This is a genomic window from Kitasatospora sp. NPDC101801, assembly GCF_044766665.1.
Lineage (GTDB): Bacteria > Actinomycetota > Actinomycetes > Streptomycetales > Streptomycetaceae > Kitasatospora.
On sequence record NZ_JBIWML010000011.1, the window covers coordinates 1 to 115,343 of the forward strand.

Sequence of the window (115,343 nt, forward strand, 5' to 3'; positions counted from 1 at the left end):
CACGCCTCCTACGAGCCCTTCAGCCGCCCGCTCGACCTCCTCGGCATCGCCTGACCAGCACACCTACAAGATCCCCGGACTTTGCAACATCCCTGCGGCCATGAGTGTTGCAACTGGCCATCCGGGGTCCACTGATACTCGGCTGCCATCTGGCCTTGGTCCGTATACAGGCGGCGAATGGCAAGCCGGCCGTCTTCGTACCATTGCTGGTACTCCCCGACGAAATGCCCCTCCTGAAACGTGGCCTCCGTCTTCAGTGCCCCTTCCAAGTACCACTCCCGCCACGGGCCGTGCCGGAGGCCGTCTCGATAGGTCTCCAGCACAGTCGGCTCCTCGGGTGCGTCAGTAGCCTCACCCGTGAAGAGCTCGCCCCTGTACGTCAACCGAAGTGCCAGGTCCGTCCCGACATCAGGATCGTTGATATCGATACGCAGCATTCTCACTCCGATCCTTCGGGCTGCCGTCCGAGCGCCAGAGCCGCCACGGCCCGTTGAACTACCCGTCCATGCCCGAGTCTGCCGACCGTCCTCGTCCCAGGCATAGGACGCCAGCTTCTTTCCCGATACCGAGTAGAGCTTGCGGGCCTCAAGGCGCCCGTTCTCGTGCCACGCCAGCGTCTCACCGACGAACCTGCCATTCACGAGCTCGCCCTGCGCACGCGGGCTGCCGTCCAGGTACCACAGTCGCCAGGGCCCGTGCAGCCAGCCGTCCCGGTAGGTCTCAAGCGACACGGGATCCTCCGAGGAACCCTCGAATACCTCACCGGTGAACGGCGTTCCGTCGTAGAGCAGGCGTTGCTCATGGTCCATGTCGATCGCCCCGTCGTTGACGTCGACCCGCAGCAACACGATCCCTCTCCTTCCGTCCCGAGGCACCCGCGATCGCCGACAGCTTTGGGCCTCCAGCAGCGTCAACCTCAAGCCGCTGCTCGTACTCTTGCTACTCCCCGGTGGCCGGCCAGGGCCGGAGGCAAGACGCTCTCGCTCTCGGCTCGCAGCGCTCTAGAAACGGTCACAAATCTCCCGCACCCCACGGTCGTACTCGGCCTCCTGCTCCAGTGTGGCGTCCTCCGAGCCGTCGACCTTGTACTTCCCGCCGACTTCATAGAACCGCTCCGAGACCGCCAACCGGCTCAGACTCCGGCGAACGAATTCCTGTCATCACCAGGGCTACCGCGCCCTGGCCTGAAGCACTGTCACCTGGCCGCCGCGCTCGGCGATCCACCTCTCGAGCGCCTCACCGCCGAGCTCGGACGACTCTGTTCCGTCCCACAGGGTCACCGGGCCGAAGACCGTTCCCGAGAGTCCACGAACCGAAGTGGCCTCGTCCACCTGGACCTTGAACGAGTTCTCCTGAAGAACCGCTCCCGAGAGATCGGCACCTCGCAGGTCCGTCCCGAGCAGTGAGGCACCGAGAATCTGCGCGTCGCGAAAACTCGCGCCCACCGCATCCGCGCCGTACAGCGAAGCGCCGACCAGATCCGCCCGGTCGAGTCGCGCCGACCTCAGCCGGGCATCGTCCAGATTGACCTTCACCAGACTGGCGTCCGTCAAGTCCGCGCCTTCCAGATCCGCACCTGCCAGATCCGATCGATAGAACTCGGTACCCGCCAAGCCGACATGAGACATCGTCGCACCGACAAGATACGACTCGGAGAGGTCCGTCCCCCGAAAATCCCCGCCCCGCAGGTCGATTCCCGGCGCACTCATGGCAGCGACGTCCGCTGCCGCCCACTCCGCGACCACCTGGACTGCTGCCGGGTCGATGGGCCACGCAGCAGGCCCCCGTCCATCAGAGACACCGGATGACATGGCCCCCCACTTGTTCTCGTCGATACGACCGCCGGGTCGCGAACCGTCCCCGATCCACGCCGCCCCGGCCGTCACCGGCGACGGCGGCGCGAGCGCAAAGTCCTGGTTCCGAACCCCACCCGAGACTCAGCCGCCTGGCGCGCGAGCAGCGCTGGTCTCCACCAACTCCCGCGCAACCAGCAGCGGGGTGTCCGTCCATCCGAGCAGCGCCTTGGTGATAGCAACCGCCTGAACGGTGCTCACCTCTCGCTCAACCAGCAGAGCCTGCACCGCCTCCATGCCCTCTCCTGCGAGGACCGGTCGGCACTGTTCGACCAATGCGGTCCACCGGGCAGCGAGCTCGGGCTCCAGCCCTGCGACATTCTCGAACACGACAGCTCCTCACCCTCGCGAACGCACGACCTCAACGACCGTCAGCCGACCGAGCCTGGCCGTCACGCCCCTGCAGGGATCTTCGCAAGCCCAGCGTTGAGATGCCGATCATTGTCCGGTCGTGAGCGGCGAGCTCCTGCAGCCCGCACCGTCGATCCGCAGGATCGTGTGAGCACGACCAACGCCATCGAGCAGGCCGCCGCCCGCGTCCGCGCCGCCCGCCATTCAGGCGCCGGCGGTCCAGGATCGGGTCTGCCGACCGTCCTCGTCCCAGGCGTAACCGGCCAGCTCCTTGCTCGTGTCCGAGAACAGCCTCCGGGATTCCAGTCGCCCATTGGGGTGCCACGCCAGGGCCTCGCCGACGAGGCCGCCTTGGACGAACTCACCCTGGGCCTTCGGGCTACCGTCCAGGTACCAGAGCCGCCACGGCCCGGTGAGCCACCCGTCCTGATACGTCTCCAGTGAGGTCGGGGCGTCGAGGTCGCCCTCGACCACCTCACCGGTGAACGGCACTCCGTCATAGGTCAGACGCTGCCCAGCGTCCATACTGACTGCTGGATCGTCGATGTCAACGCGTCGCAATGTACTCACCTCGGCTTGAACCCAGTCGGCTTGTTGCTGTCGTAGTCGAATCCGGTGAACCGACCGGCCGTGCTCGGCACCCCATCCAGAATATGGTTGCAGTTCCCGCAGAACGGAGCCGGGTGGCCCATCTCGACATCGGCTGGCTTCCCACCAGTGCTCTCGCCACCGGACTTGTCATCCGATGTGCCGCCGGCCCCGTCGTTCGAGTTCCCGTCGACCGTGTCATCCGACTTGTCTTCGGTCTTCAGCTCCTTGGGCAGGAAGGGGGACTCGACCGCCATCTCCAGCTCACCGAACACACTGTCGTCATCCGGCAACCCCATCCGCTTGCGCGCCCAGAGCAACTGGTTCACGATCTTGATCTCAGCATGGGCCATCGGGAACCGGTTGGGGTGCGGAGTGCCCGGCGCCGCTGCACCGGTATCCCGCGGCAGAGCATCAAGGCGCCTCTGCAACGTCGGGTGCACGTTCTCCGGCAGGATCGAATCGTCCTTGCGACCGTTCAGTGCTTCGACGACCATGCCTGTCCGGCGGTCGATGCCGACGCCGGTGCAGGCGCCGATTTCAGCCTTGGCCATACCCGGGAGGCCGTCAAGCTTCTTTCGGTTGTTGCGCTGGTTGGGCTTCAGCGAGTCGTACGCTTCCTTGTACTCCGCAGCGGCGTTCCGGTACGCCTCGCCACGCTGCTCCCTCATCCCGTCGAGGTACTCACCAACCGATTTGCCGTCCACCGCCACTACGAGGTCGTAGTCCCCATCCGCAGCATGCTCTGTCTCGACCCGGCTTTCGTCCTCCAGGTCGATCTGCTCAAGGAGCTTCTCGCCCTTGGCCGGTGGCGTGTCCTCCCCCTTGAGTTCCAGGGGACCGGGGTCCTTCTTCTCTCCTGGCTTGTCGTCCTTCTCGTTTCCGTCCGGGGATTCCTGATCCGTTCCGGCGGGTTCTTCGGGGGCGTGGCGGTCGTGTTCGGGGTTGTGGTCGGGGTCGGTGTGGTGGGTGGGGGTGGTGGGGTTGCGGTCGGGGTCGAGGGGGATGGCGAAGACGCCGTTGTCGCCGTTGTGGAGGGGCTTGTCGCTGTGTTGGCCGGTCTGGGCGTCGATGTAGGTGATGGTGCCGTTGTGGTTGACGGCGTTCCAGGCGTGGGAGCGGCCGTCGTTGTCGGTGGTGATGATGACGGCTTGGGAGCCGTGGCCGCTGTCGCGGAGGGTGTCCTCGATGCGGTGGAAGGCTTGGGGGCCGTCGCCCATGTCGTTGAATTTGGTGCCGAGGGCGTTCTCGATGCGGTCGCGGCCGTTGCGTTCGCCGCGGTCGGTGGGGTTGCCGTGGGTGTCGTGGTCGGGGGTGCGGGCGCCGGCGGGGGTGGGGTTGCCGTCGAAGGTGTCGACGGTGGCCAGGGCGGTGTCGACGCAGTTGTTGTTGCGGCCGGGGGCGTGGGGGTCGTCGCCGTTGATGGCGGCGGGCCAGTTGCCGTCGTTGGGGTCGGGGTGGCGGACGGGTGTGCCGTCGGGGTTGTGCGGGGTGGCGTCGTTGACCCGCTGGTGGTCGTGTTCGGTGGGGTCGAGGATGCCGCCGGGGGTGCCGGTGGGGCGGTCTGCGGTGGCGGGGCGGTGCGGTGTGTTGCCCGGGGTGTCGTCGGGGCGGGTGTGGTCGGGGCCGTCGGGGTCCAGGCGGGACCCGATGTCGGGGCGCGTGTCGTCCGGGCGGGGCGTGTCGGGGCGGGTGGTGTTCGCGTCGCTGGGATCCAGCCGCGTACCGATGTCCGGGCGCGTGGCGTCGGGCCGGGCCGTGTCCGGGCGGGTGCCCTCGGGGCGGTTCGGGTCCAGGCGGGAGCCGATGTCCGGACGGGTCGCGTCAGGGCGGGTGGTGTCCGGGCGGGTGCCCTCGGGGCGGTTCGGGTCCAGGCGTGACGGAATGTCAGGGCGCGTGCCGTCAGGGCGGGCCGTGTCGGGGCGGGTCGCGTTCGACCCGGTGGGGCCCAGGCGTGACGGAATGTCAGGTCGGGGGCCGTCGGGGCGGGTGGGGTTGGGGCGGGTGGGGTTCGCTCCGGTGGGGTTGAGGCGGGTGGGGATGTCCGACCGGGGGGTGTTGGCGTAGGCGGTGCGGGGGTCGGGTCGGTTGGTGGTGGGGCCGCGGTCGGCTGCGGGGCGCGGGCCCAGGGTGGGCCTGTCGTGGTCGGGGCGGCGTTGTGGCTGGACCGGTCCGGTGGTGGGGGTGGGCGGTGCGGTGGGCCGGCTGGTGGTGGGGGTGGCCGGGTTGGAGGCGGTGGGGGTTCCCGTGTGCGGGACTCCGCCGGGCACGCCACCGGGCGCCGCGCCGGGGGTGGTGGTGTCGGGGGTGGGTTGTGGGGTGGGGCGGTGGTCGGGGCCGGCCTGGGACGGTGTGGCGGTGGCGGTGGCCCCGCCGGCGGTGTTCAGACGCGGAGCCGCGCCGGTGGTGCCATCCGTGCCGGTGCCGGTGGGGTCGGCGTAGGCGGTACGCGGGTCGACCCGGGTCGGGGCGGGCTCCGGTGACCCGTGCTCAGGGGCCGGGGTGTGGGCGGGAGTCCGCGCCTCCGGCGTCGCGGCGGCTGCGGGTTGCGGTGCGGCGTCCGGACGGGTCTGGGGCGGGGTGTTCTCGTGCCGGGGCGCGGGAATGTCCGCCGTCGCCGGGGTGTGACTGGGCGTCGGTTCACTGGGACGCACCGGGCCGTAGCTTGGGCGGCTGTCGTCACCACGCGGCGGCGGCGTGTGCTCAGCCGCAACCGGACGAGAACCAGGATCATGATCCGGGGTCCGCGACGGGCCCTCGGAAGCGTTCGGCCGGGTGCCCGGGTCGTGGTCCGGTGTCCGCGACGGGCCCTCCGGGGACGACGAGTTGGGACGGGAACCCGTATCGCCATCAGGCGTACGCGACGGCGCACTGTCCGGACGAGCACCGCCGTCATGGTCAGGCGTACGGGAGGGAGTGCCGTCCGGCCGGGTACCGCCATCGCCGTCCGGCGTACGGGACGGAGTGCTGTCCGGCCGGGTACCGCCGTCATGGTCAGGCGTGCGGGAGGGGGTGCTGTCCGGCCGAGCACTGGTGTCGTGATCGGGCGTACGCGACGGGGTGCTGTCCGGCCGGGTACCGCCGTCGCCGTCCGGCGTCCGCGACGGGGTGCTGTCGGGGCGGGTGCTGGTGTCGTGGTCGGGGGTGCGGGAGGACTGCTGCGAGTCCGGTCCCGAACGCCCTTCCGGGGACGGGGTGCTCGCCTCACCACCCACCCGCGTCCCGAACGGGTCCAACGGCGCCGAACCCCGCTCGCCGGACGTCGGCGACGGACCCTGCTGCCCCGAACGCGGCACCTCGCTCGAACCCGACCCGTCACGGCCCGCCGAACCGTCCGGCGACGTACCGGGCGTCCGACCCGCCGAACCGTCCGGCGACGTACCAGGCGCCCGACCCGGCGAACTGTCCCCACCGCTGCTCGAAGGGGTATGCGAGGACGGGCTGTTACCCGAAGGACTGCTGCCGGACGGGCTGCTGCCGTTGGACGACGAGGGTGTGCTGCCCGACGACGGGCTGCTACCCGGGGAGGGCGTACTGCCCGGGGAGGGGTTGCTGCTGCCCGACGGTGACCTGTCGCCGCTGTTCGACGCATCACCACCACTACTGCCGCTGCTGTCGCTGTTGCCGGAGGAGTCCGCGTCGCCACCGCCGTGCCCCGCCGCACTGTCCAACCCACCACGCGCATGACCACCAGCGCGCGAACCCACCCCGTCCCGCAACGCCTCCGTGAACGTCTGACCCGAGTTCGCGACCGCCGTCTTGAACTCCTCCGCCCCCGCCTTACCGGTCCGCCCCAGATCAAAACCGTCCTGCGCACCGAAACCCTGGTTCACCGTCTGCGCGATCAGATCACTGATCATCGCCTGCACAGCCGAAACCACCGGCTCCTTCAACGTCTCCAGGATCGCCTCAACCAACGCGTCCCGAAGCTCCTTCAACAACCGACGAACAATCATCTTCGTCGCCTGCACCGCCCCCGCGGCACCCAACTCCGACAACCCCAACGTGAACGGCGCAGCCGCCTGAGCAGCGATGATCTCCACCGCCAACACCACCAACTGCGCGATCACCGCGATCTTGCACGCAATCACGATCATCGCCGCCGCATCGAACGCCGCAGCGATCAACCGCGACGCCGCCGCCGCATCCGCCAAATACCCGCCACTGCCACCCGCCGAAAACTTCTCCCACGCCTTACCGAACGCCTCGATCGAATCACCCGAATTCGCCGAACGCACATTGTTCGCCGCACCCGCCGCCCGATAATGCAACTCATCGACCGTGTCCGCGAAATCCCGCCACACCTGCGCGGACTCCATGAGCTTGTCCTCGTCCGCCTTCGGCCAATCAAAGCCGAGCATCTCCAGAACCCACTCAACACTGTCCGGCAACATCAGCGACACTTCGCCAAACCCCCCGTAACAAAAACCACATCACGACAACACGAAACCCACAACAAACCCAAAAACAAAAGAAACCAACACACAGACCGACAGGCCGAACCTCAGACCACCTGCGGCCGGTACAACGCGTTTACCCGAGCCCCGACCATCCCCTGCGAACCCTCCAACGTCCGGAACGACCCATCCGTCGCCGACTCGTTCGCCTCGTGCCCCGCCGCCATCCCCTGCAACTTCTGCCCGATCTCCCCGATCCGCGTCCCCAAAGAAGCCATCGACTCCTTCATCCCATCCCGCAGACCCTCATACACCACACCGAACTTCTCACCCAGATCATCATCACCCCACGGCGGAGTATCACCCTTCTCCAGGGCCTCCAACTTCGCCGACAAATCCTTCACCGCAGCCGAGAAATCCTCACCGACCGCCACCAAGCTCAACCCCTCAGCCCGAAGACCGACCGGATCCACCACAATCTGCTGCGACATCAACGCCCCCGTTCTCGCCTTTCCGAACCAACCCGGACAGACCGTCAGAAACGGTTCCGGTTCAGTTCCCACTCCTCGGGCTCGTCCGGCCCATACTCCGCCTCGGTCTCCTCGCGCAGCTTCTCGGCGCGCCCCTCGGAAGCCTTCTGCTCGGCCGGCGACAGGTTCTCGGCGGCCGTACGGATCTGGCCGAGCCGGTCGCCGATCGCGCCGAGGTAGGTGTCGGACTGGACGACGTCGCGCATCCCGACCCGCCCGGCCAGGACGTCCCTGGCCATCCGCTGGAGGGTGTCGCCGACGGCGTCCGAGTTGGCCAGGGTCCGCAGCGCGCGGCGCAGTTCCCGTGCCTGGGCCGGGTTGTCGGCCACGTCGAGCAGTTCGTCGTCCGAGATCTCCGGATTTTCCCGATCTGCAGCCATCTCTCCCCCTGGATCCCGGCTCACCACGCCACGAGGCCAACTGGGCCTCCGGCGAACAGCATTGCTCATGAGATCATAATGTTTAAGGTTGGGGCTGTCCTTGTTCGGTCTCGACCTTGCAACAGGTAGCCTCACCAGGTCCGGCCACTGCGCGCCAAAAGGCAGCATGACAGCGGCCCACCGCCCCAACACCAGAACAGTGTGGGCGACCCAACACCCACAGCACAGCGAGGAGTCTTCGTGATTACCCAGGAGCTTGCGCTCAGCACGGCTGACGCCTGGCTGAACGGCAGCGGCGGCGCGCAGCGTGAGGTGCGTTTCCGGGAGTTCGATCTGGGGTGGGTGGTGTGGGCGGCTCCGGCGCCGTTGGAACGTGACCCGGTCACCGGGCAGCGGCGTCCTCCGGCCGATCTGGGTGACGCGTGCGGGGTGATCGACCGTCAGAGCGGTGCGCTGAGCGTGTGGTCCTCGATCCCGGTGGACGAGGTGATCGAGGCGTACCGCGAGCGCAGCCGCCCGGCCACCGGTCCGGGCAACACCCTGACCGCGACCTACCCGCACCCCAGCACCGGCGAGGACACCGTCCTCGACCTCACCTCCGCTCCCGGGCGCCCCCCGGTCGAGCACCAACTGGTGGCCGAACTGTCGCGCCGCGGTGTGGCCGCCGACGCCGTGCGCACCATCCACACCGCGCTGCGCCCGGCCACCCTGCCCGGCGGCTACGGCGCCGCCCTGCTGGAGCAACACTTCCCCACCGCCGCCGTCACGTTCGACCACCCGTACGGGATCACCGCCGCCGAGCGCGCCGAGGGCATCGCCGCGCTCGTCGAGCGGACCCGGCCCGCCACCAGGCCCAACCCGGTCCCCGTGCCCGCACCCGGGTCGGTCACCGCGGCCGAGCCGGTCCGCGACGTCGCGCTCGGGCGTCAACTCCCCGCCGCCTTCGGCGAGGTGATCCGCTACGACGCCGACGACCTCGCCGCCAGTGCCCTGCCCGAGAGCACCCGCTCCACCCTCACCTGGGCCGGCCTGCCCGCCGACCTGCCGCTGTTCCTCACCGCCGACCGGCACGACACCCCGCCCGCCGGCGGCCTCTTCGCCGACCTGCGCACCCACCTCACGGCGGCCGGCTCCCCCGTCGAGGCGGCAACCCTGGACGTCCTCGCGGGCTGGACCCGGATCGGCACCGACGGCCTCTGCGCCATCGCCGTCCAGACCACCGGCGACGAAGCCGGCTCCGTCTGGGCCGTCCACCCCCGCACCGGCAGCGGACGCTTCGTCAACAGCTCCGTCTCCGCCTACATCCGCAGCCTCGCGCTGCTCGCCACCACCCGCCCCACCCTCAGCGGCCTCGACCCCAAGGACGCCGGCACCGCCCTGGCCGCCCTGCAGACCGGCCTCGCCGAGATCGACCCCGACGCCTTCCGCAAGGACACCACCTGGTGGACCGTCGTCACCGAACAGATGTGGCACGGCCTGCTCTGAGCCCGGTCCTGAGCCGGACGCCGTCCACCGGCGTCCGGCTCAGCCGTCGGAGCCACCAGAGCGGTCCCAGCCGATCCGGTAGTACTTCAGCCGCTCGTCCTCCCGGACCAGCCGCATCCCCACCGCCGTCATGACCCGCTGCGACCCGACGTTGCCCAGGTCGGTGTCACCCTCCACCGCGGCGACGCCCCGCGAGCGCGCCAAGGCCAGCAGCGCACGCACCGCCTCGGTCGCGTACCCCTGCCCCCGCACCGACGGGACCAGGCCGTAGCCGATCGTCACCGTGCCGGTCCGGTCCGGGGCCCCGTGGAACCCCAGGCCGCCGACGACCACACCGTCCTCGCGCCGCCGGATCTCGTACGCGCCGAACGGCTGCGGATCACCGCTCTCCGCACAGGTGTTGAGGAACCGCCGAGCCCCGGACAGGTCCCCCGCATCGGGGTATCCGGGTGCCCAGGCGGCTCCCCCGTTCTCGCCCGCCACCACCTGCTCGGCCTCCGCGACGGTCATCGGATGGAGCAGCAGCCGGGCGGTCAGCAGGTCAGTCACCAGGTCGTCCATGACGGACGACCCCATCATGCCGACACCCCGGAACGCACCCGGATTTCCGCCCCGCCGCCGGGGCTCCGCGCCGAAGACCGCCGATCGACATACCGTCACATCAGGGCGCAAACCGCCCCTGCCCTGGTGGAGGTGTGCCCGTGCTCTGGCCGCTCGTCACGCTGCTCGTCGTCGTCCTGGTCACCCTCGCGGTCGGCTGGGTGGCGGACCAGGTGCTGCAACGGGTGGCCGGACGGCACCCCGAGGCCCCCGTCTGGGCCCTGCTCCGGCGCTGTCGCGTCCCGCTCCAACTCGTGGTCTGCTGCAGCCTGCTGATCGGCACCCGGCCGATCGAGCGGCTCTTCGACCTCAAGGGCGACGACGCCCACCACGTGATCCTGCTGGCCCTGCTCGCCGGCGTCGGCTGGCTGGCCATCCGGATCGTGGCCGCCCTGCTGGAGGCGTTCTTCGCCCGGTACGCGGCGGTCGCCGACGACCCCGCCCGGGTCCAGCGGGTGCGGACCCAGCTCGGGATGACCCGACGGGTGGTCAGCGCCCTGGTCGCCGTCGTCACGGTCGCCGTGATGCTGCTGACCTTCCAGGCCATGCGCACCATCGGCGCCAGCCTGCTGGCCTCGGCGGGCATCATCGGCATCGTGGCCGGCATCGCCGCCCAGAGCGCCCTCGGCAACTTCTTCGCGGGGCTCCAGATCGCCTTCGGCGACACCGTCCGGCTCGGCGACACGGTGATGGTCGAGGGTCAGCAGGGCACCGTCGAGGAGATCACCCTCTCCTACCTGGTGATCCGCCTCTGGGACTACCGCCGCCTGATCGTCCCGACCTCCTACTTCGTCAGCAAGCCCTTCGAGAACTGGACCCGCAAGGACCCCGGCCTGCTCGGCGCCGTCCTGCTCCACCTCGACCACACCACGCCCGTGCCCGAACTCCGCGCCGCCCTGCACGAGTTCCTCAGCACGAACCCGCTCTGGGACGCCACCGAATGGGCCCTCCAGGTCACCGACACCACCCCGAGCACCATCGTCGTCCGAGCCACCATGACCGCCCGCACCCCGGACGACGCCGCCGCCCTCCGCTTCGAGGTCCGCGAGCACCTGCTCGGGTACCTCCGCGACCACCACCCAGGTGCCCTCCCCCGCATCCGCACGGGGGAGGGCACCTGAGAGCACACCGTCGTCACGGGCCCTACGGACGCCGCGGTATCTGGTGGAGGTTCAGCGGCTCGACCACGGTGTCCCCGTTGCCTTCGCGAACGAATGCAACGCCTGGCACACCGAGCGCCTCGGCAACCCCCGGGACGGCCGACTTCCGGATCCCCAGCTTTCCGCGCATCCCCTCGGACAACTGCCCCTTGTGCTCACCGACGTGAGCGGAGCCCAGCACCACCACGTACTTGGCGCCGACGCCGGACTTCTTCTGGTGCCTGTCGATCACATCCACCGTGTAGGAGTTCATCCGCTTGGTGCGCCGGTAGATCTCCGGCTTCACCTCGCCCTGCGGAATGGGAGCGCGGTCCGGGGGCTGCGGCGGCATCCGGGCAGGGAAGCCGTCGACCAGCTGAACGCCGATCCTGTTGGTACGGGCGGCGACGATCGTGTTCAGGACAGAGTCCGCCTTGAATTTGTAGGTCCGCTCGTGCCTGGAAATGGCGAGGGCGAGCGGGTCCCGCGGGCGGGGGTCGGTACTGCTCATGAACTGGTTCAACTCGTCCTGAAGCGCGTCGTCCCGGAAATGCTCCAGGTACACCGTCTTCACTCCGCTCCTGCTGAGCGCTGGCATCTGCTCCGCAAGGAACGTCCAGGTCGCCTGATCGTTGTGGTTCTCACCGAGGACGAACCCGTCGTACTTCCCCAGCAATGCTCCGGCCTGCTCACCCGCTCCTGTCACTTGCCCCATCAGCAGCCCGTCCACATCCCCCGCGTTCAGCAGCTTCGGGCGCTCGCGCACGGACCTCTTGGCGGAGGCGTCCAACTCGCTGACGCGGGCGTCCTGTGCCTGCCAGTAGGCCTGTGACTCCGGCCTGGTGAGCCCGTACTCCCTGAGGAAGTCCTTGGGGGGAAGCGCGGCGTGCTGCTGCATGCTGGTGTCACCGGTGCGGCGCAGACCGTACTGGACCAGGTCCCGTGCCTTGCCGGCGAACTGGTAGTAACGGTCGTTCAGCGTGGTCGGGTCGAGCCTGGTGGTGAACTCGCCTGTGGCCGGGTTGAAGGTGACATCCGGGTTGTCCCGATCGCGGCCCAGCTTCAGGACGCCGTTCTCCTCCCAACCCAGCCTCTCCGCCTCGGGCAGATCCGCCCCCTGGGGCACGTCCTGGAGGAACGGCAGGGGGTGGCCGTCGAGCATGGTCATGCTGCCGGGAACCGGCAGACCAGCGGCCTGCCTCATGAAGGACTCCAGGTGAAGCATGACTTTGGTCACTTCCGTGTTGGCCCGGACGCGTTCCCTCCGCTCGGGCCCGTCGGGCAGGGGTGGCCCCGGCGGCGTGTCGAGCCGGGGGAAGGTGAGGGCGGCGGATCGACCGGGCGGATTCACGTGCGAGGTCGCGCCAGGACGTTCGGGGGCCGTGCGGTTGTGGGTCGAGTCGGGGGTGTGGTGGTCGGGGGTGATCGGGGCACGGTCGGGGTCGAGGGGGATGGCGAAGACGCCCTCGTCGCCGCTGTGCAGGGGCTGGTCGCTGCGCTGACCGGTCTGGCCATCGATGTACGTGACCTGGCCGTTGTGGTTGACCGCGTTCCAGGCGTGGGCGCGTCCGTCGGCGTCGGTGGTGATGATGACGGCCTGGGAGCCGTGGCCGCTCTGCCGGAGCGTCGACTCCAGTCGGTCGAACGCCTCCCGGCCGCTCCCGAGGTCGGCGAACTTCGCGCCGAGGGAGCTCTCGATCCGGTCGCGGCCGCCCGCCTCGCCACCCGGTGACGGCGGGGTACGGGGGGCGGCCGCCGTGGGGCGCCCGAGGTAGGTGTCGACGATGGAGAGCGCGACGTCGACGCAGTTGTTCCCGCGCCCCGGGGCCGTGGGACCGTCGCCGTTGACAGCACCGATCCAGCCACCCTCGTACGGGCTCGGGTGCACCACCGGTGCCCCGTCCACGCGCGGCACCGCACCGTCGATCCGGGCCTGATCGGCCTCCGTCGGCTGCATCAGCCCGTCCGAACCGCTCGGCCGGTAGGCCGTGGCCGGGCGGTACTCCGCAGGGGCGTCGTGCGCTGCGGGGTGGGCGGTCACCTCGGCCGTCAGCTGGTCCAGCCACCGGTCCTCGGGGGTGAACCACTTGAGCTGATCGTCCACCGTCTGCTGGCGCTCGCCGGCCTGCTTCCAGTCGTTGCCCAGACCGGCCACGACCTGGGCCGACAGCATCGCCTTGGTGTCCTCCACGACCGCGGTCCGGCGCTGCTTCGCCTGGGCGGCGAGACTCTCGAGGTCGGCGAAGGTGGTGGGCACCCGCTGGTTCCCCGGCGTCTGCTGCGGGGACCCGACCGGCTGCTGCGGCGGCATCGCCACCGGGTTGCTCCCGGTGAAGGGCGCCGTCGAGTCCATGCCCGCCATCGTCCGGAGTGCGTCGCGCTGGGCCTCCATCTGCTGCCGGAACATGCCGAGTTGGTCCGCCACCTCCTGCTTCCCCGCCGGGGTCCAGTACGGCTTCGCGAGCAGCTTCGTCGCGGCCCGGTCGAACTCGCCCAGTTCCTTCTGCGCCAAGCCCGCATAGATCCGGGCCACCTGCGCGGCCTGGTCGCCCTCGGTCCCCGGGGTGAGCTTCAGCGGACGGGTCCGGACCGTGCTCACCTGCTCGTTGTCCTTGTCCTCCCGGTTCTCCTGGCTGACGATGTGCCAGCCACCGTCGCTGTCCTGCCAGAGGGTGTTGGTCACCTCGAAGGTCTTGGTCTTGTCGCTGTCCCCGGTGTCCGCGCTCTCGTACTCCTCCCAGCCGAACCAGTCGGTGGGGCGCTGGTCGCGCCGGAACAGGGCGGCCTTCGTGTTGGCCACGTTGCCGTTCGGCGACTGGTAGTGCCAGGCGGTGATGTGCCCCGGCCGGGCACTCGGCGTCACGGCGAGGGCACACCCGTTCATCGTGGGTGTGACGACGAGCTTCGACGGCCCCGAAGTACCGTCGCCGGACAGCGGGATGTCGGCGTGCCCGATCTTGCCCAGGTCGATCCGTTGGACCCCGTCCGAACCGGTCACCGTGGCCGGCGCCCCGACCTTGAACGGGATGTACCCGGACTGCAGGTAGTCGGCGTCAGGGCCCGCCGGAGGCAGCGGCCTGTTCCCGATCAGCGTGCGGATCTCGCTGTTGACCTCGGCGTACTTCTCCAACGCCGGGGTGAGGACATAAGCCGGCTTGTCGGCGGTGCTCCGCACCGGGTCGGGGACCATGGTGAACCAGTGGTTCGTCTGTCCGTCGACCAGCTTCTGGAGGTTCGCCCGCTCGGACGAGCTGAACTGGTCTCCATGGCGCAGGACCAGGCCGGCGTCGACATTGGTGAAGACCAGGTTGTCGGTGAAGAAGGTCTTCGGGTCGGCCGCGAGCGAGTGCTCGGTCGTCAGCGGCCCTTCCGGTGCGTCCGGTCCGTCCTGGTCCTGGTCCTGGTCCTGCTCGTGTTCCTGGTCCTGGTCCTGCTCGTGTTCCTGGTCCTGGCCCTGGTCCTGACCGTCCGTCGGGCCGTCCTGATCGTTCGGCGCACTGTTTGAGCTGGACGATTCCCCCAGATCGGTACCGGCCGGCTCCGCGATCCTCTTCCGGTGCTCGTCCATCTCCTTGAGCTGCTGCTCGCTGAGCTGGAAGCCGTAACCGTCCGTCACAGGCTGCACGGGGTCGGGGGCCAGGACCATCCGGTCCATCAGGCTGTACGGGGTGACCATCTCGAACCGGGGAGCCTGGCCCGACTCCTGAGCGCTGGGGCCGACCACGGCGACGCCTTCGTTTCCGAGCCTCTCCAGCAGCGGAATCGACGGGTCGTGGGGAGGCCAATCCGTCCTTCCGAGGCGCTTGCCCGTCTCCTCCCAGATGACCTGCTCCCGCTCCGGGGACTTCTTGTTCCACGTCGCCTTGTCGAAGGTGACGAGGTCGAAACCGTCCTTGTCCGGGCGGAGCTGCACGTCAAGGAGCTCGTAGTCAGTCGCCTTCTTCTTGCCCATGGGGTTGTAGCGCCCCTCGGTCCGAAGCTCCTCCCTGAATTCGATCTGCGCGTCCAGCTTCACGATCTGCTTCTGGGCAGCCCGGATCTGCTCCAGCGGGGCGCCCTGGTCCGTGAGCCGGTTGAGCTCGTTCTTGGGCTCCATCCTGGCCTTCTTGAGGCCCGCGACGTCCTCGGCGATCTGCCAGTCCATGTAGCCGGTGGCATCGTTCGGTGACGAAGCGCTGTAGAACCCGAACCAGTGACGATCTTCTGCCTTCCGGATGGAACTGTCGGGGAACTTCCCATCCTTGAGCTTGTCGGTCTTCGCCGTGGCACCGGCGTGATAGAAGATCGTCTTGTGGTCCAGCTTCTGAATCCCGTCCTTCGCCGGCTGGAACTCGGACAGGGAGGGATCGCCCTCCTCCACGTGGTTCGGAGAGTCGCTCTCGTCATCGCCGTGCTCAGCCTCTTGAACGCTGTGCTCTACCTCTTGGTCGCTGTCGCTGTACTCGACCTCGTCGTCACTCTGGCTGTCGCCGTCGCTGTCGTCGTACTCGACCTCTTCGTCGTACCGGTCGTAGTCGTAGTTGTCGTAGTCGAAGTCGTCATCGGCGGCGTCCTCCAGCAGACCGGGCTCGCTGGACGGTCGGTCCGTGGCGTCGGGCGCCACGTCGCTGGGCTTGCGGTCGGGATCGAGCGGGATGGCGAAGACGCCGTTCTCGCCGTTGTGCAGTGGCTTGTCGGAGCGGTGGCCGGTCTGGGCGTCGATGTACGTGATCTTGCCGTTGTGGTTGACGACGTTCCAGACGTGGGACCGGCCGTCCGTGTCGGAGGTGATGATCACCGCCTGGGAACCGTGGCCGCTCTGACGGAGCTTGTTCTCCAGCCGGTTGAAGGCAGCGGAGCCGTCGCCGTAGTCCGAGAACTTGGCGCCCAGGGAATTCTCGATCCGGTCGCGTCCGTTCCGCTCGCCCAGGTTGGACGGGCGCCCGGCGTCGTCGAGGTCGGAGGTACGCGAGGCTGCGGCCGTCGGGTGGCCGGAGTAGGTGTCGACGGCGGCGAGGGCCACGTCGACGCAGTTGTTGTTACGGCCGGGAGTACGCGGGCCGTCGCCGTTGATGCTCGCGTGCCAGTTCCCGCTGTTCGGGTCCGGGTGCACCTGCGGCCGGCCGTCCGGGCCGTGCGGGACCGCGTTGTTGATCCGCTGGTGGTCGAGATCCGACGGATCGACCAGACCGCCCGGGCTTCCCTGCGGCCGTCCGTCGGTCGCGGGCCGGTACGACGGATCGGACTCGGTGGACGGCGCGGGGGACCCCGTATCCGAGACGCCACTGTGCGGCTGGTCGGTGGCATGGTCGATCGAACGGGTACCCGACGGAGCGTCACCGAACGGTGCAGGCGGCGTGCCGGTGCTGCCAGGGGCCGACGGTGCGGACCGCGAGACCGCGGAGCTGCCATCGGTCCGTGAGCCCACTGGCCCGAAGGACCTCGCCGAGGCACCGGTACCTGGCGGCGGGGGCGGCGGCGGCGGACCACCGAGCCGGTTGCCCGGCGGCGGAGGCGGCGGCAGCGGAGGACCCGACGGGCCACCACCTCCCGGCGGCGGGGGCGGCGGCGGCGGACCACCGAGCCGGTTGCCCGGCGGCGGAGGCGGCGGCAGCGGGGGACCCGACGGGCCGCCACCACCCGGCGGCGGAGGCGGCGGCAGCGGGGGACCACCATGACCATGGCCCGGCCCGTTACCCGGCGGGGGCGGCATCGAGGGCTCCGGAGCAGGCGGCCGCTCCCTTGGATGCTTCGTTGCGTACGTCTGAAGGTACGCCTTGGCGAAGTTCTTCCGAGCCTTCGCCCCAACCTTGTCGGCTGCCGGCGTACCCGCGTACGGCGGGGCCCCGAGAGCGGCCGTGATGCCGTCGAACATCCGTTGCTCGTTGGGATTCTTAGGCAGCTGCACCGCTGCATCCCAGTAACCCGCCGGGGCGAGCCGTGCGGGCGGATTGATGCCGAGAGCAAGCTCGATGCTCGTCTTCTGGTCGAGCTGGAGGTTGCCCTGCCCATCGGCTCCGACATAGAAGACCCGAGGGTTCGGCCGATCGAACCTGGCCTCGTTGGTGAGGATGTTGTGGTATTCGATCAACGTGACGTTGTTCGTCCTCGGATCGATGTCGAAACCGTCCAGGACCTGCTGATGGTGTCCCAGCTCGTGCTGGATCACCTCCTCCTGCGTCCAGCCGTCGCGGTTATCGGGGTGATCGGGGTCCACCGTCTGGTTGATCGCCAGTGCCTCGGGACGGCCATCCATGCTCGCGACGTAGGCACCTCCGCCCAGACCGGTGAGGGTCTGGGTCGCGTCAGCGGTGTTCCCGATCTCGGGACCACCGCTGAGGAGCGAGAGGTTGAGCCGGTGACCGGCCTCGGTCAGCGGAAGGTTGACCACTCCGGACGAGTACTGGGAGAAGGGGGTGGACGCCGTGGCGCCGGTCGGTGCGAAGACCATGACCTGGGGAAGCTGATTCGGCTCCATCCCCAGGATCCGCCCGTACTCCGCCATGGCGTCCTTGTCCGGAACCGTGCCGGTGGGAGGCAGCGACTGCGACCATTCGGTCAGCGGTGCGTCCGGCGAGGCGTCCGGATCCGTGTCCGTGTCCGTGCTGGGAGGGACGGCGCCCGGCCTGTTTCCCAGGGTGTTGGCCGGATTCACCGGAGGCTCAGCGGAGTTCGTGCCGACCGGGCGGGACGGCTGGGCCGTGGGCTGCGGGCCGGTCGGACGGGCCGTCGACGGCCCGGCGCCGGGCGCGGTGTGCTGCGGGGCCGGTGCTCCCGGCTGGGCCGGAGCGTCGGGGGTGACCTGCGGGGGCGTGAAGTCTGCGGTGGGGCTGGGTGCGTAGCCCGGGGTCGACGGTGCGGTCCGCGTTCCGATGGTTCCGACACCGGCGACACGGGTGCCCGCCGGCTGGTCGTTCTGGTCGGTGTCCGGAGCCTGACGCTGATGCGGCACACCGGCGGGCGGACCGTCGGACGTGGGTGCCGTCCGGGGCGTGGGCGTCGGGTCCGGGGTGCTGTCCGGGGTGCGCTGGGTCGGTGGCTCGTACGGGGTGAGCTGTGGGGACGTCTCGCCACGGGTGGGGGTCGGGCCCTGGTACGGGGTGGTGTCGTGGGTCGGAGTGACGGCGTCCCGGTTGGCGGAGAAGGTCCGGGGGGTGTCCTCGGAGTAGTTCTGACGGATGTTGTGCCCGTCGCTGCCGACATCCGACAGGTTGGAATGGTTGCCGGAGTTGCCGTTCGTGTCGGGGGTGGTGCCCTCGGAGTAGTTCTGACGGATGTTGTGCCCGTCGCTGCCGACATCCGACAGGTTGGGCTGGTTGCCCGAAGCGGTGTCCCCATGGGAGTCGGGCTTGCTCGGGCCGCCGGATCCGTCGGAGTTCGAACTGCTGGGCGTATCAGAGGAATTGGAGCCGGGGGAGTTGGAGCCCTCCCAACCGTCGGACCTGCTGGGACCGCCGGAGCCGTTCGAACCGGACGAACCGGAGTCGTCCCAGCCATCGGACTTGCTGGAACTGCCGGAGCCATGGGAGCCGCTGGAGCCCGAGGAGTTGGAGTTACCCGAACCACCGGAGCTGCTGGAGCCCGAGGAGTTGGAGTTACCCGAACCACCGGAGGCGGTCGATCCGGAAGAGCCGGAACCCCCCGAAGCCCCCGAACTGCTGGAGCCGGTGGAGCTCGACGAAGGGGAATCGCTCGAACCGCTGGAGCCCGAGGAGTCGGAGCTGCCCGACGAGCCCGAGCCGGTGGAACTGCCGGAACTGCCGGAACCCGAGCCACTGGAACCCGGGGCGTCGGAGCCGCCCGCGAAGTCGGACGCATCCGGGATGTCCGAGGAGTTGAACTTCCCCTTCACGGCGGACGCGCCGCGCATGATGGCCGGGCTGCCCGCGCCGCTCAGGGCGGAGCCGCCCAGGCCCGAGCCGTCCACCTCACCCGTCAGGGCGAGCTGGGTCACCACGTCCGCACCGACATCGGTCAGCGCACCCTCGACCATCTGGGCCGGGAGGGTGTCCATCTTCTTGCCGATCAGCTTGCCGCCGGCCGCACCGAGGCCCTTGCCGATCATGCCGCCCGCCGCGCCGCCGATGGCGCCGCCGGCGGCGCTCATACCGAGCTCCTTGCCGTCCAGTTCCTTACGGTTGCCCGACGCCAACTGGATGGACTGGGCCAGCAGGTTGATGGCGACCTCCTGGAAGGCCTCCTTCAACGCGTACTCGATGATCTCCTTCGCCAGCTTCTTCAGGATCTGCTGGACCGTCATCTTGCTGACCTGGATGGCGGGCGCGATCGCCGCCATCGACGCACCCGCGGTGACCGGGGCGGCGGCCTCCGCCGTGGCGATCTCGAACGCCAGAATGCCCAGCTGCGCCACGATCGAGATCTTCGCGGTCTCAGTCGAGTTGGCCATCGCCTCCAGGCTGTCGGCCATCGCGTTGCAGGACTTCACCATCCCGGGGAAGAAACCGGGCTTGGACCCGTCCGCCGGCAGCACCAGCTTGTTCCAGTCCTTCTCCAACGCCTCGGCGGCGGAGCCCTGCTGGCCGTCGAGCGCCCGTCGCACCGCCGCGTCCGAAGCCCGGCCGGCCTCGTCCAGAGCCTCGGCAGTAGCCCGCCAACGACGGCCCATGTCCCGCATCAGGTCCTCGTCACCCTCCGGCCACCGCGTACCGGCGAGCAGGAGCAGGACCCACTGGAGGGGCTCGGGGAGTTCGACAGCCATGGTGGTTCAGTGCCTTCCGTTGAGCTTGCCGTTGGCGATGTCCCGCAGCACCGTGTCCGGCTGACCTGTTCCGGGGGTCGGGAGTTCGGGCTTGCCGATCGCGCCGAGGCTGAAGTCCTCGGAGCTGTCGTAGCTGTCGCCCAGGCCCTTGAGGATCTTGCCGATCCGCTCGACGATCTCCGGGAGCAGCTTCAGACCGTCGAGGATGTCCCTCTCGTTGCCGAGGTAACCCGGCTCCCCGTCCTCGCCGTTGGCGAAGGTCTTGCCGTCGTCGTCGTTGCCCCAGGGCGCGTTGGCGCCCATGCCGTGCAGGTAGCCGCTCAGGCTGGTGTACGTCTCCTTGAGCTGGTCGGCCACACCCAGCACCGGTCCGGCGGCGGCCCGGTACTGGTCGGGGATGGCGACGAACCCGGCGCCCGCGCCGCCGCTCGGCGAACTGGCCGACCCGGCCTGCTTGGGGACCACCTTGTCGGCGCCGACCTTCAGCGCCGAGGTCACCCCGTCGCCCGAAGGGGCATCCATCTGCGTCGCGGGGATCGTCCCGTCGGAGCCGGACTTGGGCACCGCCGTCTCCAGGTCACGCGCAGGCACACCCGCCTGCATCGCGGGAAACGTCCGGTCGGAGCCGGACTTGGGCACCGCCGTCACCCCCTCCCCCGCAGGCACACCCACCTGCATGGCGGGGGTGGTCCCGTCCGGTGCGAAGCCCCCGACCCGCGTGGCGGGGAACGTCCCGTCGGGTGCCCCGGCCGCGCTCGACCGCGCCTCCGTCACCGTCCCGAACGGGTCCTGCGCCGCCATCGTGTGCATCTGCCGGGGCATCATCCGCTCGGCCGACTGCTCCACCGGGCTGAACAACGGCTCCGCCGCCTCCTGCACCGGCATCAACCGCTCCGAGGACCGCTCCACCGGCGTGAACAACGGCTCCGCCGCCTCCTGAACGGGCGTCAGCCGCTCGTACGACCGCTCGGCCGGGATCACGTCCTCCCCACCACCCCACAGCGGCGCGGCCTGAGGCTCCATCACAGCCCGGCGCAGCGGTGTCCCAACCTGTTCAACCGGCCGGAACTTCGGCTCTTCTTCCATGACGGTCCCTCATCAGGTCGGTGTGGTACGGGTGCTGGGCGAAAAAGGAAGGGCGGCGGAGGGCTGGAGGTCCTCCGCCGCCCGGTCTCAGGGAAACCGGATCCAGGTCACGGCCGGGGCGGGCCACCACCCTCGGCACCGCCACCGGCGGCGATCCGGGTCAACGCCGCACGCAGGAACGGGCTCGGCACGTCGTACCCGCCCTCCTGCCGGATCGGCGCCGGCTCCACGACGGGCGCCGGGGCCTCGGTGACCTGGCCCTCCTCGTCGGGACGCCCCCGCCGCTCGGCCACCGAACGCGCCCGGTCGAGGTACTCCTCCTCCGGCGCGGGAGCCGGCGGGGCGGTGGCCGTCCCTTCCGGGGCAGGCGTCCCACCGGTCGATGCGGCCGGGGCGTCGGCGGAGGTCACAGCTCCGCCCGCCGCCACCCCGGCCTCGGCCTCAGCCGGTTCGGCGCCCAGCAGCGCGCCGGCCAACTGGGCCATCAGATCGCCACTACCGCCCACCGCCGGCTGGGCCGCGGCAGCCGCCGCAGCCGCCGCGGCGGCCTCACTGGACGAGCCCCCACGAGCTTCATCCAGCCACTGACGCCGCATCCGTTCGAAATGCGGGTCACCGGCCTCATGGTCGACCTGTTCCCCGCCGACGACCCCACGGTCGCGGCGGCGCTTCTCCTTCTCCTCCTCCGAGCCCAGCCGGGTCGGCCGCAGGAAACGGTTGCCACCGGCACCGCCGGCGCCCTTGCCGCCACCCGCGCCACCGCCCATCGCACCCGCACCGGGCGCACCGGCCGTGCCACGACCCGCCCCGGCCCCCGCCGCCGCGCCGCCCGCCGTGCCACCGCGGGCACCACCGGCAGCGCCGCCACGAGCACCCGCACCGGCCCCGCCGGCCCCGGCCAGCCCGCCGCCGCGCCCGTAACTCCCGGCACCCGGCATGCCGCCGCCGAACGCACTGCCGCCGCCCACGCCACCACCGGCGCCGCCGCCCGCACCGCCGCCACCGGAACCCGCGTACGGCGTCAGCGTCGAGCCCTCGCCCAGCCCCTTGTACCCGGGGTGACCGGCCAGGTTCAGACCCGGCGGCTGCACCGCCGGCTTGAACAGCGGCTTCCCGTCCGGACCCAGACCGTTGCCACCGACGTACGGGTTCTTGATCGCCGGCGGCTTGTACGGCGCCACCTTCGGCGGCGTGTACGGCTTCGGCTTCGGACCACCGCCACCCCCGCCGGCACCGCCACCACCCGCACCGCCGCCACCGGCACCCGAACCGGCGCCGCCACCACCGGCACCGGCCCCGCCACCACCCGCACCGGGCGGCGGCGCCGAGTCGATACCCGTCGGCGGCGGCGTCGGCCCACCCGGCGGCGGCGTCTTCCCACCCGCCAGGTTGGCGATCTGCGTCGCCGCATCCGTCGCCGCACCGTGATCGGCACCGGCCTTCAGCATCGTGTCGACACTGCCGGTGACGTCCTTCACGTACGCGTGATACGCCTCCACCGCCGACTTCACACCCGCCGACTTGGCGATGTCCTCCTTCTTGCCCGCCGGGTTCTGCTCGATGTACTTCTTCGCGTACTCCAGCTGGTTGATCATCGTCGTCTTGGTGTCGGTGATCGCCGCCGCCGCACCCCGCAGATGCGCCTCGACCATCTTCCCGGCCGTCAGGATCGTCCCCGCGTGCGAACCCTCACCGACCCCGAACTTCTGCAGGTAACGCTCGTAACTCTCCGCCGCCTCACCGGACATGTGCTCACACGCCCGCTGGGCGTGCGCCCAGATCGTCCGGATCCGGATGTCGGCGACGTCGTTGAACGTCTTCCACGCCGCCGCCAGGTCGTTGATCCGCTCCTCGTTGCCGTCGGGGAACTGCACATCCCCGCCGTCCGCGTTGCTGTGCAAGGTCTTGAGCACGTCCGCGAGCTCAGGAGGCAGCTCTTTCTTCACCGTTGGTCACTCGTTTCCTGGTCGACGCTGTAGCACGGGGCGGTTGCACGGGACAGTTGCACAAAACGATCACGGAAGGCCCGGACGGCCTCAGGTCAGCAGCGGCCCGCGAGGACCCCGCGGCGGCGGCGCGGCCGACGGATCAGGCGTCCTGTGGTGGTTGTAGTCCAGGTTCGGACCCTTGGTCGGCGAGACGTACCCCGGCCCGGTGCCCGTCGACGGCGCGGGCGGCAGCGGGATGTCGATCTCGAGGTTCTTCAACGTGTCCGCGTGATCGGAGTCGGTGTCCCGGTGACCACCACTCATCATCTTCAGGTTCGCCGCCACCTTCGCGGTGTTGTCCAGGAACGCCTTGAAGCCCTTGAGGGTGTTCTCCTGCTGCTCCGCCAGCCCGATCACCGACGCGGTCTTCCCGCCCAGGGACTGGCCGACCAGGTCGGTCCCGTAGATCTCCTTGTTGATCGTCTTCACCAACGTGTCCAGCTTGATGAACGCCTCCTCGAGGTCGTCGTGCATCCGCTGGATCATCGTGGCGGAGGTCTCGACCTCCGCCAGGTCGATGCTGAACGAATCCGCTGCCATGTATCCCAACCCCCAAGCGACTTCCGAGAGAACCAACCGAAACGAACCGAAAACGAACCACGACGCTCAGAGCGTCAACGCACCACCGGGGCCCACCACGTACAGACCCGCCGCACCGAACGCGATCGCCAACGGGGTCCGGTCCAACGGCGCCTCGTTCACCAGCGCGCCGCTGGCCAGGTGCCAGAGCCGGAGCGTCGAACCGGCGTCGCCGGCCGCCACCAGCACCTCGCCGTCGAGGTCCTGGCAGATCAGCGAGCGGACCGCGGCGGTGCCGCCGGGCAGGTCGGCGACGGCCTGACCGCCGACCACGTCCCAGCCCAGCACCGAACCGTCCGCGCAGCCGGCCAGCACCACGGCCCGGCCGTCCAGGGCGCCGACGGCCAGCTTCTCGGCCGACTCCCGAAGGCCCGTCAGCACCGGTCCGGCCTGGCCGCCGTCGAGGTCCCAGAGCCGGACGGTACGGTCCCGGCCCGCGCTGGCCAGCACCCGACGCCCGCTCACCTCGCCGATCGCCAGCGCGGTCACGCCGTCCTGATGGGCCGCCAACTGCCGCAGCGGGACGCCGTCCCGGGCGTTCCTGATCCGGACCGTGCCGTCCGCGCCGCCGGAGACCAGGACGGCCGCCGTACCGGGCACCGGCTCGCCGAACAGCAGCTCGGTGACCGGGCCGGTGTGCGGTGTCGGCACCGAGAGTGCCACGCCGTCGCTGAGCCGGTGGCAGCGCACCGCGCCGGCCACCGTGCCGCAGACCAGCACCGGTTCGCCCACGACCGGCAGCACCGCCACCGAGCCGACCGGGCCGCCGTCGGAGTCCAGGACGTACAGCTCGGTCCTGGCCGCCGCGTCCCAGAGCCGGACTCGTCCGTCGCCGTAGCCGGCCACCAGCACCGGGCGTCCGTACAGGTCGCCGACCGCCAGCGCGTTGACCGGCACCGGGCCGGTGCCGTCCGCCCGCTCGGGCTCGTAGCTGCCCACCGGCCGGCCGCCCTTGGTCTCCCAGAGCCGGATCCGGCCGTGCTCGTCGCCGCTGGCCAGCAGCTCCTGGCCGCCGACCTTGACGGTGACCAGCGCGGTCAGCCAGCTGCCGCCGGCCGGACGCCCGCCGAGCGCCGTCTCCGCGTAGACGTCCCAGGTGCGCAGCGTGTTGTCGAGTGCGGCCGAGGCCAGCACCGGGCGGCCGTCCAGTTCGGTGAAGGTCAGGCCGGTGACGGTGGCCGAGTGGCCGGTGAAGAGCGCGACCTCGCGGCCGGTGGCCAGGTCCCAGAGCCGGATGTCCCGGTCCTGTCCGCCGGTGGCGAGCAGGGCCTGCTCGCCGAGCGGGAGCACCGCGAGCGCGGTGACCGGCTCGGAGTGGCCGACCAGCAGGTGGAGTCGGACCCCCGCGCCGGCGTCCCAGACCCGGACGGTGCCGTCCGGAGCGGCCGCCACCACCAGGTCGACCCCGGCGCACCGGGCGTGCAGGATCGCCCGGGCACCCTCGCCACCGAGATCCAGCAGGCCCAGGCCCTTGCCGTCCTCGGCCCGCCAGGCCCGGACCTCGCCGCGCCGGCCGCCGGAGAACACCAGCGGGACGCCCTGGACCAGCCCGGCGGCCACCACCTGTGCGCCCTCGCCGCCCGAAGTCCCGTGCACCAGCGTGCCGTCGGCGGCGTCCCAGACCTGCACCGCACCGTCGGCGGCGCCGACCGCGAACAGCTCCCGGCCGTCCACCACCCCGAGCGCGACCGCGCTCGGCAGCAGGCCGGCCTCGCCGTCGGAGCCGCCCAGCGAACCGCCGTCGGGCAGCCGGCCGAGGTCGAAGCCCTGGCCGCCCTCGGCCAGCGCATAGGCGGGCAGGCCGTCCACGGTGCCGATCGCGGCGGCCGGGAGCACCGCGTCGGCGGCTTCCTCTACGATCGCCGACTCGACCACGGCGAGCGGGAGTTGGCCGTACTCCAGCGGCTGGAGCAGTTGGACGGCGAGCGCCTCCAGCAGCCGGGCCACCGGCGGAACGGGGGTCTCGGTGCCGTCGGTCCAGCTCAGCTCACCGACCGTCAGCCGCCGGGCCTCCCGGTCCGCGACCGGCTGCTCGGCGGGGGCGCCGGGGGTGGCGCGCAGGGCGATCAGCAGTCGCTGCGGGACCGCCGGGTCCAGTCGGCCGTGCCGCACCGTGTCGCCCGCGGGCAGCTGCCGCGCGACCTGCAGCGAACCGTCCTCCTCGATCGTCAACTCCATCCGGCCGACGGCCAGTTGACGCGATCCTGCGGTGAAGCGAATGGTGCCCGACACAATGCCCCCAAAGAACGTCCGGGTCGGAGATCAGCAATCAGCGGAAGGGGCCCCCGCCAGTGGGGCCGGGTGAGTGGTCAGCAGAGCTCGCCGGGCACCACGGTGGCGTACACGGCGTCGTGCAGCGTCTGGGTGGAGGAGCTGCGGAAGAGCTGCGGGCGGAAGCCGGCCCGGCGGAAGCCGATGAAGGCTCCGACCACCTGGACGGGCATGTTGTCCGCCGCCGCGTAGGCGTCGATCCGCTCCAGCTCCAGCTGCTCGAAGCCGAACCGGCAGACCAGCCGGAGCGCACAGGAGGCCACCCGGAGACTGCGGGCGGCGGGCAGCAGCCAGACGGCGACCTCGGCTGCACCCTCCTCCGGCCGCAGGTCGGTGAGCTCGGCCCAGCCGACGGCGGGCCCGGGGCCGTCCAGCACCGCGAAGTACGCGGCCCGGTCGGCGGCCCACAGCGCGGGGGCGACCTCGGTGATCCAGCGCACCGCCGACTCCCGGTCCGGGTGCGCCAGGACGCCCTGCATGAACTCCCGCACCAGCGGGTCGCGCGAGCCGGCCAGCAGGGTGTCCGCGTCCTCGACGGTCGGACGGCGCAGCTCCACCCGACCGTCCAGCAGAGCCGGAACGGTGCCCGACGAACTCAACCGGCGCACCTGACCCCCAGCCCTCGTCGCGCGTGTGAGCCGTCATCGAAACATTTCAAACCTCCGCCGCTCAAGCCACGAGGGCCGCCTGCGGGGGTTCTGCGGAAACACTGCCCCTGCGTACACCGGAGAGGGAGCAGGAAGGGCAGAAAAAGGGACCGGGCGGCCCGAAGGCCGCCCGGTCCCGGTGTTCCGTCCGAGGTGTCGGTGCGTCAGAGCTTCCGCGTCATGGTCCGGTGCGGGATGCCGGCGTCGTCGTAGACCGGGCCCTCGGCGACGTAGCCGAGGCGCTCGTAGAAGCCCAGCGCCTGCACCTGCGCGTGCAGCTCCAGCTCGGTGCCGCCGTGCTCGCGCCCGGCCTGCTCCAGCGCCCGGACCAGCTCGGCGCCGAGGCCGGTGCCCCGGGCTGCCTTGCGGACCGCGAGCCGGCCGAGCAGCACCCGTCCGGCGACGCCGGTCTTCCCGAGCGCCTGGGCACCGTGGATCAGCCGGCCGGTGCCGACCGCCATGCCGTCCGCGAGGGCCAGCACGTGCACCGAGGTGGTGTCGTACTCGTCGTACTCCAGCTCCGCCGGGACGTTCTGCTCGATCACGAAGACCTCGTGCCGGATCAGCCGGACCAGCGCCAGGTCGACGTCCCCGGCGGCGATCCGCAGGTCGGCCGCCATCAGCTCTCCGAGGAGATGATGTCGAGCGCCCGGCGCAGGTCCTCGGGGTACTCGCTGTCGAACTGCACCCACTCGCCGTCGCCGGGGTGCTCGAAGCCGAGCGAGACCGCGTGCAGCCACTGCCGGGTCAGGCCGAGCCGCTTGGCCAGGGTCGGGTCGGCGCCGTAGGTGATGTCGCCGACGCAGGGGTGCCGCAGGGCCGACATGTGCACCCGGATCTGGTGGGTGCGGCCGGTCTCCAGCTTGATGTCGAGCAGCGAGGCGGCCCGGTAGGCCTCGATCAGGTCGTAGTGCGTGATCGAGTGCTTGCCGTCCTTGGTGACGGCCCACTTCCAGTCCGAGCTGGGGTGGCGGCCGATCGGCGCGTCCACGGTGCCGCTCATCGGGTCCGGGTGGCCCTGGACCAGGGTGTTGTACTTCTTCTCCACGATCCGGTCGTGGAACTGGCGCTTGAGGTCGGTGTACGCGCGCTCGGACTTGGCCACCACCATCAGACCGGAGGTGCCGACGTCCAGCCGGTGCACGACCCCCTGGCGCTCGGCCGCGCCGGAGGTGGAGATCCGGTAGCCCGCTGCGGCGAGGCCGCCGATCACGGTCGGGCCGGTCCAGCCGGGGCTGGGGTGGGCGGCGACGCCGACCGGCTTGTCGACCAGCACGATGTGCTCGTCGTCGTGGACGATCCGCATGCCCTCGACGTGCTCGGCGACCACCCGGAGGGGAGCGGCGGGGGCCGGGATCTCGACCTCCAGCCATGCGCCGGCCATGACGCGGTCCGACTTGCCGGCCGTCACGCCGTCGATGGTGACCTTCCCGTCGGCGGCCAGCTCGGCGGCCTTGGTCCGGGAGAAGCCGAACATCCGGGCCAGGGCGGCGTCGAGGCGCTCACCCTCCAGGCCGTCGGGAACGGGGAGGCTGCGGGTCTGCGCTGCGGTACTCACCCGTACGAGTATGCCGGACCCGGCGCCACCGCCGGACCGCACGGCCTGCGCGCCGGGCGCGGACCCGCCGCTACGCGCTCTTGTCCTCCTTGGTCACCTGGTGCACGGTGCCGTCCGGGTTGCTGCCCCGGAAGGACAGCAGGACGACCAGGATGCCGCCGCAGACGATGGCCGAGTCGGCCAGGTTGAAGACCGCGAAGTGCTGGACCGAGATGAAGTCCACCACGTGCCCGCGGAACACCTCGGGCGAGCGGAACAGCCGGTCGGTCAGGTTGCCCAGCGCGCCGCCGAGCAGCAGCCCGAGCGCGATCGCCCAGGGCAGGCTGTAGAGCTTGCGGGCGATCCGCCAGATCACCACGATCACCGAGGCGGCGATCGCGGTGAAGACCACCGTCATCGCCTGGCCCATCCCGAAGGCGGCCCCCGCGTTCCTGATCACCTGGAAGGTCATCACGTCGCCGACCACCTCGATCGGCTGGTGCCCCTCCAGCCGGGCCACCACCAGCAGCTTGCTGCCCAGGTCGATCAGGTAGGCGAGCAGCGCGACCCCGAGCAGCAGGGCGATCCGGCGCCGCCGCAGCGCCTCCCGGGCGGCCGACTCCGCCGCCGTGCGGGCCGGCTCGGCCGACCCGCCCGAAGGCACCTCGCCCGGAGACTCCTCGGACGTGCTCACCGCGTCCTCCGCGAGCTCGACGGATGCGGGCTGGACGGAGTCGTCCTGGGTCTGGGGAGAGCCTGGAGTGCTGATGATCCGCTCCGCTGCCGAGAGTGAACGAGTACTGGGGTCGAGCGTACGGTACCGCCCGACCCCCGTGGCCGACTCGTTACCTGCGCTCCTGCTTGGCCTTGCAGGTGACGCACAGGGTGGCCCGCGGGAAGGCCTGCAGCCTGGCCTTGCCGACCGCCTGCCCGCAGGACTCGCAGACCCCGAAGCCGACGCCCTCCAGCCGGGCCAGCGCCCGCTCGGTCTGGGCCAGGCTGTCCCGGGCGTTGTTGGCGAGCGCGAGCTCGCTCTCCCGGCTGATGTTCTTGGTGCCGGCGTCGACCTGGTCGTCGCCCGCGCCGTCGTTGGAGTCCCGCATCAGGCCGTTCAGCGCCAGCTCGGCGGCGGTGATCTCGCTGCGCAGCCGGTCGGCGTCGTCGTTCAGCTCCTGGTGCAGCTCGGCCACCTCGGCCGACGTCCAGGGCTCCTCGCCGGCGCGGACCGGCAGCTCCGCCGGGTCCACCGACTCGGCGCCGCGCGCCCCGCTCCCCGCCGGGGCATGCTTGCGGCTGGTCGCGGCCACCCGTCCGGTGCTGCTGCTGGTCTTCCGCCGTGTAGTACTCACGGTCCCCTCCCCTGAGTCGCCTGCCACGGCCTTCCGCGTCCGCTTGGTGGCGGTAGTGGCGGTAGCACCACTTGCCTTCTCAGCCATGGCTTCGACCTCATCTACGAACGAAACGAACCGCCGGTTCCCGGCGGCCTCCGGTGCCGGAACGATAATCCCCATCGAATCCACCCACAATGGGACATACCGATAAGGCCCTGGGTTCCCACCCGAGCAGCCGCCCGCCCGAGTGCTGACCGTGTTGTGCCCAGATCGTCATCCGCTAACCACGCGCGTGGGCGCGCACACGGAGTTGCCGGGGCCCGATACACTGAGCCCGCAAGGCGCTGATGGGACGAGTACCGACGTACGCAGCCAGGAGCGACCCGGGGATGGTGCGAGCCCGGGGGTGTGCGCGGCGGGAAGATCACCCGGAGCCACCGGAAGAACGGCCTGACGGCCCATTAGACCCGGTAGCAAGCCCAAACAAGAGGGCCGCAGTCCCCATCGCGGCCAAGGAGGGTGGTACCGCGGGACGGCCTGCCGTCTCGTCCCTCCGTCGGAACGCTGTCCACGCATCCGTCGGAGGTAGACCCCGCGATGACCACGTACAACTCCGTACCCGCCCAGGTGGACCTGCCGGTCCTGGAGCACCAGATCCTGTCCTTCTGGCAGGACAACAAGATCTTCCAGCGCAGCCTGGAGCAGTCCGAGGGCCGCCCCGAGTGGGTGTTCTACGAGGGCCCGCCGACCGCGAACGGCATGCCCGGCGCGCACCACATCGAGGCCCGGGTCTTCAAGGACGTCTTCCCGCGCTACCGGACCATGAAGGGCTACCACGTCGCCCGCAAGGCCGGCTGGGACTGCCACGGCCTGCCGGTCGAGCTGGCCGTCGAGAAGGAGCTCGGCTTCTCCGGCAAGCAGGACATCGAGAAGTACGGCATCGCCGAGTTCAACGCCAAGTGCCGCGACTCGGTGACCCGGCACACCGACGCGTTCACCGAGCTCACCACGCGGATGGGCTACTGGGTCGACCTCGACCAGGCCTACCGCACCATGGACCCGTCCTACATCGAGTCGGTCTGGTGGTCGCTCCAGCAGATCTTCGACAAGGGCCTGCTGGTCCAGGACCACCGGGTCGCCCCCTGGTGCCCGCGCTGCGGCACCGGCCTCTCGGACCACGAGCTGGCCCAGGGCTACGAGACCGTGGTCGACCCCTCGGTCTTCGTCCGCTTCCCGCTCACCTCGGGCCCGCTGGCCGGCCGGGCCGCGCTGCTGGTGTGGACCACCACCCCGTGGACGCTGGTCTCCAACACCGCCGCCGCCGTGCACCCGGACGTCACCTACGTGGTCGCCACCGACGGCACCGAGCAGCTGGTGGTGGCCGAGCCGCTGCTGGCCAAGGCGCTCGGCGAGGGCTGGGAGGCCACCGGCGAGTCGTTCACCGGTGCCGAGATGGAGCGCTGGGCCTACCGGCGCCCGTTCGACCTGGTGGAGATCCCGGACGCGCACTACGTCCTGAACGCCGAGTACGTCACCACCGAGGACGGCACCGGCATCGTCCACCAGTCCCCCGCCTTCGGCGCGGACGACCTCGCCACCTGCCGCAGGTACGGCCTGCCGGTGGTCAACCCGGTCGAGGCGGACGGCACCTTCGCGGCCGACGTCCCGCTGGTCGGCGGGCAGTTCTTCAAGAAGGCCGACGAGGCGCTGGTGGCCGACCTGGCGGCCCGTGACCTGCTGTTCCGTCACCTCCCGTACGAGCACAGCTACCCGCACTGCTGGCGCTGCCACACCGCGCTGCTCTACTACGCGCAGCCGTCCTGGTACATCCGCACCACCGCCGTCAAGGACGCGCTGATCCGGGAGAACGAGGCCACCAACTGGTTCCCCGAGAACGTCAAGCACGGCCGCTTCGGCGACTGGCTGAACAACAACATCGACTGGGCGCTGTCCCGGAACCGCTACTGGGGCACCCCGCTGCCGATCTGGCGCTGCGAGGACGACCACCTCACCTGCGTCGGCTCGCTGGCCCAGCTCTCCGAGCTGACCGGCACCGACCAGAGCGCGCTGGACCCGCACCGCCCGTTCATCGACGACGTCACCTTCGCCTGCCCGACCTGCTCGGCCACCGCGACCCGGGTGCCCGAGGTGATCGACGCCTGGTACGACTCGGGCTCGATGCCGTTCGCGCAGTACGGATACCCGTACCAGAACAAGGAGCTGTTCGAGAGCCGGTACCCGGCCCAGTTCATCTCCGAGGCGATCGACCAGACCCGCGGCTGGTTCTACACGCTGATGGCGGTCGGCACCCTGGTGTTCGACAGGAACTCCTACGAGAACGTGGTCTGCCTGGGCCACATCCTGGCCGAGGACGGCCGGAAGATGTCCAAGCACCTGGGCAACACCCTCGACCCGATCCCGCTGATGGACCAGCACGGCGCAGACGCGGTGCGCTGGTTCATGGCCGCGAGCGGCTCGCCCTGGTCGGCCCGCCGGGTCGGGCACGGGGCGATCCAGGAGGTGGTCCGCAAGACGCTGCTGACCTACTGGAACACGGTGGCCTTCCAGGCCCTGTACGCCCGCACCGCCGACTGGTCCCCGTCCGCCTCGGACCCGGCCCCGGCCGACCGCCCGCAGCTGGACAAGTGGGTGCTCTCCGAGCTGAACACCCTGGTCCGGGACGTGGACGCGGCGCTGGAGGCGTACGACACCCACCGGGCCGGCAAGCTGCTCTCCGGCTTCGTCGACGACCTCTCCAACTGGTACGTCCGGCGCGGGCGCCGCCGCTTCTGGCAGGGCGACGCGGCCGCACTGGCCACCCTGCACGAGGCCCTGGAGACGGTGACCCGGCTGATGGCCCCGCTCACCCCGTTCATCAGCGAGCGGGTCTGGCAGGACCTGGTGGTCCCGGTGGTCCCGGACGCGCCGGTCTCGGTGCACCTGGCCGGCTGGCCGGTCGCCGACGAGGCGCTGATCGACACCGAGCTGTCCCGGAACATGGCGCTGGTCAGGCGCCTGGTCGAGCTCGGCCGGGCGACCCGGGCCGAGTCGGGTGTGAAGACCCGTCAGCCGCTGTCCCGGGCCCTGATCGCGGCCCAGGGCTGGGACGAACTGCCCGCCGACCTGCGGGCGCAGATCGCCGAGGAGCTGAACGTCTCGGTGCTCGAGTCGCTGGCGGAGGTCGGCGGTTCGCTGGTCGACACCTCGGCCAAGGCGAACTTCCGGGCGCTCGGCAAGCGCTTCGGCAAGGGCGTGCAGGACGTCGCCAAGGTGGTCGCCGCCGCGGACGCCGCCGCGCTGGCCGCCTCGCTGCGGGCCTCCGGCACCGCAGCGGTCGAGCTGAACGGCGAGACCGTGGAGCTCACCCCGGACGAGGTGATCATCACCGAGACCCCGCGCGAGGGCTGGGCGGTCGCCAACGAGGCCGGCGCCACCGTGGCGCTGGACCTGCACATCACCCCGGAGCTTAAGCGGCTCGGCATCGCCCGGGACGCCATCCGGCAGATCCAGGAGGCCCGGAAGAACTCCGGCCTCGACGTCGCCGACCGGATCGTGCTGCGGTGGCGGGCCGCGAACGAGGAGACCGCCGAGGCGATCGCCGAGCACGGCCAGCTGGTCGCTGACGAGGTGCTCGCCACCGACTTCCTCGCGGGCGCGGCGGAGTGGACCTCGGAGACCTTCACCGACGAGGGCCTGGGCCTGAGCTTCCAGCTCCGCAAGGCATAACGAGAGCCCCGTCAGGGGCTCGGGGAACGGCGACGGTTCGTGGTCGGCGGGTATCACTGCAAAGGTGCCTGACCAGCCACGGACCGATCCACCCTCCATGAGGCTGGCGTCGCAGTTCCCCGAGCCCCTGGTGGTGCAGCCCTGCGCAGACAACGAGGGCGCCCCCGCGGTGACGGATCGTCACGGCGGGGGCGCCCTCGAAGGTGCTGCTTAGTTGTCGCCGTCCTCGTCGATCAGGAAGCCGCGCATCGGAGCGGGCGCCTGCTGCATCGGCTGCGGAGGCTGCGGCCGGACGGCCGCCATCGGCTGGGTCATCCCGGCGGGGGCCATCTGGGCGGCGCCGCTGGGGGCACCGTTCGGCTGGCCGCCGAAGGAGGGCTGACCGTTGCCGCCGCCGAAGGAGGACTGGCCGCCGAAGGACGGCTGACCGTTGCCGCCACCGAAGGAGGACTGGCCACCGAAGGACGGCTGACCGCTCATCGCCGAGGCACCGGCCGGCGGCAGCGAGGCGGTGGCCGGGATCCGCGGCGGGGCGAGCGAGTCGTCCGCCTGCGACTCCAGCTGGCGCAGCTGGGTCTCCAGGTAGGACTTCAGGCGGGTCCGGTACTCGCGCTCGAAGGCGCGCAGGTCCTCGACCTTGCGCTCCAGGGTGGCGCGGGCGGACTCCAGCGAGCCCATCGCGACCCGGTGCTTCTCCTGCGCGTCCCGCTCCAGGGCGTCCGCCTTGGCACGGGCGTCCCGCTCCAGGCCCTCGGCCCGGCTGCGCGCCTCGCCGACGATCTTGTTGGCCTCGGAACGGGCCTCGGAGATCGCCTGGTCGGCGGTCTGCTGGGCGAGCGCGAGCACCCGGGCGGCACTGTCGCCACCGGGGCTCTGCTGCTGCATCGGGGCACCCATCGGGCCGCCGAGCTGCTGGCCCATCGGGCCGCCCATCGGCTGCAGCTGCTGGCCGCCCATGGTCTGGCCCATCTGCTGCTGACCCATCGGCTGCAGCATCTGGCCGCCCATCGGCTGCACCAGCTGCTGCTGGCCGCCCATGGTCTGGCCCATCTGCTGCTGACCCATCGGCTGCTGCATCTGCTGCTGCTGGCCCATCGGCTGCATCTGCTGCTGGTTGGGCTGGCCCATCGGGCCGCCCTGACCGGACGGCAGCTGCGGCGCACCGGAGGGCAGGCCCAGCGGCTGGTTGCCCATCTGCTGCATCTGCTGCTGCTGGCCGGGGCCCTGCTGCATCTGACCCTGGCCGGGAACCGGCGGGCCGGATATGGCGGCGGGGACCGGAGCTCCCTGGCGGCCGTCCTGCGGCTGCTGCTCCTTGCGCATGTTGGCCTGGTTCTGCGCGGCGGCACGAGTGGCCGCGGCGAGCTTGGCCCGCAGGTCCTCGTTCTCGCGGAGCAGTCGGGTCAGCTCGGCCTCGACCTCGTCGAGGAAGGCATCGACCTCGTCCTCGTCATAGCCTTCACGCAGCCGGACGGTCGTGAACTGCTTGTTCCGAACGTCCTCGGGGGACAGTGACATCTCTTCACCTCAACGTGATCGTCGGCACACCGGCATCCTGTCGCAGCGCTCAAGACGGCAGAGTCAGCACGAGCGATCTCAGGACAAACACAATGATCATCAGTACGAAGAAGGACAGGTCGAGCGCCACGCCCCCGAAACGCAACGGCGGGATGAATCGCCGAAGAAGCTTGAGCGGCGGATCGGTGACAGTGTACGTGGCCTCCAGGACCACGACCATGGCCTTCCCAGGACGCCACGAGCGGGCGAACTGGAAGACCCAGTCCATGACAAGACGGAAGAGCAGGACCAACAGGAAAGCACTCAGCGCGTAGAAGAGCACTCCCCGCACGATCCCCATCGCGTCTCCCTGTTCAAATCCGGCATTCCGGACGATCCGTCAGTCACGTACCACTGCCACGAGATCCACCGAGAAGTCGTGGTCGGGTCAGCTCTGGTTGAAGAACCCACCCTCGGCGATCCGAGCCTTGTCCTCCGCCGTTACATCGACGTTAGCAGGAGACAGCAGGAACACCTTCTGTGTCACTCGCTCGATACTGCCGTGCAGACCGAAGACGAGTCCAGCGGCGAAGTCTACGAGCCGCTTCGCATCCGTGTCGTCCATCTCGGTCAAATTCATGATCACCGGGGTGCCGCCACGGAACTGTTCCCCGATGGTACGGGCCTCGTTGTAGGTCCTCGGGTGCAGCGTGGTGATGCGGTACGGCTCTCGTTCGTTGACGACCTTGGGCATGATCACCGGGGTGCTCTTCTCCAGGTTTTGGCGGCGGTCGGGTGTGATGGACGACACGGGGGCCATCCGCGGCTGCTCCTGCCGGATCGGCACGGCGGCCGGGACGGGCTGAGGCGCGATGTGCGCGACCGGCGCCGGAGCGGCGGGTGCCGCGGCGGGGCGCTCCAGGCCCTCGGTCCGTCCGGTTCGGATCGGCTCGGGGTCCGTGTCGTAGTCGTCGTCGGGGTCGTAACCCTGGCCGTCGTACGTCTCGTCCTCCACGAGGCCGAGGTAGACCGCCATCTTGCGCATTGCGCCGGCCATGCTCCTGTCTCCTCCGCTCTGTGGTGGATCGTCACCGGCGGCCTTCGCCTGCGGGATTCCGCACACCACCCGACGCTCCGTCATAGAGTGGGAGTGGCTGCGGGTTTGCGATCGATCCACGGTTCACTAGCGCTGTAGCCAGCTGCTAGGTTCTGTCCTGTTTTGTCCTGCAGTCTGATCTACTACCCGGTGACGTTACCGGAGCGTCGACCGCACTCCGAGCACCGCCGTACCGACGCGCAGATGTGTCGCTCCGGCGGCCACCGCCTGCTCCAGGTCACCGCTCATGCCCGCAGAGACCATCGTGGCAGCAGGATGGCTCGACCGTAGGGCAGTTGCGATTTCCGCCAGTCGCTCGAAGGCCCTCGCCGGGTCGCCCGCCAGCGGGCCGGCCAGCGGAGCGACGGTCATCACACCGGACAGTCGCAGCCCGGGCGTGTCGGCGATCGCGTCGGCCAGTTCGGCGACCTCGCCGGGGCTCGCCCCGGCCCGGCCCTCGCCCTGGCCGGCCTCCTTGTCCAGGGCCACCTGGACCAGGCAACCCAGCGGCGGGCGCTCCGCGTTGGCCACCGCGGCAGCCAGCGAGGTCACCAGCCGCAGCCGGTCCACCGAGTGCACGTGGTTGGCGTACCGGACCACCGAGCGGACCTTGTTGGTCTGCAGTTGGCCAACGAAGTGCCAGTCCAGCGGCAGTTCGCGGCAGAGTTCGGCCTTCGGCGCCGCGTCCTGGTCGCGGTTCTCCGCCACGTCGGTGACGCCCAGCGCGGCCAGCAGGGCGGTGTCCTCGGCCGGGTAGGTCTTGGTGACCACCACCAGCCTGACCTCGCTCCTGGCCCGTCCGGCCGCCGCGCAGGCGTCCGCGATCCGGCGCTCCACCACGTCGAGGTTGGCGCCCAGCTCCTCGTACCTGGCCCGCTGACCCTCGGTCAGCCCGGCCAGGAACTCCGGGCCACCCGGCTCCGGTCCGTACACGTCAGTCACAGTCGCCCCATACACGGCTCGCCCCCGAGAAACACAGCTGATGATCGCACCCCGGACCGCACGATGCCCACCGTGTGTTCCCCGTCCGGGACGGGGGCACGGTGGGCATCGGTGCCGTCGGGTTACTTCAGGAAGTCCGGCACGTCGAGCTCCTCGGCCGGGTTCTCCAGCAGCGGCTGCCGGGCGGGCTGCACCTGCGGGGGAACCGGCGGAGCCGTGGTGGTGGTGCCCTGCTCGTCCTTCGGACGGTCCGTCACCGAACCGATGCCGCTGTAGGACGGGCGGCCCGCCGGGCGCTCCGGGGTCGAGGCACCGGTGGCCGGGGTGGACTTGACCACCGGGTCGCGGACGATCGCGGGCGGCTGACCGCCGTCGAACCCGGCCGCGATCACGGTGACCCGGACCTCGTCGCCGAGCGCGTCGTCGATCACCGCGCCGAAGATGATGTTCGCCTCGGGGTGCGCCGCCTCGCTGACCAGCTGGGCCGACTCGTTGATCTCGAACAGACCGAGGTCGGAGCCGCCGGAGATGGAGAGCAGCACGCCGCGGGCGCCGTCGATGGACGCCTCCAGCAGCGGGGAGGAGATGGCCATGATGGCCGCCGCCTTGGCCCGGTCCTCGCCGCGCGCGGAGCCGATCCCCATCAGGGCCGAACCGGCGTCCGACATGACCGACTTGACGTCGGCGAAGTCGAGGTTGATCAGACCGGGGGTGGTGATCAGATCGGTGATGCCCTGCACGCCGGAGAGCAGCACCTGGTCGGCCGAGCGGAACGCGTCCAGCACGCTGACCTGACGGTCGGAGATGGAGAGCAGCCGGTCGTTCGGGATCACGATGAGGGTGTCGACCTCCTCGCGCAGGCCGGCGATGCCGTCCTCGGCCTGGTTCGCCCGGCGGCGGCCCTCGAAGGTGAACGGCCGGGTCACCACACCGATGGTGAGCGCGCCGAGCGAGCGGGCGATGTTCGCCACCACGGGGGCGCCACCGGTGCCGGTGCCGCCGCCCTCGCCGGCCGTCACGAAGACCATGTCGGCCCCCTTGAGGACCTCCTCGATCTCCTCGCGGTGGTCCTCGGCGGCCTTCCGGCCGACCTCGGGGTTGGCCCCGGCGCCGAGGCCCCGGGTGAGTTCACGGCCCACGTCGAGCTTGACGTCGGCGTCGCTCATCAGGAGGGCCTGCGCATCGGTGTTGATCGCGATGAACTCGACGCCCTTGAGACCGACCTCGATCATCCGGTTGATGGCGTTCACACCACCGCCGCCGATACCGACGACCTTGATGACTGCGAGGTAGTTCTGCGGTGCTGCCACGTCGAAGGCCTCTCGCCTCGAGATTCCGGGTCGGCTTCTCCTGTTTGTGAGGGCCGACGGATGTCGATGGGTGGGGAGCCCGGGTATTTCCTGACTGTATGTCCGAAATTCCGACCACCGACCCGAACCCTAAACTTGACCTTTAGGGTTGTGGCTGTGCCTGCGTCACATCACCGTGGGACACAGCCTGGTGACACAGGACACTAGGTGGCAACTCATCTGCGTTCAACGAACACGCCGAGCTTCCCGTTTTTCTTTTGAGCCTATGTGATCATCCATCACCTGGTGAAACCGGGGTGACCACCAAGAGTCGGGGCGGAGCCGCTGCTCCGTCAACACCGCCCTCGGGAAGAGAACTTACCGGATCTTCCCGACACGCCGGGCCATCATCCGCCGATACCGGGCGCATCGGGCGCGCTCACGTCGTAGATCTTCGACTTCCGCGGCAGCAGCGCGGCCAGCACCAGCGCCTTGCGCGGAGTCCGCTCCGCACTCCCCCAGCGCACCACCGCACCGTCGGCGAGCTGCAGTTGGATGTCGTCGTAACTGTGCACCACGACCGCGCCGGCCAGCTTGGCCACCTCCGGCGGCAGCCCCGCCGCCACCGTCACGGCGGCCCGCACCAGCTCCGGCTTGCCGAACACCGCCAGTGCGTCGTTCGCCTGCTGACTGAGTGCCAGCTCCACCACCGGGACCCCGGCCGGCGGGGTGTCCTCGGTGGCGAACCCGAAGCCGGTCGAATCCACCTGGGTGAACTTCCCGTCCTCGGTCTTGACGGCCGCCACCGCGCGCCGCTCCACCACCTTGATCCGCAGGGTGTGCGGCCAGCCCCGCCAGACCTCGACCTTGGCCACCCGGGGCAGCGCGGCCACCCGGCGCTCGGCCTCGGCCAGGTCGACCCGGGCCAGCGGGCCGTGCTGCCCGCCGCCCAGCACCTCGCGGACCTGGTGGGCCGTCAACTTGTCACCGGTCAGCCCCTGCACGGCGACCACCCGGACGTCCAGCACCGAGGAGAAGAACACCAGCCAGCCGAGCGCGCCCAGGAACAGTGCCCCGAGCGCGCTCAGCACCACGATCCCCCGCCGGGAGAGGCGGAGCCGGGGAGCGAACCGCTCCTCGGCCTCCTCCTCGTCCTCCAGGGGATCGTCGAGGACCGGCGTCTCAGCCACGGCGGCGACCACCTCTGGCCGCCTCGATCGCCTCGTACACCATCCCGACCAGCAGGTCGTCGGCGTCCCGGCGGCCGAACTCGGCGGCGGCCCGGCTCATGTCCCAGAGCTTCTGCGGGTTGGTGAGCACCGGCAGGACGTTCTGCAGCACCCAGTCCGTGGTCAGCTCGGCGTCGTCGACCAGCAGGCCACCGCCCGCCTTGACCATCGGCTGGGCGTTCAGCCGCTGCTCGCCGTTGCCGATCGGCAGCGGCACGAAGGCGGCCGGCAGGCCGACCGCGGCCAGCTCGGCCACCGTCATGGCGCCGGCCCGGCAGAGCATCAGGTCGGCGGCGGCGTACGCGAGGTCCATCCGGTCCACGTACGGCACCGCGCGGTACGGCGGCATGCCGGGGATGTCGTCGATCACCGGCAGCTCGTTCTTCGGCCCGACCGCGTGCAGGATCTGCACGCCGTACTGCTGGAGCCGGGGCGCGATGGCCTGCACGACCTCGTTCAGCCGGCGGGCGCCCTGCGAACCGCCGGAGACCAGCAGGGTGGGCAGCCGCTGGTCGAGCCCGAAGTAGTGCCGGGCCTCCGGGCGGACCGCGTTCCGGTCCAGGGTGGCGATGGTCCGGCGCAGCGGGATGCCGATGTACCGGGAGTCGCGCAGCTTGGAGTCGGGCGTGGAGACCGCGACGAAGTCGCTGTACCGGGCACCGATCTTGTTGGCCAGACCGGGCCGGGCGTTCGCCTCGTGCACCACGATCGGCACCCCGGCGCGCTTGGCCGCCAGGTAGGCGGGCATCGCGACGTAGCCGCCGAAGCCGACCACCGCGTCCGCCTTGACCCGCTCGATGATCTCCTGGGCGGCCCGGACGGTGCCGCGCAGCCGGCCCGGCACCGTGATCAGCTCCGGGGTGGGCTTGCGCGGCAGCGGTACGGCCGGGATCAGCTCCAGCTGGTAGCCGCGCTCGGGCACCAGCCGGGTCTCCAGACCCCGCTCGGTACCGAGGGCGGTGATCCCGATCGACGGGTCGTGCCTGCGGAGCGCGTCCGCGAGCGCCATGGCCGGCTCGATGTGCCCGGCGGTTCCGCCGCCTGCGAGTACGACATGCACCGAAATTCACCGCTCCCTGCGCTTCGGCTTCGCAGCCTGGCGCGCTGTGGTTCGTCGTGGCAGCACCCGGGTCAGGACAGATCCGAACCGGCTGTTGGCCCATCTTTTCAGTCGTAGGGGCCGGGCGGCCAGAGCCGCCTTCGCCCCCGGTGAGCTGCGTGCGAAGCACAGCAGCACCCCGACGGCGGACATGGCCGACAGCATCGCCGACCCCCCGTAGGAGAACAGCGGGAGCGGGACGCCCGCGATCGGCAGAAGTCCCAGCGCCGACCCCAGGTTGACCATGGCCTGCGCCATGATCCAGGTGGTGGCTGCCCCCGCGGCGTACCTGACGAAGGGGTCCTTCGTACTGCCGGCCACACGGATACCCGCGTAGCCTAGTGCCGCGAAGAGGCCGAGCACCGACAGCGTCCCCACCAGACCGAGTTCCTCGCCCAGTGCGGCGAAGATGAAGTCGGTGTGCGCCTCCGGAAGTTGGCCCCACTTCTCGACGCCCGCGCCGAGGCCGGAGCCGAACGGGCCGCCCGCCGCGAAGGCGTAGAGGCCGTGCAGGGCCTGGTAGCAGTTGACGTTCGGGTCCGATTTGGTGACGCCGATGCAGGCCAGCCGGTCCAGCCGGTGCGGCACCGTGATGATCAGCGCCGTGCAGGCCACCACCGCGATGCCCAGGGTGGCGGCGAACAGCCGGAGCGGGGCGCCGACCAGCCAGAGCAGGCCGAACAGCATCGCGACCAGGATCATCGTGGTGCCCATGTCGCCACCGATCATGATCAGCAGGACCAGCAGCAGGGTGCCGGGCACCAGCGGCACCAGCAGGTGCTTCCACTGGTCCAGGGTCCTGGTCCGCTGCTTCCTGGCCAGCAGGTCGGACGCCCAGAACACCAGCGCCAGCTTGGCGAACTCGGAGGGCTGGATCTGGAACGACCCCAGGTCCAGCCAGTTCTGGTTGCCGCCGACGTTGGTGCCGATGCCGGGGATGGCGACCAGCACCAGGGCGCCCAGCACCCCGAACAGCACCGGGTAGACCATCGCGCGCATCAGCTTCAGCGGCGTCCGGGCGAACACCACCATCAGCCCGAGCCCGAGCAGCACGGCGATCAGCTGCTTGCGGAAGAAGAAGGTCATCGGCAGGTCCCAGCGCTTGGCCAGGATCTGCGAGGAGGAGAACACCATGCCGAGGCCCAGCACCAGCAGCAGCAGCACCGAGCCCAGGATCAGGTAGTAGGGCGTCAGCGGACGGTCCAGCAGGTACCGGACCCTGGCCCGGAACGCCCGCAGCCGGGTGACCGGGTCGGCCGCCTTGAAGGTGGCGGTACTCGCCGAGATCACCTGGAACTTGGAGGAGCTGCGCTCCGGCCCAGCCGTTCCCTGACCGGCCATCACACAGCTCCCCCGTAGTCGTTCCCTGCCGCCGGCGCCCTCAGAGTGCCCGGACCGCCTCGGCGAAGAAGTCGCCGCGCTGGCCGTAGTTGGTGAACATGTCCATCGAGGCACAGGCCGGCGCCAGCAGGACCGTGTCCCCCGGTCGGGCGAGCCCGGCGGCCACCCGGACCACCTCGGCCATCGCCACCGCGCCAGTCTCACCCTGGGCGGCCTCGATCACCGGAACATCCGGGGCGTGTCGCGCCAGCGCCTCCCGGATCAGCTCCCGGTCGGCACCGATCAGCACGGCGGCCCGCAGCCGCCCCACCGCCCCCTGCACCAGCTCGTCGAAGGTCGCGCCCTTGGCCAGGCCGCCGGCCACCCAGACGATCGACTCGTACGCGGCCAACGAGGCTGCCGCGGCATGGGTGTTGGTGGCCTTGGAGTCGTCGATCCAGGTGACCTCGCCGACCACCGCGACCTCGGCGATCCGGTGCGCGTCCGGGCGGAACGCCCGCAGACCCTCCCGGACGGCCTTGGTGTCGACCCCGTACGCCCGGGCCAGCGCCGCCGCCGCCAGGGCGTTGGCGATGTTGTGCGGGGCGGGCGGGGTGACGTCCTCGACCGCGCCGATCTCGGCGGCGTTCTTCTGCCGGTCCGGGACGAACGCGCGGTCCACCAACAGGCCGTCCACCACGCCGAACTGGGACGGGCCGGGGGCGCCGAGGCCGAAGCCGATCGCCCGGCAGCCCTCCTCGACGTCGGCCTCGATCACCAGTCCCTCGGTGGCCGGGTCCGCCAGGTTGTACACGCAGGCCACCTGGTTGCCCTGGTAGATCCGTCCCTTGTCGGCGGCGTACGCCGCCATCGAGCCGTGCCAGTCCAGGTGGTCCGGCGCCAGGTTGAGCACGGCGGCCGAGTGCGGGCGCAGCGAGGGCGCCCAGTGCAGTTGGTAGCTGGAGAGCTCGACCGCGAGCACGTCGTACGGCTGCTCGGCCAGCACCGCGTCCAGCACCGAGACGCCGACGTTGCCGACGGCGGCGGTGCGCTTGCCGGCCGCGGTCAGGATCGAGGCCAGCATCTGGACGGTGGTGGTCTTGCCGTTGGTGCCGGTGACGGCCAGCCAGGGGGCCGGCTCGCCGGTGCCCGGCAGCGGCCTGCGGAGCTGCCAGGCGAGTTCGACGTCGCCCCAGACCGGCACGCCGGCCCGCTCGGCGGCCAGGAACAGCGGGCTGTCCGGCGGCCAGCCGGGCGAGGTGACGATCAGTCGGGTGCCCTCGGGCAGGGTGTCGCCGTCGCCGAGCCGGACGGCCACGCCGTCCAGTCCGGCGGCCCGGGCCCGCAGGCCCGCGCCGTCGCCGCCGTCCACCACGGTGACCAGCGCGCCGAGGCCGTGCAGCACCCGGGCGGCCGAGACACCGGAGATGCCCAGCCCCGCGACGACGACCGGCAGGCCGGCGAAGGCGACGGCGGCGGTCATCCGGTCACCCAGCCCGCGTAGAACAGGCCGAGGCCGACCGCGACGCAGAGGCCCTGGATGATCCAGAACCGGACCACGATCAGCACTTCGCTCCAGCCCTTGAGCTCGAAGTGGTGCTGGAGCGGTGCCATCTTGAAGACCCGCTTGCCGGTCAGTCGGAACGAGCCGACCTGGATGACCACCGAGAGCGTGATGATCACGAACAGGCCGCCGAGCAGCGCGAGCAGCAGCTCGGTCTGCGAGCAGATCGCCAGCCCGGCCAGTGCGCCGCCGAGGGCGAGCGAACCGGTGTCGCCCATGAAGATCTTGGCGGGCGAGGTGTTCCACCACAGGAAGCCGAAGCAGGAGCCCATCAGCGCCGAGGCGACCACCGCCAGGTCCAGCGGGTCCCGGACGTCGTAGCAACTGGCGGTGGCGGTGACCTGGACCGCACAGGTCTGGCCGTACTGCCAGACGCCGATGAAGACGTAGGCACCGAAGACCATCACCGAGGCGCCGGTGGCCAGGCCGTCCAGGCCGTCGGTGAGGTTCACGCCGTTCGACATCGCGGCGATCATGAAGTAGGCCCAGATCACGAACAGCACCGGGCCGATCGACCAGCTGAAGTCCTGGACGAAGGAGAGGCTGGTGGAGGCCGGGGTGCGCCCGGCCTCGTCCTTGAACTGGAGCGACAGGATCGCGAAGGTCAGACCGACCAGCGACTGGCCGAGCAGCTTGGCCTTTGCCCGCAGGCCGAGCGACCGCTGCTTGACCACCTTGATGTAGTCGTCCAGGAAGCCGACCAGGCCCAGGCCGGTGGTCAGGAAGAGCACCAACAGGCCGGAGGCGGTGGGCTTCTCACCCGTTATCACCTTGGTCGCCGCGTAGGCGATCAGGGTGGCCAGGATGAAGGCGATGCCGCCCATGGTGGGCGTACCGCGCTTGCTGGCGTGCGCCTTGGGGCCGTCGTCGCGGATCATCTGGCCGTAGCCGTGCTTCGCCAGCAGCCGGATCAGCGCCGGGGTGCCGAGCAGCGTGAGCACCAGCCCGATCATCCCGGAGAAGAGAATCTGCTTCACTTCGCGGCTCCATCAGCCAGCAGGGCCTCGGCCACCCGCTCCAGGCCCACCGAACGGGACGCCTTCACCAACACCACGTCCCCTGGCCGCAGCTGACCCCGCAGCAGCTCGACCGCCGCGTCCGCGTCGGACACCAGCACCGACTCCTCACCCCACGAACCTTCGTTCCTCGCGCCCAGTTCCATACAGGCCGCGTCGCGTCCGCCGACCGCCACCAGCCTGGTGACGTCCAGTCGGACCGCGAGCCGCCCGATGGCGTCGTGCTCGGTGAGGCTGTCCTCGCCGAGCTCCCGCATCTCGCCGAGCACCGCGAAGGTGCGGCGGCGCTCCGGACCACGGCCTCCCATCGACACCAGCGCCCGCAGCGCGGCCCGCATGGACTCCGGGTTCGCGTTGTAGGCGTCGTTGACCACGGTGACGCCGTCGGCCCGTTCGACGACCTCCATGCGCCAGCGGGACAGCGCTTCCGCCTCGCCGAGCGCGGCGGCGGTGTCATCGACGGACATACCGAGCGCCACCGCCACCGCAGCGGCGGCGAGGGCGTTCGAAACGTGGTGCTCACCGTACAGGCGCAGCCGGACCGGTGCGGAACCGGCCGGGGTGGTGAGCGTGAACTGTGGCCGCCCGGCGTCGTCCAGGCGAACTCCGGTGGCCCGGACGTCGGCGCTCGGGCTCTCGCCGAAGTACAGCACCCGGGCCTTGGTGCGCGAGGCCATCGCCTTCACCAGCGGGTCGTCGGCGTTCAGGATCGCGATCCCGTCGCTGGTCAGCGCCTCCACCAACTCGCCCTTGGCCTCGGCGATCGCGGCCTTGGAGCCGAACTCGCCGAGGTGCGCGGTGCCGATGTTGAGCACCACGCCGACGGTGGGCGGGGTGATCGCGGTGAGGTAGTCGATGTCGCCCTTGTGCCGGGCGCCCATCTCCATCACCAGGTGCTTCGTGGTCGGCTCGACCCGCAGCGCGGTCATCGGGTGGCCGATCTCGTTGTTCATCGAGCCGGGCGGGAAGACCGTCTCGCCCCGGTGGGCCAGCAGTTGGGCGATCAGGTCCTTGGTGCTGGTCTTGCCGGCCGAGCCGGTGAGCGCCACCACCTCGGCGTCGGACCGCCGGACCACGGCCCGGGCCAGCCGGCCGAGCGCCAGCTGCACGTCGTCCACCAGCACGGTGGGCACGTCGAGCTGACGGGTCGCCAGCACGGCGACCGAACCGGCCGCGACCGCCTGCCCGGCGAAGTCGTGCCCGTCCACCCGCTCACCGACGATCGCGACGAACAGGCAGCCCTCGGTGAGCTTGCGGGAGTCGTGCTCCACCGAGCCGGTGACCCGGGCGGCCGGGTCGGCGTTGTGCAGGGTGCCGCCGACGGCCTCGGCCACCTCGGCAAGGGTCAGTGCGATCACGGCTGCTCCACTACTCCTCGGCTGACACGGTGCTCGATGGCCTCGCGCAGTACCTGCCGGTCGTCGAAGGGACGGACCTCGCCCCGGACGTACTGGCCCAACTCATGGCCCTTGCCCGCGATGAGCACGGTGTCCCCGGCGTGCGCGTGCCGCACCGCGTCGGCGATCGCCTCGGCCCGGTCCGGCACCACCAGCACCTCGCCGCGCTCGGCCTCCGGCACCTCGGTGGCGCCGGTCAGCATGGTGGCCAGGATCGCCAGCGCGTCCTCGGAGCGCGGGTTGTCACTGGTCAGCACGGCGGTGTCGGCCAGCCGGGCGGCGATCGCGCCCATCGGTCCGCGCTTGTACGGGTCACGGTCGCCGCCGCAGCCGACCACCACGTGCAGCCGGCCCTTGGTGACCTCGCGCAGCGACTCCAGCACGGCCCGCAGCGCGTCCGGCTTGTGCGCGTAGTCCACCACGGCCACGTACGGCTGCCCGGCGTCCACCCGCTCCAGCCGGCCCGGCACCCCGGGGACGGCGGCCACCCCGGCCACCGCCTGCTCCAGCGGCACCCCGGCGGTGACCAGCGCGGTCAGCGCGCCGAGCGCGTTGGCCACGTTGAACGGGCCCGGCAGCGGCACGCTCGCCTCGGCCGACTGCCCGTCGGGGCCGACCACGGTGAAGGTCGAGCCGAGCGGGCCGAGCTGGACGTCCAGTGCCCGCCACTGCGCGGCCGGGTCGCCCTTGGCGGAGAAGCCGGTCACCGGGATCGGCGCCTCGGCGGCCAGCCGGCGGCCGTACGCGTCGTCCAGGTTGACCACGCCGAGCCTGGCCTTGTCGGGCTGGAACAGCTTGGCCTTGGCCCGGAAGTAGTCCTCCATGTCCGGGTGGAAGTCCAGGTGTTCCGGCGTCAGGTTGTTGAACAGCGCGACGTCGTAGACCACGCCGTCCACCCGGCCGTAGCTGAGCGCGTGACTGGAGACCTCCATCACCACGGCCTCGGCGCCGCGCTCGCGCATCACCGCGAGGATCGCGTGCAGGTCGGTGGACTCAGGGGTGGTCCGCTCGCTCTTGATCCGGTCGGTGCCGACCCGCATCTCCACGGTGCCGATCACGCCGGGGGTCAGTCCCGCGCCCTGCAGGCCGCCCTCGACCAGGTACGCGGTGGTGGTCTTCCCGTTGGTTCCGGTCAGGCCGATCATCCGCAGGCCCGCGCTGGGCCGGCCGTAGACCTCGGCGGCCAACTCGCCCATCCGGGCCCGCGGGCTCGCCACCACCAGCAGCGGGGCGCCGCAGTCGGCGGCCTGCTCGGCACCGTCCGGGTCGGTCAGCACCGCGACCGCGCCCTGCCGCACCGCCTGCGCGGCGAACTTGGCGCCGTGGTGGTTGGCACCGGGGAACGCGACGTACACGTCGCCGGGCCGGACCGCCCGGGAGTCGTGGGTGACGCCGCTGACCGGCGCCCCCTCGACCGGCGGCAGGCCGAGCAGACGGGCCACCTCGGCCAGCGGGGTGGCCCGCACGCCGGTGGGTCGGGGCGGGCTCGCGGAGATTTGATCGGGTTTCGGCACGGCCGGAAGGCTATCCGCCACACCCCCCGATGAGCCAAACGCGGGCCCCGACCCGGGATCTGCACCGGACCCGTCCCGGATCTCCCCAGGACCGCCACGCGAGGGGGTGCCGGGCACGGGCTGGGCGGGGCTCTGGCTGTTCATCAGGGCTTCCAGTCGACGGGGAGGTTGGGCGCCTCGCTGCCGCTGGGGGCGACGCGCAGGGTCTTCAGGGTGAACTCCATCACCTGCTTGAACACCGGCCCGCAGAGCTGGCCGCCGAAGTGACCGTTCTTCGGGTCCTGGATCACGCAGGAGACGGTGACCCGGGGCTGCTCGGCCGGGGCGAAGCCGATGAAGGAGGCGGTGTAGCCGTTGTACTTGCCGGTCTTCGGGTCCACCCGGTTGGCCGTGCCGGTCTTCCCGGCGACCCGGTAGCCCTCGATCTTGGCCTTGGCACCGGTGCCCTGCTCGTCCGAGACCACCGACTCCAGCATCTCGGTCAGGGTCTTCGCGGTCTCCGGCTTGACCACCCGGGTCTCCTGGCCGGGCGCGGCCGGTACGTACCTGCCGTCCGGCCCGGTGGTGCCCGCCAGCAGACTGGGCGTCACCCGGACTCCCCCGTTGGCGATGGTGGAGAACACCGAGGCCGCCTGCAGCGCGTTCACCGACAGGCCCTGGCCGAACGGGATGGTGTACTGCTGCGAGCCGTTCCAGTCCTCCGGCTTGGCCAGGATGCCCTTGGTCTCGCCGGGGAAGCCGAGCCCGGTCGGCTTCCCGATGCCGAACCGGCCCAGGTAGTCGGCCAACACCTTGTTGGCCTCCGGCTGGCTCCTGCCGAGCTGCTCGGCGGCCAGGATGGTCCCGATGTTGGAGGACTTCGCCAGCACGCCCGCCAAGGTCAGGTACCAGGTCGGGTGGTCGATGTCGTCGTGGAAGACCCGGTCCGAGCGCTGCAGCGTGTTGGGCACCGTGACATGGGTGTCCCAGGCGGCCGTCCCGGTGTCCAGCACCGCCGCCATGGTCATCAGCTTCGCGGTCGAGCCCGGCTCGAAGGCGTCGCCGACCGCCGCGTTGCCGAGCTGCTCGGGCTTCGCCTTGCTCAGTTCGTTCGGGTTGAAGCCCGGGGACGCGGCCATCGCCAGGATCTGACCGGTCTTCACGTCCTGGACGATCACGTAGCCCTTCTCCGCCCCGGCGTTGGCCACCTGGTCGGTGATCGCCCGCTGGGCCGCCCACTGGATGTCCCGGTCGATGGTCAGCCGCAGGTCGGTGCCCTCCACCGGGGACTGCTGACTGCCGCCTGCGGTCGGCACCATCCGGCCGTTCACCTGGGCGTACGTGCTCCTGCCCGGCTTGCCGGCCAGCTCCTCCTGGAACTGCTTCTCCAGGCCGCCGGTGCCGATCCCGTCCACGTTCACGTAGCCGAGCAGGTTGGCCGCCAGGCCGCCCGACGGGTAGACCCGGCGCTTGCTGTCCTGGTTGATCACCCCCACCAGCGGGTTGGCGCAGACGTTGTCCACGTACTGCCGCCCGCCCTGGTCCGCGGGCTTGCCGACCAGCTTGCGCTGGGCCCGGCAGGCGGGGGTGTCGGCCTGCTTGGCCAGGGTCACCTTCAGGTCGGTGATCTGCTTCTTGGTCTCCGGGCTCTGCCGGGGCGCCAGCATCACCCACTTGGTCTTCGGGGTGCGCAGCGCGGCGGTCAGCTGCTCCTTGGTCCGGTCCAGGATCGGGGCCAGCAGCGCGGCCGCCTGCTCCGGCGCGTCCGGCACCAGGGACTTCTCGGCCGGGTACAGCGAGGGGTCGCCGGTGATGTCGTACGCGTCCACCGTGGTGGCCAGCGCGACACCGTCCGAGGACGTTATCGAGCCCCGGTCCGCCGAGAGGACCGCGTCCACGTAGTTGTGGGCCCCGGCGGAGGCGGCCAGCGCGTCCGAGTCGAGCAGCTGAAGCTGGATCAGCCGGCCCGCGAAGACCGAGAACACCAGGGCCAGCGCGACCGTGACCAGCCGCAGCCGGCGGCGCTGGTCGGCCAGCTTGATGGTGCGCACCGGCGGCGGGGCGGGGTGCGGGCGGCGGGCGGCCGGTCGGCGGGGCGGCTCACCGGTGCGCGGCCGCGGGGCCCGCGGCCGCTCGGCCGGCCGGGCCGTCCGGCCCGGCTGCGGGCGGGCGGACTGCGGGCGGCCGGGCTGCGGGCGGGCCGGCCGGCGTGGTCCGGGGCCGCCACGCGGGGGCTGACGGGGCGTACTCATCGCGGCGTACCTCCGGCGGACGGGGCGGGAGCTGACGGGGCGGCGGGCGGGGCCGGGTCGATCTGCACCCCGGTGTCCGTGCCCGGGGCGGCGGGCGGCGACGCCTGCGGGCTCGGGCTGGGCTGGGCCCAGAGCTCCTCGACCGAGCGCTTCACCGGCGGGCTGTCCTGGGCCTGGGCCGGCTTGCCCTTGACCGAACCGTCGGCGGTCTCCAGGAACGCCAGGTCACCGCCGGGCACCATGCCCAGCTCGCGGAGCCTGCGCTCCAGCGCGTCCGGCCCCGACTGCTGGTCGATCTGGGCCTGCAGGGTCTGCTGAAGGTCGGTCAGCTCGGTGGACTGCCGCTCCAGCCGGCTGAGCTCGAAGGAGCCCTCGTTCAGCGCGGTGTTCAGCATCAGCAGCCCGAACAGCCCGCCCGAGAGCAGCGCCACCACCAGGACCGCGAACGGCGTCCGGCCCCGGGCCGACCCGCGTCCCGGCCGTACCGTGATCCTCGCCCCACCGCTCCGGCCGGGGAGCGCCCCGCGCTCCCGCTGTGTTCGACCCGTCGGGCCACCACCGGCCACCGGCACCGCGTCTCTCCCTCGCCCGTCCTCGTTCCCCCGCCGGTCCTACTGACCGCGGGGCTCCCTGATCCTCTCCGCCACGCGCAGCCGTACGGGCGCGGCGCGCCGGTTCTCCTCGATCTCCTGCTCGGTGGCCAGCTCCGCACCCCGGGTCAGCAGCTTCAGCCAGGGCTGGTGCTCCTCCGGGATGACCGGCAGGCCGGGCGGTGCGGTGTTGGTGGCCGCCGCGGCGAAGTACTGCTTCACCAGCCGGTCCTCCAGCGACTGATAGGACATCACCACGATCCGGCCGCCCAGCGCGAGCGAGTCCAGCGCGCCGGGGATCGCCCGGTCCAGCACCTCCAGCTCGCCGTTGACCTCGATCCGCAGCGCCTGGAAGGTCCGCTTCGCCGGGTTGCCGCCGGTGCGCCGGGTGGCGGCCGGAATGGCGTTGCGCACCAGATCGACCAGACGCGCGCTGTTGCTGAACGGTTCCTTCTCGCGCTCCCGCAGGATCACCGAGGCGATCTTCCCGGCGAACCGCTCCTCACCGTAGACCTTCAGGATCCGGGCCAGCTGGCCGTGCGGGTACGTGTTCAGCACCTCGGCGGCGCTGAGACCCCGGGTCTGGTCCATCCGCATGTCCAGCGGCGCGTCCTGCGCGTACGCGAAGCCCCGGTCGGCCTCGTCCAGCTGCATCGAGGAGACCCCGAGGTCGAACAGGATGCCCTGCGCCTTCGGGATCCCCAGGTCCTCCAGCACCTGGGGGATCTCGTCGTACACCGCGTGCACCAGGGTCGCCCGGTCGCCGAACCGGGCCAGCCGCTCGGCGGAGAGCTTCAGCGCCGCCGGGTCGCGGTCCACCGCGACCAGCCGCACCTCGGGGAACTGGGTGAGCAGCGCCTCACTGTGCCCCCCGAGGCCCAGGGTGGCGTCCACCACCACCGAACCGGGCGCGGTGATCGCCGGGGCCAGCGCATCAACGCAGCGCTGGAGCATCACCGGGACGTGCTTGGGGGCCGGACTGTCGGTGCTCATGCCGACCATTCTGGGCCATCCCCCGGCCCTCCCCGGTCAGGGGCTCCGCCGCGCGGGCGACGCCGACTTCTTGCAGGCGCTCAGCCGCCTACGGCGCCAGGGGCTCGGGGAACTGCGACGCCGGCCTCGGAAAAGGTCACCGTCGCGTGCATGGTCAGGGACTTTCGCAGTGACCCGCACGCCAGATCTCCTCGCCCACGCGGCGGAGCCGCACATCAGCAGAGCCCCGAGCCCCTGGGTAGTCGACCGCTGAGCGCCTGCCAAAAGTGCAGCCCCGAGCCCCTGACTCCGTAGGGGGCTGAGCGCCTGCCGAAAGTGCAGGACGGACACAGCCCGTGGTCCCCGCCCGCTCGCCTGGGGAAGGAGTGGCCGCCCGGCACCGGGGAAGGTGCGCCAGGTGGCACGGAGCGGGAGGAGGCCACGGGCTGTGTACGGCCGTGCCCGGCTGGGGAGTTGACGGACCGTACGGCCCGTGCTCCGCTGCGCCGAACTCTACCGCCCGGGCCTGCCCAGTCAATCGTCCGCGACGGCGCACCACCCGGCTGGAGTCATGAATCACCGCAGGTCGGGACGGTTCGGGCGGCCTCGTCGCCCGGTCGGCGGTACCGCGCACGGGTGCCACCGTGCGCCGGGACAGACCGGGGCGAAGCAGACGGGCGGGCCGGACGGCCGATATGCGCTGCGTCACACCCACCCCTACCAGTGCCCCCCGCCCCACCACGGCGACCGAAATCCCATTACCGTCTTCCGCATGACAGTGACCCCCGACCGGCCCACGCCGAACGCCGCTGCCGAACCCGCCATCATCGACCGCTTCGTCGAGGCCAACCGCGCCTACGCGGTGACCTTCCGGGACGGCGGGATGGACGCCCGCCCGGTCCAGAAGGTCACCGTGGTGGCCTGCATGGACGCCCGCCTCGACCTGTTCGCCGCGCTCGGCCTGGAGCTCGGCGACGCGCACCTGATCCGGAACGCCGGTGGGGTGGTCACCGACGACACCATCCGTTCGCTGACCATCAGCCAGCGCGCCCTGGGCACCCGCTCGATCGCGCTGATCCACCACACCGGCTGCGGCCTGCTCGGCCTGACCGAGGACTTCCGCCGGGAGCTGGAGCTGGAGGTCGGCCAGCGGCCGACCTGGTCGGTGGAGTCCTTCGTGGACCTGGACGGCGACGTCCGGCAGTCGATGCAGCGGGTCCGCACCTCGCCGTTCATCCCGCACCGCGACGACGTGCGCGGATTCGTCTTCGACGTGCACACCGGCCTGCTCCGCGAGATCCACTGACCCCCCGCTCCGCCCGCAGGGCCCGGCCAGCGCTGTCCGGGCCCGTCCTGCTGTCCGGTTCCCGGCCGGGAACCGGATCGCCGCCGGTCGCGTCCCCGGACGAACCGGGACAGTGTGGCGCGTGTCGCCCGGTCGGGTGACGACAGGCCGCCTGACAGGGAAGAATGCGCCTGCGGGCCGACCCGGCAGTGTGGCGGCCAGGTGATTTTTCGGGGCATGGGAGCAATCGGGTGACGACCTACAACGGACAGACCGGCGCGGGCAGTTCGGGCCTGCATGAGCTCGGCGCGGTGGCCGAGCGGGTCCGGGCCTCGGTGGAGAGCGTCATCGAGGGCAAGCCCGAGGCCGTCCGGATCGCGCTGACCGTCCTGCTGGCGGAGGGTCACCTGCTGCTGGAGGACGTTCCCGGCGTCGGCAAGACCATGCTGGCCAAGGCGCTCGCCAAGTCGGTGGACTGCACGGTGCGGCGGATCCAGTTCACCCCCGACCTGCTGCCGTCCGACGTGACCGGCACCAACGTGTTCGACCAGAACCGCCGGGACTTCGAGTTCCGGCCGGGCGCGATCTTCGCCCAGATCGTGGTCGGCGACGAGATCAACCGGGCCTCGCCGAAGACCCAGTCCGCGCTGCTGGAGTCGATGGAGGAGCGCCAGGTCACCATCGACGGCACCAGCTACGAGCTGCCCTCGCCGTTCATGGTGATCGCCACCCAGAACCCGGTCGAGATGGAGGGCACCTACCCGCTGCCCGAGGCCCAGCGCGACCGCTTCATGGCCCGGATCTCGATCGGCTACCCGAGCGCCGAGGCCGAGCTGGCGATGCTGGACATCCACGGCGGGGCCAACCCGCTGGACGACATCACCCCGGTCGCGCACGCCCACGACATCCTCAAGCTGGTCGACGTGGTCCGCACCGTGCACGTGGCCGACACCGTGCGCCGCTACGCGGTCGAGCTGGTCGGCGCCACCCGGCACCACCAGGAGCTGCGCCTCGGCGCCTCGCCGCGCGCCACCCTGCACCTGGTCCGGGCCGCCCGGGCCGCCGCCGCCCTGGACGGACGCGAGTACGTGCTCCCGGACGACATCCAGGCGCTCGCCGTCCCGGTGCTGGCGCACCGTCTGATCGCCACCGCCGAGACCCAGCTGAGTCGCCGCAGCACCGAGCAGATCGTCACCGACCTGGTGGCCCGGCTGCCGATCCCGCGTCCGCAGGGACGGGGCTGAGGTGCCCCAGGCCGACCGTCCGGCCGGGCTGCGCACCGGCCTGCGCGGGCTGACCACCCGGGGCCGCTCCTTCCTCGCCGCCGGCTGCACCGCCGCGCTCTGCGCCTACGTCTTCGGACAGGACGCGCTGCTCCAGATCGGCGTGCTGCTCGCCGCCCTGCCGCTGGCCGCCGCCTTCCTGCTGGTCCGCACCCGCTACCGGGTCGCGGGCGGCCGCCGGCTCAGCCCGTACCGGGTGGCGGCCGGGCAGGAGGCCCGGGTGCACCTGCGCCTGGACAACGTCTCCCGGGTGCCCACCGGCCTGCTGCTGCTGGAGGACAAGGTCCCGTACGTGCTCGGGCCGCGCCCGCGCTTCGTGCTGGACCGGGTCGAGCCGCGCGGCTTCCGCGAGGTCTCCTACCGGGTCCGCTCCGACCTGCGCGGGCGCTACCCGCTCGGGCCGCTCCAGCTCCGGGTCGCCGACCCGTTCGGGATGTGTGAGCTGACCAGGTCGTTCGCCGCCTCCGACGTGCTGACCGTGGTGCCGCAGGTGCAGAGCCTGCCCGCGGTCCGGCTGACCGGCGAGGCGTCCGGGCACGGCGACTCCAACACCCGCACCCTGGCGCTGGCCGGGGACGACGACGTGATCCCGCGCGAGTACCGGCACGGGGACGACCTGCGCCGGGTGCACTGGAAGTCCACCGCCAGGTACGGCGAACTGATGGTCCGTCGGGAGGAGCAGCCGCTCAAGGCCCGCGCCACCGTCCTGCTGGACACCCGGGAGATCGGGCACCGGGGCAGCGGCCCCGCCTCCTCCTTCGAATGGGCCGTCAGCTGCGCGGCCTCGGTCGGCGTGCACCTGATGGAGCGCGGCTACCGGACCAGACTGCTGACCGACACCGGCCTGGCCGTGCCCGGCCCGGAGAGCGGCGTGATCGCCTCGGTCGCCGAGGCCGCCGGGCTGCTGCTGGACAGCCTGGCCGTGGTCGAGCAGTCCGACGGCGGCGGGCTGGCCCGCGCCGAGGAGGTGCTCCGGCTCGGCGGTGAGGGCGTCATCGTGGCGATCCTCGGCTCGCTGGACGACGAGCAGGTGGCCCGGCTGGGCCGGCTCCGCCGCCGCGCGGGCGGCGCCGTCGCCATCCTGCTCGACACCGCCACCTGGGCCGGGCTCCGGCACCTCCTGCCGGACGCGCCCGACGAGGACGCCACCGACCAGGTCCGCCGGCTGCGCGAGGCCGGCTGGACCGTCCTGCCCGCCCGGGCCGGCGACTCCGTCCCCGCCCTCTGGCGCCTGGCCGAGCGCACCGCGGGCCCGGCCCCGTACCGGAACGGGGCCGGCTCATGACCAGCTTCCGCACCACCCGCCCCGAGGAGCCCCGCACGTGACCACCCGGGCGAAGTTGACGCTCTACTCGGCGCTGGCCACCACGCTGGTGACGCTCTGTCTGATCCCGCTGGTGCGGCCGAGCGGCTGGATCGGCGAGGCGTTCGTCATGATCGCTGCCGTCGGCGCGGCCGGGGCCGCCCTGCGCCGGCTCTCGGTGGCCCGCGTCCTGCAGGCCGTGCTCCAACTGCTGGCCGCCCTCTACGTGCTGCTCCTGCTGACCGTGCAGTCCGCGATGGACTTCGCGGTGCTGCCCGGGCCGCGCGCGCTGGACGCCGTCGGCAGCCTGATCGCCGCCGGCACCAAGGACGTCCAGCAGTACACCATCCCGGCCCCCGACTCCGACGGCATCACGCTGATCCTGGTCGGCTCGGTGACCCTGATCGCCGTCCTGGTGGACGCCCTCGCGGTCACCTTCCGCAAGGCCGCGCTGGCCGGGCTGCCGCTGCTCACCCTGTACTCGGTCGGTACCGGTATCGGTGCCCCGGACGCCGCCTGGCTCTGGTTCCTGCTGGCCGCGCTGGGCTATCTGCTGCTGCTCAACGCCGAGGGCCAGGACCGGCTGTCCCGCTGGGGCCGGGTCTTCCACGGCAGCTCGCAGGACGGCTCCGGCGGCCTCTCCCAGAGCGGCCACCGGATCGGCCTGCTGGCGCTGGCGGTCGCCGTGGCGCTGCCGCTGCTGGTGCCGTACACCGACCTCGGCCTGATCGACCGGGGCGACGGCGACGGGCTCGGCAACGGCACCGGCCGCCAGGTCACCTCGCTCAACCCGGTGGTGGCCCTGACGGCCAACCTGAACCGGCGGGACAACGTGGAGATGCTCCGCTACTCCACCGACTCCCCGCAGGGCAACCAGCTCTACCTGCGGATCGGCGCGCTGGACAGCTTCGACGGTGTGCAGTGGAAGTTCTCCGAGCAGCACCTGCAACCCATCCCGAACCCGATGCCGGCCCCCCAGGGGCTGGGCCAGGACGTCTCGGCCGAGCAGTTCCAGACCTCGGTCAAGATCTCCGACAAGCTCAGCACCGAGTGGCTGCCGATGCCCTACCCGGCCTCCTCGGTCAGCGTCCGGGGCGACTGGCGGTACGAGCCGAGCACCCGCTCGCTGGTCGGTGACCGGGGCCAGAAGAGCGACGGCCTCGCCTACGACGTGACCAGCCTGGGGGTCGAACCGGGCCCGGCCCAGCTGCGGAACGCCGGACCGGCCCCGACCGACTTCGCCAAGCGGTACACCGCACTGCCGGAGACCCTGCCGCCGGTGGTCGCCGAGACCGCCCGCCGGGTGGTCGCGGGCAAGAACAACCCGTACGACCAGGCGGTGGCCCTGCAGACCTGGTTCACCTCCAACGAGTTCACCTACAGCCTGACGCCGAACGCGGGCACCGGGAACGAGGCCATCACCACGTTCCTGCAGAACAAGACCGGCTTCTGCGTGCACTTCGCCGCCACCATGGCCGCGATGGCCCGCTCGCTGGGCATCCCGGCCCGGGTCGCGATCGGTTTCGCCCCCGGCTCCGACCAGGGCCGCGGCAACTTCATCGTGCGCAGCCAGGACTACCACGCCTGGCCGGAGCTGTACTTCCCCGGCTCCGGCTGGCTGCGGTTCGAGCCGACCCCGACCCGGGGCAGCAGCCCCGGCTACACCGCGGAGAAGGTCACCCAGCCGACCACCGCCCCGACCGCCCAGCCCAGTGCCTCGGCCGGCACCGGCGCCTCCGCCGCACCCAGTGCCAGCAGCACCTGCACCGGGGCGCAGCAGCGCCAGGACGCCTGCGCGGACGAGAACGCCGCCGTGTACCAGGCCGCCGAGCCGCTGCCCTGGTGGCTCGGCTGGCCCGCCCTGACCGGGCTGCTGGCGATCCTGGTGGTGCTGGCCCTGCTGGCCACCCCGATGCTCTGGCGGATCGGCCAACGCCGCCGCCGGCTGGGGGGCGGCCGCCATCTGGCCGGCTCCCCGGAGCTGACGGACCAGCAGGTGCTGGCCGCCTGGGAGGAACTGCTGGACACCGCCTGGGACCTGGGCATCCCGCCGGACGACTCGCGGACCCCGCGCGGCACCGCGCACCGGATCGCCGAGGCCGGCCGGCTGGACGCCCCGGCCAGCGCTGCGGCCGGCCGGGTGGCGCTGGCCACCGAACGGGTGCTGTACGCGCGGACCGCGGCCCCGGAGCTGCCGCTCGGCCCGGACGTCCGGACCGCCACCGAGGGCCTGCGGGCCGCCGCCGGACGGCGCGACCGGGCCAGGGCGGTCCTGCTGCCCGCCTCCGCCGCGCGGCTGCGGTGGCGGCTCGCCGACCGGCTGCAGTCCGTCCAGGACGCGGTCCGGGCCGGGGCCGGCCGGGTCTTCGCGCCGGTCCGGCGGCTGGCCGGGCTGCTGCGCCGGAAGCGCTCCTGACCGGGCCGCGGCCCTGGGACGGCTGAGGGCGGGCAGTCGACTCGACTGCCCGCCCTCACCAGCTCCGTACTTCCGGCCGGCTCACACTCCGTCGTGTTCGTCCCGACGGCGTTGCCAGCGTTGCTCCATCCGGTCCATCACACCGGCCTTGCGGCGCGGAGCAGGGGACGCCTTCGGTCCCGCTCCCTGCCCGGCCGGACCACGCTTCCAGCCGGTAACGGCGAGGACCGCGCAGCCCAGCATCACCAGGAACCCGACGACGCTCACCCAGATTTGCTGGGCGACCATGCCGCCCATCAGGAGAGCGATACCCACCACGAACCCTGCGGCGGCCTGGTAGACCCTCCGACGGGTGTAGGTGCGCAGCCCGGTTCCCTCAAGCGCTGACGCGAACTTGGGATCTTCGGCGTACAGCGCTCGCTCCATCTGCTCGAGCAGTCGCTGCTCGTGCTCCGAGAGCGGCACGGAGTCCTCCTACTCGTCGGTCGCGGGGCGACCGGTCCGCCACCCCTGGCTGGGCCTGTGTCGTCCATATGCCCCATGCGCCTGGCTGTCATGCTTTCCGGCTTTACCCAGATCATACGGTCCGAGCGGCCGGATCGGGATGGTCACGTGTCCGTGGCTCCGGCCACGTTCGTTCACCGACCCGCAGGGGACCAACGCGGGAGCGTCCCGACAAGTGCCCGGATCGTCGGAACGACTCGGACCGGGCCGGGTGAGCGGGCGGGGCCGGTCAGACCAGTTCGGCCAGAACGTGCAGCTGGGTGGCCACCGCGTGGAACGCGGGCTGCTCCGCGGCGGCCTGCTCCAGCTTGAGCAGCGCCTCCATCGCGCCCGGCTCGGTGTCCACCAAGACACCGGGGACCAGATCGGCGAAGACCCGGACGCCGTGTACCGAGGTGACCGCGAGACCGGCCGCCACGGCCAGCTCGCCCAGCTCCTCGACGCTGAACCGGCGGGGCATCGGGTCCTGCGGGCCCCAGCGGCCGTCGGCCGCGTCCAGCACGGCCCTGGCGTCGGTGAAGTGGCCCGCCAGCGCGCGGGCCAGCACGGCGCCGTTGCGGTTCGCGGCCAGCAGGCTGACCACGCCGCCCTTGGCCAGCGTGCCGGCCAGGCTGCGGAGCGACTCGGCGGGGTCGTCCACCATCTCCAGCACGCCGTGGCAGAGCACCGCGTCCACCGTGCCGGGCTCGACCAGCTCCGGCAGGGTCTGGGTGTCGCCCTGGACCGCCCGGACCAGCTCGGTCACGCCTGCCTCGGCGGCCCGGCGCTCCAGCGCGAACAGCGCGTCCGGGCTGGGGTCGACCACGGTCACCCGGTGGCCGAGCCTGGCCACGGGCACGGCGAAGTTGCCCGTGCCGCCGCCGGTGTCGAGCACCTCCAGCACGGGCCGGCCCAACTGCCCGGCCCGCTGCTCCAGAGCCGCTCGCACCACCTCCCACACCACGGCGGTACGCAGGGCACTGCGGGGACGGGTCGGGTACACGGTGGAGGCTCCTCACCACAGCGGTGTTGTCACTGAACGCCACCACCATAGGCCCTCCGGGGCCCCCGGCTCAGCTGGCGTCAAGCGGCAGCGGCTGCTCGGGGTGCAGGTCGAGCAGGCGCTGGACCAGGCGGAGGTAGAGGGCCGTGTTCCGGATCAGGTCGTCCGCGTCGCGGGCGGTGGCCGCGTGCCGGATGCCCGCCTCGGCGGCGGCCCGGCGGCGGGCCCCGGCGGCGAAGTAGGCGGCCCACTCGGCCAGCTCGGGCGCCACCTCGGGCAACACCTCCCAGGCGCTGCGGATCGCCTGCCGCCGCCGGGTGCGCTTCTCCGGGCGCCCCCGGACGGCCAGCACGGCGGCGGTGGTCCGCAGTGCGGCGAGGTGCGCGGTGGCGTAGCGCTGGAGCGGGTCCTCGTACTGGCGGGACTGGATCAGCGTCAGCTCGGCGTGCCGGAGCAGGTCCAGTGCGGCGGGCGGGGCGGTGGCCCGGCGCGGGACCGGGTGGATGTCGGCGCCCCGGATCGGGCGGGCGGGTGCGGGCAGCAGTGGGGCGGTCTCGGGCTGACTGATGGTCATGCGATCCCCCGGTCCACAGCGGGTGACCCGGGCCGGCTGACCCGAGCCCCTCCATCGTGAACGGCGGCACTGACAATCCGGCGGCCCACGTGCCGAGGCGCCCCCGCCGGGCCGGCTGCCGACCCCCGTCGGTGCCTGCCCGGCGGGAGCGCCTCCACCCGCGGTCCCCCCGCGTTCCCCCGTGGTCCCCGCCGCCGGACATTCCCCCCGTGGCCCCGGTCCGCCGCCCCGTGCCGGCGGTCCGTGGCCGGTGTCCGGCTTCGGTGTCGCGGCCCGAGGTGCCCCCCGGTCCCCCACAGTCCGTGGGCGGGTCGGGCCGCTGCCGGGAGCGGAGTTGACGGTCCGTCGTCCCGGGTGGCCACCACTCTGCCGTTCCCGCAGGTCGGGGGCCATCCGCTGGAGTACTCAAGTGATGATCTGAGTATCCGTACTCAGCTTTCCGCGCCCCGGAACCGCCCCGGCCTCCGCGGGCGTCCTGACCCGCCGGGGGAGAGTCGGCGGATACCGTGTTCCCCGGACATCGGCAGACCCTGGACTGGGTCCACGGAGGGGGAACGGATGAGCGTCGTCCCGCTGGTCTTCACCAGCGGCTGGGCGAGCGGCGTCAATGCGTACGCGGTGGTGCTGCTGCTCGGGCTGCTGGGGCGGTTCGGCGGCGCCGACTCGGTGCCGCCGACGCTGGAGCGCACCGACGTGCTGATCGCCGCCGCCGTGCTCTTCCTCTGCGAGGCGGTGGCCGACAAGATCCCGTACGTGGACTCGGTCTGGGACGTGATCCACACCGTGATCCGGCCGGTCGCCGGTGCCACCATCGGTGCACTGCTGGCCGGTCAGGACCCGGGCTCGCTCGGCGAGGTGGCGGCCGGGGCGGTGGGCGGCACCACCGCCCTGGTCAGCCACGGCATCAAGGCCTCGCTCCGGATGGCGATCAACACCTCGCCCGAGCCCGCCAGCAACATCGTGGCCAGCCTCACCGAGGACCTCTCGGTGGCCGGGCTGATCACCCTGGCGATCTTCCACCCGTGGCTGGCCGCCTCGGCCGCCGCCGTCCTGATGCTGGTCGGCGCCCTGCTGGTGTGGTTCGCGGTCTCCCGGATCCGCCGCTTCCTGGTCCGCCGCCGGGAGCGGAAGGGCCTCCGGCCGGCGGCGGGTGGGTGAAGGAGCGGTGGTGGAGTGGGTGGCTCGGCGGTGCGAAGGGCCCCTCCTGACCGATGCCGGGCAAGGAGGGCGCGTGCCCCGGAGCCGCAACGCCACTCACCCGCCGCTGGCCGGAGGCCCCTGTGGCGGACCGCGCCGCCGCCCGGCACCCGGTCCCCGGGGCGGGCGACGGCAGTGGGGCGACCCGGGTGCCGTACTGACGGGATCTCAGCCGGTCAGGAAGGACACGTCGATCCCGGCCAGCCGGTCGGGGTCGACCAGCAGGTTGATCTCGGTGATCCGGCCGTCCCGGACCGTCACGCCCATCACCGAGTGGGCCCGGTCCGCCGGTACGCCGACCAGGCCGACCGCGCCGTTGACCAGCGCCGGCCGGGAGTACGGGGCCATCGCGGAGAACATCAGCGCCTGGCCCGCCACCGCGTGCGCCCCGCGGATCAGCCTGGACGCACCCGCCAGGCCGACCGCGCCGGTGTCAGCGCGGAGCACCACGTCCGGGTCGAGCACCGCGAGCAGCGACTCGAAGTCCCCGGCCCGGGCGGCGGCCAGGAACGCCTCCACCACCACCCGCTGCCGCCCGAGGTCGGCCTCCGGGACGGCCGCGCCCCGCACCCGGCGGCGGGCCCGACTGGCCAGCTGCCGGGTCGCGGCGGGCTCCCGGTCGACGATCGGGGCGATCGCCTCGAACGGCACGGCGAACATGTCGTGCAGCACGAACGCCACCCGCTCGGCGGGCGGCAGGGTGTCCAGCACCACCAGCATCGCCAGCCCGACCGAGTCGGCCAGCAGCGCCTGCTGCTCCGGGTCCGGCACGCCCAGCTCGCCGACCACCGGGTCCGGTACGTGGCACTCCAGCGCGTCCTCCCGCCGGGACCTGCGGGTGCGCAGCTGGTCCAGGCAGACCCGGCCGACCACGGTGGTCAGCCAGGCCGGCAGGTTCCGCACCTCGGCGACGTCGGACCGCTCCAGGCGGAACCAGGCCTCCTGCACGGCGTCCTCGGCCTCGCTCGCCGAGCCCAGCATCCGGTAGGCCACCGCCCTGAGGCGGGCGCGCTCCGCCTCGAACCGCTCGGCCAGCCGGTCCAGGTCGCTCATCGGTCACATCCGCTCGTCGGGATCCGTCGGTACCGTGCGCACACTCCGGCCGACGATATGACAATGAAAGCCGCAGGAGGGCGGTTTTCGCCCGCCCCGGCCACCCGCCCGACCGGGCGCCGGCGACCGCATAGGATCTTGCCCCATGGCACGGATCGTCATCATCGGCGCAGGAATGAGCGGTTTGGCCGCCGCCGCACGACTGGCCACCCTGGGACACCGGGTGACGGTCTGTGAGGCCGGGCCGACGTACGGCGGGGAGGTCGGCCGGTACGAGCGCGACGGGTTCGCCTTCGACACCGGGCCCACCCTGCTGGCGCTGCCCGCCGTCTACCGCGACCTCGCGCTGAAGACCGGCAAGGAGCCGCTGGAGCAGCTGGTCGCGCTCGCTCCAGTCGAGCCGGAGAGTCGGCACCTGTTCCCGGACGGCACCGACCTGGTGCTGCCGAACGCCTCCCGGGGCGGCGTCGCGCAGAGCCTGGACACCGCCTTCGGCCCCGGCACCGGCGAGCGCTGGAGCGAGGTGATGAACCGGGCCAGGACGGTCTGGGAGGCCACCCGCCGCCCGCTGCTGGAGGAGCCGCTCCCCGCCGACCCGACCCCGCTGCACACCGACCCCTACCCCACCGCCCCCCGCCGCGGCCTGGCCCGGCTGCGCCGTCCGGCCCCGCACACGCTGGCCGCGGTGGCGGCCGGCGAGCTCGGCGGCGCCGGCCCGACGGCGCTGCTGTACGAGTACGCGCTGCGCTACGGACTCGACCCGCGCACCGCACCGGCCGGGGCCACCGTGCTGGCGTACATGGAGCAGTCCTTCGGCGTCTGGTCCGTCGGCGGCGGGATGCGCGCGCTGGCCGACGCGGTGTACCGCCGGTGCGAGCTGCGCGGGGTGGAGTTCCACTTCGGCACCGCCGTCACCGAACTGCTCACCGCCGACGACCGGGTCACCGGCGTGGCCGCCGGGGACCGCCGGTTCGAGGCCGACGCCGTGCTGACCGCCCGCCCCGAGGACACCGGGGGCGGCCGCCCGGGCCCGGCCAGGCTGACCGTGCTGCTGGCGCTGCGCGGCGAGCGTCCGCCGGGCACCGCCGTCCGCACCGTGGTGCACGCCCGGGACACCGCCGCCGAGCTCGGCGCGCTCTTCGACGCCGCCGAGTACCCCCGCCATCCGACCGTCCAGGTGCACCGGCCGGACGACCCGGCGCTCGCGCCCGAGGGCCACGAGGCGGTCACCCTGACCGTCACCGTCCCGCCCGGGCCCGCTCCCGCGGACTACCCCGGCCACCTGCTCGACCACCTCGCGGCGGCCGGCCTCGACCTGCGCGGCCGGGTCGTCCGGAGCGAATCGCTCGCCCCCGGACGCCCCCAGCCGCTGCCCTCGCTGGCCGGTATGGGCGGCAGCTTCCTCAGCCCGCCCAACGCGGCCGGGCCCGCCGGTCTGTACCGGATCGGCGCGGCCGCCCACCCCGGCGGCGGGCTGGCCCGGGCCGGGATGTCGGCCTCGATCGTGGCGGGCCTGATCGGCCCGGCCTGACCGGCCGCTACTCCACCAGGTTCGCCGCCCGCACGGCGTACACCGCTCCCTCGGCGCCCGGCTCGCCCATCGCCCGGGCCAGCTTGCGGTAGCGGGCGGCCTGGTCGGCTCGGCCCCGGCGCTCCAGCGTCCGGCCCAGCGCCTCGTACGCCCAGCCGTTGCCCGGGTCCAGCTCGACCAGTCGCAGGAACGCCTGCTCGGCCCGGCCGAGTTGGGCACTGTGGAAGTAGGACCGCCCGAGCAGCTCGACCGCGGCCCGGTTCGCCGGATCGGCCTCGACGATCGGGGTGAGGATCCTGGCCGCGCCGCTGTAGTCCTTCGAGTCGAAGAACAGGGTGGCCCGCTGGAACTCCTGGTAGCTCATGGGGTGGGTCTCCTTCCGATTCCGGCCAGGTCAACCGAGGCGGCCGTCCGGGTGTTCCCGGCATGCGCCGGACCGGGCGGGGACCGAGGATGAACCGTGTCCGCAGCCCACACTCAGGAGGCCCTCATGACCGGCCAGGAGAACGCCGACGTCCTCGGCTCGATCGGCAAGCTGGTGGACGCCGAGAAGCTGCTGCGCGCCCGGATCACGGACGGCACCGCCGACGAGGCCGCCGCCCGGGCCGAGCTGGCCGCGCTGGAGGTCAAGCTGGACCAGTGCTGGGACCTGCTGCGCCAGCGCCGGGCCAGGACCGAGTTCGGCGAGGACCCGGGTACGGCACGGGTCCGCCCGGCCGCCGAGGTCGAGGGCTACGAGTCCTGACCGGTGGTCAGATCTGCTGCTGGTAGTTCCAGTTCTGCTGCTCGGGCTGCTCCGGGTGGTACTGCTGCGGCACGGCCGGCTGCTGCCACTCCTGGTGCTGGTACCCCTGGTCGTAGTACTGCGCCTGCTGCTGCGGCTGGGCGTACTGGTCCTGGTACTGGTACTGCTCGTAGCCGTACTGCGGCTGCTGGTAGCCCTGGTCGTAGGAGGGCTGCTGGTAGTAAGCGGCGGCGTAGACGCTCTCCTCCGCGACCGGCTCGGCGGCCAGCTCCTGCATATGCTCGAACTCGTACGCCACCGGCGCCTGCTCAGGCTCGACCGGGCCGACCTCACCGACCTGCGGGACCACCTCGGCGGCCTCGGCCGGCTCACCGCCGGTGGCGGCGCTGAGCAGCGGCACCTTCGCCAGCGGTCCGGGCAGCGCACCGTCCGCGCGGCGCAGCGACCAGCCCGCGACGTAGCCACGCTTGACCGAGAGGGTGACCAGCACCTGGCCGGCCGCGAACAGGGCCGCTCCGGCGCCGATCACCAGCACCGAGGAGAGCGCCATTCCGGCGACCACGGCCAGGAAACCGCCGAGGGCCAGCGCGCGCCAGTGCAGCGGGGCGCGGTTCTGCAGCAGCAGTTCGGCGACCAGCCAGAGCGCCACCACCGCGAGCGCGGCGTACAGCAGCAGGAACCCGATGCCCATACCCGCGACCTCCAACGTCACCGACCCCTGCGCGTTGCGGCGACTGTACAGGCTCGGCGGGCCCCCGGCCCACCTCCCCGGGGCAACCGTGCTCAGCGCTGGTGCAGCCCGAGGTTCTGGTAGATCTCCAGGGTCGCCGTGGAGTGGTTGAGGGTGATGAAGTGCAGCCCCGGCGCGCCCTCGGCGAGCAGCCGCTCGGCCATCGCGGTGGCGTGCTCGATGCCGATCGCGCGGACCGCCTCCGGGTCCTCGGCAACCGCCTCGAACCGGCTCTGCAGCTCGGGCGGGAAGGCCGAGCCGGAGAGCTGCGGGAAGCGGGTGAGCTGCCGGATGTTGGTGACCGGCATGATCTCCGGGATGATCGGCGTCGAGCAGCCGGCCGCCTCGACCCGGTCGCGCAGCCGCAGGTAGTCCTCGACCTCGAAGAACATCTGGGTGATCGCGTAGTCGGCGCCGGCCCGGCACTTGGCCACGAAGTGCCGGATGTCATCGTCCCAGCTCTCCGAGCGCGGGTGCATCGACGGGAAGGCCGCCACCCCGACGCAGAAGTCGCCGATGCTCCTGATCAGCTCGACCAGCTGGTACGCGTACTCGACCCCCTGCGGGTGCCGGACCCACTCCCCCTCGGGGTCGCCGGGCGGGTCGCCCCGGACCGCCAGCACGTTCCGGACGCCCTCGTCCGCGTACTGGCCGATGATGTTGCGCAGCTCGGCGATCGAGTGGTCCACCGCGGTCAGGTGCGCGACCGGGGTCAGAGTGGTCTCGGTGGCGATCCGGCCGACCAGGTTGACCGTCCGTCCGCGCGAGGAGCCGCCCGCGCCGTACGTCATGCAGACGAAGTTCGGGTCCAGCGACTCGACCCGGCGGATGGCGTCCCAGAGCTTGGACTCACCGGCCTCGGTCCGCGGCGGCATGAACTCGAAGGAGAAGGACCGGTCGCCTGCCGCCAGCAGGTCGCGGACGGTCTCCGCCCGGTCTGTTCTGGTGGAGGGGATACCGAGTGCCATGCTGGCAGATTAGCCCGGCACGCGAAGCGCCTGACAATCGAAGTCCACGGGTTGAGACACCCACTCCCCGTTCGGTGGACGGGCACGCTCCGGGCGTTGACCCGGCCCGGTTAGGCTGATCGTCACCCCCTCCTCGACTCCGGAGTCCATCGTGCCCTCGCCCACCGCCCGGCCGGTCAGCCCCATCGACGTGGAGGCCGTCCGCGAGCGCGTCAACGCGGCGCTGGCGGTCTTCATGGCGGAGCAGACCGAGTTGCTCGCCACGGTCTCCGCCCAGCTGACGCCCGCCGCCGACGCGCTGCGCGAGTTCCTGCTGGACGGCGGCAAGCGGCTGCGGCCCGCCTTCTGCTACTGGGGCTGGCGCGGAGCGGGCGGCGCCGCCGACTCCACCGGCATCCCCCGGGCGGCCGCCGCCCTGGAGCTGCTCCAGGCCAGTGCCCTGGTGCACGACGACCTGATGGACCGCAGCGACACCCGGCGCGGCCTGCCCTCGATCCACCGCAGGTTCGAGGCGCTGCACCGCGAGCGCGGCTGGCGCGGCGACCGGGAGCAGTACGGGGCCTCGGCGGCGGTGCTGCTCGGCGACCTGCTGCTGATCTGGTGCGACGAGCTCTTCCTGCGCTCCGGCCTCCCCGCCGAGCGGGTGCTCGCCGCCAAGCCGGCCTTCGACCTGATGCGCACCGAGGTGATGGTCGGTCAGTACCTGGACGTGCTGGAGCCGGTCGCCGGGGACTCCGCCGACGAGGGAGCGCTGGAGCGGGCGCAGACCGTCCTGCACTACAAGTCGGCGAAGTACACCATCGAGCGCCCGCTCCAGGTCGGCGCCCTGCTGGCCGGGGCGAGCCCCGAACTGGTCGCCGCCTACTCGGCGTTCGGCCTTCCGCTGGGCGAGGCCTTCCAGCTCCGGGACGACCTGCTCGGCGTCTTCGGCGACCCCGCCGTCACCGGCAAGCCGGCCGGCGACGACCTCCGCGAGGGCAAGCGCACGCTGCTGATCGCCCACGCCATGCGGGGCCTCTCCAAGGCGGACGCCGTCCAGCTGGACGAGCGGCTCGGCGCGGCCGACCTGACGGCCGACGAGGTGCCGGTGCTCCGACGGCTGGTGGAGCGCAGCGGCGCCGCCGAAACCGTCGAACGCCGGATCGACGAACTCATGGCCCAGTCCCTCGCCGCCCTCGACGCAGCCCCACTGGCCGCCGGCCCGGCCCGGGCCACCCTGCTGGCGCTGGCCGAAGCGGCGACGGTCCGCAAGTACTAGGACAGACGCTCCGGCATCTACGGTCCAGGGGCTCGGGGCTGCGCCTTTGGCAGGGCGGTCGGTTGCACTGGTCCAGGGGCTCGGGGAACTGCGAGGAGATCTGGCGCTCGGGTCACTGCGAAAGTCCCTGACCACCTACGCACGGATCACCATTTACGAGGCCGGCGTCGCAGTTCCCCGAGCCCCTGGCGCCGTAGGCGGTTGGCCTCAGTGCGAGCGGATCCGGCGGGACAGTTCGGCGGCGGCTGCGCCCGGGTCGGCGGCGGCCGTGATGGCGCGGACCACGACCACCCGGGTGGCGCCGGCGTCGAGGACCTGGTCGAGGTTGCCCAGGTCGATGCCGCCGATCGCGAACCACGGACGGTCCGTCACGGCCTTGGCCGCGTACGAGACCAGGTCGAGGCCGGGGGCGTGGCGGCCGGGCTTGGTGGGGGTGGGCCAGACCGGGCCGGTGCAGAAGTAGTCGACGCCCGGCTCGGTGAGGGCCGCGTCGACCTCGGACTCGGCGTGACAGGACCGGCCGAAGATCACCTCGTCGCCGAGGATCGCCCGGGCAGCGGGCACCGGCAGGTCGTCCTGGCCGAGGTGCAGGACGTCGGGGCGGGCCGCGTGCGCGACGTCGGCCCGGTCGTTGACCGAGAAGAGCTTGCCGTGCCGGCCGGCGGCGTCGGCGAAGACCTCCAGGTACTCCAGCTCCTGCTTCGCCTCCAGGCCCTTGTCCCGGAGCTGGACGATGTCCACCCCGTTGGCCAGCACGGCGTCCAGGAACTCCGGCAGGTCGCCCTGCTCGCGGCGGGCGTCGGTGCACAGGTACAGCCGGGCATCGGCCAGCCGCGTGCGGGCGTCCGTCATCAGATCAGCTCCGCCTGGGCGCGGCGCTTGACCTCGGTGCCCCGGTTCTCCACCAGGGCCTCGATCGGGCTGCCGGGCAGCGAGGGCTGCTCGGTGAACAGCCAGTCGATGATCTCGGCGTCGGTGAACTTGGCGTCCCGCAGCAGCGTCAGCGTGCCGGAGAGGTGCTTGACCAGGCCCGGGCCGTCGATGAAGGCGGCGGGCACCTGGAGGGACTTGTTCGGACCGCGGCGGACCGCGATCAGCTTTCCGGACTTCACCATGTCCCGGACCTCGGTGACGGGGACACCCCACTGCTCACTGATGTCGGGCAGGTACATCCACGCGGGGACCAGGGCTTCGATCTTCTCTGACGTCATCTCGCTCACGACACCAGAATCTCACAGCGGGTTCGGCCCGACCGCCGCCTTGAGCTGTACCGACGGGTCCGCAGCCGCCACCGGGTCCAGCAGGACCCCGCGTTCGATCAGCTTCCGCGCCTGGTTGACGTCGCGCGGCCGGTCCACCGAGAGCAGCCCGGTCAGCCGCCCGTCCCGGAGCCAGAGCACCGTCCAGGCCGGGTCCCCGGCCGAGCCGCGCCAGAGCATCCGGTCACCGGGCGCGTGCCGCCCGGCGTACTGCACCATCCGTCCGAACTGCTCCGACCAGAAGTACGGCACCGGGTCGTACGGCGTGCCCGCCCCGAGCACCCCGGCGGCCACCGCCCGGCCGGACTGCAGCGCGTGGTCCCAGTGCTGGACGTTCACCCGGGTACCCAGCCGGGCGGACGGGTACGCGATGCAGTCGCCGGCCGCCCAGACCCCGGGCAGCGAGGTGCGCAGCCGATCGTCCGTCAGGATCGCCCCGGCCCGGTCCAGCTCCACCGGCGAACCGGCCAGCCAGCCGGTGGCGGGGCGGGCACCGATGCCGACCACCACCTCGTCGGCGGCCAGCTCGGTGCCGTCGGCCAGCAGCACCGCGCCCGGCTCGACCGCCGCCACCCCGACCCCGCAGCGCAGTTCGACCCCGGCGTCGGCGTACCACTGCGTCATCAGCCCGCCGAGCTCGGCGGGCAGCGCCCCGGCCAGCGGCGTCGCGGCGGCCTCGACCACCGTCACCTCGCAGCCGAGCCGCCGGGCCGCCGTGGCGGTCTCGGCGCCGATCCAGCCCGCGCCGACCAGCACCAGGTGCCGCCCCGGCCGCAGGCTCGCCCGCAGCGTCAGCGCGTCGTCCAGGGTGCGCAGGGTCCGGGCGCCGGGGAGGGTGACCGGCTTGGCACCGGTCGCGATCACCAGGGCGTCGTACCGCAGCGAGCCCCGGTCGGTGTGCAGCAGGCCGGGCTCCAGGCCGGTCGCGCGGTGGCCCGGCAGCAGGTCGACACCGGTCCAGTCGACGTCCAGCACGGTGCTGTCACGCTGCCCGAGCAGCACGTCCTTGGAGAGCGGTGGCCGGTCGTACGGCAGCTCCCGCTCCGCGCCGAGCAGGGTGACGGGCCCGGTCCAGCCCCCCTGCCGCAGGGCCAGCGCGCTCTGCGCGCCCGCCATGCCGCTGCCGACCACGACCGCCTGTCCACCCGTCAGCTCTGCCACGTCGGTCACCCTACCCACCACAGTCGTCCGCCCGTCGAACACTGGCCGCCGGGCTGCCCGGGGCCGGGGATATGGTGGGTGGCGTTACACGGGAGCCCGGTGCACCGGGCTGAGAGGCGGGCTGCGGCGGCCTGCGACCGTCCGAACCTGATCCGGGTCATTCCGGCGAAGGGAGAGCGAAGTACTGTGACACGCACCGAGAGCGACGTGCTGGTCATCGGCGGCGGCATCATCGGCCTGGCGGTCGCCTGGCGGGCCGCGCAGCGCGGACTCCGGGTCACCGTGGTCGACCCGGAGCACGGGCGGGGCGCGGCCCAGGTCGCGGCCGGCATGCTGGCCCCGGTCACCGAGCTGCAGTACGGCGAGGAACCGCTGCTCCGGCTGGGGATGGCCTCCAACGACCGCTACCGCGACTTCGTCGCCGAGCTGGCCGACCTGACCGAGCTGGACACCGGCTACCGCGAGACCGGCACGCTGGCCGTCGCGCTGGACTCCGACGACCGGGCCGAGCTGCGCGAGCTGCACGCGTTCCAGCAGCGGCTGGGCCTGGAGTCGCACTGGCTGACCGGCCGGGAGTGCCGACGGCTCGAACCGATGCTGGCCCCGGGCGTCCGGGGCGGCCTGCACGTGACCGGCGACCACCAGGTGGACGGCCGACGGCTGGCCGCCGCCCTGGTGCTGGCCTGCGAACGCTCCGGCGTCACGCTGCAGCGGGCCTCGGTCACCGAGCTACTGGTCAAGGAGGACCGGGCCACCGGCGTCCGGCTGAGCACCGGCGGCGAACTGACGGCCGCTCAGCTGGTGCTGGCGGCGGGCCCGCAGAGCCACCTGCTACCCGGGCTGCCCGCCGGGGTGCTGCCGCCGGTCCGTCCGGTGAAGGGGCAGGTGCTGCGGCTGCGGATCCCGGAGCGGTACGCGCCGTTCCTGTCCCGCAACGTCCGGGCCGTGGTGCGCGGGCAGCACATCTACCTGGTGCCGCGGGCCGACGGCGAGCTGGTGATCGGCGCGACCAGCGAGGAGCAGGGGTACGACACCACCGTCACGGCGGGCGGTGTCTACGAGCTGCTCCGGGACGCGCACGAGCTGGTCCCCGGGCTGACCGAGCTGCCGCTGGTGGAGACCGGCGCGGGCCTGCGGCCCGGGTCGCCGGACAACGCACCGCTGCTCGGCCCGACCGCGCTGCCCGGCCTGGTCGCCGCCACCGGCCACTACCGCAACGGCGTACTGCTCACCCCCGTGACCGCCGACCTGATCGCCGAACACCTGGCCACCGGTGCCGTACCGGCGCTGGCCGCCCCCTTCTCCCCCAGCCGCTTCACCCCGAAGGCCGCCGCATGAACGACTTGACCGAGCTGACCCTGACCGTCAACGGCACCCCCCGCCAGGTGCCGCCGAGCACCACCCTGGCCGAGCTGGTCGCCACCCTTAGCACCGCCCCGACCGGTGTGGCCGCCGCGCTGAACGAGGCCGTGGTGCCGCGCTCCGTCTGGGCGACCACCGCACTCGACGCCGGCGACCGGGTCGAGATCCTCACCGCAGTCCAGGGAGGCTGACCGCCATGGCCGACGACACCCTCACCATCGCCGGGGTCACCTTCAACTCCCGCCTGATCATGGGCACCGGCGGTGCCCCCAGCCTGGAGGTGCTGGAGCAGGCGCTCCGGGTCTCCGGCACCGAGCTGACCACCGTCGCGATGCGCCGGGTCGACCCGGGCACCCAGGGCTCGGTGCTGGACGTGCTCACCCGCAACAACATCCGGGTGCTGCCCAACACGGCCGGCTGCTACACCGCAGGGGAGGCCGTGCTGACCGCCCGGCTGGCCCGCGAGGCGCTCGGCACCGACTGGGTGAAGCTGGAGGTGATCGCCGACGAGCGGACCCTGCTGCCCGACCCGATCGAGCTGCTGGACGCCGCCGAGACGCTGGTCGACGACGGCTTCACGGTGCTCCCGTACACCAACGACGACCCGGTCCTGGCCCGCAAGCTGGAGGACGTCGGCTGCGCCGCGATCATGCCGCTCGGCTCGCCGATCGGCTCCGGCCTGGGCATCCGCAACCCGCACAACTTCCAGCTGATCGTGGCGGCCGCGGGCGTCCCGGTGATCCTGGACGCGGGCGCGGGCACCGCGTCGGACGTGGCGCTGGCGATGGAGCTGGGCTGCGCGGCGGTGATGCTGGCGTCCGCCGTCACCCGGGCCCAGGAGCCGGTGCTGATGGCCGACGCGATGCGCCGCGCCACCGAGGCGGGCCGGCTGGCCTTCCGGGCCGGCCGCATCCCGCGCCGGTTCCACGCCGAGGCGTCCTCCGCGATGGCGGGACGCGCCGACCTGGACACCCGGGAACGGCCCGCTTTCTGACGGCGGGGCACCTGGTGCCGTGCCTGGCAAGGTTCACCCCGTCGCGTCGTTCGGTGCGTGCTCTCGGCGTGACGGAGGGAACCTAGCCGGGCACGGCACTAGCATCGGCCGGGTGATCCTCCCCGAGTCCGGAACCGAGCCCGACGGGGCGCAGGTGGTCCGGCTGCTCAGTTACAACGTCCGTTCGCTGCGGGACGACCGCGAGGCGCTGGTCCGGGTGATCCGGGCCTGCCGACCCGACCTGGTCTGCATCCAGGAGTCGCCCCGGTACTGGCGGCCCGAGGGCCAGGCCGCCTGGCTGGCCCGGCGGACCGGCACGGTGGTGCTCTCCGGCGGCGGCCGGGCCGCCGCCGGGCCGCTGCTGCTCGGGCGGCTGGCGGTGGAGGTGCTGGCGGTCCGGGACCGGCTGCTGCCGAAGACCCGGGGCCTGCACGCCCGTGGCTTCGCCACCGCGAAGGTCCGGATCGGCCGCTCGGTGCCGTTCGTGCTGACCAGCTGTCACCTCAGCCTGGACCAGGACGAGCGGCTGAAGCAGTTCGCGCTGCTGCCCGGCCAGGCCGGGCCCGACGAACCCGCCGTGATCGCGGGCGACTTCAACGAGCACCCCGACGGCCCCGGCTGGCAGCGGCTCGCGGCGGCCTACCGGGACGGCCACGTGGTGGCCCCCTGGGGCGGCACCAACACCTCGGTGCCGGCCGACCCGTACCAGCGGATCGACGCCGTCTTCGCCTCTCCCGACGTCACCGTGCTGGCCTGCGGCGTCCCGCACGAACTGCCGGGCGTCGAGCCGGCCGACCTGCTGGCCGCCACCGACCACCTGCCGCTGCTCGCGGTGCTCAGGCTGCCACCCGGCTAGACGGGTCATTCCACCCGCCGCCCGTGCCGCCGCCGGGCTTACCGAGCTGGCTCTGATCCTCTTCATTTGGGGCACCGGCACCGCCGCCCGGGGCCTGCTCCGGGCCCAGAGCGGCCACGCCGTCCGGGCGATCCGGGACACCGTGATGTCCCTGCCGTTCGTCCTGGTCTCCGGCATCACGGTGATCGCCGCCGCGCTCGGCACCGCCGTCGCCGAACCGGACCACCGTCTGCCGCCCGGTGCTCGCTGGGCGCTCTACGGCGGGGTGCTGGCCTTCCACACCGCCGACGCCGCCATCTCACTGCGCTACGGCGACGGCCCGGGCACCGTACTGCACTGGTACGGGCCCTGCCTGGTGCTGACGGTCGGCCTGCTGCTGCCCGCCGCCCCGGCCCGGCCGGCCTGGGGCGCGGTGGGCCGTGCGGCGGGCCTGGTCCTGCTGCTGGCCAAGCTCTCCGAGCTCAGCCGGAACCGGGCGTACGGCGAGGCGACGGCCTGACCGTCCGTCAGACCACCGCGCCGCCGGTCGGGTCCTCCGGCTCGTCCTCGTCGCGGTCCTTCATCCGGGCCACCAGGGTGACGAAGCCGCCAAGGAAGGCGCTGACGCCGACCCAGGCCGGCCAGCCGGAGACCTCGCGCCAGACCAGCACGTCGAACAGCAGCAGCGCCGGGCCGCCGAGCACCGCGAGCCAGGCGAACCTGGCGGTGGTGTCCATCGGCGGCAGCGGCGGCGGCTCCGGCGGGACGTAGTGGCCCTCGTCCGGGTCCTCGGCGGCCACGTAGCTCCGTGGGTCGCCGGTGGCCGGGCGGGGGCGGGGCTGCGGGGCGAGGTCGTCCAGCTCGGGGGGACGCTTGACCTCCTTGGCCCGGAGGTTCTCGATCTCCGGCCACTCCGGGTTGTTCAGGTCGACCGGGTCGTCGAACTGCGCCACCAGCGCGGCGAAGATCGCGTCCTGCTCGGCCTGGCTCCCCCCGACCGGGCGGCGTGCGGGCGGGTCGGACTCCCCGGTCGGCTCGGGCTTCGCCCGGCCGTCCAGGGGCAGTTCCTCGTCGTCGCCCGCGGTGTTGTTCATCTGCACTGCCGGCCCTTCAGCCCAGGTGGTCCTCGGCGCTCGCGTCCACGGCACTCGCCTCCGCGTGGGCGGCCGGGGTCAGCCGCCGGACGAAGTCGAGGCTTGCCTCGACGATCAGTCCGGCGTCGTGGTCCAGCGTGGCCACGTGGTAGCTGCGCTCGCAGAGCAGCTCGGTCACATCGGTCGAGGATATCCGGGCCAGCACCAACTCGGAGTTGGCCGGGGAGACCACATGGTCCTGCGGGCTGTGCAGCAGCAGGACCGGTCGGCGTACGTCGGGCAGCTCGGCCTGCACGGTCTTCCACAGTCGGGCCAGTGACCAGGCGGCATGCAATGCAGCGGCGTCCGGTCGTAGCCGAGCTCGTGCGTGCCGGGCTTGGCGATGTCGTTCGCCACCCCGGGCAGGCTCGGGACCAGGTGCCGGATCACCGGCAACAGCACACTTGCGGGGTTGTCGGAACGCACGGACGGGTTGACGAGCACCAGTCCGGCCACCGCCACGCCCTTGCGGGCGGCCAGCCGCAGGGCGAGCGCGCCGCCCATCGAGAGGGCGCAGACGAACACCTGGTCGCAGTCGGCGGACAGCTCCTCGAAGGCCCGCTCGGCCTCGGCGTACCAGTCCTCCCAGCGGGTCAGCTGCATGTCCTGCCAGCGGGTGCCGTGGCCGGGGAGCAGCGGCACCGAGACCGAGTACCCGGCGGCGGCGAACTCCTCCGCCCAGGGCCGGAGCGGCTGCGGCGAGCCGGTGAAGCCGTGCACGAACAGCACGCCGACCCGGCCCCCCAGGTGACGGAACGGTTCGGCGCCGGGCAGCAACGGCATCAGCGGGCTCCTTCGCGGTACGGAGCCGTCCGGGCCCTGACGGGGCGTCGGCAGCGGGCTCTGGCAGCGACTTCTGGCACTGGCAGCCGAATCGTCCCATGGTCGGCGTCGACTCGTACAGCCCCGCCGGTGCTGCGGGGCCTGCCGGAAGCATTAGGATCGACCGGTCCGCACAACAGGAGGCCCCGGTTGTTCTACCGACTGATGAAGATGATCGTCGCACCGCTGCTGCGGATCTTCTTCCGGCCTTGGATCGAGGGTGCCGACAACATCCCCGACGACGGCCCCGCGATCATCGCGAGCAACCACCTGTCGTTCTCGGACTCGTTCTTCCTGCCTGCCCTGATGAAGCGTCGGGTGACCTTCATCGCCAAGGCGGAGTACTTCAACACCCCCGGCCTCAAGGGCAAGCTGACCGCCGCCTTCTTCAAGGGCGTCGGCCAGCTCCCGGTGGACCGCTCGGGCGTCCGGGGCGCCGGTGAGGCCGCGATCCGCAGCGCCGTCGCGGTGATCGAGCGGGGCGAGCTGTTCGGGGTCTACCCCGAGGGCACCCGTTCCCCCGACGGCAAGCTCTACCGGGGCAAGGTCGGCGGCCTGGCCCGGGTCGCGCTGGCCACCGGCGCGCCGGTGATCCCGGTCGCGATGATCGACACCGAGAAGGTCCAGCCGCCCGGCCAGGTGGTGCCGAACTTCGGCGTCCGCCCCGGCATCCGGATCGGCCGGCCGCTCGACTTCTCCCGCTACCACGGCATGGAGAACGACCGCTTCATCCTCCGTTCGGTGACGGACGAGGTGATGTACGAGATCATGCGGCTGTCCGGCCAGGAGTACGTCGACATCTACGCGACCGCCGCCAAGCGCCAGATGGCCGAGGACAAGAAGCGCAGCGACGCCGAGCGCAAGGCCGAGCAGAAGGCGGTCAAGGCCCAGCAGGAGGCCGAGAAGAAGGCCGCCGAGGCCGAGGCCGCCGCGCTGGCCGAGAAGGACCAGAAGGACACCACGGCCGAGTAGTCGGCCGACCGAGGGGGGACGATGGCCGATCACCGGCCCGGGTACGGCGGCTCGGTGGCCGCCGGGGGCATGTCGGTCGAGATGCCGCTCTGGCGGGCCATCACCTTCTTCCGGATCATGGCGCTGACGTACGCGCTGCTCCGCTACTTCGGCTCCTACCAGGACTTCCTGCACCCGGTCTCCGGCTGGATCTTCCTCGGTGCGCTGACCCTGTGGACGCTGGCCAGCACCCGGTCCTTCGCCGGGCCGCAACGCTGCACCTGGTACGTGCTGACCACCGACCTGGCCTTCGCGGTCACCGGCATCGTGATGAGCGGCGTGATCGACTCCCCCGCCCGGATCCTGGCCGGCGCCCCCACCCTGCCGACCATCTGGGCGGCGGGCACCGTGCTCGGCTTCGCGGGCAAGGGCGGCTGGCGCTGGGCGGCCTTCGCCGGGGCGGTGGTCGGGGTGGCCAACATCGCCGGGCACGGCGGGATCACCCCGGACAACCTGCACAACATCGTGCTGCTGATGGCCGCGGGCTGCGCCATCGGCTACGTGATCGAGCTGGCCCGGGCCAGCGAGGCCGCGCTCACCCAGGCGCTCCAGGTGGAGGCCGCCTCCCGGGAGCGCGAGCGGCTCTCCCGGGACATCCACGACGGGGTGCTCCAGGTGCTCGCCCTGGTCCAGCGCCGCGAGGGCGACCCCGGCGAGCTGGGCCGGCTGGCGGGCGAACAGGAACGTGCGCTGCGCACCCTGATGACGGGCGGTCAGCCGGTGGCCGCCGACGGCGGCGAGCAGGACCTGCTGCCGCTGCTCGGCCGGTACGCCGACGACCGGATCACGCTGTCCTCCCCGGCCTCCCCGGTCCGGCTGCCCGCCCGGGTCGCCGCCGAGCTGTCCGCCGCCGTCGGCGCCGCGGTGGACAACGTCCGCCGGCACGCGGGCGGGTCCGCCCGGGCGTGGATCCTGGTCGAGGACGAGCCGGGGACGGTCACGGTGAGCATCCGCGACGACGGCCCGGGCTACCCGGTCGGCCGGCTGGCCGAGGCGGAGCGGGCCGGCCGGCTCGGCGTCTCGCAGTCCATCCGGGGCCGGCTGCTCGACCTCGGCGGCAGCGCCGAGCTCCACTCCGCCCCGGGCGAGGGCGTCGAGATCGAACTACGGGTGCCCCGCGCCCGCCGGGCCGGGGCGGCCGGATAGGCTCGGCGCCCGCCGCTTCGCTGCAGAGACCGGGAGGGCCGATGGACGGTCAGGTACGGATCATGGTGGTCGACGACCACCCGATGTGGCGCGAGGCGGTCTCCCGGGACTTGGCCGAGGCCGGTTTCGACGTGGTGGCCACCGCCGGCGACGGCGAGGAGGCGGTCCGCCGGGCCCGGGCCAGCACCCCCCAGGTGATCGTGCTCGACCTCAACCTGCCCACCCTGCCCGGCGTCGAGGTCTGCCGGCAGGCGGTCGCCCAGGATCCGGCGGTCCGGGTGCTGGTGCTCTCCGCCAGCGGCGAGCACGCCGACGTGCTGGAGGCGGTGAAGTCCGGCGCCACCGGCTACCTGCTCAAGTCCGCCCACCGGGACGAGCTGATCGACGCCGTCCGCCGGACCGCCCTCGGCGAACCGGTCTTCACCCCCGGCCTGGCCGGCCTGGTGCTCGGCGAGTTCCGCCGGCTGGCCACCGGCCCGTCCGCCCCCTCGGCCCCGCAGCTCACCGCCCGGGAGACCGAGGTGCTCCGGCTGGTCGCCAAGGGCCTGTCGTACCGTCAGATCGCCGACCGCCTGGTGCTCTCCCACCGCACGGTGCAGAACCACGTGCAGAACACCCTCGGCAAACTCCAGCTGCACAACCGGGTCGAACTGGTCCGCTACGCGATCGAACAGGGCCTGGACGACACGCTCTGAGGAGCGTGTCGTCCAGGGGCGCCTCAGACCGCCAGCGCGCCCATGCTTTCCAGCAGTTCGGCGACCAGCACCACGCCCTCCCGGGTCAGCACCGACTCGGGGTGGAACTGCAGGGTGACGAAGCCCGGGCCGCGCAGCGCGTGCACGTCGGTGGAGTCGTCGGCCCGGGCCACCTCGATGCCCTCGGCGGCCAGCCGGGCCGCGTCGGCGTCGGTGCAGCGCGAGGTGAAGGTGTTGTAGAAGCCGACCGTCCGGCGGGTGCCGAACAGGTCGATGTTCTCCTGGGCGCCCTGGTAGGGGACGTCCTTCCGGGCCAGCGGCAGGCCGAGTTCGGCCGAGACCAGCTGGTGGCTCAGGCAGACCGCGAGCAGCGGGGCGGTCCGGGCGCCGCTGCGGGCGGCGGCCAGCGCCTCGGCCACGATCGGCCGCAGGATCGCCATCTTGGCGTCCGCCGGGTCGGCCGGGTCGCCCGGGCCGGGGCCGAGCACCAGCGGTCCCTGATGGGCCGCCACCAGCTCGCGCAGGCCGGGGGTGTCGAAGCGGAGCACCCGGACCCGGTGGCCGAGCGAGGTGAGCAGGTGGGACAGCATCGAGGTGAAGGTGTCCTCCCCGTCCACCACCAGGGTCTCCAACTCGGCGGTGACGGTGGCGGGCTGCTGCATCCGCAGCCAGAACGGGGCGAGCCGCCCGCGCCGGGAGTCCAGCGCCGCCTGCACCCGGTGGTCGTCGGCCAGCACCCTGGCCCCCTTGCGGGCCGCGTGGTGGGCGGGCGCGGAGCGGGCCCCGATCGCGGTGAGCACCCCGGCCGCCTTGGCGTGCGTCTCGGCCACCTCGGAGTCGGGGTCGGAGTGCCGGACCAGGGTCGCCCCGGCCCGGACCACCAGGCCGCCGGTGCGGTCGATGTCGACGGTGCGGATGCAGATCGGTGAGTCGAGCTGCTGCCCGCCGCTGGCGGTCCGGCCGATCAGGGCCAGCGCGCCGGAGTAGTAGCCACGGCCGGTGCGCTCGTAACGCTTGATCACCCTGGTGGCGTTCTGCACCGGGCTGCCGGTCACGGTGGCGGCGAACATGGTCTCCTTGAGCACCTCCCTGACGTCCAGTGAGGTCCGGCCGCGCAGCTCGTACTCGGTGTGCGCGAGGTGGGCCATCTCCTTGAGCCGGGGGCCGAGCACCTGGCCGCCGAGGTCGCCGACGGTGCACATCATCTTGAGCTCCTCGTCGACCACCATGGTGAGCTCCTCCAGCTCCTTGGGGTCGTTCAGGAACGCCAGCAGCGAGTCGATGCCCGGGCCCGAGGCCGGATACCGGTACGTCCCGGAGATCGGGTTCATCACCACGGTGCCGCCGCTCTGCCGGACGTGGACCTCCGGCGAGGCGCCGACCAGGTACCTCTCCCCCGTGTGTACCAGGAAGGTCCAGTACGCCCCGCGCTCCTGGTCCAGCAGCCGGCCGAACAGGCTGAGCGGGGTGGCCGGGCCGAAGTCGTCCAGCTGCGCCGTGAAGTCACGCCGGATCACGAAGTTGGCGCCCTCGCCCCGGCCGATCTCGTCCGCGATCACGGTGCGGACGATCTCGGCGTACGCCCGGTCGTCGATGTCGAACGAGCCGCCGGTGAGCGAGATCGGCCGCTCCGGCAGCGCGGCCAGCACCTCGGCCAGCGGGAAGGTGTACTGCTCCTCGACCCGGATGCCCTGCAGCGGGGTGCCGTCGTCGTGCGCCTCGAAGCCCCGCTCGCGGATCTGCCGGTACGGGACCAGGGCGAGCAGGTCGTGCCGCGCGCCGCCGACCGGCGCCCCGATCGGCACCGGCAGGTCGGCCAGCTCGTCGTAGGCGCCCGCCGTGCCGATCAGCACCTCGACGGTGTCCGGCGCGTGCCGGGGGGCGCGGCGGTGCAGCAGCGCGTACGCGGGGGCGTCGGCGGCGGAGAGGCGGTGCAGCAGCGAGGTGAGACTGGTCACGGTTCGACTGGTCCTTCCGGGAGGGGTGCGGGGTGGGAATCCGCTTCCGGGAGGGCCGTCCGACTCCTCAAACGCCGACGGCCGCCCCGAAGGGCGGCCGTCGTGTGCGTCTAGGAACGCTCAACTCGTGGACCACCCAAGGGGTTGGTCCACCACCAGGAGAAGGTGTGCGGCGCGTTCACGGGGCTGAGCCTAACCCAAATCCCGGACAGCTGAGGCTGTTCGGCTCATTGTCCATCAGGTGTCTCACCCATCGGGCGGTGTGCCGGAGTTTCGGTCACAAACCCGTAGCCTTGTCCCCGTGACCGTGACAAATCAGCACTCCTGGCAGTCCCTGCCCGCGGCGCAGCAGCCTGAATGGCCGGATCAAGAGGCGCTGCGCAAGGCTCTTGCGGACCTCGCCTCGTATCCGCCGCTCGTCTTCGCCGGCGAGTGCGACCAGCTGCGCGCCCGGCTCGGTGCCGTCGCGCGTGGTGAGGCGTTCCTGCTGCAGGGCGGCGACTGCGCCGAGGCATTCGACGGCGTCTCCGCCGACCACATCCGAAACAAGTTGAAGACCCTGCTCCAGATGGCCGCCGTACTCACGTACGCGGCCTCGGTGCCGGTCGTGAAGGTCGGCCGGATCGCGGGGCAGTACTCCAAGCCGCGCTCCAAGTCGACCGAGACCCGGGACGGCGTGACCCTCCCGGTCTACCGGGGCGACTCGGTCAACGGCTTCGACTTCACTCCCGAGTCCCGGATCCCGGACCCGGAGCGCCTCAAGCGGATGTACAACGCCTCCGCCGCGACGCTCAACCTGGTCCGGGCCTTCACCACCGGTGGTTACGCCGACCTGCGCCAGGTGCACGCCTGGAACCAGGACTTCGTGCGCAACTCCCCGGCCGGGCAGCGCTACGAGCAGCTGGCGCGTGAGATCGACAACGCGCTGGCCTTCATGAACGCGTGCGGGGTGGCCCCGGAAGAGTTCCGGACGGTCGAGTTCTACTCCTCGCACGAGGCCCTGGTGCTGGACTACGAGACGGCGCTGACCCGCGTCGACTCGCGCACCGGCGACCTGTACGACGTCTCCGGCCACATGGTCTGGATCGGTGAGCGCACCCGTCAGCTCGACCACGCGCACATCGAGTTCGCCTCGAAGATCCGCAACCCGATCGGCGTGAAGCTCGGCCCGACCACCTCGGTCGACGAGGCGCTCACCCTGATCGAGAAGCTCGACCCCGAGCGCGAGCCCGGCCGGCTCACCTTCATCACCCGGATGGGTGCGGGCAAGGTCCGCGAGCACCTGCCCACCCTGGTGGAGAAGGTCACCGCCTCCGGCGCCCAGCCGGTGTGGATCTGCGACCCGATGCACGGCAACACGTTCGAGGCGTCCAGCGGTCACAAGACCCGGAAGTTCGACGACGTGCTGGACGAGGTCCAGGGCTTCTTCGAGGTGCACCGCGGCCTCGGCACCCACCCGGGCGGCATCCACGTCGAGCTCACCGGTGACGACGTCACCGAGTGCGTCGGCGGCGGCGACGAGGTGCTGGTCGACGACCTGCACCAGCGCTACGAGACGGCCTGCGACCCGCGGCTGAACCGCAGCCAGTCGCTCGACCTGGCCTTCCAGGTGGCGGAGCTGTACCGGGGCCACTGACCCCCGATGTGACGAAGGCCCCTCCGCTTTCCGGGTTACGGAGAGCGGAGGGGCTTTTTCGTGCCCGCATTATTGGGTAAGGTAAGCCTTAGCTCAATGCGCCGCACCAGACCCCGGGAGTGACCGCGATGTACGTGTGCATGTGCCATGCGGTCACCGAGGCCCAGGTCAAGCAGCAGATCGACGACGGCGCGCAGACCCCCCGCGAGATAGCCAAGGGCTGCAAGGCCGGCACGGACTGCGGCTCGTGCGTCCGCCGGATCCAGGCCCTGCTCGGGGAGCACGGGGCCCGCCCGTGCCCGACAGCCAGGCTGGCCGCCAGGCTCGGTCTGGCCGAGCCCGGGCAGCCGGCCGCCCAGGCGGCCTGACCGGCTCCGGGATCAGCTCTCCGGCTGCTCGATGAGCTGCGCCAGGTAGAGCGCCTCGCCGAGCTTCTCCAGCAGTTCGAGCTGGGTGTCCAGGTAGTCGATGTGGTGCTCCTCGTCCGCCAGGATCGACTCGAAGATGTTGGCCGAGGTGACGTCGTTCTTCGCCCGCATCACCACGATGCCGCGCTTCAGCCGGTCGATCGCCTCGACCTCGACCTGGCGGTCCGCCTCGAACATCTCCTGGACGGTCTGGCCGACCCGGACGTGGAACAGCCGCTGGTAGTTCGGCAGCCCGTCCAGGAAGAGGATCCGGTCGGTCAGCGTCTCCGCGTGCTTCATCTCGTCGATGGACTCGTGCCGGGTGTACTTGGCGAGCTTCGTCCAGCCGAAGTTCTCCTGCATCTTGGCGTGCAGGAAGTACTGGTTGATCGCGGTCAACTCGGCGGTGAGCTGCTCGTTGAGGAATTCGATGACCTCGGCGTCGCCCTTCATGGCGGTGCCCTCCTGCTCTTCGTTCTACGTCACGGCGGAACCACGGCTGACCGCATCGTGGCACTGTCCCGGGCGTAATTTCCAGTAAGTTCACACTTACTGGAACATGTGTCGGAATATCCGATTTATACCGTTCGAGTGACCCCCCGCTCAGGGGCGCGCGCGGCGCACCGCCCGCCGTCTGTCACCATGGAGGCATGGGTCAGTCAGAACACGAAGAGCTCCAGCCGGCTGACCCGAGACTCCCTCCCGGCCAGCGCCTGCAGCGCGGCTGGCCGGTGCTGCACTACGGCCCGGTCCCCCGGTTCAAGCCACTGACCTGGGACTTCCAGGTGTTCGGGGCCACCGCCTCGGCGGAGAAGCACAGTTGGGACTTCGACGGCTTCCACGCCCTCCCCCGGGTCACCGTGCGCGCCGACTTCCACTGCGTCACTCGGTTTTCGATGCTCGACAACGAGTGGAGCGGGATCGCCGCCGCCACCGTGCTCGAACAGGTGCCGCCGGCCGCGCAGGTCAGCCATGTGATGGTCTGGGCCGAGTACGGCTACAGCGCCAACCTCACGCTGGCCGAGTTCGCCGACCCCTCGACGGTCTTCGCCACCCACCACGACGGCCGGCCGCTCACCGTCGAGCACGGCTTCCCGGTCCGCCTGGTGGTCCCCGGCCGGTACGCCTGGAAGGGCCCGAAGTGGGTCCGCGCGGTCGAGTACATGCGGGCCGACCGGCGGGGCTTCTGGGAGGAGCGCGGCTACCACAACCTCGCCGACCCCTGGACCGAGCAGCGCTACTCCTACCAGGAGGAGCCGGGCGACGGCCCGCTGCGCTGACGGGGGGTCAGAACTGCGGGGTGATCGTCACCTCGGTGCCCTGCCGCGCGGGCTGGCCCGCCGCCGGCTCCTGCTTGGTCACCTTGCCCAGGCCCAGCGTCAGGAACGGGAGCCGGGCCTTGAAGCCCGCGTCCTTGAGCGCCTTCTCGGCCTCGTCCCGGCCCAGTCCGACCACGTTCGGCACCGGGCGCATGCCCTTGCTGACCGTCAGCGCCACCGGCGCGTCCACCGCCAGCCGGGCGTCGGCCGCCGGCGCGGTGGCGAGCACCGTGCCCTGCGCCACCGTGTCGCTGAACTCCTCGGTGACCGTTCCCGGCGTGAGCCGGGCGGCGGCCAGCTCCTTCCGGGCGTCCTCCAGCGTCTTCCCGGCCAACCCGGGCACCGTCACCCGTTCGGGGCCCTTGGAGAGCGTCACCCGCACGGGGTCGCTCTTCCGGGCCCGCGCGCCCACCCCGGGGTCGGTCGCCATCACCTGCCCGGCCGGGACGGTCTCGCTGAACTGCTGCGCGAAGCTGCCCTGCAGCCCCGCGCCGTCCAGCGTCCGCACCGCCTCCGCCTGGGTCTGCGCGACGATCGCGGGCACCTCGGCGTAGAGCGCGTTGGACAGCGTGTACGTCGTCCCGCCGACCAGCAGCAGCACGGCGGCCAGCACCGCGGCCCAGATCAGCGGCTTGCGCGAACGGCGCGGCCGGGACCGCCTGGCCGGGGCCGGCTCGTCGTAGGGGCGGGGCCGGGCGAGCATCATGGTGGGCACGTCCAGCACGCTGGTGCGCTCCACCCGGTCGCGCTGGTCGAGCACCGAGGTGGCCTCGGTGGTCGGGTGCTGCGGGCTGCGCCGGGCCGAGGCGGGCGGCTCGGCGTCCAGCCGAGCGGGTGTCAGCTGCCGCCGGGCCCGCTGCAGCGCGGCCAGCAGCTCCACCGCGTCGTACGGCCGGGCGCCGGGGTCGCGCGAGGTGGCGGCGGCGACTATCGCGTCCAGTTCGGCGCCCGCGCCGGGGGCGACCAGGGACGGCGGCGGGACGTCCTCGTGCAGGTGACGGTAGATCACCTGCATCGGGTTCTCGCCCTGGTAGGGCTTGGCGCCGGTGAGCATCTCGTACAGCAGGATGCCCGCCGCGTAGACGTCCACCCGCTGGTCGGTCGGCAGGCCCGGCCGGATCTGCTCAGGGGCGAGGTAGGAGACGGTGCCGAGCACGGTGCCGGCCGAGGTGGTCTCGGTGATCCCGTCCGCGCCGCTGAGCAGCCGGACCAGGCCGAAGTCGGCCACCTTGACCAGCCCGCCGTCGGTGATCAGCACGTTCTCCGGCTTCACGTCCCGGTGCACCAGGCCCGCCCGGTGCGCGGCGCCGAGCGCCGCCAGCACCGGCTCCAGCACGTCCAGCGTGCCCCGGACGCTCAGTGCCCCGCGATCCCTGAGCAGGTCCCGCAGGGTCCGCCCGGGCACGTACTCCATCGCCAGGAAGACCGACCGGCCGTCGGCCCCCTGGTCGAAGACGTTCACCACGTTGGGGTGGGCCAGCCGGGCCACCGCCTTGGCCTCCCGGATGAACCGGCCGGTGAACTCGGCGTCCTGGGCCAGCGAAGGGTGCATCACCTTCACCGCCACCACCCGGTCCAGCCGGGTGTCGGTGGCCCGGTAGACGGTGGCCATGCCGCCGACCGCGATCCGCTGCTCCACCCGGTACCGGGCGTCCAGCAGGGTACCGATCAGCGGGTCGGGGGTGGTGTCCATCCGACGAGTCTATGGGCCGCCCGGTGCGGAACACCCCGGTGGGCGGGCACGCCGTGCCCACCGGGGTGACCGTGGGTCAGATCCGGGCCAGGTCGGCCGCGCCGGCGATGCCGGCGGCCGAGCCCATGGTGGCGAGCACCACCTCGGCGCGGGGGCGGTGCACCCCCCCGGTGATGTACTTCTCGAAAGCGGCCGCGACCGGGTCGAGCAACAGGGCGCCGGAGTCGGAGACCCCGCCGCCGAGCACGAAGACGGCCGGGTCGAAGAGCGCGGCCAGGTCGGCCATGCCGCGGCCGAGCCAGTCGGCCAGCTCCGCGTAGCACTCCAGCGCCAGCGGGTCGCCCTCGGCGGCGGCCTCGGTGATGTGGATGCCCCGGATGGTGTCGGCGGCGCCGTCGTTCAGCTCCAGCATCCGCTTGCCCGCGATCGGGTCGCCGGCCGCCTTCTCCCGGCCGTAGCGGCGCAGTGCCCGGCCGGAGCCGTACTGCTCCCAGCAGCCCTTGCCGCCGCAGCCGCAGAGCAGGCCGTCCGGCACCATGTTGAGGTGGCCGATCTCGCCCGCGACGCCGAACCGGCCGCGGTGCAGCCGCCCGTCCAGCACGATGCCGCCGCCGATGCCGGTGCCGACCGTGATCAGCACGGTGTCCTCGTGCGCGGCCGCCGCGCCGAACCTGAACTCGGCCCAGGCCGCGCAGTTGGCGTCGTTCTCCACCACCGTGCGGAGGCCGGTGAGCTCCTCGATCCGGACCTTGAGCGGCTCGTTCTCCCACGCGATGTTGGGCGCGAAGATCACCGTGGAGCGGTCCCGGTCGACGAAGCCGGGAGCTCCGACCCCGACCGCCGCGACCTCCGGGTGCTGCTCCTTGAGCTCGCGTACGGCCTGCGCGATGGCGTCGACCGCCCACTGGGGGTCGGCCGGGGTGGGTACCCGAGTCCGCGCGAGGATCTCGCCGTTCTCGTCGACCACGCCGGCCGCGATCTTCGTACCGCCGACATCGACGCCGATGGTCAGAGCCATGTGTCCCTCAGCTATTCACTCGTTCCCGCTGAGCCGAAACGGTACCCGCCCAACGGTGCTCCCGTACACAGCGCTGCATACATTATTCGAAGACAATTTCCCCGAAGGTCCTGGGCGAGCATTCAGAAGTCGTACGATTTACCGCGCACGGTCACTCCACGCAGGCGGCCGGTCACCGGCTCTGACCAGCGGCTTCACGAGTTGTCCGCCGCACCGTCAAGGTCGATGGGCTCTACGTCGGCAGGTCCGGGCGCGGACCACGTTCGCTCGTGACCGCTCACGGCCGCGCGGTAGGCGGCCAGCAGTTCGCCACCGGCGGCGGCCAGGTGGCCGTAGACCTCGGGGTTCTGCTCGCGCAGCCGGCCGCCGATCTCCTGGGCCTTCTCCCCCACCACCGCGGCGAACCGGCGCACCTCCTCGACCAGGTCGGCTGTGCGGTCTGACTGCTCGTCGGCCATCGGGTCCTCCTCGGTGCTCGGCTTACCGCTGCGACGCTACCGGATGCCCCAGCCCCGGGGTGGCCCCTAACCTCGCGGCCAGAGGTCCCGGTCGGGGGCGAACCTGACCACCAGCTCGCCGTCCGCCAGGGCGGCCCCGCTCACCGTGCAGCGGCGCAGTGCGGCGGGCAGCGGCAGCAGCCTGCGGTAGCCGCCCAGGCCGACCACCAACTCGTCGCCGCGCCGGACCAGTTCCAGCTCGGACCGGTCGGCCCCCGGCAGCGCCAGGTGCCAGAGCAGCAGGCCGTCCTCGGCCAGCCGGTCCTCCACCCACCAGGGGTGTTCGGCCGCCTGTGGGGTGGCGGTGCCGCCGTACAGCTGCTCGGCCACCGCCTCCAGCGCGGGCCCGGGCTGACGGCTGGTCAGCAGCGGGACGTCCAGCTCGGCGGCCAGCCCGGCCAGGGCGTCCCGCTCACGGGCGGCCTGCCCGGCCAGCCAGGGGTCGACGGAGCCGGCCGCGGCCGCGGGCAGCGCCCGGTGGGCGACCACCGCGTCCAGCCGCAGCCGGTGCAGGGCCAGCCCGGCCCGGATCCGGCGCAGCTCGGCCGGGCGCGGGGCGGCCGCCTCCACCACCAGGCGGACGGTGGTCGAGGGGGACTCGATCACCGCCCGGGCCTCGGCGAGTGCGGCGGTCGCTCTGGTCCGGGCCTCGAACAGCCACTCGGCGGGCATCGGCACCCCGGCGACGGCGGCCAGCAGCGGGCGGAGCGCCCGGGCGGCCTGCCGCTGCTCGGGCAGCAGCCGGGCCAGGTAGCGGTCGAGCTGCTCGGGCAGCGCGAGCGCGGCGATCAGTTCGGCGGGGCGGGGCGCGGCCACCACCAGCACCTGGGCCCGGACAGTGCGCAGCGAGCGGAGCAGGGCGAGCTGGCCGGTGCCGGGCAGCGGGGTGAGCTCCTCCGGGTCCAGCGGGGTGGCACCGAGCAGGTCGAGGGCGGGACCGAGCACACCGGAGAGGCCCTCGACCGCCGCCCGGAAGGCCGTCGGCCCGTCGGTCCTGGCCACCGTCAGGGCGTCGGCGTACCGGACCGCCCGGTCGGTCAGCCGGGTGCCCAGCACGGTGTCCAGCACCCGGTGCGGGTCGTCAGCGGCCAGCAGACGGGTGGTCAGCCCCTGCCGCGCGTGGTGCAGCGCGGTCGCGGCGGCGACCTCCTCGGCACCCTCGCCGCTGACCAGGATGGTCCGCATCGCGGGGATCAGCCCTCGACGCGCTTCTTCAGCCCGGCCAGCGCACGGTCGATGATGACCTTCTCGGCCTTGCGCTTGATCATGCCGAGCATCGGGATCTTGACGTCCACGGCCAGCTGGTAGGTGACCTCGGTGCCGCTGCCGACCGGGGCCAGCGCGTAGGAGCCGTCCAGCGAGCGCAGCATCTGACTCTTCACCAGGGTCCAGCTGACCTCGCGGTCGCCGTCCCAGGTGTAGGCGAGCACGTGCTCGTCGCGGATCGCGCCGGCGTCCAGCAGCAGGCGCACCTGCGCGGCCCGGCCGTTCCCGGCGGTCTCCAGGACCTCGACCTCCTTGACCTCGCCGGTCCAGGCCGGGTACGCGGCGAAGTCCGCGATCACCGCCATGACCTCGGCCGGGGTCGCGTCGATGGTGATGCTCGACCTGGTGTGTTCCGCCATGACACGGCCTCCGCTGTCCTGTTACAGGTGTTGCGCCCAGGGAAGGCTATCGCGCTGCCGCCCCTCTCCCGGCCGGTGCCCCATCGGTCCAGGTCACGGCCGTCCGGGCTACCGGCGGGTCACCCGTGGGCTGTCGTAAGGTGCGAGTCGGGAGCATCGGGCCAGGCCGCCGGTGTGACTCTTCGAACACCGGGCCGGACAACTCTGGTCAATCCACCTACCGGGCAGTAACGTCCTGCCGTCCCGCAGCGTCGCAGACGAGGAGCAGTCTTGCTCGAGTTCAGCCTTCCGGCCCGCTACCAGGTACCGAGCGGCGGTAACCTCTCCGACCTGGTCCACCAGAACGCCGAGCAGCACTCGGACGTGGCGGTTCTCAGCCGCAAGCTGGACGGACAGTGGGTGGATCTGACGGCGGCCCAGTTCCTGACCGAGGTCCGTGCCACCGCCAAGGGCCTGATCGCGGCGGGCGTGGCCCCCGGCGACCGGGTCGGCGTGATGTCCCGCACCCGGTACGAGTGGACCGTGCTGGACTTCGCCATCTGGTGCGCGGGCGCGATCACCGTGCCGGTGTACGAGACCTCCTCCGCCGAGCAGGTCGCCTGGATCCTCGGCGACTCCGGCGCCGTCGCGGTGGTCACCGAGACCGACACCCACTCCACCGTGGTGGCCGGGCTGCGCGACCGGCTGCCGGAGCTGGCCCACACCTGGCAGATCGAGCGCGGCGCCCTGGCCGAACTGGCGAAGGCCGGCACCCGGGTCGCCGACAGCACGGTCACCGAGCGCCGCTCGGTGGCGACCGCCGACTCGATCGCCACCATCGTCTACACCTCGGGCACCACCGGGCGTCCGAAGGGCTGTCAGCTCACCCACGGCAACTTCCTGGCCGAGCTGGGCAACGTGACGGCCCGGCTGGAGCCGCTGTTCCGCACCGGGCACAGCTCGGTGCTGCTCTTCCTGCCGCTGGCCCACGTGCTCGGCCGGATCGCCGAGATCGCCGCCGTGATCACCCCGATCAAGCTCGGCCACGTCTCCGACATCAAGGACGTCACCGCCGAGCTGGCCTCGTTCCGGCCGACCCTGATCCTCGGTGTGCCCCGGGTCTTCGAGAAGGTCTACAACACCGCCAGAGCCAAGGCGCAGGCCGACGGCAAGGGCAAGATCTTCGACCGGGCGGCCGACACCGCGATCGCGTACAGCCGGGCCCTGGACCACGGCGGCCCGAGCCTGGGCCTGCGGCTGAAGCACGCGGTCTTCGACAAGCTGGTCTACAGCAAGCTGCGCGCCGCCCTGGGCGGCCGGGCCACCCACGCGATCTCCGGCGGCGCCCCGCTCGGCGAGCGGCTCGGCCACTTCTACCGGGGCATCGGCTTCACCGTGCTGGAGGGCTACGGCCTGACCGAGACCTGTGCGGCCACCGCCTTCAACCCGCACGACCGGCCGAAGATCGGCACCGTCGGCCAGCCACTGCCCGGCTCGGCGATCCGGATCGCCGAGGACGGCGAGGTGCTGCTCCAGGGCCCGCAGATCTTCACCGGCTACTGGAACAACCCGGCCGCCACCGCGGAGGCGCTGCGCGACGGCTGGTTCGCCACCGGCGACCTGGGCAGCCTGGACGCCGACGGCTACCTGACCATCACCGGCCGGAAGAAGGAGATCCTGGTCACCGCGGGCGGCAAGAACGTCGCCCCCGCCGTGATCGAGGACCGGATCCGGGCCCATGCGCTGATCGGCGAGGTGATGGTGGTCGGCGACCGCAAGCCGTTCATCGCCTGCCTGGTCACCATCGACGAGGACTTCTTCCCCCGCTGGAAGGAGCTCACCGGGAAGCCGGCCGGCGCCACCCTGGCCGAACTCCGCGAGGACCCCGACCTGCTGACGGCCGTTCAGGCCGCCGTGGACGAGGGCAACCAGGCGGTCTCGCACGCCGAGGCGGTGAAGAAGTTCCACATCCTGGACACCGTCTTCTCCGAGGAGAGCGGCCACCTGACGCCCTCGCTCAAGCTCAAGCGCAACGTGGTGATGAAGGACTTCGCCGCAGAGGTCGAGGGCCTCTACCGCCGCTGAGCTGCCCTCAGGGGCCGGGGCACGGCGGCGCCGGCCTCAGGCGCGTTCAACGTGCGTGCGCGGCCGGGCACTTCCGCGGTGACCCGCTCGCCGGATCTCCTCGCAGTCCCCCGAGCCCCTGGTCAGTCCTGGCTGAGCAGAGCGGTCAAGCGCCCCGCCAGCAGGTCCCAGCGCCAGGAGCGTTCGACCCAGCGGCGGCCGGCCTCGCCCATGGTGCGGCGGAGTTCGGGGTCGTGCAGCAGGCGGACGGTGCGTTCGGCCACCGCCTCGGGGGAGTTGCCGGGGACCACGTAGCCGGTCTCACCCTCCAGGACGGCGTCGGGGGCGCCGCCGGAGTCCCCGGCGATCACCGGCAGGCCGGTGGCGCTGGCCTCCAGGTAGACGATGCCCAGGCCCTCCACGTCCAGGCCGCCCCGGCGGGTGCGGCAGGGCATCGCGAAGACGTCCCCCGCGCCGTAGTGGGCGGGCAGCTCGGACCAGGGCACCGCCCCGGTGAAGCGGACCGAGGCGCTGACCCCGCGTGCCTCGGCGAGCTTCTCCAGGTCGCCCTGGTAGGGGCCGCCGCCGACGATCAGCAGCACCGCGTCCGGCACGTCCCGGAGGATCTGCGGCAGCGCGGCGATCAGGGTGTCCTGCCCCTTGCGCGGCACCAGCCGGGAGACGCAGACCACCACCGGACGGTCCGTCAGGCCGAGCCGGGCCCGGACCTCGGCACCGCCGGAGTCCGGCCGGAAGGTCTGCTCGTCCACGCCGGGCGGCAGCTGGACCATCCGGGCGGCCGCCTCGGGGCCGACCGCGGCGGCGATCCGGGAGCGGGTGTACTCGCCGAGGTAGGTCAGGGTGTCGGTGCCCGCGCCGATCCGGCGGAGCAGCTGCCGGGAGACCGGGAGCTGGGCCCAGGCGGCCTCGTGGCCGTGCGTCATGCCGAGCAGTCGGCCCGCGCCCGCCCGGCGCAGCGCGGGGGCCATCAGACCGAGCGGTGCGGCGGCGCCGAACCAGACCGAGTCGCAGCCCTCGGCGCGGAGGATCTCGGCGGCCCGCCGGGTGACCCGGGGCGTCGGCACCATCATCTTCGTCCGGTCCCGGATCACCGGGAACGGCTGCTCCGCGTCGAACGTCGCCACCTCGCTGCCGTCCCGCCAGTTCGAGGCGTACACCACAATGCTGCCGGCCGGCTGGCGCACCGCCATGTTGTGGACGAAGGCCTGGATGCCGCCGGGGCGGGGCGGGAAGTCGTTGGTGACGATCAAAGTCTTGTGCATGCCACGGCTCGCTCGGTCGGGGGGTGCTCGGTGTACCGGTCGCTGATCCGTACCATAGGTCAACGCCCCGGTGTGCCGGGAACGCGACCGACAGGGGCGGCACACTTTTGATTAGGGTGGGCAGCCGTGCCGGCCCGGTACGCGGAGACGGTACGGCGAGAACGGACGGGGGCTCGGGGGTGGATCCGCGCGGCGTGCACCAAGGAGAACGAGGGAGTGCGGTGGAGTTGGCCCCGACCGGGAGTACCGGCATCAGTGCGGGCGGTGCCGACCGCGGTCCGGCGGCGTCCCCGGCCGGTGGAGCGCTCTGGGGCCTGGCGGGGGGCTGGCTGGCCACCCGGGTGCTGATCGTGCTGATGGTGCTCGGTGTGATCGGGATCTCCAACACCGACGTGACCGCCGACGTCTCGGTGATCTACCACGGCTGGTACCAGGTGCTGCAGACCGGCACCTTCCCGCTGGACGACGTGACCTGGCAGTACCCGCCGGGCGCCGCCCTGGTGATCCTGCTGCCCGGGCTGCTGCCCTGGTCGTACCTGGTCTCGTTCTGGGTGGTCTGCGGGCTGGTGGACGCGCTCACCATGGCCCTGCTGATGCGGGCCGGGACGCGGCGCGGCCGGAGCTTCACCGGGGCCTGGGTCTGGGTCGCGGGCGTGCCGCTGCTCGGGCCGACGGTCTACTGCCGGTACGACATCATGGTCACCGCGCTGGCGGTGGCCGGGCTGCTGGTGGTGCTGCGGCGCCCCGCGCTCGGCGGTGCGCTGCTCGGTCTCGGCGGGCTGGTCAAGGTCTGGCCGGTGCTGGCCCTGATCGGCACCCCGAAGGGCCGCCGGACCAGACGGTCCTGGACGGCGGCGGTGGCCTCGTTCAGTGCGCTGGGCTTCCTGCTCGCGGCCGGGATGAACGGCGCCTTCGAGTTCCTCAAGTTCCAGCGGGACCGCGGCATCGAGGTGGAGTCGCTCGGCGCGCTGCCGCTGCACTTCGCCCGGCTGGCCGGTGGCTGGCACGGCGAGGTGAAGATGAACTACGGCTCGGTCGAGATGCTCGGGCCCTGGGTCACGGTGATCTCCAAGGTCTCGGTCGGGGCCAGCGTGGTCGGCTTCGCCTGGCTGCTGTTCTGGCGGCTCCGGGCGAAGCGCTGGCAGACCGCGACCAGCTTCGACGCGGCGCTGACCGCGCTGCTGATCTTCACCGTGACCAGCCGGGTGATCAGCCCGCAGTACCTGATCTGGGTGGTCGGCCTGACCGCGGTCTGCCTGACGGTGCGTGGCACCAGCCAGCGGCCGGTGGCCCTGCTGGTGCTGGCCGCGACGCTGTTCACCACGCTGGAGTTCCCGGTGCTGTTCGGCCAGGTGCTGAACAGTCAGCTGTGGGGCGTGGTGGTGCTGAGCGTGCGCAACCTGCTGCTGCTGGCCGCCACGATCCTGTCCTGCGTCCGGCTCTGGCGCTCCACCCGGGTCGTCGAACCGGTCCGCACCCTGGTGCTGCCGCCCGCCCTGGAGGCGCCGGTGCCCGCCGGGTACCCGGTCCGGCCGGGGATCGCGTACGAGCAGGACCTGCTGGACGGCATCGACAGCGCGGGCGTCCGCCAGTGAGACCCCCGGTCAGTGCGCGAAGCGCTGGTGCAGGTCCTCGCCCCACTGGCGGGTGAGGTCGGCCAGTCCGAGGCCCAGCCGGGCCCGGCAGAGCCCGTCCAACCACTCCTCCCGGCCGCCGGTCGGCCCGGTGGCCCCGGCGGCCCGGTAGAAGTCGACCAGCCGCTGCTCGCCGAACCGGCGGGCGATCAGGTCACAGGCGGACCAGGCGAGTTCGTACGCCAGGCCGATGCCGGCCGAGCCGGCCGCGAAGTCGGCGTCGGCGGGCAGCGCGGCCGTGAAGCCCTTGACCGCGGCGGCCCGGGCGAGTTCCGGCGCGATCTGCTTCGGGCTGCGGCCGGCGCCCCGGTAGCCGGTGTAGTCGGCCACGCCCTCGGAGAGCCAGAGCGGGGTCCACGGCCGGGTGTCGGCCCGGGTCGCGACGTGGGTGGCCTCGTGCACGGTGACCACCCTGCGCCCGAGCTCGCTGAGGCCGGCGTACGCCTGTGGGTTGATCAGCACCCGGTCGGCCGGGCTGTGCAGCGGCGCCCCGGCGGCGGCCGTGGTGACGGCGGCTATGCCCTGGTACCCGGCCTCGGAGACCCCGAGCAGCCGGGCGAACTGCTCCGCGGTGGCCGGGAAGCCGAGCAGCAGCCGGCCGGGCCAGTCCCCGCCCCAGACCTCGGTCACCAGCGGGACCGCCAGGTCGGCCGTGGCCGCCGCGGCGGCCAGCGCGGCCGGTTCGGCCTGACCCAGCACCAGACTGTGCCCGCCCTGCACCGCCCGGACCTCGCCGAGGTCCCAGAGCGCGGCGCCACCGATCGGCTGGTCGGTGGCGAGCAGCCACTCGCCGTCCACCAGCTCGCACCCGATCCGCCGGGTCAGCACGGCCGGGAGGTCGTCGAACTCGGCGATCCGCCAGCCGAGTTCGGCGGTCAGGGTCAGGGCGCCGCCGACCGGCTCGGCGAAGTCGGTGATCCGGTAGGAGAGTTCGGCCAACGGGACGCGGGCCAGCCGGGCCAGCGCGGCGAGTTCGGCGGCCCGGCCGGCCGGGGTCACCCCGGCCGCCAGCGCGGTCCGGTCCAGCCGGAGCAGCGCCCTGGCCCGGTCCGCGAGCAGCGCCTCGATCCGGGGCCGGAGCCGGATCGTCTCGGCGCCGGCCGAACGGACCGGGGGCACCGAGGGCGCCTGCACCGGCCGGGCCACCGGCGGCGAGAGCTGCACCAGCCCGGCCGCCGCGAGCAGCAGCGCGGCCCGGCGGGACAGCACGAAGCCGCCGGCCCGCGCCCCGCCGTCCGGGGTCGGGCCGGCGGTCGCCCGCCGAGCGCCGCTCAGACCCGCACCACCCCGCTGACCGGCATCGCGTTGACGCTCTCGTAGCGGACCCGGGCGCCGGGGTAGGGCGCGTGGACCACCACACCGCCGCCGGCGTACATCCCGACGTGGTGCATGTCCCTGTAGAAGATCACCAGGTCTCCCGGCCGGGCCTCGGCGAGGCTGATCCGCTGCCCCGCGTCGGCCTGCTGCTGCGAGGTGCGCGGCAGGGTCACTCCGGCCTGCCGCCAGGCCCAGTACATCAGACCCGAGCAGTCGAACGTACGGGGCCCGGTGGAACCGTAGACGTACGGGGAGCCGATCTTGCTGCTGGCGGCGGCCAGCGCGGCCGCGGCCCGCCCGGAGGCGGCGGGCAGGTTGCCGAGGTCGACCCGCTCGGCGCCCCGGGCGGCCCGGCGGGCGGCGTCCCTGGCGTCGTCGTCGGCCATCCTGGCCCGCTCCCCCGCGCCCAGCGAGTTCAGTAGCCGCTGGGCCTTGGTGAGCCGCTGCTGGATCTCCTGCTTGCTCTCGTTCAGGGTGCGCCGGACGGACTCCAGCTCGGCCAGTTTGGCGGTGGTCTCGGCCCGCCGCTGGTCCAGCCGGCGCTGACTGTCGATCACCTGGCGCAGGGTGTCGTTCTGCCGCTCGGCCGTCTGGTCCAGGGTGCGGGCCCGGTACAGGTAGCCGGCCGGGTCGGAGTCCAGCATCAGCTGCACCGCCGGGTCGATGCCGCCCGCCCGGTACTGGGCGGCGGCCACCGAGCCGAGGCCGGAGCGCAGTTGGTTCAGCTCGTCCTGGCCGGCCGCCACCTGGTTCTGCAGCGAGCCGGTGTCGGACTGCAGCTGCCGCTGCTGCTCCTGGGCCGCGTTGAACTTCTCCGAGGCCTGCTCGGCCTCCTCGTACAGCTGGTCGACCTGGGCCTTGACGTCCTTGCGGGTGGGCGGCTCGACCGGGGCGCCCGGGGTGGCCCCGGCGGCGCCCGCCGAGGCCACCCCGAGCACCGTGGTGGCCGCTGCGGTGAACACCAGCGCCCGGGTGAACCGGCGGGCGCCTGGCAGGGGGGAACGACTGTGCGTCGACATACCGGCGGCTGCTCCGTTCCTGCGCCGGGCCACCGCCGCCGCCCGGTCGGGCGGCCGTCCTTGCGAAGGTCCGGGGGCAGACGTTAGCGAGTCACGGCGATCTAGTCCAAACCCCTACAGTGCCGAATATTTGACCACCAATCGGACATCTGCTCGGCCCGGCCGGAAACGCCGCAGGCCCGGCACGTGGCCGGGCCTGCGGGCGTTACGACGGGCGGGTGGTCAGACCCGGACGATGCGGGTGATCGGCATGACCGTGGCGGACTCGTGCCGGACCAGGGTGCCGGTGCGCGGCGCGTGCACGATCTGACCGTTGCCCACGTAGAGGCCGACGTGGCCGCCCCCGCGGTAGATGATCAGGTCACCGGGCTTGGCGTCGGCGATGTTGGTGCCGATGTTCTGACCGGCGCCCATCTGCGACTCCGAGGTGCGCGGCAGCGAGATCCCGGCCTTGTTGAAGGCCCAGACCATCAGGCCGGAGCAGTCGAAGCTGTTCGGGCCGACGGAGCCGTAGCCGTACGGCTTGCCGATCTCCGCCTCGGCGGCGGCGATCACGGTGCCCGCGTACGACCCGGCCGGCAGGCCGCTCAGGTCGGTCCGGGTCTCCGTGCGGGAGGCCCGGTCCGGCTCGGCGGTCTTCGACTCGGTGGCCGCCTTGGCGGCCGAGTCGGCGGCGGCCTTGGCCTCGGCGGCCCGCAGCTCGTCCTGCTCCTTGCGGCTGAGCGTGTCGAGCAGCGCCTGCGCGGCGGCCAGCTTGGCCTGGATCTCGTCCTTGCCCGCCCGGAGCTCCTGAGTGGTGCGCTCCAGGTCGGCGAGCTTGTTCTGCGCCTCGGACTTCTGCTGGTCGAGCTTGCCCTGCTCGCCCTTCAGCGTCTTCAGGGTGTCCGCCTGCGAGGTGCCGAGCTGGCTCAACGAGTCGGCCTGGCCCAGGAAGGCGTCCGGGCTGCTGGAGAGCATCAGCTGGACGGTGGGCGATATCCCGCCGGTCCGGTACTGCTCGGCGGCGATCTCGCCGAGCGTGCTCTGCAGGGTGGTCACCTGGGCCTGCTGCCGGGCCACCTCGTCCTGGAGGCCGCTGACCTGCTTCTGCAGGGTCTGCTGCTTCTCCGTGGCCGCGTTGAACTTCTCGGTCGCGTCCTCGGCCTGCTCGTGGAGCTGGTCGACCTGGGACTTGACCTCGTCCTTGGTGGGGTTCGGGTCGGCGTGCGCACCGGTCTGCGCGGACAGCGCCACCGCAGCGGCGGCGGCAGCCGTGATGATCGAGACCCGGGTACGGCCGGCAGGCTTGGGACGACGATGGGACGCCACGAAGGCGGGCTCCTTCTTCCTACGTCCGCCTACCGGGTGAGCTGACGGGTTCGGGCTGGAAGAGATGCCCTACAGCGCCTCACCGTCGGGCCGTCTCGTGACGGTCCGTCGACCTGGCGCCGATTCACCCCGAGGAACGTGGTTCCCCGGCTCCGATCGACAGCGCCCCCAAGAGGGCTTCCCCGTAGGGCAGTCGGAACTGCCCCGCTGCGTCTCGAACTCGGCGGTAACCCCCGCCGCCACCCAGGCTGGGTGATCGACAGTGCGGTGGTTCGAGAAGGACCTTAGTAACCCAACCGTGATCGGTTCAAATCCTTGTAAGAAAAAAGTCGGAATGAAGTCGTGATTCTTCAGTGATTGCGACCGAGCGTGATCGGAATTGCACGCTGTGCCGACGAACTCCCGGGATGCGGACGCGACGGGGCCCGCCGGAAGTGTCCCAGATCACAGGGAGGTTCCGACGGGCCCGGGCGTGTCACGCGGCGTCAGTTCGACGCCTTGATGGGGAGATGTCCGTTATGCCGTATCAGGCTGACGGTGGATCAGACCCGGCGGATGGTCTTGATCGGCATCGCGTCGACCTTCATCACCTTGACCACGTCACCGGTGTGCGGGGCGTGCACCACCAGGCCGTTGCCGATGTAGATCGCGACGTGGTGCGCGTCGGGGTGGTAGATCACCAGGTCGCCCGGCTGCGCGTTCGCCCAGTCCTTGCCGATGTTGGTGCCGACCGAGGCCTGGTCCTGCGAGGTGCGCGGCAGCGAGACGCCCGCCTGCGCGTACGCCCAGACCACCAGGCCGGAGCAGTCGAAGGAGTTCGGTCCGGTGGCGCCCCAGACGTACGGCTTGCCCTGCTTGCCCATCGCGGCGGAGACCGCCGCACCGGCGTAGCCGCTGGCGGGCGGCAGGTTGCCGACGTCGATCCGCTCGCCGCCGCGCGAGGCGCGGTCGCCCAGCACCGCGTTCCGGTCGGCCGCGCTCAGCTGGTTGAGCAGCTTCTGGGCCTCGGCGAGCTTCTTCTGCACCTCGGCCTTGGCGTCGTTCAGCACCTTGGTGTTGCGGTCCAGCTCGGCCAGCGTCTCCGCGGCCTCGATCTTCTGCTGGTCGAGGCGGCGCTGCTGGTCCTGGAGCGTCTTCAGGCTCTGCGCCTGGGTCTGGTTCACCTGGTCGACGCTGGACGCCTTGGTCAGGTAGTTCTCCGGGTCCGAGGAGAGCATCAGGGCGACCGAGGGGTCCACCCCGCCGTCCCGGTACTCCTGCGCCGCCACGGCCGCCAGGCCGCCCTGAAGGGCCGTCATCTGCTCCTGGCCGCGGGCCACCTGGTCCTGCAGCTGGTCGGCCTGCTTGCGCAGCTGGTCGGTGCGCTCCTTGGCGCCGTTGAACCGCTCGGCCGCCTGCTCCTGCTCGTTGAAGAGGGCGTCGACCTGGACCTTGACCTCGTCCTTGCTCGGCTTGGCCGGCGCCGCGTGGGCACCCGTCTGCGCCGAGAGGGCGACCGCGGTCGCTGCGGCAGCGGTCAGCACGGAGACCCGTGCACGGCTCGGCTGCTTGGGGCGGCGGTGGGAAGCCAAAGGAAGAGCTCCTTCATCACTCCTGGACGCGACCTCACCCGATCGGGTGCTTGTCCAGAAAATAGGTTTGACGCCAGACCCTAGTGAAGTTGTCACGGGTGCGCCACTCCCCAACCGCCACGAACTTCCCGCCGCGGACCGGAATTCACCGGACCGACACAACCCGGCCACCCCGTCCTGACCAGCAGTCAGTCACCGTCAGGGCCTGGCCAGCCGCTTCAGCAGCAGCAGCGAGGCCACCGGGCGCGCGCCCGCCTTCTTCACGCCGTCGGCGACCTCCTTGTCGGTGGAGACCACCACCACCGGACGTCCCAGCGGCTCGGCCCTGACCAGCCGCCGGATCAGCTCGTCCGCGGTCTCCCCGGTCCGGCTGAACCGGACCCGGACCCCGCGCGGCGGCGCCAGGATCACCGGCACGTCCAGGTCCTGGCCGTCGAAGACACAGGTCACCTCGGCCTGGGTGCGCTGGGCCAGCATCGCCAGACCGCCGAGCAGCCGGATCCGCTGCTGCTCCAGCGGCAGCGTCGGGTACCCGGTCTTGGTCACGTTGTAGCCGTCCACCACCAGGTGGACCTGAGGGATCGCCAGCAGCTGGTCGAGCAGCGCCGGATCGTCCTCGGCCAGCGCCCGGCGGGCCACGTCGTGCGGCGAGGCGGAGGCCGGTGCCACCGCGTCCACCAGGTCGGCCGGGTGGATCTGCGCCACCGGCAGGGCCAGCTCCCGCTGGAGGCCCTGGGCGGACTGCAGCACGGTGTCCAGCAGCAGCCGCAACCGCATGTCCTCGACGCTGCGGCCCTCCCGGGCCGAGCGGCGGCCGGCCTCCAGGGCGGTCTCCAGCTCGGCGATCCGGTGCCGCAGCCGACGGGCCTCGGCCTCGGCCGCGCTGTGCTCGGTGGCCGCCCCGGCCCGCACCTCGGCCAGCTCGGCCTGCACCTTGCGGGCCTCGGCCTGGGCCCGCCGGGTGTCGCTCTCCAGCGTCCGGACCTTCTTCCGGAGCGACTCCGCCTCGCGCCGGATCCCCTCCGAGTCGGCCCGCTGCCGGTCCAGGTCGGCCCTGGACTGGGCGCGCAGCTCGGCCAGCTCCTCCTGGAGCTTCTCCACCAGCCGGGCCGCCTCGGCCGCCGCGCCCTCGGCGCCGGCCCGCTCGACCTGCTCGCCCGCCTCGGCGACCAGCCGGGCCCAGCCGGCCGGGCGCAGCAGGTAGGCGGCGGCCGCCACGTCCATCGGGTCGGCGGCGCCCGGCACGCTGCCCGCCTCCAGCGCCTTCACCAGATCCGGCTGCCCGAGCCGGAGCCGATCGGCTATCCGCAGCCGGAACGCCGGGTCCGCCTCCAACGCGGCGGCCAGCGCGGTGGCCGCGTACTTGGCCCGCCGGGCCGGGGTGAACTTCGCGTACTGGCGCAGCGAGACCGGCAGTTCGGCGGCCGGCAGGCCACCGAGCGCGTCGGCGGCGATGCCCACCACCCGGTGCCTGACCCCCTCGGGGAGCGGTCGGCCGAGCTGTTCGGGGCTGTCACCGGGAGCGGGGTCGGTCGGGTCGGCAGGAGCGGGCGGTGCGTCGGCCTGCTCCGGGGCGGCCGGGGTCGCGGCCGCGGGAGGCTGCTCCTGCGACTCGGCCGCCCCCCATGCTGCGTCCACCACGTCCTCGGCTCCGATCCTGCTCCGCGGGGTCCGTACGGCCGGTTGCCGCTGCCCTCAAACACACCGCTCTCTGCAATTGTCGCGGTTACCGTGCCCCGACCCGACCCGCGCCACACTCCGCGCGGGCCCGGGCCGGTGCACCGGTCAGGACTCCTGCTGCTCCGCGGCCGCCTGCTCGGCGTCCGGACGGGCCACCAACTCGACCTGGTCGACCGCGTTGCACCAGCGGCAGCGGACCGACTCCAGCGTCTCGGCCAGCACCTCGGTCTCCTCGACCTTGGAGTCACCGGCCAGGTCGAAGTGCAGGAACTCCACCACCCGGGACGAGCGCGTCACGTCGAAGCGGGTCAGGTTGCCACAGAGCGTGCAGCGCCAGCGGGTCTCAGCGGTCGGGGCGGCGATCGTCATTCTGCCAAGTCCTCTCGTTGGTGCCGCCGTACGGCGGTCACCCAGGGTCCGGAAGGTCAAGCCTATTGCCTGCGGCTTCGACCGAGGGCACCTGGTCCGTGATGCGGGCAGACCGCACGGCACTAGGCCACCCGCAGTACCGGGCGGTGTCGGTGGGCCACGCCGGAGGAATGCTCTCCGCTATGGCCATCCCCGTCCTGGACCACCTCGACGCCCCGGGCGGCAGGGCCCCGGAGCGCCCGCCGGTCGTCACTTACGCGCTGATCGGGCTGAGCGTGCTGACCCTGCTGATCGGCCCGAGCTTCGGCCTCAACCCGCGCTACGGCACCGGGCCGGAGCGGGTCTGCGCCGAGCAGCGGTACGAGCAGCGCTGGGGCGCGATCCCGGCCGAGCTGATGGCCAACCGGCCGCTGCCGGCGGCTCGGCTGGCCGAGCTGCCCCCGTCCACGACGGACTGCCCGCCGCTGCCGACGCCCCGGAAGATCCCGGTGCTCTCGGTGCTCAGTTCGCTGTTCGTGCACGCGGGCTGGCTGCACCTGCTCGGGAACATGCTCTTCCTGTTCGTCTTCGGCCCCGGGGTCGAGCAGCGGTTCGGCCGGGTCCGGTTCCTGCTCGGCTATCTGACGGTCGGTTACCTGGCCACCTACGGCTGGGCGGTGGCGGAGGCCCACGGGGCGGAGTCGGCCCGGGCCCTGGTCGGTGCCTCCGGCGCGATCGCCGGGGTCCTGGGCAGCTACCTGCGGCTCTACCCCCGGGCCCGGGTGACCACGTTGGTGCCGCTGCTGCTCTTCCTGCCGCTGCGGTTCCCCGCCTGGCTGGTGCTCGGGCTCTGGTTCCTGCTCCAGTGGCTCTCGGTCCGCCAGGACGGCCCCGGGGTGGCCTACCCCGTGCACGTCATCGGCTTCGCGGTCGGCTACCTGGCCACCTGGGTCACGGTTACGCTGACCCGGAACCCACGGACAGGAGCGACAGAGTGATCACCGCGATCGTGCTCATCAGGACCAGCGTCGACCGGATTCCCGAGATCGCCGAGGCGATCGCCTCGATCGAGGGCGTCAGCGAGGTCTACTCCGTGACGGGTGGCTACGACCTGGTCGCGATGGTCCGGGTCCGGCACCACGACGACCTCGCCGCGGTGATCCCCGGCCGCCTCAACAAGATCCCGGGCGTCGAACACACCGAGACCCAGATCGCCTTCCGCACCTACTCCAAGCACGACCTCGAAGCCGCCTTCGCCCTCGGCCTCGACGAATAGCAGGGTCTCGGGGCTGCACATTTCGCGGGCGCTCCGGGCCTACGGTCAGGGGCTCGGGGCTCTGCTGACGTGCGGCTCCGCCGCGTGGGTGAGGAGATCTGGCGTTCGGGTCACTGCGAAAGTGCCTGACCACCCCTGAACGGACCACCTTGCAGAGGCCGCCGTCGCCCGCGCGGCGGAGCCGCACACCAGCAGAACCCCGAGCCCCTGACCGTAGATGCCGAGCCACCTCCGGAAAAGGTCGGCGTCGCCCGCGCGGCGGAGCCGCACACCAGCAGAGCCCCGAGCCCCGGACTCTTCCGAACCACCTGCCAGAAGGTCAGCTGCGGCGGGTGTCCGCGACGCAGCGGCCGCCTTCGTTGCGGTAGCTCCACGCCGCCCCGTCGGAGACGAGCTCGCGGACGGCCCCCAGGAACCGCTCCAGGTGCTCGTCCGGAGTCCCGGCCCCGAAGCTGACCCGGATCGCGTTCAGGCTGCGCTCGCCGGGCAGCGACGGCTCCGGGGCGCCGCACTCGGACGGTGCGGCCTCCTCGCCGCCGAGCAGGGTCCGCACCAGCGGGTGGGCGCAGAACAGCCCGTCCCGGACGCCGATCCCGTACTCGGCCGAGAGCGCCGCCGAGAAGTGCGAGCTGTTCCAGCCCTGCACCACGAAGGAGAGCACGCCGACCCGGGCCGCGCCCTCGCCGAACAGGCTGAGCACCCGGACCTCGGGGATCTCGGCCAGTCCGGCCTGCAGACGGTCGATCAGCTGCTGCTCGCGAGCCTCCAGCGCGTCGAAGCCGGCCTCGGTGAGCGCCCGGCAGGCGGAGGCGATGGAGTGGGCGCCGATCACGTTCGGGGAGCCGGCCTCGTGCCGGGCCGGGCCGGTCTGCCACTCGACCGCGACCGAGCCGTCCAACTCGCGGGCCACGGTCCGGCTGGCGCCGCCGCCGGCCAGGTACGGCTCGGCCGCGTCCAGCCAGTCGCTCCGGCCGGCCAGCACGCCGGCGCCGAACGGGGCGTATAGCTTGTGGCCGGAGAAGGCGATCCAGTCCACGCCCAACTCCCGCACCGAGACCCGGTGGTGGGGCGCCAGCTGGGCGGCGTCCAGCACCACCCGGGCGCCGTGCCGGTGGGCGACCTCGGTCAGTTCGGCGACCGGCCAGAGCTCGCCGGTGACGTTGGAGGCGCCGGTGACGCAGAACAGCCGGTGCTCGGCGGGCTCCGCCGCCAGGGCGGCGTCCAGCGCGGCGACCGCCTCGGCGTGCGAGCGCGGGGCCCGCAGGTAGCTGACGGTCAGGCCGTCCCGGCGCCAGGGCAGCAGCGAGGCGTGGTGCTCGGTCTCGAAGGCGAACACCCGGGTGCCGGCGGGCAGCACCCCGGCCAGCAGGTTGAGCGAGTCGGTGGTGGCCCGGGTGAAGACCACCTGGTCGCCCTCGCGCAGGTCGAGGAACTCCTCGACGGTGCGCCGGCTCTGCTCGAACAGGTCGGTGGAGAGCTGGGAGAGGTACCCGGCGCCCCGGTGCACGCTGCCGTAGTACGGGGCGTAGGCGGCGACGTCGTCCCAGACCCGCTGGAGCGCCGGGGAGCTGGCGGCGTAGTCCAGGGCGGCGTAGGAGACCTTCTCGCCGGAGACCAGCGGGACCTGGACGTCGTGGCCGAGAACGGCGAGCGGGGCGCAGATTTCGGTGGAAACGGACATGGGGGTGCACTCCTCGGAAGGTCCGGGACCTCGGGGTGCAGCTGTGCCGCCGACGTCCGCGCTTGCCACGCGGACGGTTCGCCGCGGAGCCCGGTCCTCACCCAGGGCACCCCGCCACGGACGGAGGGTTGCCGGACAGCAAGCTGGGGCTTGTCGCTGTCACTCATGACCTGGCAAGGACTCTAGGCGAGCAGCCGAGAAGTGGTCAAACACCCGTCCGCCATCCGGACAGCACGAGGGCCCGGCGGCCAGGCCGCCGGGCCCTCAACTCACCTTTCAGGAACGGGTGGTGGCCGCCGCCCAGTCCTTCAGCAGGGCCTCCGCCGCGCCGGAGTCGACGGCGGCCGCGGTCCGCACCATGCCGGCCGCCAGCTGCTCGGCCAGCGGGGCGTCGGTCAGCTCCAGCGCGGTCAGCGCGGCGGCGCTGTTCAGCAGGACGGCGTCCCGGACCGGGCCGCGCTCCCCCGCCAGCAGGCGGCGGGCCACGTCGGCGTTGAACTGCGGGTCGCCACCGCGCAGCGCCTCGATGCCGACCGGCTCGATGCCGACCTCGCGCGGGTCGAAGACGGTCTCGGTGACCTGACCGTCCTTCACCAGCCAGACGTGCGAGGTGGTGGAGATGGTCAGCTCGTCCAGGCCGTCGTCGCCCCGGAAGACCAGGGCGGTGGCGCCGCGCCGGGCCAGCACGCCGGCGATCAGCCCGGCCAGCCGGGTGTCGAAGCAGCCGATCGCGTGCGCGGTGACTCGGGCCGGGTTGGTCAGCGGGCCGAGGATGTTGAAGGCGGTCGGCACCCCGAGGTCACGGCGGGCCGGGGCGGCGTGCCGCATCGCCGGGTGGAACATCGGCGCCGGGCAGAAGGTCAGGCCGACCTCCGCGGCGATCTCGGCCACCCGGGCGGGCGTGACGTCGGGGCTGATGCCGAGCTTCTCCAGCACGTCGGTGGCACCGCTGGCGGAGGAGGCCGCCCGGTTGCCGTGCTTGACCACCTTCGCCCCGGCGGCGGCCGCGACGATCGCCGACATGGTCGAGATGTTCACCGTCTTGGCCCGGTCGCCGCCGGTGCCCACGATGTCCACCGCGGGGCCCGGGATGTGCAGCGGCGTGGCGTGCGCGTACATCGACTCGACCAGACCGGCGATCTCGTCCACCGTCTCGCCCTTGGCCCGGAGCGCGACCACGAAGCCGGCCACCTGGACGGGGGTGGCCTCGCCGCCCATGATCCGGTCCATCGCCCAGGCGGTGTCGGCCTGGCCGAGGTCCTGCCCGGCCAGCAGCGCGCTCAGCAGGTCCGGCCAGGTGCGGACCACCTGCGCGGGGTCGCTACCGCCGTTCGCAGGTTGCGCGTTCACCATGGCTGACTCCAGCTCTCGATCGGGGATGCTGGAGCCAGCCTAGCGATCCGGTGCGCCCGGATGCGGGGTGCTTCTCTACAGGTGAGACACCGGCTGACGGCCCCTCAGCGGTGCGATCGCTCAGCGGTGGGCCGGGGTGCGCTTGGCCACCCGGGCCCGGAGCAGGGTGCCGGCCGCCTCGGCCAGCGCCACCGGGTCGACCGGGTGCGAGATCGCGGCCTCGGCCCGGCTCCAGGCGGCCAGCCAGGCGTCCTGCGGCCGGCCGATCAGCACCAGCACCGGCGGGCAGCCGTAGATCTCGTCCTTGACCTGCCGGGCCACCCCGAGGCCACCGGCCGGCACGGCCTCGCCGTCCAGCACGCAGAGGTCGACACCGCCCTTCTCCAGGGCTCGGAGCACCGCGGGCACCGTGGCGCACTCCAGCACGTCGACCTCAGGGAGGTCGGCGGCGGGGCGGCGGCCCAGCGCGAGCGTGACCTGCTCGCGGGTGTTCCGGTCGTCGCTGTAGACGAGAACGGTGAGCGTCTCGTCGGAGGTGTGCGCCATGGGCCCTGCTCCCGGGTACTCGTCCTCTTATATGGCTGTGCTCTTCGTCGTACCGTGCGCGGCTCAACCCGGTCCGGTGTGACCCGGACCACGTTCACCTCCGGATGCTACTCCCGCACACCCCTCGTGGTGACCCCCTGGCGCGATCTCCCTCGGACGAGCCGCGGCCGTACGCCACGCCGATCACTCACGCGGGCGACGGATCGTCACCCCAGAAGTCCGGTTCCACCCGGACGGCCGACCCGCTAGCCGACCCGGGGCGCCGGGCCCGCCGTGACACGCGGGGCGAACGGGTGGACCCGCCGTCAATGAACCGTCAGAAATGGGACACCACCTCCTCGAAGCCCTCGTCCGGCGCCCCGTCGGCTGCCAACAGGGCATACCGCACGCACCGGACACTCCGAGGTACACCCCCCGGCGTGAAGACGGAATAAGGGACCGACATAATGTCCGTCGTGGCGACAGCAACAGCAACAGAAACCGGACACGCGCACGGAGCGGTCAACAGGCCGAACCTGGTCAGCGTCGGAACCATCGTCTGGCTGAGCTCGGAGCTGATGTTCTTCGCGGCCCTGTTCGCGATGTACTTCACGCTCCGCTCGGTCAAGGGCGCGGAGTTCTGGACCGAGAAGGCCCACGCGCTCAACGTGCCCTTCTCCTCGGTGAACACCACGATCCTGGTGCTCTCCTCCCTCACCTGCCAGCTCGGCGTCTTCGCCGCCGAGCGCGGTGACGTGAAGAAGCTCCGCTCGTGGTTCATCATCACCTTCGTGATGGGCGCGATCTTCATCGGCGGCCAGATCTTCGAGTACACCGAGCTGGTCAAGAAGGACGGCCTCTCGCTGTCCTCGGACCCGTACGGCACGGTGTTCTACCTGACCACCGGCTTTCACGGCATGCACGTGACGGGTGGTCTGATCGCGTTCCTGCTGGTCCTGGCACGGACGTACGCAGCCAAGCGGTTCACGCACGAGCAGGCCACCGCCGCGATCGTGGTGTCGTACTACTGGCACTTCGTCGACGTCGTGTGGATCGCCCTGTTCGCGACCATCTACCTGATCAAGTAACCAGCTGATCAGGTCGCTGGCCGACGGCCGGAGCCGTACCCGCACCGACCGACCGCGCGCGTCCCCGCAGCCGACCCGGGCAGACCGGGCCGCGAGGCACGCCCACCAGCCGACCAGATCCTGACCCCGGGGTTAATCCGTGAAAAAGCTCTCCGCACGACGGCGCCATCCACTGGCGGCGCTGGTCGTCCTACTCTTCGCCCTGGCGGCCACCGGGGGGCTGTACGCCGCGTTCTTGCCCGCCGAGAAGGCGCAGGCCGACAGCTCGGTGCAGTCGCTCGCGATCGACGAGGGCAAGAAGCTCTTCGCCGTGGGCTGCTCCTCCTGCCACGGTCTGAACGGCGAGGGCAGCTCGGACGGTCCGAGCCTGGTCGGCGTCGGCTCCGCCGCGGTGGACTTCCAGGTCGCCACCGGCCGGATGCCGGCCCAGCAGCCCGGCGCCCAGGTGCCGAAGAAGAAGAACATCTACTCCCAGGCCGAGATCGACCAGATGGCCGCCTTCGTGGCCTCGCTCGGCCCCGGCCCGGTCGCTCCGTCGAAGGAGCAGTACACCTCCACCAACCCGGACGACGTCGCCAAGGGTGGCGAGCTGTTCCGTACCAACTGCTCGCAGTGCCACAACTTCGCGGGTCAGGGCGGTGCCCTGACGAAGGGTAAGTACGCCCCCGCCCTGGACGGCGTGGACCCGAAGCACATCTACGAGGCCATGCAGACCGGCCCGCAGAACATGCCCTCCTTCCCCGACGGCGTGATGCCCGAGGAGCAGAAGCGGCAGATCGTGGCCTTCGTCCGCCACACCACCAACGACGAGCCCAACCCCGGCGGTCTGAGCCTGGGCAGCCTCGGCCCGGTGACCGAGGGTCTGTTCGGTTGGATCTTCGGACTCGGCAGTCTGATCGCGATCGCGATCTGGGTCGCCGCCCACACCACCAAGGCCAAGAAGTCATGAGCCACGACAACATGTCCAAGGACACCCTGCCGGAGTCGCACGACTCCCACGGCGCCGAGCTCGCCGCCCACGGCGACCCGTTCGCCGACCCGGGCCTGCCGGCCCACGAGCCGCGTCGCACCGACATCGACGAGCGGGCCGCCCAGCGGGCCGAGCGCCAGGTGTCGCTGCTCTTCATCCTGTCGATGCTGTCGACCGTCGGGTTCATCGCGTCCTTCGTGATCTTCCCGATCGACAAGATCGTCTACATCTTCCCGATCGGTCACGTCAGCGCGCTGAACTTCTCGCTCGGCCTGACCCTCGGGGTGGCGCTCTTCTGCATCGGCGCGGGCGCGGTCCACTGGGCCCGCACCCTGATGTCGGACCACGAGCTGCCGGCCGAGCGCCACGCGATCGAGGCCGACGACGAGGTCCGCGCGGACGTCATCGAGCAGTTCAAGACCGGCGCCGCCGAGTCCGGCTTCGGCCGCCGCAAGATGATCCGCAACACCCTGATCGGGTCGATGGCCCTGGTGCCGCTCTCCGGTGTGGTGCTGCTCCGCGACCTCGGGCCGCTGCCCGAGGACAAGCTGGAGCACACCGGCTGGAAGGAGGCCACCCAGGCCAAGCCGATCCAGCTGATCAACATGAACACCAACGAGCCGATGAAGCCCGAGGACATCGTCGTCGGCTCGCTGAGCTTCGCGAAGCCCGAGGGCCTGGAGGAGGACTCGCACGAGTTCCAGGTCCAGATCGCCAAGGACGCCCTGATGCTGATCCGGATCGCTCCGGAGGACATCAAGGACAAGGAGTCCCGGGAGAAGGGCTTCGAGGGCATCCTCGCCTACTCGAAGATCTGCACCCACGTCGGCTGCCCGATCAGCCTCTACGAGCAGCAGACCCACCACGCGCTCTGCCCCTGCCACCAGTCGACCTTCGACCTGGCGGACGGCGCCCGCGTCATCTTCGGCCCGGCCGGTCACCCGCTGCCGCAGCTGAAGATCACTGTCGACGAGAAGGGCTACCTGGTCGCCACCGGCGACTTCGACGAGCCCGTTGGCCCGAGTTACTGGGAGCGCAGCCGATGACCGCGAGCAGCACCAAGGGTGCCGCAAAGCCGGCCAGCACCCGTGCCAAGCCCGCCAACAAGGCGGAGTCCGCCGCGGACTGGGTGGACGGCCGGCTCGGCCTCTACACCCTGGCCAAGGCCAACCTGCGGAAGATCTTCCCGGACCACTGGTCCTTCATGCTCGGGGAGATCTGCCTCTACACCTTCATCATCATCATCCTGACCGGCGTCTACCTGACGCTGTTCTTCACCCCGAGCATGGGCGAGACCGTCTACCACGGCTCCTACGCCCCGCTCCAGGGCATCAGGATGTCGGAGGCCTACGCCTCCACCCTGGACATCTCGTTCGAGGTCCGCGGTGGCCTGCTGATCCGTCAGATCCACCACTGGGCCGCGCTGGTGTTCGTCGCCGCGATGCTCGTGCACATGATGCGGGTGTTCTTCACCGGCGCGTTCCGCAAGCCGCGCGAGGTCAACTGGCTGTTCGGCTTCCTGCTGCTCTTCCTGGGCATGTTCGACGGCTTCATGGGCTACTCGCTCCCCGACGACCTGCTGTCGGGCACCGGCATCCGGTTCATGGAGGGCGCGGTGCTGGCCGTGCCGCTGGTCGGCACCTACGTCCAGATGTTCCTGTTCGGCGGGGAGTTCCCCGGCACCGACATCGTGCCGCGGTTCTTCACCATCCACGTGCTGCTGATCCCGGGCGTCATGCTGGGCCTGCTGGTGGCCCACCTGATCCTGGTCTTCTACCACAAGCACACCCAGTGGGCGGGCCCGGGCAAGACCGAGAAGAACGTCGTCGGCATGCCGCTGATGCCGGTCTACATGGCCAAGGCCGGCGGCTTCTTCTTCCTGGTCTTCGGCATCATCGCGATGATCTCGGCGATCGCCACCATCAACCCGATCTGGGCGTACGGTCCGTACCGCCCCGACCAGGTCTCCACCGACGCGCAGCCCGACTGGTACATGGGCTTCTCCGAAGGTCTGATCCGCATCATGCCGGGCTGGGAGATCGGCCTCTGGGGCCACACCCTGAACCTGGGTGTGTTCGTGCCGCTGATGATCTTCCCGCTGGTGCTGGTCGCCATCGCGGTCTACCCGTTCATCGAGAGCTGGGTGACCGGCGACAAGCGCGAGCACCACATCCTGGACCGCCCGCGCAACGCCCCGGTCCGCACCGGTCTCGGCGCGGCCTGGATCAGCCTGTACCTGGTGCTGCTGATCGGTGGTGGCAACGACCTGTTCGCCACCCACCTGCACCTCTCGATCAACGACATCACGTACTTCGTGCGGGTCGGGTTCTTCGTGGTGCCGGTGATCACCTTCTTCGTCACCAAGCGCTGGTGCCTCGGTCTCCAGCGCCGCGACAAGGACAAGGTGCTGCACGGTCGCGAGACCGGCGTCATCAAGCGCCTGCCGCACGGTGAGTTCGTCGAGGTGCACGCCCAGCTGCCCGCCGGCGCGCTGCACACCATCACCGCGCACGAGCAGCCGACCCCGATCGAGCTGCCCGCCGAGGTCGACGAGAACGGCGTCAAGCGCAAGGTCGGCGTCCTCGCCAAGACCCGCGCGAAGCTCTCCCAGGGCTTCTACGGCGAGGGGAACCAGATCCCCAAGCCGACCGCCGAGGAGCACCACGAGATCACCAGCGGCCACGGCCACCACTGATTCTCGTACCGCCACAGCCGATGGCCCCCCACCGTTCGCGGTGGGGGGCCATCGGCCTTGCTGCGGCAGAATGAGCGGTAACGAACCGTCAGGAGAACCCGTGCAGCTGTCCGTCGACCACGAAGCCGCCACTCCCCCGTACGAGCAGGTCCGGGCCCAGATCGCCGACCAGGCCCGGAGCGGGACCCTGCCGGCCGGCCTCAAGCTCCCCACCGTCCGGGCGCTCGCCGAGGAACTCGGCCTGGCCGCCAACACGGTGGCCCGCGCCTACCGCGAACTCGAGGCCGACGGCGTGGTCGAGACCCACGGCCGCCGGGGCACCCTGATCGCCGCCACCGGCGACACCGCCCACCGCCTGGCCGCCGCAGCCGCCACCGACTACGCCGACCGCGCCCACCGCCTCGGCCTCGACCACGCCGACGCCCTGGCGGCCGTCACGACGGCCCTCGGTGTCGCCTACCGCTGACCAATTGCCCCCCATGGGCTCGGGCGCTCAGCGGTCTACTACCCAGGGGCTCGGGGAACTGCGACGCCGACCCTCGCGAGGTGATCGTCGCGTGGGTGGTCAGGCACTTTCGCAGTGACCCGCACGCCAGACCTCCTCGCAGTTCCCCGAGCCCCTGGGTAGTAGACCGCTGAGCGCCCGCGAAAAGGTCAGCCGATCAGAGGGGCGCCCGCCGCGGCCACCTGGGTGCCCAGGCTGCCGCTGGTGGTGACGGGTCGGCCGAGGGCGGAGTGCTTGAGCCACTCGTCCCAGGAGACGTTCCAGTCGCCGAACCCGTTGCCGAACGGCTCCATCGCGGCCCCCCGGCTGTTCACCACCTGCACCAGGTCCCCGATCCGGGTCTGGTCGAAGAACCACTTGGCGTCGTCGGTGCTCATCCCGGTGCAGCCGTGGCTGACGTTGTCGACCCCCTGGGAGCCCACCGACCACGGTGCCGCGTGCACGTACTCGCCGCTCCAGGTGACCCGGGTGGCCCACTTCACCTGGAGGTCGTACGCCTCGGTGCTGCCCTCCCGGATGCCGATCGACTCGCCGTTCATCCGGACCTGGGACTCCTGCCCGAGCACCACCTTGATGCCGTTGCGGGTGGCGAAGCCGGGCTTGCCGGTGGTGACCGGGATGGACTTCACCTCCGCGCCGTTGCGGCGGTACGTCAGGTAGTGCGAGGCGGCGTCGATCAGCACCTCGACCCGGTCGCCGGTCCGCAGCGAGCGGGTGACCGCCTCGCCGCCGTACAGGCCGTCGCCGACCGGTACGCCCTGCAGGTCGTAGGCCAGCCGGATCCTGGCGTCGGCGGGCCAGTACTCCTTCGGGCGGAAGTGCAGGTTACGGTCGTCCACCCAGTACCAGGCACCGGTCACGGCAGGCTCGGAGGCCACCGTCAGGCCCCGTTCGACCGCCTGGCGGGCCGTGGGGTCCTTGACCGCCTCGGAGAGCTGTACGGTGAGCGGCTGGCCCACCCCGTAGATGCCGCTGCCCGAGGAGTCCGGGCCCAGCTCGGCGGTGAGCAGGTGCTGTGCGGCCACGGTGCCGAACTCGCTGCTGGTCTCGCCCCGCCCGCCCTTGCCGTCGTCGGCGGCGACCCGGACGGTGTACCGGGTGCCCGCCTTGAGCCGGCCGGTGCTCTGCCAGCTCTGCAGGTCAGCGGCCAGCTGCCCGGCCACCACCCGGCCGTCGGCCCCGGTCACGGTGACGTCGGTGAGCCGGCCGCCCCGGTCTGCGGTCACGGTGAAAGGTTTCGCCGGATCCACCTCGCCACTGGCCGAGACGTGCACCAGCTCGTGCACGTCCACCGGCTCCGCCGGCCGTATCGCGGCCGGCGACCCGCCGGAGGAACACCCCGCGACCGGGACCAGCACCAGCAGTGCGGCCGTCAGTGCGATCCCGTGCCTGGTTTTCACGGCTGCCTCCTCGAACCGACGACGTATCAGATCGTAGGAACAGTCAGCCCCGCGCGGCCCGCCCCCGCAGTCCCGGTTGACCCGACCGGGTGAGCGGACCACCCGGTGAGCCCCAAGGGACGTCCTGACGCGAACGGCCGGACACCCCCGTCAGGGGTGCCCGGCCGCCCGGTGCGGAGGAGGAGGACCTACTGGTTCTGGCCCTCGCCGCGGTAGAACTCGAAGACCCAGCCGAACAGGCCGATCAGGATGATCGGGATCGACCAGTACAGCAGCCACCAGCCGAAGATGACGCCCATGAACGCGAGCGCGCCACCGATCGCCAGCGAGAGCGGCTGCCAGCTGTGCGGGGCGAAGAAGCCCAGCTCGCCGGCGTCGTCCGCGACCTCGGCGTCGGGGTTGTCACCGGCACCGGTGTCGACCCGCTTGGCGGTGTAGGCCAGGTAGTAGCCGACCATCGCGCACAGGCCGAAGGCCAGGAACAGCGCCGTGGTGCCGGCCGCCTCCACACCGTGCTCGGAGTGGTTGGTCCACACGCCGTAGGTGATGGCCATCGCCAGGATGAAGACGGCGAAACCGATGAAGATCTTGCCCTGTTCCTTCATCAGGCGTCACCCTCCTTCTTCAGGCCCTTGCCCAGCGCGGGGGCGTCGTACTTCGCGGGCGTGACGCCCTCGAAGTGCTTGGCCGGCTCACCGTGGTACTCGAGGTAGTCGAGCGCGGCGATGTCCGGGTGGTGCAGGTCGAACGCCGGGGATTCGGAACGGATCCGCGGCAGGGTGAGGAAGTTGTGCCGCGGCGGCGGGCAGGAGGTCGCCCACTCCAGCGAACGGCCGTAGCCCCACGGGTCGTCGACCTCGATCTTCTCGCCGTACTTCGCGGTCTTCCAGACGTTGTAGAGGAACGGCAGGATCGACAGACCGAGCAGGAACGACGCGATGGTCGAGATGGTGTTCAGCGTGGTGAAACCGTCCGCGGCCAGGTAGTCGGCGTAGCGGCGGGGCATGCCCTCCGCGCCGAGCCAGTGCTGGACCAGGAAGGTGCCGTGGAAGCCGATGAACAGCGTCCAGAAGGTGATCTTGCCAAGGCGCTCGTCGAGCATCTTGCCGGTCATCTTCGGCCACCAGAAGTGGAAGCCGGCGAACATCGCGAACACCACGGTGCCGAACACCACGTAGTGGAAGTGCGCCACCACGAAGTAGGAGTCCGAGACGTGGAAGTCGATCGGCGGGGAGGCGAGCAGAACACCGGTCAGACCACCGAACAGGAAGGTGACCAGGAAGCCGACCGTCCAGAGCATCGGGGTCTCGAAGCTCAGCGAGCCCTTCCACATGGTGCCGACCCAGTTGAAGAACTTCACACCGGTCGGGACCGCGATCAGGAAGGTCATGAACGAGAAGAACGGCAGCAGGACCTGTCCCGTGACGTACATGTGGTGCGCCCACACCGTGACCGACAGACCGGCGATCGCGATGGTGGCCGCGATCAGGCCGGAGTAGCCGAACATCGGCTTGCGGCTGAAGACCGGGATGACTTCGGAGACGATGCCGAAGAACGGCAGCGCGATGATGTACACCTCGGGGTGGCCGAAGAACCAGAACAGGTGTTGCCAGAGCAACGCCCCGCCGTTGGCCGGGTCGAAGACGTGCGCCCCGAACTTCCGGTCCGCCTCCAGGGCGAACAGCGCGGCCGCGAGGACCGGGAAGGCCAGCAGCACCAGCACGGCGGTCAGCAGGACGTTCCAGACGAAGATCGACATCCGGAACATCGTCATGCCGGGGGCGCGCATGCAGATGATGGTGGTGATGAAGTTGACCGAGCCGAGGATGGTGCCGAAGCCGGAGAAGGCCAGGCCCATGATCCACATGTCGGCGCCGATGCCCGGCGAGCGGACCGCGTCGGACAGCGGCGAGTAGGCGAACCAGCCGAAGTCGGCCGCACCCTGCGGGGTGAGGAAGCCGGCCACCGCGATGATCGAGCCGAACAGGTAGAGCCAGTAGGCGAACATGTTCAGTCGCGGGAAGGCGACGTCAGGAGCGCCGATCTGGAGCGGCATGATCCAGTTCGCGAAGCCCGCGAAGAGCGGGGTCGCGAACATCAGCAGCATGATCGTGCCGTGCATGGTGAACGCCTGGTTGAACTGCTCGTTCGAGAGGATCTGGGTCCCCGGACGAGCCAGCTCGGCGCGCATCACCAGCGCGAGCACGCCACCGATCAGGAAGAACGCGAACGACGTCCCCAGGTACAGGGTGCCGATCGTCTTGTGGTCGGTGGTGGTCAGCCACTTGATGATGGTGGACCCGGGCTTGCGGGTCCGCTCGGTGCCGGCCGTGACCGTGGCCCCGGCAGCCCCGCCGGCGGCGGCGGGCTCGTTGAGGATCGTCACTTCTCACTTCCCATGGTGGTGATGCCCGAGGGCACCGCGCCCTTCTGGCCCTTGGCCCGAAGCTCCGCCAGGTGCTTGTCGTACTCCGCCCGGTCCACGACCTTGACGTTGAACAGCATCCGGGAGTGGTCCACGCCACAGAGCTCCGCGCACTTGCCGCGGAAGGTGCCGAGCGAGGTCGGGGTGACCTCGAACTTGTTCACCACGCCCGGGACGACGTCCTGCTTCATCAGGAAGTTGACCGGCCAGAAGTCGTGGATGACGTCTCGCGAGGTGAGGCGGAACTGCACCGTCTCGTTGATCGGCAGGTAGAGCGTCGGCGGCTCGGCCGGGGTGCCGACCTCGTACGCGGCCTGGGTGTTGGCCGGGTCCGGGTTCTCGGTGTTCTCGTAGTTGAACGCCCAGCTCCACTGGAAGCCGACCACGTTGACCATGTGGTCCGGCTTGGCGGAGGTCTGGGTCAACCTGGCCTCGTCACGCGCGACGAAGTAGAAGAGCACCGAGACGATGACGAGGGGGACCGCGGTGTACAACGCCTCGATGGGCAGGTTGTACCGGGTCTGCGGGGGGACCTCCACCTTGGTGCGGCTGCGGCGGTGGAAGATCACACTCCAGATGATCAGACCCCACATCAGTGCGCCGACCACCAGAGCCGCGATCCACGAGCCCTGCCACATCCGGAGGACCATCGGGCCCTCGGCGGTGACGGGACTCGGAAGGCCAAGCCTGGGGAGGTCGTTGGCCGAGCAGCCGGTGGCGGTCGCGATGACGAGGCCCAGTGCCAGCGCCTGAGGCAGCTTCCGCCGCATCGTGCGCCGCGGCGAGCGGTCGGAGCCGTTGGGACTCACGTAGCGCCTTCCCGAAGTCTCGCCCGAGATCGCGTCGCTGCCGGGAGTCGCTGTGCGCGCCTCCCCGGCGACCCGGCCACGGGCACGGTTTGAATGCTTATGCGGGCCAAACGCTACTCCATCCTTATGCGGCACTCACGAGCAGCCCCCGGTAACGCGCCGCCCGGCTACCCGATCAGCCCCCAAAGGAGTGGACCCGCAGGTCAATGCAGCCGTTCGAGGCTCGCACGGAGACCCGGACGACGGCCCCTGGACCCGCGGGTGACGGACCGTCGGGCACTCGGCCAGGTGCCCATGAACCGGCACAAAAGGGGTGCTGCCTGACGGTGAGTGAGGCCGACCGGCAATCGAGGGTGGGCGAAGGAGCGGTGGTGGGGTGTATGCCCCGGCGGCGCCGTGGAGGGAGTCCCTGCGGAGCATCGGCGACCGACGAGAAGCCGGTGAGGTGCGGGCCCCGGCGCCGCGACGCCACCCCCCGGTTGCCGGTCGGCCTAAGGTGTGGCCGTGTCCTACTTCGACGTGGCTTCCACCGCACCGCTGCACCCCGTCGCCCGGCAGGCGCTGACCGCCGCCCTGGACGAGGGCTGGGCCGACCCGGCCCGGCTGTACCGGTCCGGGCGGCAGGCCCGGATGCTGCTGGACGCGGCCCGGGAGACCGTCGCCGAGGTGCTCGGCTGCCGCGCCGACGAGGTCTCCTTCACCGGGAGCGGCACCCAGGCCGTCCAGTTGGGGATGCTCGGTGCGCTGACCGGTCGTCGCCGGACGGGACGTCACCTGCTCCATTCGGCCGTCGAGCACTCCAGCGTGCTGCACACCGCCGAACGGGTGGCGGCGGACGGCGGCAGCGTCTCGGTGGCCCCGGTGGACCGCCAGGGGCGGGTCTCCGCCCCCGAGTTCGCCGCCCTGGTCCGGCCGGACACCGCGCTGGCCGTACTCCAGTCCGCCAACCACGAGGTCGGCACCCGCCAGCCGGTCGAGGAGACCGCCGCCCTGCTGGGCGACGTCCCGCTGCTGGTGGACGCCGCCCAGTCGGTCGGCCGGCTCCCCGTCCCCGGCGGCTGGTCCCTGCTC

General features: G+C 71.8%; 97 protein-coding genes, 1 pseudogene and 3 riboswitches (1 of these 101 running past the window's edge). Of the genes and pseudogenes, 32 read left to right on the forward strand and 66 right to left on the reverse strand.

The window, feature by feature from the left end:
• Window positions 1-8: 8 nt before the first annotated feature.
• The 7 genes from ACIRPK_RS15455 to ACIRPK_RS15485 all read right to left on the reverse strand — a co-directional run bounded on the left by ACIRPK_RS15455 (window position 9) and on the right by ACIRPK_RS15485 (window position 8,099).
• Window positions 9-848, reverse strand: coding sequence for a toxin-antitoxin system YwqK family antitoxin (locus ACIRPK_RS15455; protein WP_403038297.1), 840 nt, complete (start codon window positions 846-848; stop codon window positions 9-11).
• A gap of 321 nt (window positions 849-1,169) precedes the next feature.
• The gene (locus tag ACIRPK_RS15460; protein WP_403038299.1) at window positions 1,170-1,745 is read right to left on the reverse strand and encodes a pentapeptide repeat-containing protein; all 576 of its coding nucleotides are present in this window, start codon (window positions 1,743-1,745) and stop codon (window positions 1,170-1,172) included.
• A gap of 192 nt (window positions 1,746-1,937) precedes the next feature.
• The gene (locus ACIRPK_RS15465) at window positions 1,938-2,183 is read right to left on the reverse strand and encodes a hypothetical protein (RefSeq protein WP_403038302.1); all 246 of its coding nucleotides are present in this window, start codon (window positions 2,181-2,183) and stop codon (window positions 1,938-1,940) included.
• 225 nt (window positions 2,184-2,408) lie between these two features.
• Window positions 2,409-2,729, reverse strand: coding sequence for a toxin-antitoxin system YwqK family antitoxin (locus ACIRPK_RS15470; RefSeq protein WP_403038304.1), 321 nt, complete (start codon window positions 2,727-2,729; stop codon window positions 2,409-2,411).
• Between the two features lie 41 nt (window positions 2,730-2,770).
• Window positions 2,771-7,186, reverse strand: coding sequence for a toxin glutamine deamidase domain-containing protein (locus tag ACIRPK_RS15475; RefSeq protein WP_403038692.1), 4,416 nt, complete (start codon window positions 7,184-7,186; stop codon window positions 2,771-2,773).
• Window positions 7,187-7,296: 110 nt separating this feature from the next.
• On the reverse strand, window positions 7,297-7,680 hold the full coding sequence (locus ACIRPK_RS15480) for a hypothetical protein (protein ID WP_403038306.1): 384 nt from the start codon (window positions 7,678-7,680) through the stop codon (window positions 7,297-7,299).
• A 44-nt stretch (window positions 7,681-7,724) separates the two neighbouring features.
• Window positions 7,725-8,099 (reverse strand): hypothetical protein, encoded by a 375-nt coding sequence (locus ACIRPK_RS15485; protein WP_403038309.1) that lies wholly within the window; start codon window positions 8,097-8,099, stop codon window positions 7,725-7,727.
• A gap of 240 nt (window positions 8,100-8,339) precedes the next feature.
• On the opposite strand from ACIRPK_RS15485, the gene ACIRPK_RS15490 reads away from it, so the two are divergent.
• Window positions 8,340-9,584 carry an SUKH-4 family immunity protein gene (locus tag ACIRPK_RS15490; RefSeq protein WP_403038311.1) on the forward strand — a complete coding sequence of 415 codons (1,245 nt, stop codon included), beginning with the start codon at window positions 8,340-8,342 and terminating at the stop codon, window positions 9,582-9,584.
• Between the two features lie 39 nt (window positions 9,585-9,623).
• Here the strand turns inward: ACIRPK_RS15490 and ACIRPK_RS15495 are convergent, their stop codons facing one another.
• Window positions 9,624-10,145, reverse strand: a complete 522-nt coding sequence (locus tag ACIRPK_RS15495; RefSeq protein ID WP_403038314.1) for a GNAT family N-acetyltransferase — start codon at window positions 10,143-10,145, stop codon at window positions 9,624-9,626.
• Window positions 10,146-10,285: 140 nt separating this feature from the next.
• On the opposite strand from ACIRPK_RS15495, the gene ACIRPK_RS15500 reads away from it, so the two are divergent.
• Window positions 10,286-11,305 carry a mechanosensitive ion channel family protein gene (locus tag ACIRPK_RS15500; protein WP_403038317.1) on the forward strand — a complete coding sequence of 340 codons (1,020 nt, stop codon included), beginning with the start codon at window positions 10,286-10,288 and terminating at the stop codon, window positions 11,303-11,305.
• 22 nt (window positions 11,306-11,327) lie between these two features.
• Here ACIRPK_RS15500 and ACIRPK_RS15505 read toward each other — a convergent pair whose 3' ends face one another.
• The 10 genes from ACIRPK_RS15505 to ACIRPK_RS15550 form a co-directional block, all read right to left on the reverse strand.
• A complete protein-coding gene (locus tag ACIRPK_RS15505) occupies window positions 11,328-20,021 on the reverse strand; it encodes a toxin glutamine deamidase domain-containing protein (RefSeq protein ID WP_403038320.1) in 8,694 nt (2,897 codons plus the stop codon).
• A gap of 6 nt (window positions 20,022-20,027) precedes the next feature.
• The gene (locus ACIRPK_RS15510) at window positions 20,028-21,047 is read right to left on the reverse strand and encodes a hypothetical protein (RefSeq protein ID WP_403038322.1); all 1,020 of its coding nucleotides are present in this window, start codon (window positions 21,045-21,047) and stop codon (window positions 20,028-20,030) included.
• Window positions 21,048-21,214: 167 nt separating this feature from the next.
• Window positions 21,215-23,053 carry a hypothetical protein gene (locus ACIRPK_RS15515; protein ID WP_403038324.1) on the reverse strand — a complete coding sequence of 613 codons (1,839 nt, stop codon included), beginning with the start codon at window positions 23,051-23,053 and terminating at the stop codon, window positions 21,215-21,217.
• Between the two features lie 90 nt (window positions 23,054-23,143).
• On the reverse strand, window positions 23,144-23,635 hold the full coding sequence (locus ACIRPK_RS15520) for a hypothetical protein (RefSeq protein ID WP_403038326.1): 492 nt from the start codon (window positions 23,633-23,635) through the stop codon (window positions 23,144-23,146).
• A 66-nt stretch (window positions 23,636-23,701) separates the two neighbouring features.
• On the reverse strand, window positions 23,702-25,906 hold the full coding sequence (locus ACIRPK_RS15525) for a WD40 repeat domain-containing protein (RefSeq protein ID WP_403038329.1): 2,205 nt from the start codon (window positions 25,904-25,906) through the stop codon (window positions 23,702-23,704).
• A gap of 77 nt (window positions 25,907-25,983) precedes the next feature.
• Window positions 25,984-26,544 (reverse strand): GNAT family N-acetyltransferase, encoded by a 561-nt coding sequence (locus ACIRPK_RS15530; protein ID WP_403038332.1) that lies wholly within the window; start codon window positions 26,542-26,544, stop codon window positions 25,984-25,986.
• Window positions 26,545-26,756: 212 nt separating this feature from the next.
• Window positions 26,757-27,212, reverse strand: a complete 456-nt coding sequence (locus ACIRPK_RS15535) for a GNAT family N-acetyltransferase (RefSeq protein WP_403038335.1) — start codon at window positions 27,210-27,212, stop codon at window positions 26,757-26,759.
• Window positions 27,212-28,150, reverse strand: coding sequence for an RluA family pseudouridine synthase (locus ACIRPK_RS15540; RefSeq protein WP_403038338.1), 939 nt, complete (start codon window positions 28,148-28,150; stop codon window positions 27,212-27,214). The genes ACIRPK_RS15535 and ACIRPK_RS15540 overlap by 1 nt, the downstream gene beginning before the upstream one ends.
• A 70-nt stretch (window positions 28,151-28,220) precedes the next feature.
• Entirely contained in the window at window positions 28,221-28,823 is a 603-nt protein-coding gene (gene lspA, locus ACIRPK_RS15545) for a signal peptidase II (RefSeq protein WP_403038341.1), read from the reverse strand.
• A 151-nt stretch (window positions 28,824-28,974) separates the two neighbouring features.
• A complete protein-coding gene (locus ACIRPK_RS15550) occupies window positions 28,975-29,478 on the reverse strand; it encodes a TraR/DksA family transcriptional regulator (protein WP_403038343.1) in 504 nt (167 codons plus the stop codon).
• Window positions 29,479-30,057: 579 nt separating this feature from the next.
• Between ACIRPK_RS15550 and ileS the strand changes: the two genes are divergently transcribed.
• Complete coding sequence (gene ileS, locus ACIRPK_RS15555) at window positions 30,058-33,186, forward strand: isoleucine--tRNA ligase (RefSeq protein WP_403038346.1); 3,129 nt, start codon at window positions 30,058-30,060, stop codon at window positions 33,184-33,186.
• A gap of 210 nt (window positions 33,187-33,396) precedes the next feature.
• On the opposite strand, the gene ACIRPK_RS15560 is transcribed toward ileS, so the two are convergent.
• From ACIRPK_RS15560 to rsmH, 15 genes are all read right to left on the reverse strand, one after another.
• Entirely contained in the window at window positions 33,397-34,704 is a 1,308-nt protein-coding gene (locus ACIRPK_RS15560; RefSeq protein ID WP_403038349.1) for a DivIVA domain-containing protein, read from the reverse strand.
• 49 nt (window positions 34,705-34,753) lie between these two features.
• Window positions 34,754-35,044: a YggT family protein gene (locus ACIRPK_RS15565; protein WP_057233071.1), complete on the reverse strand. Its 291-nt coding sequence runs from the start codon at window positions 35,042-35,044 to the stop codon at window positions 34,754-34,756.
• A gap of 87 nt (window positions 35,045-35,131) precedes the next feature.
• Window positions 35,132-35,740, reverse strand: a complete 609-nt coding sequence (locus ACIRPK_RS15570) for a cell division protein SepF (protein ID WP_057233070.1) — start codon at window positions 35,738-35,740, stop codon at window positions 35,132-35,134.
• 195 nt (window positions 35,741-35,935) lie between these two features.
• Entirely contained in the window at window positions 35,936-36,670 is a 735-nt protein-coding gene (locus ACIRPK_RS15575; RefSeq protein ID WP_403038695.1) for a YggS family pyridoxal phosphate-dependent enzyme, read from the reverse strand.
• A 173-nt stretch (window positions 36,671-36,843) separates the two neighbouring features.
• On the reverse strand, window positions 36,844-38,031 hold the full coding sequence (gene ftsZ / locus ACIRPK_RS15580) for a cell division protein FtsZ (protein WP_403038353.1): 1,188 nt from the start codon (window positions 38,029-38,031) through the stop codon (window positions 36,844-36,846).
• Between the two features lie 386 nt (window positions 38,032-38,417).
• On the reverse strand, window positions 38,418-39,200 hold the full coding sequence (locus ACIRPK_RS15585) for a cell division protein FtsQ/DivIB (protein ID WP_403038356.1): 783 nt from the start codon (window positions 39,198-39,200) through the stop codon (window positions 38,418-38,420).
• A complete protein-coding gene (murG, locus tag ACIRPK_RS15590; RefSeq protein ID WP_403038359.1) occupies window positions 39,193-40,299 on the reverse strand; it encodes an undecaprenyldiphospho-muramoylpentapeptide beta-N-acetylglucosaminyltransferase in 1,107 nt (368 codons plus the stop codon). The genes ACIRPK_RS15585 and murG overlap by 8 nt, the downstream gene beginning before the upstream one ends.
• Window positions 40,300-40,305: 6 nt before the next feature.
• The gene (ftsW, locus tag ACIRPK_RS15595; protein WP_403038362.1) at window positions 40,306-41,679 is read right to left on the reverse strand and encodes a putative lipid II flippase FtsW; all 1,374 of its coding nucleotides are present in this window, start codon (window positions 41,677-41,679) and stop codon (window positions 40,306-40,308) included.
• 40 nt (window positions 41,680-41,719) lie between these two features.
• Window positions 41,720-43,141, reverse strand: a complete 1,422-nt coding sequence (murD, locus tag ACIRPK_RS15600) for a UDP-N-acetylmuramoyl-L-alanine--D-glutamate ligase (protein WP_403038365.1) — start codon at window positions 43,139-43,141, stop codon at window positions 41,720-41,722.
• Complete coding sequence (gene mraY, locus ACIRPK_RS15605) at window positions 43,138-44,199, reverse strand: phospho-N-acetylmuramoyl-pentapeptide-transferase (protein ID WP_403038368.1); 1,062 nt, start codon at window positions 44,197-44,199, stop codon at window positions 43,138-43,140. The genes murD and mraY overlap by 4 nt, the downstream gene beginning before the upstream one ends.
• Window positions 44,196-45,596 carry a UDP-N-acetylmuramoyl-tripeptide--D-alanyl-D-alanine ligase gene (murF, locus tag ACIRPK_RS15610; RefSeq protein WP_403038371.1) on the reverse strand — a complete coding sequence of 467 codons (1,401 nt, stop codon included), beginning with the start codon at window positions 45,594-45,596 and terminating at the stop codon, window positions 44,196-44,198. Before murF ends, mraY begins: the two co-directional genes overlap by 4 nt.
• Window positions 45,593-47,149, reverse strand: coding sequence for a UDP-N-acetylmuramoyl-L-alanyl-D-glutamate--2,6-diaminopimelate ligase (locus tag ACIRPK_RS15615; RefSeq protein ID WP_403038374.1), 1,557 nt, complete (start codon window positions 47,147-47,149; stop codon window positions 45,593-45,595). Before ACIRPK_RS15615 ends, murF begins: the two co-directional genes overlap by 4 nt.
• Before the next feature lie 143 nt (window positions 47,150-47,292).
• Entirely contained in the window at window positions 47,293-49,380 is a 2,088-nt protein-coding gene (locus tag ACIRPK_RS15620) for a peptidoglycan D,D-transpeptidase FtsI family protein (protein ID WP_403038377.1), read from the reverse strand.
• The gene (locus tag ACIRPK_RS15625) at window positions 49,377-49,952 is read right to left on the reverse strand and encodes a septum formation initiator family protein (RefSeq protein WP_403038380.1); all 576 of its coding nucleotides are present in this window, start codon (window positions 49,950-49,952) and stop codon (window positions 49,377-49,379) included. Before ACIRPK_RS15625 ends, ACIRPK_RS15620 begins: the two co-directional genes overlap by 4 nt.
• 39 nt (window positions 49,953-49,991) lie before the next feature.
• Window positions 49,992-50,963 carry a 16S rRNA (cytosine(1402)-N(4))-methyltransferase RsmH gene (gene rsmH, locus ACIRPK_RS15630; protein WP_403038383.1) on the reverse strand — a complete coding sequence of 324 codons (972 nt, stop codon included), beginning with the start codon at window positions 50,961-50,963 and terminating at the stop codon, window positions 49,992-49,994.
• Between the two features lie 751 nt (window positions 50,964-51,714).
• On the opposite strand from rsmH, the gene ACIRPK_RS15635 reads away from it, so the two are divergent.
• The 4 genes from ACIRPK_RS15635 to ACIRPK_RS15650 all read left to right on the forward strand — a co-directional run bounded on the left by ACIRPK_RS15635 (window position 51,715) and on the right by ACIRPK_RS15650 (window position 57,229).
• On the forward strand, window positions 51,715-52,248 hold the full coding sequence (locus ACIRPK_RS15635) for a beta-class carbonic anhydrase (protein WP_403038385.1): 534 nt from the start codon (window positions 51,715-51,717) through the stop codon (window positions 52,246-52,248).
• A 230-nt stretch (window positions 52,249-52,478) separates the two neighbouring features.
• Window positions 52,479-53,471: an AAA family ATPase gene (locus ACIRPK_RS15640; protein WP_403038388.1), complete on the forward strand. Its 993-nt coding sequence runs from the start codon at window positions 52,479-52,481 to the stop codon at window positions 53,469-53,471.
• Window position 53,472: 1 nt separating this feature from the next.
• Window positions 53,473-54,795: a DUF58 domain-containing protein gene (locus tag ACIRPK_RS15645; RefSeq protein WP_403038391.1), complete on the forward strand. Its 1,323-nt coding sequence runs from the start codon at window positions 53,473-53,475 to the stop codon at window positions 54,793-54,795.
• A gap of 37 nt (window positions 54,796-54,832) precedes the next feature.
• On the forward strand, window positions 54,833-57,229 hold the full coding sequence (locus tag ACIRPK_RS15650; protein ID WP_403038394.1) for a DUF3488 and DUF4129 domain-containing transglutaminase family protein: 2,397 nt from the start codon (window positions 54,833-54,835) through the stop codon (window positions 57,227-57,229).
• 81 nt (window positions 57,230-57,310) lie between these two features.
• On the opposite strand, the gene ACIRPK_RS15655 is transcribed toward ACIRPK_RS15650, so the two are convergent.
• The 3 genes from ACIRPK_RS15655 to ACIRPK_RS15665 all read right to left on the reverse strand — a co-directional run bounded on the left by ACIRPK_RS15655 (window position 57,311) and on the right by ACIRPK_RS15665 (window position 59,289).
• Window positions 57,311-57,694 carry a DUF3040 domain-containing protein gene (locus ACIRPK_RS15655; RefSeq protein WP_403038396.1) on the reverse strand — a complete coding sequence of 128 codons (384 nt, stop codon included), beginning with the start codon at window positions 57,692-57,694 and terminating at the stop codon, window positions 57,311-57,313.
• Window positions 57,695-57,962: 268 nt separating this feature from the next.
• Window positions 57,963-58,715 carry a methyltransferase domain-containing protein gene (locus tag ACIRPK_RS15660; RefSeq protein WP_403038398.1) on the reverse strand — a complete coding sequence of 251 codons (753 nt, stop codon included), beginning with the start codon at window positions 58,713-58,715 and terminating at the stop codon, window positions 57,963-57,965.
• 70 nt (window positions 58,716-58,785) lie between these two features.
• Window positions 58,786-59,289 carry an SAV_6107 family HEPN domain-containing protein gene (locus ACIRPK_RS15665; RefSeq protein WP_403038401.1) on the reverse strand — a complete coding sequence of 168 codons (504 nt, stop codon included), beginning with the start codon at window positions 59,287-59,289 and terminating at the stop codon, window positions 58,786-58,788.
• 558 nt (window positions 59,290-59,847) lie between these two features.
• Between ACIRPK_RS15665 and ACIRPK_RS15670 the strand changes: the two genes are divergently transcribed.
• Window positions 59,848-60,447 (forward strand): DUF4126 domain-containing protein, encoded by a 600-nt coding sequence (locus tag ACIRPK_RS15670; RefSeq protein ID WP_403038403.1) that lies wholly within the window; start codon window positions 59,848-59,850, stop codon window positions 60,445-60,447.
• 207 nt (window positions 60,448-60,654) lie between these two features.
• Here ACIRPK_RS15670 and ACIRPK_RS15675 read toward each other — a convergent pair whose 3' ends face one another.
• On the reverse strand, window positions 60,655-61,539 hold the full coding sequence (locus tag ACIRPK_RS15675; RefSeq protein WP_403038406.1) for a sigma-70 family RNA polymerase sigma factor: 885 nt from the start codon (window positions 61,537-61,539) through the stop codon (window positions 60,655-60,657).
• A 145-nt stretch (window positions 61,540-61,684) separates the two neighbouring features.
• Between ACIRPK_RS15675 and ACIRPK_RS15680 the strand changes: the two genes are divergently transcribed.
• Entirely contained in the window at window positions 61,685-63,070 is a 1,386-nt protein-coding gene (locus ACIRPK_RS15680) for a phytoene desaturase family protein (RefSeq protein ID WP_403038407.1), read from the forward strand.
• 7 nt (window positions 63,071-63,077) lie between these two features.
• Here the strand turns inward: ACIRPK_RS15680 and ACIRPK_RS15685 are convergent, their stop codons facing one another.
• On the reverse strand, window positions 63,078-63,434 hold the full coding sequence (locus ACIRPK_RS15685) for a tetratricopeptide repeat protein (RefSeq protein ID WP_403038409.1): 357 nt from the start codon (window positions 63,432-63,434) through the stop codon (window positions 63,078-63,080).
• Between the two features lie 126 nt (window positions 63,435-63,560).
• Here ACIRPK_RS15685 and ACIRPK_RS15690 point away from each other — a divergent pair, with 126 nt between their 5' ends.
• Entirely contained in the window at window positions 63,561-63,815 is a 255-nt protein-coding gene (locus ACIRPK_RS15690) for a DUF2630 family protein (RefSeq protein WP_403038412.1), read from the forward strand.
• Window positions 63,816-63,822: 7 nt separating this feature from the next.
• On the opposite strand, the gene ACIRPK_RS15695 is transcribed toward ACIRPK_RS15690, so the two are convergent.
• Together ACIRPK_RS15695 and metF are read right to left on the reverse strand one after the other, a co-directional pair.
• Window positions 63,823-64,506, reverse strand: a complete 684-nt coding sequence (locus tag ACIRPK_RS15695; RefSeq protein ID WP_403038415.1) for a hypothetical protein — start codon at window positions 64,504-64,506, stop codon at window positions 63,823-63,825.
• Window positions 64,507-64,598: 92 nt separating this feature from the next.
• Window positions 64,599-65,513, reverse strand: coding sequence for a methylenetetrahydrofolate reductase [NAD(P)H] (gene metF, locus ACIRPK_RS15700; protein WP_403038418.1), 915 nt, complete (start codon window positions 65,511-65,513; stop codon window positions 64,599-64,601).
• A 151-nt stretch (window positions 65,514-65,664) separates the two neighbouring features.
• Between metF and ACIRPK_RS15705 the strand changes: the two genes are divergently transcribed.
• On the forward strand, window positions 65,665-66,771 hold the full coding sequence (locus tag ACIRPK_RS15705; RefSeq protein WP_403038421.1) for a polyprenyl synthetase family protein: 1,107 nt from the start codon (window positions 65,665-65,667) through the stop codon (window positions 66,769-66,771).
• Between the two features lie 207 nt (window positions 66,772-66,978).
• On the opposite strand, the gene thiE is transcribed toward ACIRPK_RS15705, so the two are convergent.
• From thiE to ACIRPK_RS15720, 3 genes are read right to left on the reverse strand one after another with little or no spacing between them, the layout of a single operon-like run.
• Window positions 66,979-67,623, reverse strand: a complete 645-nt coding sequence (gene thiE, locus ACIRPK_RS15710; protein WP_403038424.1) for a thiamine phosphate synthase — start codon at window positions 67,621-67,623, stop codon at window positions 66,979-66,981.
• A complete protein-coding gene (locus ACIRPK_RS15715) occupies window positions 67,623-67,982 on the reverse strand; it encodes an Rv2175c family DNA-binding protein (protein ID WP_184920711.1) in 360 nt (119 codons plus the stop codon). Before ACIRPK_RS15715 ends, thiE begins: the two co-directional genes overlap by 1 nt.
• A gap of 21 nt (window positions 67,983-68,003) precedes the next feature.
• On the reverse strand, window positions 68,004-69,200 hold the full coding sequence (locus tag ACIRPK_RS15720) for an NAD(P)/FAD-dependent oxidoreductase (protein ID WP_403038427.1): 1,197 nt from the start codon (window positions 69,198-69,200) through the stop codon (window positions 68,004-68,006).
• 68 nt (window positions 69,201-69,268) lie between these two features.
• Window positions 69,269-69,382, forward strand: a riboswitch (TPP riboswitch).
• On the opposite strand from ACIRPK_RS15720, the gene thiO reads away from it, so the two are divergent.
• The 5 genes from thiO (at window position 69,378) to ACIRPK_RS15745 (ending at window position 72,902) form a co-directional block, all read left to right on the forward strand.
• Complete coding sequence (gene thiO, locus ACIRPK_RS15725) at window positions 69,378-70,529, forward strand: glycine oxidase ThiO (protein ID WP_403038430.1); 1,152 nt, start codon at window positions 69,378-69,380, stop codon at window positions 70,527-70,529. (Overlaps the previous riboswitch by 5 nt.)
• Window positions 70,526-70,744: a sulfur carrier protein ThiS gene (gene thiS, locus ACIRPK_RS15730; RefSeq protein WP_403038432.1), complete on the forward strand. Its 219-nt coding sequence runs from the start codon at window positions 70,526-70,528 to the stop codon at window positions 70,742-70,744. Before thiO ends, thiS begins: the two co-directional genes overlap by 4 nt.
• Before the next feature lie 5 nt (window positions 70,745-70,749).
• Entirely contained in the window at window positions 70,750-71,547 is a 798-nt protein-coding gene (locus tag ACIRPK_RS15735) for a thiazole synthase (RefSeq protein ID WP_403038434.1), read from the forward strand.
• A gap of 112 nt (window positions 71,548-71,659) precedes the next feature.
• Window positions 71,660-72,403 carry an endonuclease/exonuclease/phosphatase family protein gene (locus ACIRPK_RS15740; protein ID WP_403038437.1) on the forward strand — a complete coding sequence of 248 codons (744 nt, stop codon included), beginning with the start codon at window positions 71,660-71,662 and terminating at the stop codon, window positions 72,401-72,403.
• A 145-nt stretch (window positions 72,404-72,548) separates the two neighbouring features.
• A complete protein-coding gene (locus tag ACIRPK_RS15745) occupies window positions 72,549-72,902 on the forward strand; it encodes a hypothetical protein (RefSeq protein ID WP_403038438.1) in 354 nt (117 codons plus the stop codon).
• 7 nt (window positions 72,903-72,909) lie between these two features.
• On the opposite strand, the gene ACIRPK_RS15750 is transcribed toward ACIRPK_RS15745, so the two are convergent.
• Window positions 72,910-73,476, reverse strand: coding sequence for a hypothetical protein (locus ACIRPK_RS15750; protein WP_403038440.1), 567 nt, complete (start codon window positions 73,474-73,476; stop codon window positions 72,910-72,912).
• Between the two features lie 16 nt (window positions 73,477-73,492).
• Window positions 73,493-74,298, reverse strand: a pseudogene (locus tag ACIRPK_RS15755) (alpha/beta hydrolase).
• A 189-nt stretch (window positions 74,299-74,487) separates the two neighbouring features.
• Between ACIRPK_RS15755 and ACIRPK_RS15760 the strand changes: the two are divergent.
• Genes ACIRPK_RS15760 through ACIRPK_RS15770 form a run of 3 tightly spaced genes read left to right on the forward strand, consistent with a single transcriptional unit; the run spans window position 74,488 to window position 77,189 of the window.
• Window positions 74,488-75,309, forward strand: a complete 822-nt coding sequence (locus ACIRPK_RS15760; protein ID WP_403038443.1) for a lysophospholipid acyltransferase family protein — start codon at window positions 74,488-74,490, stop codon at window positions 75,307-75,309.
• A 21-nt stretch (window positions 75,310-75,330) separates the two neighbouring features.
• A complete protein-coding gene (gene macS, locus ACIRPK_RS15765) occupies window positions 75,331-76,494 on the forward strand; it encodes a MacS family sensor histidine kinase (RefSeq protein ID WP_403038446.1) in 1,164 nt (387 codons plus the stop codon).
• Window positions 76,495-76,535: 41 nt separating this feature from the next.
• The gene (locus ACIRPK_RS15770; protein WP_403038448.1) at window positions 76,536-77,189 is read left to right on the forward strand and encodes a response regulator; all 654 of its coding nucleotides are present in this window, start codon (window positions 76,536-76,538) and stop codon (window positions 77,187-77,189) included.
• A 23-nt stretch (window positions 77,190-77,212) separates the two neighbouring features.
• Here ACIRPK_RS15770 and ACIRPK_RS15775 read toward each other — a convergent pair whose 3' ends face one another.
• Window positions 77,213-79,147: an anthranilate synthase family protein gene (locus ACIRPK_RS15775; protein ID WP_403038451.1), complete on the reverse strand. Its 1,935-nt coding sequence runs from the start codon at window positions 79,145-79,147 to the stop codon at window positions 77,213-77,215.
• Between the two features lie 301 nt (window positions 79,148-79,448).
• On the opposite strand from ACIRPK_RS15775, the gene ACIRPK_RS15780 reads away from it, so the two are divergent.
• Entirely contained in the window at window positions 79,449-80,783 is a 1,335-nt protein-coding gene (locus ACIRPK_RS15780; RefSeq protein ID WP_403038454.1) for a class II 3-deoxy-7-phosphoheptulonate synthase, read from the forward strand.
• A gap of 128 nt (window positions 80,784-80,911) precedes the next feature.
• Window positions 80,912-81,151, forward strand: a complete 240-nt coding sequence (locus ACIRPK_RS15785; RefSeq protein ID WP_403038698.1) for a bacterioferritin-associated ferredoxin — start codon at window positions 80,912-80,914, stop codon at window positions 81,149-81,151.
• 12 nt (window positions 81,152-81,163) lie between these two features.
• Here the strand turns inward: ACIRPK_RS15785 and bfr are convergent, their stop codons facing one another.
• The gene (gene bfr, locus ACIRPK_RS15790; protein WP_403038457.1) at window positions 81,164-81,643 is read right to left on the reverse strand and encodes a bacterioferritin; all 480 of its coding nucleotides are present in this window, start codon (window positions 81,641-81,643) and stop codon (window positions 81,164-81,166) included.
• A gap of 197 nt (window positions 81,644-81,840) precedes the next feature.
• Between bfr and ACIRPK_RS15795 the strand changes: the two genes are divergently transcribed.
• Complete coding sequence (locus ACIRPK_RS15795) at window positions 81,841-82,470, forward strand: sulfite oxidase-like oxidoreductase (RefSeq protein ID WP_403038459.1); 630 nt, start codon at window positions 81,841-81,843, stop codon at window positions 82,468-82,470.
• 7 nt (window positions 82,471-82,477) lie between these two features.
• On the opposite strand, the gene pknB is transcribed toward ACIRPK_RS15795, so the two are convergent.
• The 5 genes from pknB to ACIRPK_RS15820 form a co-directional block, all read right to left on the reverse strand.
• The gene (pknB, locus tag ACIRPK_RS15800) at window positions 82,478-84,202 is read right to left on the reverse strand and encodes a Stk1 family PASTA domain-containing Ser/Thr kinase (RefSeq protein ID WP_403038461.1); all 1,725 of its coding nucleotides are present in this window, start codon (window positions 84,200-84,202) and stop codon (window positions 82,478-82,480) included.
• A gap of 76 nt (window positions 84,203-84,278) precedes the next feature.
• Window positions 84,279-85,220, reverse strand: coding sequence for an ROK family glucokinase (locus ACIRPK_RS15805; RefSeq protein ID WP_403038464.1), 942 nt, complete (start codon window positions 85,218-85,220; stop codon window positions 84,279-84,281).
• A gap of 194 nt (window positions 85,221-85,414) precedes the next feature.
• Window positions 85,415-85,678, reverse strand: a complete 264-nt coding sequence (locus ACIRPK_RS15810; protein WP_403038467.1) for a DUF5304 family protein — start codon at window positions 85,676-85,678, stop codon at window positions 85,415-85,417.
• A gap of 66 nt (window positions 85,679-85,744) precedes the next feature.
• Window positions 85,745-86,902, reverse strand: coding sequence for an ArsA-related P-loop ATPase (locus ACIRPK_RS15815; RefSeq protein ID WP_403038470.1), 1,158 nt, complete (start codon window positions 86,900-86,902; stop codon window positions 85,745-85,747).
• A gap of 8 nt (window positions 86,903-86,910) precedes the next feature.
• Entirely contained in the window at window positions 86,911-87,342 is a 432-nt protein-coding gene (locus ACIRPK_RS15820; protein WP_403038472.1) for an SRPBCC family protein, read from the reverse strand.
• Between the two features lie 270 nt (window positions 87,343-87,612).
• Here ACIRPK_RS15820 and ACIRPK_RS15825 point away from each other — a divergent pair, with 270 nt between their 5' ends.
• Complete coding sequence (locus ACIRPK_RS15825) at window positions 87,613-89,406, forward strand: AMP-dependent synthetase/ligase (RefSeq protein ID WP_403038475.1); 1,794 nt, start codon at window positions 87,613-87,615, stop codon at window positions 89,404-89,406.
• 122 nt (window positions 89,407-89,528) lie between these two features.
• On the opposite strand, the gene ACIRPK_RS15830 is transcribed toward ACIRPK_RS15825, so the two are convergent.
• A complete protein-coding gene (locus ACIRPK_RS15830; RefSeq protein WP_403038478.1) occupies window positions 89,529-90,668 on the reverse strand; it encodes a glycosyltransferase family 4 protein in 1,140 nt (379 codons plus the stop codon).
• A 221-nt stretch (window positions 90,669-90,889) separates the two neighbouring features.
• Here ACIRPK_RS15830 and ACIRPK_RS15835 point away from each other — a divergent pair, with 221 nt between their 5' ends.
• Window positions 90,890-92,263, forward strand: coding sequence for a glycosyltransferase 87 family protein (locus ACIRPK_RS15835; RefSeq protein ID WP_403038481.1), 1,374 nt, complete (start codon window positions 90,890-90,892; stop codon window positions 92,261-92,263).
• A 9-nt stretch (window positions 92,264-92,272) separates the two neighbouring features.
• On the opposite strand, the gene ACIRPK_RS15840 is transcribed toward ACIRPK_RS15835, so the two are convergent.
• The 6 genes from ACIRPK_RS15840 to ACIRPK_RS15865 all read right to left on the reverse strand — a co-directional run bounded on the left by ACIRPK_RS15840 (window position 92,273) and on the right by ACIRPK_RS15865 (window position 99,566).
• On the reverse strand, window positions 92,273-93,511 hold the full coding sequence (locus ACIRPK_RS15840) for a hypothetical protein (protein ID WP_403038484.1): 1,239 nt from the start codon (window positions 93,509-93,511) through the stop codon (window positions 92,273-92,275).
• A 62-nt stretch (window positions 93,512-93,573) separates the two neighbouring features.
• Window positions 93,574-94,638, reverse strand: coding sequence for an NlpC/P60 family protein (locus ACIRPK_RS15845; protein ID WP_403038487.1), 1,065 nt, complete (start codon window positions 94,636-94,638; stop codon window positions 93,574-93,576).
• 222 nt (window positions 94,639-94,860) lie between these two features.
• Window positions 94,861-95,946: an NlpC/P60 family protein gene (locus tag ACIRPK_RS15850; protein ID WP_403038490.1), complete on the reverse strand. Its 1,086-nt coding sequence runs from the start codon at window positions 95,944-95,946 to the stop codon at window positions 94,861-94,863.
• A 10-nt stretch (window positions 95,947-95,956) separates the two neighbouring features.
• Window positions 95,957-96,121: riboswitch (cyclic di-AMP (ydaO/yuaA leader) on the reverse strand.
• 367 nt (window positions 96,122-96,488) lie between these two features.
• On the reverse strand, window positions 96,489-97,517 hold the full coding sequence (locus tag ACIRPK_RS15855) for an NlpC/P60 family protein (RefSeq protein ID WP_403038493.1): 1,029 nt from the start codon (window positions 97,515-97,517) through the stop codon (window positions 96,489-96,491).
• 198 nt (window positions 97,518-97,715) lie between these two features.
• Window positions 97,716-99,158 carry an NYN domain-containing protein gene (locus tag ACIRPK_RS15860; protein WP_403038496.1) on the reverse strand — a complete coding sequence of 481 codons (1,443 nt, stop codon included), beginning with the start codon at window positions 99,156-99,158 and terminating at the stop codon, window positions 97,716-97,718.
• Between the two features lie 144 nt (window positions 99,159-99,302).
• Window positions 99,303-99,566, reverse strand: coding sequence for a hypothetical protein (locus ACIRPK_RS15865; RefSeq protein WP_403038498.1), 264 nt, complete (start codon window positions 99,564-99,566; stop codon window positions 99,303-99,305).
• A 182-nt stretch (window positions 99,567-99,748) separates the two neighbouring features.
• On the opposite strand from ACIRPK_RS15865, the gene ACIRPK_RS15870 reads away from it, so the two are divergent.
• Both ACIRPK_RS15870 and ACIRPK_RS15875 read left to right on the forward strand, forming a co-directional pair.
• Window positions 99,749-100,543, forward strand: coding sequence for a rhomboid family intramembrane serine protease (locus ACIRPK_RS15870; protein WP_403038500.1), 795 nt, complete (start codon window positions 99,749-99,751; stop codon window positions 100,541-100,543).
• On the forward strand, window positions 100,540-100,821 hold the full coding sequence (locus ACIRPK_RS15875) for an Lrp/AsnC family transcriptional regulator (protein ID WP_057233015.1): 282 nt from the start codon (window positions 100,540-100,542) through the stop codon (window positions 100,819-100,821). Before ACIRPK_RS15870 ends, ACIRPK_RS15875 begins: the two co-directional genes overlap by 4 nt.
• Before the next feature lie 319 nt (window positions 100,822-101,140).
• On the opposite strand, the gene ACIRPK_RS15880 is transcribed toward ACIRPK_RS15875, so the two are convergent.
• The 3 genes from ACIRPK_RS15880 to ACIRPK_RS15890 form a co-directional block, all read right to left on the reverse strand.
• On the reverse strand, window positions 101,141-102,502 hold the full coding sequence (locus ACIRPK_RS15880) for an aminotransferase class V-fold PLP-dependent enzyme (protein ID WP_403038503.1): 1,362 nt from the start codon (window positions 102,500-102,502) through the stop codon (window positions 101,141-101,143).
• 53 nt (window positions 102,503-102,555) lie between these two features.
• Window positions 102,556-102,673, reverse strand: a riboswitch (SAM riboswitch).
• Window positions 102,674-102,778: 105 nt separating this feature from the next.
• A complete protein-coding gene (gene trpD / locus ACIRPK_RS15885) occupies window positions 102,779-103,855 on the reverse strand; it encodes an anthranilate phosphoribosyltransferase (protein ID WP_403038506.1) in 1,077 nt (358 codons plus the stop codon).
• Between the two features lie 120 nt (window positions 103,856-103,975).
• Complete coding sequence (locus ACIRPK_RS15890) at window positions 103,976-104,401, reverse strand: hypothetical protein (RefSeq protein WP_403038508.1); 426 nt, start codon at window positions 104,399-104,401, stop codon at window positions 103,976-103,978.
• Window positions 104,402-104,847: 446 nt separating this feature from the next.
• On the opposite strand from ACIRPK_RS15890, the gene ACIRPK_RS15895 reads away from it, so the two are divergent.
• The 5 genes from ACIRPK_RS15895 to ACIRPK_RS15915 all read left to right on the forward strand — a co-directional run bounded on the left by ACIRPK_RS15895 (window position 104,848) and on the right by ACIRPK_RS15915 (window position 109,599).
• On the forward strand, window positions 104,848-105,468 hold the full coding sequence (locus tag ACIRPK_RS15895; RefSeq protein ID WP_403038511.1) for a heme-copper oxidase subunit III: 621 nt from the start codon (window positions 104,848-104,850) through the stop codon (window positions 105,466-105,468).
• 139 nt (window positions 105,469-105,607) lie between these two features.
• Window positions 105,608-106,417, forward strand: a complete 810-nt coding sequence (locus ACIRPK_RS15900; protein WP_403038514.1) for a c-type cytochrome — start codon at window positions 105,608-105,610, stop codon at window positions 106,415-106,417.
• Window positions 106,414-107,484 carry a Rieske 2Fe-2S domain-containing protein gene (locus ACIRPK_RS15905; protein ID WP_403038516.1) on the forward strand — a complete coding sequence of 357 codons (1,071 nt, stop codon included), beginning with the start codon at window positions 106,414-106,416 and terminating at the stop codon, window positions 107,482-107,484. The genes ACIRPK_RS15900 and ACIRPK_RS15905 overlap by 4 nt, the downstream gene beginning before the upstream one ends.
• Window positions 107,481-109,133: a cytochrome bc complex cytochrome b subunit gene (locus ACIRPK_RS15910; protein ID WP_403038519.1), complete on the forward strand. Its 1,653-nt coding sequence runs from the start codon at window positions 107,481-107,483 to the stop codon at window positions 109,131-109,133. Before ACIRPK_RS15905 ends, ACIRPK_RS15910 begins: the two co-directional genes overlap by 4 nt.
• Window positions 109,134-109,203: 70 nt before the next feature.
• Window positions 109,204-109,599, forward strand: coding sequence for a GntR family transcriptional regulator (locus ACIRPK_RS15915; protein WP_403038522.1), 396 nt, complete (start codon window positions 109,204-109,206; stop codon window positions 109,597-109,599).
• A 188-nt stretch (window positions 109,600-109,787) separates the two neighbouring features.
• On the opposite strand, the gene ACIRPK_RS15920 is transcribed toward ACIRPK_RS15915, so the two are convergent.
• The 4 genes from ACIRPK_RS15920 to coxB all read right to left on the reverse strand — a co-directional run bounded on the left by ACIRPK_RS15920 (window position 109,788) and on the right by coxB (window position 114,272).
• Entirely contained in the window at window positions 109,788-111,038 is a 1,251-nt protein-coding gene (locus tag ACIRPK_RS15920) for an Ig-like domain-containing protein (protein ID WP_403038524.1), read from the reverse strand.
• Between the two features lie 188 nt (window positions 111,039-111,226).
• On the reverse strand, window positions 111,227-111,643 hold the full coding sequence (locus ACIRPK_RS15925) for a cytochrome c oxidase subunit 4 (RefSeq protein ID WP_403038527.1): 417 nt from the start codon (window positions 111,641-111,643) through the stop codon (window positions 111,227-111,229).
• Window positions 111,643-113,424 (reverse strand): cytochrome c oxidase subunit I, encoded by a 1,782-nt coding sequence (gene ctaD / locus ACIRPK_RS15930; protein WP_403038529.1) that lies wholly within the window; start codon window positions 113,422-113,424, stop codon window positions 111,643-111,645. Before ctaD ends, ACIRPK_RS15925 begins: the two co-directional genes overlap by 1 nt.
• A complete protein-coding gene (coxB, locus tag ACIRPK_RS15935) occupies window positions 113,421-114,272 on the reverse strand; it encodes a cytochrome c oxidase subunit II (RefSeq protein WP_403038532.1) in 852 nt (283 codons plus the stop codon). Before coxB ends, ctaD begins: the two co-directional genes overlap by 4 nt.
• A gap of 504 nt (window positions 114,273-114,776) precedes the next feature.
• Between coxB and ACIRPK_RS15940 the strand changes: the two genes are divergently transcribed.
• On the forward strand, window positions 114,777-115,343 hold the 5' end (the start) of the coding sequence (locus ACIRPK_RS15940) for a cysteine desulfurase/sulfurtransferase TusA family protein (protein ID WP_403038535.1). Its footprint extends 819 nt past the window's final position; the window shows 567 of its 1,386 coding nt (coding positions 1-567); the start codon lies at window positions 114,777-114,779; its stop codon lies off the right edge, out of view.

Excerpts from the sequence above, each read along its gene's own strand:
- ACIRPK_RS15880 (WP_403038503.1), bottom strand. The coding sequence starts at position 102,502 with ATGTCCGTTTCCACCGAAATCTGCGCCCCGCTCGCCGTTCTCGGCCAC.
- rsmH (WP_403038383.1), bottom strand. The coding sequence starts at position 50,963 with ATGAGCACCGACAGTCCGGCCCCCAAGCACGTCCCGGTGATGCTCCAG.
- ACIRPK_RS15560 (WP_403038349.1), bottom strand. The coding sequence starts at position 34,704 with ATGTCACTGTCCCCCGAGGACGTTCGGAACAAGCAGTTCACGACCGTC.
- ACIRPK_RS15620 (WP_403038377.1), bottom strand. The coding sequence starts at position 49,380 with ATGAGTACGCCCCGTCAGCCCCCGCGTGGCGGCCCCGGACCACGCCGG.
- ACIRPK_RS15890 (WP_403038508.1), bottom strand. The coding sequence starts at position 104,401 with ATGGCGCACACCTCCGACGAGACGCTCACCGTTCTCGTCTACAGCGAC.
- ACIRPK_RS15785 (WP_403038698.1), top strand. The coding sequence starts at position 80,912 with ATGTACGTGTGCATGTGCCATGCGGTCACCGAGGCCCAGGTCAAGCAG.
- ACIRPK_RS15665 (WP_403038401.1), bottom strand. The coding sequence starts at position 59,289 with ATGACCATCAGTCAGCCCGAGACCGCCCCACTGCTGCCCGCACCCGCC.
- ACIRPK_RS15485 (WP_403038309.1), bottom strand. The coding sequence starts at position 8,099 with ATGGCTGCAGATCGGGAAAATCCGGAGATCTCGGACGACGAACTGCTC.
- thiE (WP_403038424.1), bottom strand. The coding sequence starts at position 67,623 with ATGACGGACGCCCGCACGCGGCTGGCCGATGCCCGGCTGTACCTGTGC.
- ACIRPK_RS15570 (WP_057233070.1), bottom strand. The coding sequence starts at position 35,740 with ATGGCCGGCGCAATGCGCAAGATGGCGGTCTACCTCGGCCTCGTGGAG.
- ACIRPK_RS15680 (WP_403038407.1), top strand. The coding sequence starts at position 61,685 with ATGGCACGGATCGTCATCATCGGCGCAGGAATGAGCGGTTTGGCCGCC.
- ACIRPK_RS15815 (WP_403038470.1), bottom strand. The coding sequence starts at position 86,902 with ATGCGGACCATCCTGGTCAGCGGCGAGGGTGCCGAGGAGGTCGCCGCC.
- ACIRPK_RS15895 (WP_403038511.1), top strand. The coding sequence starts at position 104,848 with ATGTCCGTCGTGGCGACAGCAACAGCAACAGAAACCGGACACGCGCAC.
- ACIRPK_RS15535 (WP_403038335.1), bottom strand. The coding sequence starts at position 27,212 with ATGGCGGCCGACCTGCGGATCGCCGCCGGGGACGTCGACCTGGCGCTG.
- murD (WP_403038365.1), bottom strand. The coding sequence starts at position 43,141 with ATGACCGCCGCCGTCGCCTTCGCCGGCCTGCCGGTCGTCGTCGCGGGG.
- ACIRPK_RS15745 (WP_403038438.1), top strand. The coding sequence starts at position 72,549 with ATGTCCCTGCCGTTCGTCCTGGTCTCCGGCATCACGGTGATCGCCGCC.
- ACIRPK_RS15670 (WP_403038403.1), top strand. The coding sequence starts at position 59,848 with ATGAGCGTCGTCCCGCTGGTCTTCACCAGCGGCTGGGCGAGCGGCGTC.
- ACIRPK_RS15830 (WP_403038478.1), bottom strand. The coding sequence starts at position 90,668 with ATGCACAAGACTTTGATCGTCACCAACGACTTCCCGCCCCGCCCCGGC.
- pknB (WP_403038461.1), bottom strand. The coding sequence starts at position 84,202 with ATGGACACCACCCCCGACCCGCTGATCGGTACCCTGCTGGACGCCCGG.
- ACIRPK_RS15910 (WP_403038519.1), top strand. The coding sequence starts at position 107,481 with ATGACCGCGAGCAGCACCAAGGGTGCCGCAAAGCCGGCCAGCACCCGT.
- ACIRPK_RS15810 (WP_403038467.1), bottom strand. The coding sequence starts at position 85,678 with ATGGCCGACGAGCAGTCAGACCGCACAGCCGACCTGGTCGAGGAGGTG.
- macS (WP_403038446.1), top strand. The coding sequence starts at position 75,331 with ATGGCCGATCACCGGCCCGGGTACGGCGGCTCGGTGGCCGCCGGGGGC.
- thiS (WP_403038432.1), top strand. The coding sequence starts at position 70,526 with ATGAACGACTTGACCGAGCTGACCCTGACCGTCAACGGCACCCCCCGC.
- ACIRPK_RS15715 (WP_184920711.1), bottom strand. The coding sequence starts at position 67,982 with ATGACGTCAGAGAAGATCGAAGCCCTGGTCCCCGCGTGGATGTACCTG.
- ACIRPK_RS15925 (WP_403038527.1), bottom strand. The coding sequence starts at position 111,643 with ATGAAGGAACAGGGCAAGATCTTCATCGGTTTCGCCGTCTTCATCCTG.
- ACIRPK_RS15845 (WP_403038487.1), bottom strand. The coding sequence starts at position 94,638 with ATGTCGACGCACAGTCGTTCCCCCCTGCCAGGCGCCCGCCGGTTCACC.
- ACIRPK_RS15690 (WP_403038412.1), top strand. The coding sequence starts at position 63,561 with ATGACCGGCCAGGAGAACGCCGACGTCCTCGGCTCGATCGGCAAGCTG.
- ACIRPK_RS15820 (WP_403038472.1), bottom strand. The coding sequence starts at position 87,342 with ATGGCGGAACACACCAGGTCGAGCATCACCATCGACGCGACCCCGGCC.
- metF (WP_403038418.1), bottom strand. The coding sequence starts at position 65,513 with ATGGCACTCGGTATCCCCTCCACCAGAACAGACCGGGCGGAGACCGTC.
- ACIRPK_RS15565 (WP_057233071.1), bottom strand. The coding sequence starts at position 35,044 with ATGGGGATCGTGCGGGGAGTGCTCTTCTACGCGCTGAGTGCTTTCCTG.
- ACIRPK_RS15635 (WP_403038385.1), top strand. The coding sequence starts at position 51,715 with ATGACAGTGACCCCCGACCGGCCCACGCCGAACGCCGCTGCCGAACCC.
- ACIRPK_RS15505 (WP_403038320.1), bottom strand. The coding sequence starts at position 20,021 with ATGGCTGTCGAACTCCCCGAGCCCCTCCAGTGGGTCCTGCTCCTGCTC.
- bfr (WP_403038457.1), bottom strand. The coding sequence starts at position 81,643 with ATGAAGGGCGACGCCGAGGTCATCGAATTCCTCAACGAGCAGCTCACC.
- ACIRPK_RS15735 (WP_403038434.1), top strand. The coding sequence starts at position 70,750 with ATGGCCGACGACACCCTCACCATCGCCGGGGTCACCTTCAACTCCCGC.
- ACIRPK_RS15865 (WP_403038498.1), bottom strand. The coding sequence starts at position 99,566 with ATGACGATCGCCGCCCCGACCGCTGAGACCCGCTGGCGCTGCACGCTC.
- ACIRPK_RS15675 (WP_403038406.1), bottom strand. The coding sequence starts at position 61,539 with ATGAGCGACCTGGACCGGCTGGCCGAGCGGTTCGAGGCGGAGCGCGCC.
- ACIRPK_RS15795 (WP_403038459.1), top strand. The coding sequence starts at position 81,841 with ATGGGTCAGTCAGAACACGAAGAGCTCCAGCCGGCTGACCCGAGACTC.
- ileS (WP_403038346.1), top strand. The coding sequence starts at position 30,058 with ATGACCACGTACAACTCCGTACCCGCCCAGGTGGACCTGCCGGTCCTG.
- ACIRPK_RS15480 (WP_403038306.1), bottom strand. The coding sequence starts at position 7,680 with ATGTCGCAGCAGATTGTGGTGGATCCGGTCGGTCTTCGGGCTGAGGGG.
- ACIRPK_RS15905 (WP_403038516.1), top strand. The coding sequence starts at position 106,414 with ATGAGCCACGACAACATGTCCAAGGACACCCTGCCGGAGTCGCACGAC.
- ACIRPK_RS15685 (WP_403038409.1), bottom strand. The coding sequence starts at position 63,434 with ATGAGCTACCAGGAGTTCCAGCGGGCCACCCTGTTCTTCGACTCGAAG.
- ACIRPK_RS15915 (WP_403038522.1), top strand. The coding sequence starts at position 109,204 with ATGAGCGGTAACGAACCGTCAGGAGAACCCGTGCAGCTGTCCGTCGAC.
- ACIRPK_RS15750 (WP_403038440.1), bottom strand. The coding sequence starts at position 73,476 with ATGAACAACACCGCGGGCGACGACGAGGAACTGCCCCTGGACGGCCGG.
- ACIRPK_RS15520 (WP_403038326.1), bottom strand. The coding sequence starts at position 23,635 with ATGGCAGCGGATTCGTTCAGCATCGACCTGGCGGAGGTCGAGACCTCC.
- ACIRPK_RS15470 (WP_403038304.1), bottom strand. The coding sequence starts at position 2,729 with ATGGACGCTGGGCAGCGTCTGACCTATGACGGAGTGCCGTTCACCGGT.
- ACIRPK_RS15495 (WP_403038314.1), bottom strand. The coding sequence starts at position 10,145 with ATGGACGACCTGGTGACTGACCTGCTGACCGCCCGGCTGCTGCTCCAT.
- ACIRPK_RS15475 (WP_403038692.1), bottom strand. The coding sequence starts at position 7,186 with ATGTTGCCGGACAGTGTTGAGTGGGTTCTGGAGATGCTCGGCTTTGAT.
- ACIRPK_RS15805 (WP_403038464.1), bottom strand. The coding sequence starts at position 85,220 with ATGGCTCTGACCATCGGCGTCGATGTCGGCGGTACGAAGATCGCGGCC.
- ftsW (WP_403038362.1), bottom strand. The coding sequence starts at position 41,679 with ATGGCCGGTCAGGGAACGGCTGGGCCGGAGCGCAGCTCCTCCAAGTTC.
- ACIRPK_RS15870 (WP_403038500.1), top strand. The coding sequence starts at position 99,749 with ATGGCCATCCCCGTCCTGGACCACCTCGACGCCCCGGGCGGCAGGGCC.
- ACIRPK_RS15695 (WP_403038415.1), bottom strand. The coding sequence starts at position 64,506 with ATGGGCATCGGGTTCCTGCTGCTGTACGCCGCGCTCGCGGTGGTGGCG.
- ACIRPK_RS15770 (WP_403038448.1), top strand. The coding sequence starts at position 76,536 with ATGGACGGTCAGGTACGGATCATGGTGGTCGACGACCACCCGATGTGG.
- trpD (WP_403038506.1), bottom strand. The coding sequence starts at position 103,855 with ATGGTGAACGCGCAACCTGCGAACGGCGGTAGCGACCCCGCGCAGGTG.